104 protein-coding genes and 3 pseudogenes (1 of these 107 only partly in view) are annotated in these 115,343 nt (G+C 36.1%); 24 read left to right on the top strand and 83 right to left on the bottom strand.

The window, feature by feature from the left end; all coding sequences use genetic code 11:
* The 3 genes in view from GMB29_RS08025 to GMB29_RS08015 are tightly spaced (at most 48 nt apart) and all read right to left on the bottom strand, a layout consistent with a single transcriptional unit that may run on beyond the window.
* Window positions 1-538: the 5' portion of a TRAP transporter substrate-binding protein gene (locus tag GMB29_RS08025; protein WP_136351790.1), read on the bottom strand. 485 nt of this gene lie to the left of the window's left edge; 538 of the gene's 1,023 nt are visible here — the first part of the coding sequence; the start codon lies at window positions 536-538; its stop codon lies beyond the left edge, outside the window.
* A gap of 48 nt (window positions 539-586) precedes the next feature.
* Window positions 587-1,882 carry a TRAP transporter large permease gene (locus GMB29_RS08020; RefSeq protein ID WP_136351791.1) on the bottom strand — a complete coding sequence of 432 codons (1,296 nt, stop codon included), beginning with the start codon at window positions 1,880-1,882 and terminating at the stop codon, window positions 587-589.
* Window position 1,883: 1 nt separating this feature from the next.
* Complete coding sequence (locus GMB29_RS08015) at window positions 1,884-2,372, bottom strand: TRAP transporter small permease (RefSeq protein WP_227551719.1); 489 nt, start codon at window positions 2,370-2,372, stop codon at window positions 1,884-1,886.
* 368 nt (window positions 2,373-2,740) lie between these two features.
* Here GMB29_RS08015 and GMB29_RS08010 point away from each other — a divergent pair, with 368 nt between their 5' ends.
* Together GMB29_RS08010 and GMB29_RS08005 are read left to right on the top strand one after the other, a co-directional pair.
* Window positions 2,741-4,147 carry a glycoside-pentoside-hexuronide (GPH):cation symporter gene (locus tag GMB29_RS08010; protein WP_136351793.1) on the top strand — a complete coding sequence of 469 codons (1,407 nt, stop codon included), beginning with the start codon at window positions 2,741-2,743 and terminating at the stop codon, window positions 4,145-4,147.
* Window positions 4,148-4,424: 277 nt separating this feature from the next.
* Window positions 4,425-5,219: a PAS domain S-box protein gene (locus GMB29_RS08005; RefSeq protein ID WP_136351794.1), complete on the top strand. Its 795-nt coding sequence runs from the start codon at window positions 4,425-4,427 to the stop codon at window positions 5,217-5,219.
* Between the two features lie 207 nt (window positions 5,220-5,426).
* Here GMB29_RS08005 and GMB29_RS08000 read toward each other — a convergent pair whose 3' ends face one another.
* The 7 genes from GMB29_RS08000 to GMB29_RS07970 form a co-directional block, all read right to left on the bottom strand.
* Window positions 5,427-7,568 carry a transglycosylase domain-containing protein gene (locus tag GMB29_RS08000; RefSeq protein WP_227551718.1) on the bottom strand — a complete coding sequence of 714 codons (2,142 nt, stop codon included), beginning with the start codon at window positions 7,566-7,568 and terminating at the stop codon, window positions 5,427-5,429.
* Window positions 7,569-8,037: 469 nt separating this feature from the next.
* Window positions 8,038-9,486, bottom strand: a complete 1,449-nt coding sequence (gene panF / locus GMB29_RS07995) for a sodium/pantothenate symporter (RefSeq protein ID WP_136351796.1) — start codon at window positions 9,484-9,486, stop codon at window positions 8,038-8,040.
* Complete coding sequence (locus GMB29_RS07990) at window positions 9,483-9,755, bottom strand: YhdT family protein (protein ID WP_136351797.1); 273 nt, start codon at window positions 9,753-9,755, stop codon at window positions 9,483-9,485. Before GMB29_RS07990 ends, panF begins: the two co-directional genes overlap by 4 nt.
* A gap of 585 nt (window positions 9,756-10,340) precedes the next feature.
* Window positions 10,341-10,874 (bottom strand): dihydrofolate reductase family protein, encoded by a 534-nt coding sequence (locus GMB29_RS07985; RefSeq protein ID WP_136351798.1) that lies wholly within the window; start codon window positions 10,872-10,874, stop codon window positions 10,341-10,343.
* A gap of 496 nt (window positions 10,875-11,370) precedes the next feature.
* Complete coding sequence (locus GMB29_RS07980) at window positions 11,371-12,522, bottom strand: asparaginase (protein ID WP_136351799.1); 1,152 nt, start codon at window positions 12,520-12,522, stop codon at window positions 11,371-11,373.
* Window positions 12,523-13,086: 564 nt separating this feature from the next.
* Window positions 13,087-14,013, bottom strand: coding sequence for a response regulator (locus GMB29_RS07975; RefSeq protein ID WP_136351800.1), 927 nt, complete (start codon window positions 14,011-14,013; stop codon window positions 13,087-13,089).
* A 4-nt stretch (window positions 14,014-14,017) separates the two neighbouring features.
* Window positions 14,018-15,334, bottom strand: a complete 1,317-nt coding sequence (locus GMB29_RS07970; protein ID WP_136351801.1) for an ATP-binding protein — start codon at window positions 15,332-15,334, stop codon at window positions 14,018-14,020.
* Between the two features lie 253 nt (window positions 15,335-15,587).
* On the opposite strand from GMB29_RS07970, the gene GMB29_RS07965 reads away from it, so the two are divergent.
* Window positions 15,588-15,971, top strand: a complete 384-nt coding sequence (locus GMB29_RS07965) for a hypothetical protein (protein WP_136351802.1) — start codon at window positions 15,588-15,590, stop codon at window positions 15,969-15,971.
* A 48-nt stretch (window positions 15,972-16,019) separates the two neighbouring features.
* On the opposite strand, the pseudogene GMB29_RS07960 reads toward GMB29_RS07965, so the two are convergent.
* From GMB29_RS07960 to GMB29_RS07945, 4 genes and pseudogenes are all read right to left on the bottom strand, one after another.
* A pseudogene (locus GMB29_RS07960) lies at window positions 16,020-16,651 on the bottom strand (LysE family translocator).
* A gap of 723 nt (window positions 16,652-17,374) precedes the next feature.
* Window positions 17,375-18,556, bottom strand: coding sequence for an alanine racemase (gene alr / locus GMB29_RS07955; protein ID WP_196305236.1), 1,182 nt, complete (start codon window positions 18,554-18,556; stop codon window positions 17,375-17,377).
* Window positions 18,557-18,612: 56 nt separating this feature from the next.
* Complete coding sequence (gene ald, locus GMB29_RS07950) at window positions 18,613-19,746, bottom strand: alanine dehydrogenase (RefSeq protein WP_136351803.1); 1,134 nt, start codon at window positions 19,744-19,746, stop codon at window positions 18,613-18,615.
* Between the two features lie 219 nt (window positions 19,747-19,965).
* Window positions 19,966-21,189: a PucR family transcriptional regulator gene (locus GMB29_RS07945; RefSeq protein ID WP_136351804.1), complete on the bottom strand. Its 1,224-nt coding sequence runs from the start codon at window positions 21,187-21,189 to the stop codon at window positions 19,966-19,968.
* A 314-nt stretch (window positions 21,190-21,503) separates the two neighbouring features.
* Here GMB29_RS07945 and GMB29_RS07940 point away from each other — a divergent pair, with 314 nt between their 5' ends.
* On the top strand, window positions 21,504-22,898 hold the full coding sequence (locus tag GMB29_RS07940; protein WP_136351805.1) for an amino acid permease: 1,395 nt from the start codon (window positions 21,504-21,506) through the stop codon (window positions 22,896-22,898).
* Window positions 22,899-22,984: 86 nt separating this feature from the next.
* Here GMB29_RS07940 and GMB29_RS07935 read toward each other — a convergent pair whose 3' ends face one another.
* Window positions 22,985-23,338: a glycosyl hydrolase-related protein gene (locus tag GMB29_RS07935; protein ID WP_136351806.1), complete on the bottom strand. Its 354-nt coding sequence runs from the start codon at window positions 23,336-23,338 to the stop codon at window positions 22,985-22,987.
* 1,705 nt (window positions 23,339-25,043) lie between these two features.
* Here GMB29_RS07935 and GMB29_RS07930 point away from each other — a divergent pair.
* Entirely contained in the window at window positions 25,044-26,477 is a 1,434-nt protein-coding gene (locus GMB29_RS07930) for an alanine/glycine:cation symporter family protein (protein ID WP_136351807.1), read from the top strand.
* Window positions 26,478-26,710: 233 nt separating this feature from the next.
* Here the strand turns inward: GMB29_RS07930 and GMB29_RS07925 are convergent, their stop codons facing one another.
* The 3 genes from GMB29_RS07925 to GMB29_RS07920 all read right to left on the bottom strand — a co-directional run bounded on the left by GMB29_RS07925 (window position 26,711) and on the right by GMB29_RS07920 (window position 29,824).
* A complete protein-coding gene (locus GMB29_RS07925) occupies window positions 26,711-27,691 on the bottom strand; it encodes a glutaminase (RefSeq protein WP_406600319.1) in 981 nt (326 codons plus the stop codon).
* 613 nt (window positions 27,692-28,304) lie between these two features.
* Window positions 28,305-28,454 (bottom strand): hypothetical protein, encoded by a 150-nt coding sequence (locus tag GMB29_RS26955; RefSeq protein WP_168733765.1) that lies wholly within the window; start codon window positions 28,452-28,454, stop codon window positions 28,305-28,307.
* A gap of 71 nt (window positions 28,455-28,525) precedes the next feature.
* Window positions 28,526-29,824: a Glu/Leu/Phe/Val family dehydrogenase gene (locus tag GMB29_RS07920; RefSeq protein WP_136351809.1), complete on the bottom strand. Its 1,299-nt coding sequence runs from the start codon at window positions 29,822-29,824 to the stop codon at window positions 28,526-28,528.
* 1,231 nt (window positions 29,825-31,055) lie between these two features.
* Here GMB29_RS07920 and GMB29_RS07915 point away from each other — a divergent pair.
* Window positions 31,056-31,307, top strand: coding sequence for a site-specific integrase (locus GMB29_RS07915; protein WP_136351810.1), 252 nt, complete (start codon window positions 31,056-31,058; stop codon window positions 31,305-31,307).
* Window positions 31,308-31,853: 546 nt separating this feature from the next.
* Here GMB29_RS07915 and GMB29_RS07910 read toward each other — a convergent pair.
* The 9 genes from GMB29_RS07910 to GMB29_RS07870 all read right to left on the bottom strand — a co-directional run bounded on the left by GMB29_RS07910 (window position 31,854) and on the right by GMB29_RS07870 (window position 42,924).
* Window positions 31,854-33,023, bottom strand: coding sequence for an ROK family transcriptional regulator (locus tag GMB29_RS07910; RefSeq protein WP_319941491.1), 1,170 nt, complete (start codon window positions 33,021-33,023; stop codon window positions 31,854-31,856).
* 286 nt (window positions 33,024-33,309) lie between these two features.
* Entirely contained in the window at window positions 33,310-34,989 is a 1,680-nt protein-coding gene (locus tag GMB29_RS07905; protein WP_136351811.1) for a glycerol-3-phosphate dehydrogenase/oxidase, read from the bottom strand.
* A 193-nt stretch (window positions 34,990-35,182) separates the two neighbouring features.
* Entirely contained in the window at window positions 35,183-36,673 is a 1,491-nt protein-coding gene (gene glpK, locus GMB29_RS07900; RefSeq protein WP_136351812.1) for a glycerol kinase GlpK, read from the bottom strand.
* 40 nt (window positions 36,674-36,713) lie between these two features.
* Window positions 36,714-36,935 (bottom strand): hypothetical protein, encoded by a 222-nt coding sequence (locus GMB29_RS07895; protein WP_136351813.1) that lies wholly within the window; start codon window positions 36,933-36,935, stop codon window positions 36,714-36,716.
* Between the two features lie 50 nt (window positions 36,936-36,985).
* Entirely contained in the window at window positions 36,986-37,537 is a 552-nt protein-coding gene (locus GMB29_RS07890) for a glycerol-3-phosphate responsive antiterminator (protein WP_319941490.1), read from the bottom strand.
* A gap of 74 nt (window positions 37,538-37,611) precedes the next feature.
* A complete protein-coding gene (locus GMB29_RS07885; protein WP_136351815.1) occupies window positions 37,612-40,020 on the bottom strand; it encodes a glycoside hydrolase family 31 protein in 2,409 nt (802 codons plus the stop codon).
* A gap of 26 nt (window positions 40,021-40,046) precedes the next feature.
* Window positions 40,047-41,342, bottom strand: coding sequence for a TRAP transporter large permease (locus GMB29_RS07880; RefSeq protein ID WP_136351816.1), 1,296 nt, complete (start codon window positions 41,340-41,342; stop codon window positions 40,047-40,049).
* 16 nt (window positions 41,343-41,358) lie between these two features.
* Window positions 41,359-41,892: a TRAP transporter small permease gene (locus GMB29_RS07875; protein ID WP_136351817.1), complete on the bottom strand. Its 534-nt coding sequence runs from the start codon at window positions 41,890-41,892 to the stop codon at window positions 41,359-41,361.
* 24 nt (window positions 41,893-41,916) lie between these two features.
* Window positions 41,917-42,924, bottom strand: coding sequence for a TRAP transporter substrate-binding protein (locus tag GMB29_RS07870; RefSeq protein ID WP_227551598.1), 1,008 nt, complete (start codon window positions 42,922-42,924; stop codon window positions 41,917-41,919).
* A gap of 215 nt (window positions 42,925-43,139) precedes the next feature.
* On the opposite strand from GMB29_RS07870, the gene GMB29_RS07865 reads away from it, so the two are divergent.
* Complete coding sequence (locus tag GMB29_RS07865; RefSeq protein WP_136351819.1) at window positions 43,140-44,150, top strand: LacI family DNA-binding transcriptional regulator; 1,011 nt, start codon at window positions 43,140-43,142, stop codon at window positions 44,148-44,150.
* Window positions 44,151-44,288: 138 nt separating this feature from the next.
* On the opposite strand, the gene GMB29_RS07860 is transcribed toward GMB29_RS07865, so the two are convergent.
* Entirely contained in the window at window positions 44,289-45,158 is an 870-nt protein-coding gene (locus GMB29_RS07860) for a cation diffusion facilitator family transporter (RefSeq protein WP_136351820.1), read from the bottom strand.
* A 229-nt stretch (window positions 45,159-45,387) separates the two neighbouring features.
* Window positions 45,388-46,182, bottom strand: a complete 795-nt coding sequence (locus GMB29_RS07855) for an ABC transporter ATP-binding protein (RefSeq protein WP_227551595.1) — start codon at window positions 46,180-46,182, stop codon at window positions 45,388-45,390.
* A 196-nt stretch (window positions 46,183-46,378) separates the two neighbouring features.
* Here GMB29_RS07855 and GMB29_RS07850 point away from each other — a divergent pair, with 196 nt between their 5' ends.
* The 3 genes from GMB29_RS07850 to GMB29_RS07840 all read left to right on the top strand — a co-directional run bounded on the left by GMB29_RS07850 (window position 46,379) and on the right by GMB29_RS07840 (window position 48,743).
* Window positions 46,379-46,651, top strand: a complete 273-nt coding sequence (locus GMB29_RS07850) for a hypothetical protein (protein ID WP_136351822.1) — start codon at window positions 46,379-46,381, stop codon at window positions 46,649-46,651.
* Window positions 46,652-46,905: 254 nt separating this feature from the next.
* Complete coding sequence (gvpU, locus tag GMB29_RS07845; protein ID WP_136351823.1) at window positions 46,906-47,337, top strand: gas vesicle accessory protein GvpU; 432 nt, start codon at window positions 46,906-46,908, stop codon at window positions 47,335-47,337.
* Between the two features lie 23 nt (window positions 47,338-47,360).
* Window positions 47,361-48,743 (top strand): amino acid permease, encoded by a 1,383-nt coding sequence (locus tag GMB29_RS07840; RefSeq protein ID WP_406600318.1) that lies wholly within the window; start codon window positions 47,361-47,363, stop codon window positions 48,741-48,743.
* A 44-nt stretch (window positions 48,744-48,787) separates the two neighbouring features.
* Here the strand turns inward: GMB29_RS07840 and spoIIP are convergent, their stop codons facing one another.
* Together spoIIP and GMB29_RS07830 are read right to left on the bottom strand one after the other, a co-directional pair.
* Entirely contained in the window at window positions 48,788-49,948 is a 1,161-nt protein-coding gene (gene spoIIP, locus GMB29_RS07835; protein ID WP_227551592.1) for a stage II sporulation protein P, read from the bottom strand.
* A gap of 65 nt (window positions 49,949-50,013) precedes the next feature.
* A complete protein-coding gene (locus GMB29_RS07830) occupies window positions 50,014-50,562 on the bottom strand; it encodes a GNAT family N-acetyltransferase (RefSeq protein ID WP_136351824.1) in 549 nt (182 codons plus the stop codon).
* A gap of 185 nt (window positions 50,563-50,747) precedes the next feature.
* On the opposite strand from GMB29_RS07830, the gene GMB29_RS07825 reads away from it, so the two are divergent.
* Entirely contained in the window at window positions 50,748-53,294 is a 2,547-nt protein-coding gene (locus tag GMB29_RS07825; RefSeq protein WP_196305235.1) for a bifunctional diguanylate cyclase/phosphodiesterase, read from the top strand.
* A gap of 38 nt (window positions 53,295-53,332) precedes the next feature.
* Here GMB29_RS07825 and GMB29_RS07820 read toward each other — a convergent pair whose 3' ends face one another.
* Together GMB29_RS07820 and GMB29_RS27810 are read right to left on the bottom strand one after the other, a co-directional pair.
* Window positions 53,333-53,587: a GlsB/YeaQ/YmgE family stress response membrane protein gene (locus GMB29_RS07820; protein ID WP_136351826.1), complete on the bottom strand. Its 255-nt coding sequence runs from the start codon at window positions 53,585-53,587 to the stop codon at window positions 53,333-53,335.
* 157 nt (window positions 53,588-53,744) lie between these two features.
* Window positions 53,745-54,014, bottom strand: a complete 270-nt coding sequence (locus GMB29_RS27810) for a hypothetical protein (protein ID WP_136351827.1) — start codon at window positions 54,012-54,014, stop codon at window positions 53,745-53,747.
* 250 nt (window positions 54,015-54,264) lie between these two features.
* On the opposite strand from GMB29_RS27810, the gene GMB29_RS07810 reads away from it, so the two are divergent.
* A complete protein-coding gene (locus tag GMB29_RS07810) occupies window positions 54,265-55,188 on the top strand; it encodes a magnesium transporter CorA family protein (protein ID WP_168733767.1) in 924 nt (307 codons plus the stop codon).
* A gap of 74 nt (window positions 55,189-55,262) precedes the next feature.
* On the opposite strand, the gene GMB29_RS07805 is transcribed toward GMB29_RS07810, so the two are convergent.
* The 3 genes from GMB29_RS07805 to GMB29_RS27270 all read right to left on the bottom strand — a co-directional run bounded on the left by GMB29_RS07805 (window position 55,263) and on the right by GMB29_RS27270 (window position 56,139).
* A complete protein-coding gene (locus GMB29_RS07805) occupies window positions 55,263-55,469 on the bottom strand; it encodes an ATP-binding protein (RefSeq protein WP_227551589.1) in 207 nt (68 codons plus the stop codon).
* Window positions 55,470-55,786: 317 nt separating this feature from the next.
* Window positions 55,787-55,972 (bottom strand): LA2681 family HEPN domain-containing protein, encoded by a 186-nt coding sequence (locus tag GMB29_RS27275; protein ID WP_227551586.1) that lies wholly within the window; start codon window positions 55,970-55,972, stop codon window positions 55,787-55,789.
* A gap of 89 nt (window positions 55,973-56,061) precedes the next feature.
* Window positions 56,062-56,139, bottom strand: coding sequence for an LA2681 family HEPN domain-containing protein (locus GMB29_RS27270; RefSeq protein WP_235883126.1), 78 nt, complete (start codon window positions 56,137-56,139; stop codon window positions 56,062-56,064).
* A gap of 440 nt (window positions 56,140-56,579) precedes the next feature.
* On the opposite strand from GMB29_RS27270, the gene GMB29_RS07800 reads away from it, so the two are divergent.
* Genes GMB29_RS07800 through GMB29_RS07790 form a run of 3 tightly spaced genes read left to right on the top strand, consistent with a single transcriptional unit; the run spans window position 56,580 to window position 60,526 of the window.
* Window positions 56,580-57,935, top strand: a complete 1,356-nt coding sequence (locus tag GMB29_RS07800; protein ID WP_136351829.1) for an APC family permease — start codon at window positions 56,580-56,582, stop codon at window positions 57,933-57,935.
* A gap of 27 nt (window positions 57,936-57,962) precedes the next feature.
* Complete coding sequence (locus GMB29_RS07795) at window positions 57,963-59,588, top strand: amidohydrolase (protein ID WP_136351830.1); 1,626 nt, start codon at window positions 57,963-57,965, stop codon at window positions 59,586-59,588.
* 32 nt (window positions 59,589-59,620) lie between these two features.
* A complete protein-coding gene (locus tag GMB29_RS07790; protein WP_136351831.1) occupies window positions 59,621-60,526 on the top strand; it encodes a carbon-nitrogen hydrolase in 906 nt (301 codons plus the stop codon).
* Window positions 60,527-61,331: 805 nt separating this feature from the next.
* Here GMB29_RS07790 and pdxS read toward each other — a convergent pair.
* The 6 genes from pdxS to GMB29_RS07760 all read right to left on the bottom strand — a co-directional run bounded on the left by pdxS (window position 61,332) and on the right by GMB29_RS07760 (window position 69,919).
* Window positions 61,332-62,213: a pyridoxal 5'-phosphate synthase lyase subunit PdxS gene (gene pdxS, locus GMB29_RS07785; RefSeq protein WP_136351832.1), complete on the bottom strand. Its 882-nt coding sequence runs from the start codon at window positions 62,211-62,213 to the stop codon at window positions 61,332-61,334.
* Between the two features lie 191 nt (window positions 62,214-62,404).
* On the bottom strand, window positions 62,405-63,826 hold the full coding sequence (locus GMB29_RS07780; RefSeq protein ID WP_136351871.1) for an NAD-dependent succinate-semialdehyde dehydrogenase: 1,422 nt from the start codon (window positions 63,824-63,826) through the stop codon (window positions 62,405-62,407).
* Window positions 63,827-63,885: 59 nt separating this feature from the next.
* Window positions 63,886-65,235, bottom strand: a complete 1,350-nt coding sequence (gene gabT / locus GMB29_RS07775; protein ID WP_136351833.1) for a 4-aminobutyrate--2-oxoglutarate transaminase — start codon at window positions 65,233-65,235, stop codon at window positions 63,886-63,888.
* 174 nt (window positions 65,236-65,409) lie between these two features.
* The gene (locus GMB29_RS07770; RefSeq protein WP_136351834.1) at window positions 65,410-66,780 is read right to left on the bottom strand and encodes a putrescine aminotransferase; all 1,371 of its coding nucleotides are present in this window, start codon (window positions 66,778-66,780) and stop codon (window positions 65,410-65,412) included.
* A gap of 1 nt (window position 66,781) precedes the next feature.
* Entirely contained in the window at window positions 66,782-68,281 is a 1,500-nt protein-coding gene (locus tag GMB29_RS07765) for an aldehyde dehydrogenase family protein (RefSeq protein ID WP_136351835.1), read from the bottom strand.
* Between the two features lie 288 nt (window positions 68,282-68,569).
* Entirely contained in the window at window positions 68,570-69,919 is a 1,350-nt protein-coding gene (locus GMB29_RS07760; protein WP_211091247.1) for an APC family permease, read from the bottom strand.
* Window positions 69,920-70,307: 388 nt separating this feature from the next.
* On the opposite strand from GMB29_RS07760, the gene speB reads away from it, so the two are divergent.
* Entirely contained in the window at window positions 70,308-71,264 is a 957-nt protein-coding gene (speB, locus tag GMB29_RS07755; protein WP_136351836.1) for an agmatinase, read from the top strand.
* Between the two features lie 91 nt (window positions 71,265-71,355).
* Here speB and GMB29_RS07750 read toward each other — a convergent pair whose 3' ends face one another.
* From GMB29_RS07750 to GMB29_RS07720, 7 genes and pseudogenes are all read right to left on the bottom strand, one after another.
* Window positions 71,356-73,494, bottom strand: coding sequence for a sigma 54-interacting transcriptional regulator (locus tag GMB29_RS07750; RefSeq protein WP_136351837.1), 2,139 nt, complete (start codon window positions 73,492-73,494; stop codon window positions 71,356-71,358).
* A gap of 168 nt (window positions 73,495-73,662) precedes the next feature.
* Window positions 73,663-73,911, bottom strand: a complete 249-nt coding sequence (locus GMB29_RS07745; RefSeq protein WP_406600317.1) for a biotin/lipoyl attachment domain-containing protein — start codon at window positions 73,909-73,911, stop codon at window positions 73,663-73,665.
* Between the two features lie 21 nt (window positions 73,912-73,932).
* Window positions 73,933-74,217: an SAV0927 family protein gene (locus tag GMB29_RS07740; RefSeq protein WP_136351838.1), complete on the bottom strand. Its 285-nt coding sequence runs from the start codon at window positions 74,215-74,217 to the stop codon at window positions 73,933-73,935.
* 14 nt (window positions 74,218-74,231) lie between these two features.
* On the bottom strand, window positions 74,232-75,530 hold the full coding sequence (locus GMB29_RS07735; RefSeq protein WP_136351839.1) for a Glu/Leu/Phe/Val family dehydrogenase: 1,299 nt from the start codon (window positions 75,528-75,530) through the stop codon (window positions 74,232-74,234).
* A 1,143-nt stretch (window positions 75,531-76,673) separates the two neighbouring features.
* Window positions 76,674-77,087 carry a GNAT family N-acetyltransferase gene (locus GMB29_RS07730; RefSeq protein ID WP_136351840.1) on the bottom strand — a complete coding sequence of 138 codons (414 nt, stop codon included), beginning with the start codon at window positions 77,085-77,087 and terminating at the stop codon, window positions 76,674-76,676.
* Between the two features lie 246 nt (window positions 77,088-77,333).
* Window positions 77,334-77,579, bottom strand: a pseudogene (locus GMB29_RS07725) (cysteine desulfurase NifS); the annotation flags it as partial.
* 86 nt (window positions 77,580-77,665) lie between these two features.
* Window positions 77,666-78,202 carry a GNAT family N-acetyltransferase gene (locus GMB29_RS07720; RefSeq protein WP_136351841.1) on the bottom strand — a complete coding sequence of 179 codons (537 nt, stop codon included), beginning with the start codon at window positions 78,200-78,202 and terminating at the stop codon, window positions 77,666-77,668.
* 484 nt (window positions 78,203-78,686) lie between these two features.
* Here GMB29_RS07720 and GMB29_RS07715 point away from each other — a divergent pair, with 484 nt between their 5' ends.
* Together GMB29_RS07715 and GMB29_RS07710 are read left to right on the top strand one after the other, a co-directional pair.
* Window positions 78,687-79,655: an NAD(P)-dependent alcohol dehydrogenase gene (locus tag GMB29_RS07715; protein ID WP_136351874.1), complete on the top strand. Its 969-nt coding sequence runs from the start codon at window positions 78,687-78,689 to the stop codon at window positions 79,653-79,655.
* A 968-nt stretch (window positions 79,656-80,623) separates the two neighbouring features.
* Window positions 80,624-81,211, top strand: coding sequence for a VanZ family protein (locus tag GMB29_RS07710; RefSeq protein ID WP_227551583.1), 588 nt, complete (start codon window positions 80,624-80,626; stop codon window positions 81,209-81,211).
* A 158-nt stretch (window positions 81,212-81,369) separates the two neighbouring features.
* On the opposite strand, the gene GMB29_RS07705 is transcribed toward GMB29_RS07710, so the two are convergent.
* From GMB29_RS07705 to GMB29_RS07680, 8 genes are all read right to left on the bottom strand, one after another.
* A complete protein-coding gene (locus GMB29_RS07705) occupies window positions 81,370-81,519 on the bottom strand; it encodes a hypothetical protein (RefSeq protein WP_155443852.1) in 150 nt (49 codons plus the stop codon).
* 460 nt (window positions 81,520-81,979) lie between these two features.
* On the bottom strand, window positions 81,980-82,456 hold the full coding sequence (locus GMB29_RS07700) for a hypothetical protein (protein ID WP_136351844.1): 477 nt from the start codon (window positions 82,454-82,456) through the stop codon (window positions 81,980-81,982).
* 14 nt (window positions 82,457-82,470) lie between these two features.
* Window positions 82,471-82,956 carry a CBO0543 family protein gene (locus GMB29_RS07695; protein ID WP_136351845.1) on the bottom strand — a complete coding sequence of 162 codons (486 nt, stop codon included), beginning with the start codon at window positions 82,954-82,956 and terminating at the stop codon, window positions 82,471-82,473.
* Window positions 82,957-83,302: 346 nt separating this feature from the next.
* On the bottom strand, window positions 83,303-83,623 hold the full coding sequence (locus GMB29_RS07690; RefSeq protein ID WP_136351846.1) for a 2Fe-2S iron-sulfur cluster-binding protein: 321 nt from the start codon (window positions 83,621-83,623) through the stop codon (window positions 83,303-83,305).
* 261 nt (window positions 83,624-83,884) lie between these two features.
* Window positions 83,885-84,133: an iron-containing alcohol dehydrogenase gene (locus GMB29_RS27265; protein ID WP_227551580.1), complete on the bottom strand. Its 249-nt coding sequence runs from the start codon at window positions 84,131-84,133 to the stop codon at window positions 83,885-83,887.
* Between the two features lie 102 nt (window positions 84,134-84,235).
* The gene (locus GMB29_RS26940; RefSeq protein WP_168733768.1) at window positions 84,236-84,448 is read right to left on the bottom strand and encodes a maleylacetate reductase; all 213 of its coding nucleotides are present in this window, start codon (window positions 84,446-84,448) and stop codon (window positions 84,236-84,238) included.
* 9 nt (window positions 84,449-84,457) lie between these two features.
* Entirely contained in the window at window positions 84,458-84,610 is a 153-nt protein-coding gene (locus tag GMB29_RS26935) for a maleylacetate reductase (RefSeq protein WP_168733769.1), read from the bottom strand.
* A gap of 141 nt (window positions 84,611-84,751) precedes the next feature.
* Window positions 84,752-85,351, bottom strand: a complete 600-nt coding sequence (locus GMB29_RS07680; RefSeq protein WP_136351875.1) for a nitroreductase family protein — start codon at window positions 85,349-85,351, stop codon at window positions 84,752-84,754.
* 353 nt (window positions 85,352-85,704) lie between these two features.
* On the opposite strand from GMB29_RS07680, the gene GMB29_RS07675 reads away from it, so the two are divergent.
* The 3 genes from GMB29_RS07675 (at window position 85,705) to GMB29_RS07665 (ending at window position 89,333) form a co-directional block, all read left to right on the top strand.
* Window positions 85,705-87,030, top strand: coding sequence for a glycoside hydrolase family 18 protein (locus GMB29_RS07675; RefSeq protein WP_136351847.1), 1,326 nt, complete (start codon window positions 85,705-85,707; stop codon window positions 87,028-87,030).
* A gap of 70 nt (window positions 87,031-87,100) precedes the next feature.
* Complete coding sequence (gene cdaS, locus GMB29_RS07670) at window positions 87,101-87,724, top strand: sporulation-specific diadenylate cyclase CdaS (protein WP_136351848.1); 624 nt, start codon at window positions 87,101-87,103, stop codon at window positions 87,722-87,724.
* A 278-nt stretch (window positions 87,725-88,002) separates the two neighbouring features.
* Window positions 88,003-89,333, top strand: a protein-coding gene (locus GMB29_RS07665; protein ID WP_155443851.1) for an IS3 family transposase whose coding sequence is annotated in 2 segments (ribosomal slippage) — window positions 88,003-88,372 and window positions 88,372-89,333 — 1,332 coding nt in all. Because the reading frame shifts where the segments join, the coding sequence is not laid out codon by codon here.
* An 83-nt stretch (window positions 89,334-89,416) separates the two neighbouring features.
* Here GMB29_RS07665 and wrbA read toward each other — a convergent pair.
* The 9 genes and pseudogenes from wrbA to GMB29_RS27260 form a co-directional block, all read right to left on the bottom strand.
* Window positions 89,417-90,028: an NAD(P)H:quinone oxidoreductase gene (gene wrbA / locus GMB29_RS07660; RefSeq protein WP_136357711.1), complete on the bottom strand. Its 612-nt coding sequence runs from the start codon at window positions 90,026-90,028 to the stop codon at window positions 89,417-89,419.
* Between the two features lie 152 nt (window positions 90,029-90,180).
* Complete coding sequence (locus GMB29_RS07655) at window positions 90,181-90,786, bottom strand: alpha/beta hydrolase (RefSeq protein WP_136357709.1); 606 nt, start codon at window positions 90,784-90,786, stop codon at window positions 90,181-90,183.
* On the bottom strand, window positions 90,786-91,730 hold the full coding sequence (locus GMB29_RS07650; protein WP_136357707.1) for a ring-cleaving dioxygenase: 945 nt from the start codon (window positions 91,728-91,730) through the stop codon (window positions 90,786-90,788). Before GMB29_RS07650 ends, GMB29_RS07655 begins: the two co-directional genes overlap by 1 nt.
* 45 nt (window positions 91,731-91,775) lie before the next feature.
* Complete coding sequence (locus tag GMB29_RS07645) at window positions 91,776-92,714, bottom strand: ring-cleaving dioxygenase (protein WP_136357705.1); 939 nt, start codon at window positions 92,712-92,714, stop codon at window positions 91,776-91,778.
* A gap of 31 nt (window positions 92,715-92,745) precedes the next feature.
* Window positions 92,746-93,171: pseudogene (locus GMB29_RS07640) on the bottom strand (hypothetical protein).
* Between the two features lie 17 nt (window positions 93,172-93,188).
* Window positions 93,189-93,587, bottom strand: coding sequence for a DoxX family protein (locus GMB29_RS07635; protein WP_136357703.1), 399 nt, complete (start codon window positions 93,585-93,587; stop codon window positions 93,189-93,191).
* 57 nt (window positions 93,588-93,644) lie between these two features.
* Complete coding sequence (locus tag GMB29_RS07630) at window positions 93,645-94,073, bottom strand: MarR family winged helix-turn-helix transcriptional regulator (protein WP_136357701.1); 429 nt, start codon at window positions 94,071-94,073, stop codon at window positions 93,645-93,647.
* Between the two features lie 412 nt (window positions 94,074-94,485).
* A complete protein-coding gene (gene rpiA, locus GMB29_RS07625; protein WP_136357726.1) occupies window positions 94,486-95,163 on the bottom strand; it encodes a ribose-5-phosphate isomerase RpiA in 678 nt (225 codons plus the stop codon).
* A 240-nt stretch (window positions 95,164-95,403) separates the two neighbouring features.
* A complete protein-coding gene (locus tag GMB29_RS27260) occupies window positions 95,404-95,586 on the bottom strand; it encodes a hypothetical protein (RefSeq protein WP_227551577.1) in 183 nt (60 codons plus the stop codon).
* Window positions 95,587-95,697: 111 nt separating this feature from the next.
* Here GMB29_RS27260 and GMB29_RS26930 point away from each other — a divergent pair, with 111 nt between their 5' ends.
* Window positions 95,698-95,838, top strand: coding sequence for a hypothetical protein (locus tag GMB29_RS26930; RefSeq protein ID WP_168733951.1), 141 nt, complete (start codon window positions 95,698-95,700; stop codon window positions 95,836-95,838).
* A gap of 168 nt (window positions 95,839-96,006) precedes the next feature.
* On the opposite strand, the gene GMB29_RS07615 is transcribed toward GMB29_RS26930, so the two are convergent.
* The 9 genes from GMB29_RS07615 to GMB29_RS07575 all read right to left on the bottom strand — a co-directional run bounded on the left by GMB29_RS07615 (window position 96,007) and on the right by GMB29_RS07575 (window position 105,527).
* Window positions 96,007-96,447 carry an NUDIX domain-containing protein gene (locus GMB29_RS07615; protein ID WP_136357699.1) on the bottom strand — a complete coding sequence of 147 codons (441 nt, stop codon included), beginning with the start codon at window positions 96,445-96,447 and terminating at the stop codon, window positions 96,007-96,009.
* Window positions 96,448-96,731: 284 nt separating this feature from the next.
* The gene (locus tag GMB29_RS07610; protein WP_136357697.1) at window positions 96,732-97,439 is read right to left on the bottom strand and encodes a class I SAM-dependent methyltransferase; all 708 of its coding nucleotides are present in this window, start codon (window positions 97,437-97,439) and stop codon (window positions 96,732-96,734) included.
* A 280-nt stretch (window positions 97,440-97,719) separates the two neighbouring features.
* Window positions 97,720-98,553 carry a shikimate dehydrogenase gene (gene aroE / locus GMB29_RS07605; RefSeq protein WP_136357695.1) on the bottom strand — a complete coding sequence of 278 codons (834 nt, stop codon included), beginning with the start codon at window positions 98,551-98,553 and terminating at the stop codon, window positions 97,720-97,722.
* A gap of 17 nt (window positions 98,554-98,570) precedes the next feature.
* Window positions 98,571-99,998: an aldehyde dehydrogenase family protein gene (locus GMB29_RS07600; RefSeq protein ID WP_136357693.1), complete on the bottom strand. Its 1,428-nt coding sequence runs from the start codon at window positions 99,996-99,998 to the stop codon at window positions 98,571-98,573.
* A gap of 29 nt (window positions 99,999-100,027) precedes the next feature.
* Window positions 100,028-100,780 carry an SDR family NAD(P)-dependent oxidoreductase gene (locus GMB29_RS07595; RefSeq protein WP_136357691.1) on the bottom strand — a complete coding sequence of 251 codons (753 nt, stop codon included), beginning with the start codon at window positions 100,778-100,780 and terminating at the stop codon, window positions 100,028-100,030.
* A gap of 15 nt (window positions 100,781-100,795) precedes the next feature.
* A complete protein-coding gene (gene lpdA, locus GMB29_RS07590) occupies window positions 100,796-102,178 on the bottom strand; it encodes a dihydrolipoyl dehydrogenase (RefSeq protein WP_136357689.1) in 1,383 nt (460 codons plus the stop codon).
* 12 nt (window positions 102,179-102,190) lie between these two features.
* Window positions 102,191-103,525 (bottom strand): dihydrolipoamide acetyltransferase family protein, encoded by a 1,335-nt coding sequence (locus GMB29_RS07585; protein ID WP_136357687.1) that lies wholly within the window; start codon window positions 103,523-103,525, stop codon window positions 102,191-102,193.
* A gap of 12 nt (window positions 103,526-103,537) precedes the next feature.
* Window positions 103,538-104,518, bottom strand: coding sequence for an alpha-ketoacid dehydrogenase subunit beta (locus GMB29_RS07580; protein WP_136357685.1), 981 nt, complete (start codon window positions 104,516-104,518; stop codon window positions 103,538-103,540).
* A 19-nt stretch (window positions 104,519-104,537) separates the two neighbouring features.
* Complete coding sequence (locus GMB29_RS07575; protein ID WP_136357683.1) at window positions 104,538-105,527, bottom strand: thiamine pyrophosphate-dependent dehydrogenase E1 component subunit alpha; 990 nt, start codon at window positions 105,525-105,527, stop codon at window positions 104,538-104,540.
* 189 nt (window positions 105,528-105,716) lie between these two features.
* Here GMB29_RS07575 and GMB29_RS07570 point away from each other — a divergent pair, with 189 nt between their 5' ends.
* Window positions 105,717-107,375 (top strand): sigma-54 interaction domain-containing protein, encoded by a 1,659-nt coding sequence (locus GMB29_RS07570; protein WP_136357681.1) that lies wholly within the window; start codon window positions 105,717-105,719, stop codon window positions 107,373-107,375.
* A gap of 41 nt (window positions 107,376-107,416) precedes the next feature.
* Here GMB29_RS07570 and GMB29_RS07565 read toward each other — a convergent pair whose 3' ends face one another.
* The 8 genes from GMB29_RS07565 to GMB29_RS07530 all read right to left on the bottom strand — a co-directional run bounded on the left by GMB29_RS07565 (window position 107,417) and on the right by GMB29_RS07530 (window position 114,276).
* Window positions 107,417-108,739 (bottom strand): TRAP transporter large permease, encoded by a 1,323-nt coding sequence (locus GMB29_RS07565; protein ID WP_136357679.1) that lies wholly within the window; start codon window positions 108,737-108,739, stop codon window positions 107,417-107,419.
* A gap of 28 nt (window positions 108,740-108,767) precedes the next feature.
* On the bottom strand, window positions 108,768-109,253 hold the full coding sequence (locus tag GMB29_RS07560) for a TRAP transporter small permease (protein ID WP_136357677.1): 486 nt from the start codon (window positions 109,251-109,253) through the stop codon (window positions 108,768-108,770).
* 45 nt (window positions 109,254-109,298) lie between these two features.
* Window positions 109,299-110,336, bottom strand: a complete 1,038-nt coding sequence (locus GMB29_RS07555) for a TRAP transporter substrate-binding protein (protein WP_136357675.1) — start codon at window positions 110,334-110,336, stop codon at window positions 109,299-109,301.
* 14 nt (window positions 110,337-110,350) lie between these two features.
* A complete protein-coding gene (locus GMB29_RS07550; protein ID WP_136357673.1) occupies window positions 110,351-111,103 on the bottom strand; it encodes an SDR family NAD(P)-dependent oxidoreductase in 753 nt (250 codons plus the stop codon).
* Window positions 111,104-111,142: 39 nt separating this feature from the next.
* The gene (locus GMB29_RS07545; protein WP_168733950.1) at window positions 111,143-111,610 is read right to left on the bottom strand and encodes a VOC family protein; all 468 of its coding nucleotides are present in this window, start codon (window positions 111,608-111,610) and stop codon (window positions 111,143-111,145) included.
* 578 nt (window positions 111,611-112,188) lie between these two features.
* Window positions 112,189-112,635 (bottom strand): 2-thiouracil desulfurase family protein, encoded by a 447-nt coding sequence (locus GMB29_RS07540; protein WP_136357669.1) that lies wholly within the window; start codon window positions 112,633-112,635, stop codon window positions 112,189-112,191.
* A 33-nt stretch (window positions 112,636-112,668) separates the two neighbouring features.
* Window positions 112,669-113,091, bottom strand: a complete 423-nt coding sequence (locus GMB29_RS07535) for a hypothetical protein (RefSeq protein WP_136357667.1) — start codon at window positions 113,089-113,091, stop codon at window positions 112,669-112,671.
* A gap of 357 nt (window positions 113,092-113,448) precedes the next feature.
* Window positions 113,449-114,276 (bottom strand): TrmB family transcriptional regulator, encoded by an 828-nt coding sequence (locus tag GMB29_RS07530; RefSeq protein ID WP_136357665.1) that lies wholly within the window; start codon window positions 114,274-114,276, stop codon window positions 113,449-113,451.
* Between the two features lie 182 nt (window positions 114,277-114,458).
* On the opposite strand from GMB29_RS07530, the gene GMB29_RS07525 reads away from it, so the two are divergent.
* Window positions 114,459-115,088, top strand: a complete 630-nt coding sequence (locus GMB29_RS07525) for a homoserine/threonine efflux transporter (protein WP_136357663.1) — start codon at window positions 114,459-114,461, stop codon at window positions 115,086-115,088.
* Window positions 115,089-115,343 lie beyond the last annotated feature (255 nt).

Genomic DNA, 115,343 nt, shown 5'->3' with positions numbered 1-115,343 from the left:
CTTTTAAATCTTCAATACTATTTAATGGCTTTGTTGAATAAAAATTACGTGATCCTGAATCATAATAAGCTAAACCTCGCATTTTTGATTGCTCAAGATCTGTAAGAAGTTTTTTTCCTGCTTCCCCTTCAAGGAAATTCCATAAATGTTCTTCACTATCGAATACATATGGAAGGTTAAGTGCTGAGAACTGATCATTAAACTCAGCTAATGGACTAGCATTTATTCTAGTAAAATCAATTGCCCCTAACTGTACTTGCTCTAATACAGATTTCTCGTCACCAAGCTGTGCAGATGGAAATACTTCAATTTTTATACGTCCATCTGTTCGCTCATTAACTAATTCAGCAAATTTCTTGTCCCCAATAACCGTTGGATAATCTGCTGGCTGATTATCCGCCAAGCGAAACGTAAATTCTGGTTTTTTTGCATCAGAGCCTTCTGCTGGTTCTGATGTTTTTTCATTTCCACAAGCAGCCAATAATGTGCCAGCCATTAAAACTGTAGCAAGCAATCCTGTAAACTTTCTTTTTTTCATGTTAAGACACCCCTTTATTTTTTATAATTAAACCACCGATTCCTAAAGCTATTTGGCTAGCATATTTGGAAGCCACATCACAACCTCAGGAATATAAGTGATAATTAACAAGACAATTAATAAAGCATAGAAAAATGGAAGCATTGCTTTCGTACCTTGTTGAATGGAAACCTTCCCAATTGCACAGCCAACAAACAAGACTGTCCCAACCGGCGGTGTTAATAACCCTATTCCAGCATTCAAAATGAGTACGATTCCAAAATGAACTGGATCCATACCAAAGCTCGTCACGACTGGAAGGAGAATTGGTGTCATAATTAAAATCATCGGCGCCATATCCATCGGTGCCCCTAGCAGCAACAATAATATATTGATAATCAATAAAATGATAAGCGGATTATCAGAAATCGTTAAAAATAAATCCGTCACCATTGCAGGTACTTGTAAATAAGCTAAAATCCATCCAAAGGCAGCAGAAGCAGCAATTAAGAAAAAGACCATCGCAACCGTTTTCATTGTTCTGATTAATATTTTCCCAATACTCTTTAATGGAGCTTCTCTGTAGATACCAAAAGCTAGAATAAAAGAATATAAACATGCGAGTGCACCTGACTCAGTTGCTGTAAACCATCCACTTAAAATCCCGCCAAGGATGATAACTGCGGGACTTAATGATAAAATCCCATGGAGTAAAATACCGCCAATTTCCGCTTTAGGTACAGGTTCTGCTTTTTGATAGCCTCGTTTTCTTGCAATGATATATGCCGTAATCATGAGGGAAATTAACATAATCACACCTGGAACGATCCCCGCCATAAACAAGCTTGCGATGGAAACGCCACCAGCAGCTAACGAATATAACACCAAATTATGGCTAGGTGGAACAACCACCCCTTGTATCGCCGAAGCAATTGTTACCCCAACTGAGTAATCTGCTTCATACCCTTGCTTTTTCATCATTGGAATCATAACTGAACCAACTGATGAAACATCCGCAACAGCAGATCCGGAAATATTCCCAAAAAACAAGGAAGCAACACTGTTGACCATTGCTAATCCGCCGCGGACTCTGCCAACTAATAATCGGGCTAAATTTACAATGCGAAGGGCTAGGCCACCCTCACCCATTATTTGTCCAGTTAGAATAAAAAAAGGAATGGCGAGCAATGAAAAGGAATTCATCCCCTGTGTCATTTGCTGACCAATAACTGCCCACGGTACATCTAAATAAATCACCGTTAGCAATGACGAGATAATGAGTGTTAAGGCAATTGGAAACCGAAGTAGTATGAGCAATACAAAACTGACAAGTAAAATGATGATTGCGATAGTGCTCGTATCCATCCTATAAACCCTCCTCTAAGTCCTTATACCGTGATGTATCAATATTGAAAAATTGTAAAATCGCATACCCGCAAGTCATAATTCCAGTTATTGGCATTGCAAGATACGTCACACTGCTTGGCAGTTTCGTTGCCGGGAGTGTTGATTCAAACATTAACACCGTAAAGTCCCAACCTTGAATAACTAGATATAATCCAAAGGCAAAGATACTCACACTAATGACTTTATCTAGCATTTTATTAACCATTTTCGGAAAAAGATTTGTAAACGAATCAATTCCTAAATGGATACTCTCACGAAACCCGATCGCAATGGCCATTAAGGCAAACCATGCAAGAAGCAGCAAGGTTACTTCTTCTGACCAGAAAAAAACAAAGTTAAATAATTTACGAGTCATAACCTGTGTTGTCACGACGAGAACTAAAGCGACGAGAGAAACAAGTGCAAATTTTTCAAAAACGTTATCAATAAACTTCGCGATCTTTATCATAACCTTCACGTGAATCTTCCTCCTTCCCCAAAAAGAAAACGTTTCCAATGACTTAATTGTATAGACGTTTCTATCACTTTTGAATATTAGGTTTTTTAGAAAAACTTGTGATTTTTTTAGATATTCGTATGTTAACTTTAAATAAATCTTCCTTCTCATCTACAAAAATACTTATCACACCCGGACATTTCTTCGGTTTATTACATGATATTTTTATAACAAATTCGTAATTGACGAATAATGTCGAAGGTGATATTCTTAGTTTACCGTAATTAGTTAGTTTAATAAACAAATAAAATTGTCTTTTGAAAAGGATTACTTTTTTTGAAAGGGATTACTTGAATTAATATAGGAAAGGAAGCGATGTTATGAGTTCACCAGCAGTAGCGGAAAAAGCAACAACAAGCTACAAAAAACTTAGCTTAAAAGAAAAAATCTCCTATGGTTTTGGTGATGTTGGAAACGGTCTCATGTTCGATATGGGCCAATTGTATCTGTTGAAGTTTTACACAGATGTTTTAGGAATCTCTGCATTCTGGGGAGGTTTGGTATTTCTAATCTCAAAAATATTTGATGCGTTTGCAGATGCAAGTGTCGGGGCGTTTGTTGATTCAAGGACAAATATTGGAAAACGTGGTAAATTCAGACCATTTATCTTATGGGGAACGATTCCTCTAGCGATAATGACTGTTATCTCTTTTTTAGCTCCAGACTTTTCTGATTTAGGAAAAATTGTATGGGCTTTTGTGACTTACATGTTATTTGGACTTGCTTATGCAATCGTTAACATTCCATATGGTTCTCTATCTGCAGCAATGACACAAGATCCTGTTGATCGTGCTTCACTTGGATCATTTCGAGCAATCGGCAGTCAAACAGCCCTTTTCATTTCTGGTATTGTCGTGATTCCGATCGTCTTACAATTTGAAACTCAAGAAACCGGATACATTGTTGCCATTTCGATTATGTCAATTCTTGGTGTACTGTTCCATTTCATTTGTTATCGAAATACAAAAGAAAACATTGTTCGTGCACCGAAAAAAGAAAAAATTCCGTTATCAACTTTATTTAAATCATTGTTATCAAATAGACCTTTAATTGTCCTTTGTTTGGCATCATTGTTCATGATTGCAGCGACGAATCTTCGTACAGCTGTTCAGTTATACTATCTAGAATATAACTTGAATAATCCAGGTCTGATGTCCATCCTTACATTCTTAAGTATTGGACTAGCGATTGTTGGTTCTATGTTTATCCCTGCACTTGTAAAAAGAATTGGGAAAAAGAAAACATTTATTCTTGGTCTTTTAATTGGAATCGTTTCCGATGTCGTTAACTTTATGTTACCAACAGATATAACAACATTCTTAATTGCCTTTTCAATTGGAAGCTTTGGATTAGCATTTGCACTTGGCCTACCATGGGTAATGATTGCAGATTCCGTTGATTATCACGAATGGAATGCTGGGGAACGTACTGAAGGTGTTGTTTATTCTTCATACAGCTTTTTCCGTAAGTTTGCGCAAGCACTTGCTGGTTTCATCCCAGGGGTTGCGCTAGGAATAATTGGATACGTCCCAAACGTCCAGCAATCTGCTGAAACACTGCTTGGTCTCAAAGGATTAATGTTCGTTGCCCCTGCAGTGCTTAACATTCTGGCATTGATTATCTTATTCTTCTTCTACAATTTAACAGATGAATTGTATAAAAAAATTGTCGCGGATCTCAATGAAAGAAATGGCGGCGGTAAAAACCCAGACCCTGAGGCAGCGTAAAGCAAAAATTCAGGATGCTACTTGTAAGTAGTACGGATAATAAAAACGTTAGAAAATAGCAAGAAAATAACAAGCGAATTAGCTCATAAAAACGCATGGACAATGATTAAGTCCATGCGTTTTTAATTATCTTACTTTATTAAGTTTTACTCTTATACAGTAGTTACACCCGACGTTTACGTATCCATCTTTACAATCTACCTTCAACCACATAAGGCAAAACTAGGGTATAATGAATTCTGGACCTTCTATAAAAATGTATTAGGGAGGAAATGTTATGAGTGAAAATATTTCAGATATTGATTACAAGCAAGTCATTGAATATGCGTTGGAACCATTAATTATTCATTCACACCTAAAAATTATCTATATTAATCGTGCAGCTGAAAAATTTTTCAGGTCTCCTAAAGACGAAATTATTGGAGCAAGTCCTTTAGATATTTTTAAGGAGACATCCAAAACAGCAATAAACAAAAGAATACAATCGGCTTACGAACAACCAGCAAATGTTATTGAAGAAACAATCTATCGTATGGATGGTACGACGGTTGATGTAGAATTATATTGTCATCCTGTGACGATGGGTAATACAAAAGCTATCCAGACATATGTACGAGATATTACAGAAAGAAAAGTAACTGAAAAAAAACAAAAAGAAATGGAAAAGCAAATAAATGAGTTGTCATCAACACTAGTTCCGCTATTGGATGGAATTGCTGTCCTTCCGTTGCCCAGTTCTTTAGATGAGGAAAAAGCAAAACAACTTTTAGATAGAGTCCCGGTAAAAGTAAAGGAACAAAACGTAAAGTGTCTAATAATAGATTTCTCTGCTATTTATAACTTAGACACGATGGTAACGGAATATATTTTTAAAATTAATTGTGTTTTATCATTGCTTGGTGTACGTTCGATCGTCACAGGTTTAAGACCCGAATTAGCTCTAGTTGCCATAGAACTTGGTACAAATTTTAATTCCACTCCAACTGTTTCAACTGTAAAAGCTGCACTACATTTAATAGGTGTAGAATATGATGGGGATTCAGCCATTCAGATTGAAAACAAGTTAAGGTAAAGAATGAAGGAAGCAATGCGACGCAACATTGCTTTTTTATTTTGTTTTTATTTCTTCTCGATTTAAGATAAGAAAAAGGAAACATTGGACCAGTTAGTTCAGACAAAAACGCTTGACTGACGTATAAGACCGATGTCCAATAGTGCCTTTTGAAGTAAAACGTTGATGTGACTCTGGCAAACTTGATAATCAATGGTTACAGATTTTCTATTCATCTTTTTCCTTCTTTTCCTCTCTCTTCTTATCCTCTTCCTGTTTTTTCTCTGCTTCTTTCTCTTTCTTTTCAGCTTCTTTCTGCTCTTCCTTATCTTCTTTCTGTTCTTCCTCATCTTCTTCCTGTTCTTCCTCATCTTCCTCCTGTTCTTCCTTATCTTCTTCCTGTTCTTCCTTATCTTCTTCCTCTCTTTTCCTCTGTTTTTCCGCTTCTTCCCACTGGTTATTAAGCTGTTTTTCTAGCGAGGTTAAATCAAATTCCTTTTGGGAAAATTCAGTAATGGACTGTGTGAAAATTTCTTTAAATATTTTTGTGACTGTAGAGCCGCTGGATTCCAACAAATAATGATTTTCATCCGTTTTATCGTATCCCATCCAAACTGCCCCAACAATTTGTGGATTATATCCGACAAACCAATGATCCTTTGATCCTCCTTCATTTGCAAAAGGAAGCTCTGTTGTACCCGTTTTGCCTGCTATTTCAAAGCCCTTCACCTCAGCCATCTTTCCTGTGCCTTCTTCAACGACACCTTTAAGCATATAGGTTATCTTCTGGGCAACTGAAGGATCGGTGACTTTTGTAGCATTACTGTTCCATTTGCCAATGACCGCTCTATCTGCATCTTCAATTTTTTGAATCGAGTGTGCCTCTACCCTTACGCCATTATTAGGGAAGGTGGAGAATGCTTGAGCCATCAATAATGGCGATACGCCTTCACTCATACCACCAAGTGCTAAACCTGGAGTAGAATCCTCCTCCTTTAATTTAATACCGAAACGCTCCACTGCATTTGTACCGTATTTCAATCCCATTCTCTCCAATAACCATACTGGCGGGACGTTATATGAGTGCACCAAAGCTTCATACATTGTAACTTCTCCACGGAATTGTTTGTCATTGTTCATTGGTTGATATCCGTCAATATCAATAGGGGAATCTTGTAACATATCAAAGATTTTGTATCCTTGTTCTAACGCAGGAGTATATACAGCCAGCGGTTTCATTGTAGACCCAGGTTGTCGTTTTAGTTGAGTAGCACGATTAAATCCTCGAAAAGTGTGTTCCCCTCTCCCACCAACAAGTGCGTTAATTCCGCCAGTTGAGGGATTGATAAAGATTGCTCCACTTTGAATTAACTGGTCTGATTGCCCTTGAGGAAACATCTCTTCATCCCTATAAACCTGTTCAACTGCATGTTGTATTGTAGGATTTAGTTCTGTAAAAATATGAAGTCCACCCGAAAGAACCTCATTTTCTGTAAGATCATATTTCTTTATCGCTTCCTCAATAATATGGTCTACATAATAAGGGTATTTGCCTTTATAGTCATCAATCTTTTTACCCTCTAGGACAATCGGTTGTTCCTTTGCCTTTTCCACATTATTTTGACTAATATAGCCTTCCTTTTCCATTAATGATAAGACAAGATTTCTCCGTTCAACTGACCTATCCATATCTTTAAATGGAGACAGAATGGAAGGTGCTTTAATCATCCCTGCGAGCATAGCCGACTCACCTAACGATAATTCACTAACATCTTTGCCAAAGTACGTTTGCGCAGCACGCTGTATGCCCCACGCTCCTTCACCAAAATAAATCTGATTTAAGTATCGTTCCATAATTTCATCTTTAGTGTATGTTTGTTCAATTTTTTTCGTCAAAATGAGTTCTTTAAACTTTCGTGTATATGTACGTTCTTGCGTTAAAAAAACATTTTTCGCTAGCTGCTGTGTGATTGTACTTCCACCAGCAACAATTTCACCGCGTATGATGTTTTGAGTCATAGCCCGTACAATTCCTATAAAATTAATACCTTCGTGCTTGTAAAACCGTTGGTCCTCTGTTGCAATAACAGCGTGGATAAGGTCTTTGGGAATCTGTTTTATACTAACTCCTTCAATATTAGAAACAGCAATTTTACTAGCAACAGCGCCATTTTGATCATATATAATCGTTTGCATTGGAGCAGGGTCTTCTAGTTTACTGACATCGCTTGTCCAAATTAAAAGATTAAAAATGAGTAAACTGCATAAGACGATTACTGTACCTGCTGCTAAACTCTTCACCTTTAGACTTTTATCTTTCCATCTACTCCAAATCATTTTGGATGATTTTCGTTGCTTCCTTCTTTCCATTCTTCCCAAGTTATATTCCTACCTTCTAGTCTCATGATGTTTTACTTATAATAGCTGCATAAAGTTAATTGTTAAATATGAATGATATGTAGTCAATAGGAATAAGTAATCACTTCGTTTGTATGTAAATAGTGCATTAATCCTTAACTGGATTCTTCATTTTAGAATGATGCAAAAAAATAAACCTACATTTACGTAAGCTTTTAAACATTTATGTCAATCAAAACTTTTACTTCTATTAGTGTTGAATATCAATCGAATTTTGATACGATGAAAATACGGTACCACTTATCTTACCTTATGTAATAATTACTTTGTTCCGAAAATTAATGATAATAAGGAAATAAAAAGAGACCAAATCAATAAACGATTTGGTCTGCTCATCATGTTGACATTTGCTATGTTTCTCCACAAAAACAAGTGACTTACTAAAATGATCCGGATTTTTTATAGCGGAGATTCCACTACTTTATCCTCTCAATTCTGCCTCACTTACCATTTTGTTATGTGTAAGAAAGCTTATCATGACAAATGAAATGAGTGATAAACAGATCGGTAAAACAACTGTGTGCATGCCAAGTGCATTTGGCATAAGACGATCAAATAGAATATAGGAGCCCATTCCGATGATCATTGATGATATTGCTCCATATTTGTTCCCCTTGCTCCAATAGAGACCAAAAACAACCGGCCATATAAATACGGATTCTAATCCACCAAATGAAAAGAGATTTAACCAGATCAATAAATCCGGCGGACTTAATGCAAACAAAGCGACTGAAATCCCAATAATACTAGTTACCAAAAAGCTCGTTTTTTTCACTTGGCTTTCTGTAGCATTTGGTTTGATATAGTTTAAATAAATATCCTTTGTTACTGCTGAACTTACAAGAATTAATAATGATTCAACTGTTGACATAATGGCAGCCATTGGTGCAGCAAGTACCAGACCTGCAAGAAATGGCGGTAATATTTTTAATGTAAGTGTCGGCATAACGGTATCTCCTATCTCTATTCCCGGAAGAATGACCCGTGCAAATACACCGATTAAATGCATGCCGAGCATAATAAAGCCAATCACAATCGTTCCTATAATGATCGCTTTATGCATCGCTTTTGAATTCTTATAAGACATAGCTCTTACAGTAATTTGGGGCAGACCAATCACACCGACTCCAACTAAAATCCAAAACGAGGAAACATAAAGTGGTGTTAGTTCCCGCTCGGCACCATATGGTGAGACTAAATTAGGGTTCTCAGCAACAAGGTCTGCCATAATATTCGAAAGACCACCGCCAGCAATAATCGTTCCAACTAATAAGACGGCCGTACCAACAAACATGACGACACCTTGAACCGCTTCTGTTAAGACAACTGCTCTAAATCCGCCGTATATCACATAAACAAGAACAGATACTGCAAAAATAAAGAGCGCTGTCGTGTAAGAAAGGCCTGTTAACGATTCAATAAGCCTTGCGCCTCCTACCCATTGAGCAGCCATTGCTGAAAATAAAAAGACAATTATACTAATAGATGAGATAAGGACTACTGCATTACTTTGATAACGTTCCTTCAAAAAATCGATCAATGTGATCGCTTGATATTTACGTGCCACAATCGCAAATTTCTTACCTAATACCATTAATACAAAATAACCTGCCGGTAGTTGTGCCATTGATAGAAGCACCCAGCCAAGTCCTTTTGTATAAGCAACACCAGGACCGCCAATAAAACTACTGCCGCTCCCATATGTAGCAATCATTGTCATTGCAAGTAAAAATCCACCTAGCTCTCTTCCTCCTAAAAAATATTCCTGGAGAAAGGAATTCGTAGATCTTACATATTTATTTGCCCAGAAACCAATAAAAAAGATGACGAGCAAATAGAGTAATAACGGTAAAATCACTTGCCAATTCATAATCGATCCTCGCCTTCTTCTTCGCCTTCAAATGGGACATCTTTAAATAAATATTTCACAGCAAAAGAAATGAGGATGACCATAATAATAAACCCTAGCACACAACTATAAAAAAACCATTCCGGCAACCCGAAAATATACCTATACTTAGAAGGATCTCCTGAACCTAAGCCATAAGCAAAGCCATACCATAAAAGAAAATTAATGATCACAAGGATAACGCCAATCCATGCTTCCCTGTTTGCTATTTTAAAACGATTGTCTTCCATCTGAACCCCCAACATAAACTTATTATAACTTTTTTAAGACTATTCTTGCGATTAGTGCTGCTAGTAGAAAAAAGTGATGTTTTCTTGACTCGGTTTTGTTCTTGTGGAGAGAAGCCAGAGTCCTAACTAACAGCAGCGGCGATTCACCGAAAGCTTTATCTATACTATTTTTACTCTATCAATAACAACAATTCATTAAAAAAGAGCCTTTTCCTAAAAAATAGAATACCACATATTCATTCACTTTTTTAGTAAGCAATACTAGTAGAGGATCACTTTTTGATAAGAAATTGTAAGAAACCCGTACCTATCCAACAATAAAATTCCATTATATAGGTACATCATACATGGTAAAATAGGGGAATATTAGAAGTCCAATAGTGAGGGGAAACGGAATGGGTTGGGCAGAATTCCGACCGATTCGAAACAGTATAATGAAATAGAAAACACAGCCTATTGCTTATATTTAGGTTAGATAAAGTGAACATATGAAAATAAAAGAAAGGCTCATATAATATATGTCAAATACATGCCTTCTTTCATTTACTTGTTATTTAAAGAGCTACCTGTTGAATAAGGTGTATTTTACTTTTTACATTGATAATGTAATTCTACAAATTGATTAAAATGCCTGGTTCCTTTCAATAAAAGGTCTAATTGATAATCTCCCTCTTTAAATAACCGAATTCCTTTTCCGATTAAAGTTGGGGCAATTGTTAAAATAAGTTCATCAACTAATTTTTCTCTAATAAAAGATTGTAACAATTCTCCTCCACCAACAATCCAAATATTTCTTCCTTCTTGATTTTTCAGGTTATTAGTAAAACTAACTATATCATCATTAACAAATTTCACATCTTCATTATCCTCAATAGTAGATCTTGAAAAAACATAACATTCTTTATTTTTATATGGAAAATCCCCTGATTCGTGTTTTATTATCCAATCATACGTCTTTTTACCAATCAAAACTGTATCTACCGTTTCATAAAACTCTGAATATCCGTTATCTCCTTCACCATCAACGTTAAATAACCATTCTAAAGACTCATCTTTCGTAGCTATGTAACCATCCAAACTTGTAGCAATAAACAATACTAAATTACGTTTTTCACTCATAGCATCCTCCTTGTATAATCAATAGAATCCACTATCTGGACTAAGGTATCGGGAGTAACCTCTTATCAGAAACTCTTTTATCAACACTAAGCATATATTACAATTTCCTCTTTGAAAAACCAATACATTAAAAACGATATGGCAGCACCGCCCTCCATTTGAAATTTATTAGTTGAATTTTCCATATACCATTTTGTATTATATCAATCTATTAATCAATATATAGTATCTATTTAAAACTCAACAATACTACACTTTGATGTTATGTAGTCATTTAAAGTAGTATTTGTCAATTTATCATTTTACGAAAAAACTCTAGGGAATGTGAGATCCCTAGAGCATTTTTCAATCAAAAAACATCTGCTTCTGCAAATAATTTTATTAAAACGTGTTTCTTCTATATTATATAACCTTAAGAAAAATTTCATTGGTGTTGGTGTAAGAATCTATCAGACTTGCATATTTTCAAATGGAGTGGCTATGCTAAAACAAAGCCTTAGTATTTGTTGAAATACGCTTGGATCTTGTTAGGATCTTCGGTTTTGGTGAGTGCCAACATCAACAGGATACGAGCTTTTTGAGGGTTGATGTTGCCAGAATTGACGAAGTGGTTGTCTACGTCGATTTGTTCGTGAGTCACCATGCCTTCTGGTACACGAGTATCACGAATAACGACAACACCATTCTTCACAGCATCCTTCAGACCAGGAAGCGTTTTTTCATGGATAGAACCATTACCTGTACCAGCGTGGATAATTCCCTTCGCACCGGCAGCAACCGCAGCGTCAACTATTACACGGTCATCATTTGCATGTGAATAAACAATATCTACACGATGCAGATTGTCTTCGGTGATCTTGCGAATGTCAAACTCGGACTCAGTGGTGTGCTTTTTAATTGGCATGTTATAGAAATAGGGAATACCGCCTTGTATATTGCCGAGGGAGCCGTTCTCCTGATTATCGAAGGCATCAACCTCGGTGGTATTCGTTTTAAATGTGTCGCGAGCGCTTCCAATCTTGTCATTCATGGAGATCAGGACGCCCATGCCGCGAGCTTCTTTGGAACCAGCAAGTGCTACAGCGTTGTACAGGTTTAACGGACCGTCTGCAGAGATTGACGTAGAGGGGCGCATTGCGCCAACCACGACGATCGGTTTGTCAGAATGAACAGTCAGGTTGAGAAAGTAAGCCGTTTCCTCCAGTGTGTCGGTACCGTGGGTGATGACAACACCGTCACACTTTGGATCATCCAATTCCTTTTGGACTTCCTTTGCCAGTTTTACCATAACGGCATTAGTATTGGATGTACCAGAATCAATACGTGCCACCTGCTCAGTGGAAATGTTAGCAATATCTCTTAACGTAGGAACTGCTTCTATTAGTTGATCCGGGGTTAGGACACCAGCCTGATAACCTGTGGTTTGGGTCGAAGTAGAACCAGTTCCTGCGATGGTACCACCTGTTGCTAGAATTTTAATATTAGGCAATTTTTTCTTAACAGGATTGGTTGTATTAGATGTTGTAATCTGTTTAGCTTCAACTGGATGTGATGGATCAATGTAACTTGAAGAGATAGTGATAATCCCTGGTGACATTAATGCTAGTGCGGTGAGAGCAACTTTTTTCTTTGTCGTTAGTTTCTTCATTAGAAATTCCTCCATATAACGTGTGATTAGCAAAGGTCTTACTGCCTGTTAATTCGGGATAAATGTTATTAAGCGCTTTCATAAAAAGGTATTTTGATTTTATAATAAGAACTACAGAATCTAACCAAAAACTACAAAAACTCACAGAAAAATGAGAATATTAAAAATCCTCCTTACCCTACAGCAGTTGAAGAATTGAGAAAAAAAAACATGCCATTAGGCATGCACTTAGACAAAAGGAATATTTATACAATATAACAGAACAGGATCATTGTTTTATCAATAAGAATGTTCTTCTATGTTTGGATTCAAGTCGTATGAAAAAGTTGCTTCTATATTGAGTGGCGCTAAAGCCAAGTATATGATGAAAACAGGACAACTTACTAGATGAATTCTGCTCAAAATAAAGTTTGTTTGTTAGCTTTACATGTAAACTATATTTATGGTTTTTCCGCAACTAACGGAGGAAAATAGCCCTGCTTTCTTGGATTTTTATTGAATGCATACTATATAATCTGAAAAGTAATAAATCCATCACTTGAGCTCAGATTTAACAAAAGTTCGTCATTGCGATTCCAAATGTATCCGTTTTGATTCAAAATAGAGAACCTGAATGAATTTTTTCGTATCGATGCGAGCAGGTGATGTTGACTCATTGTTCAATTCTGTCATCTTTCTCCTTACGGTTGTAAAATCAAAAAACTTAGAAGCGTAATTTTCGAACTTCGGATTTAAAAAATCAGTAAGGCCAAGGGACGCCAAATGGTTTAATGACTGGTAAATTGCCCTGCGGACCCGTTGTTTGGATGCTTTAACCTCTCTTTTTAATTCCGTCTCTGCAGCTGATTCTCCAAGTCTTTTTCGAGCTAAATTCACAAAAATCTCTTCTAGTATAGGGAACTCTTGTTCAAATGTTTTATCTTGTTCATATTGATATAAATAATCCAACATATCCAGTAAATCTTTACTTCCGTTTTCAGTAGCTATCCCTAATTCGGATAAAAGAAATTGACTGGAAGTTCTTATATGTTTTTCGTTGTTGTCTTTTTCCTGAAGACTTTGACGGTAATCCAAATTAAGCACCGTATTGAGCGATTTTTGAATATCATGTATCGATTTTTCCAATCTGATTCGTTCGATGACTTTCTGAATGACCGTTAACACTTCAATCCTGTTGATTGGTTTGATTATAAAGTATTCAACACCAAGTAAATAGGCTTCACCAATCATTTCTTTCGATTCCACTTGAGAAACCATGATGATTTTCCCTTTGAATGACGGTTTTATTTGACGAATCGTTTTTATTCCATCTTGAATCGGCATTAACAAATCGATTAATAAAATGTCGATATTTTTCAAAGTTAGCATTTGTTGATCCAATAATGAGCCGTCCTCCGCTTCTCCTACCACTTTACCAAGATCCTCATCTTCAATGATTTGGGCCAACATCGAGCGAACCACTTCGTCATCATCTATTATATAAAAAAACATCGTATCACCCCTTCTCAATTAAGTGATCAACCAATAATCGAATTATGAAAATCGATCCTTTTCCTTCCGGTCTGTCCTGAACCGTAACATCACCTTCAAGTTGTTCGACAATTTCTTTTACATACGATAATCCGATGCCTGTCGATGGGTTACCAGCAAGATCATATCTAGAAGTAAACCCAGGCTTGAAAATTAATGCTTTATGCTTCGATGCAACACCAGGACCGTTATCTCCTATCCGAAATTCAACCGAATTATGCTCCTTATTAATGTCAATTGTGATGGTTCCCGTATCTTTGATAGCTTCTACAGCGTTTGCAACGACATTATTAATGATTGATAGAATGGTGTAAATATGATATTGGGGATGCATGCCATCAATCGTGTACACAAATTGGATGTCTTTCCCTAGTAAACGGGCGTATTTCTCGTTTGCTCGTACGATGATGTTTGCCAGTTCATGTACGGACATATAATCTGTAAAACTTTCTTCGGAAATCAGCTTTGAGAGTCCTGCAAAAATACGCTGGTTATCCTTTTTAACCTCATGTACTTCACCGGCAATTTTTAATGCTTGTCGCCTTAAATCCTCGACCGGAAAGCTCATTTGTTCATTTTCTAAACTGTCTAAGCTTTTGTATAGATCATACGATTTTTTGGTTATATTTTCAGCATCTTGCAACGTTTTTTTTAAATGAATTGATTCTTCATATAAATTGGAAATGAGCATGAGCATGTGTTCATTTTTTTTTCTAATGTGTCTCTCCCTCGACTGTGATTCATACAACTTCATCATATTGAAAAAGCTTAGAACAATAAAACTGTGTGAAAATGCGATGACGATTATCTCATTCAGTGCTGCTAGTGTAATCGTTGTTTCTAATACGAAATATTGAATGATTAATTCCACACAGTCGGACAATATTTCAATTATGAAGCCAATAAATCCAATCATCAAAGTTTGATGATGAAAACGGTTGATGTTCGCTAAATAAAAAAGAAAAGAATAAGTGAAATAAAAGAAAAAACTAGGAAAGTGCGTCTGGAAAGAGGATGTCCAGTCAAAATTCTCCTGCATGATGAAATCTAGTAGCATACGAAATTCCACCACCACTGTTCCTGTCAAAAAACCTGGTAAAAATGCTGGCATTTTCCGCAACAATAACAAAAAGAAGAAAAATGTTGGTGCACCAAAACTCATTCGAAACGTCTCATTTAAAGGGAAAGACTTTATTTCGCCTGCTAAGGGCACTGTTACTATCATTAGAACAAGAATATTGATGTCTTTTTTTACTAAAGCACTGAGATTCAAGATAATCACCTCCCAATTTTGACTAAAAATCAGTATACAGCCTCGTTGACCTTAATACAACGTAAAAATGATTTCGGGTATAAGAAATCCATAAAACTGTCACTAAAGCATTTTTAAATGTTTTACAACATTCATCTCCATCTTTAACAGAAGAGTTTATAGAATTCCTGGGCATTGAGATTCAACCAAGTAAAAACTATGAATATAGACAACAATTGACATCACAGTTAAAGACAATAACTCCTTTGCAGCAGTAATAGGTATGGCCGAAAATGATGAAATAAAGAGTGGTAAATTAAAGAGTTTTAATATACCAGATGGGGCAATTTTATTAGAGAATATATCCTTATTCATAGAAAGTAAAATTGGATATAATTCATATCTATTAAAAGAGCAATTAGAAGGACATAAGAATCTATTTCCTGAAAAACAAAAAGTTCAATGTGAACCAATAATTATTAAATGGAAAGAGATATGTGATTTCTTCAGGAGAAATTACAATTATTATGAAATAAAAAATGATAGTTTGACATGTTTCCTTTTAAAACAATTTGAAGAATTTTGCATAATTAATTGTATTGGAGATAAACAGAATTCAAAAGAATACTTTTTTTTAAGATTCATAAGATATTCTGGCAAAAATTAAGACCCTTGATTTAAGAAAATTAAGGGTCTTACCTAATAAATAAATCACCTAATTATGGGCCTTTTCTAGGGCTAGTTTTATACCAAAACCTATCAGTATAGTGCCTGTGATTCCTTCAATAATATTTTGTGCTTTAGGTTTTTTCATAAAAGAACTAATCTGATTAATTAAAAAGACATAAAGTAAAAACCATATGGCAGTCAATACAGTATAAGTGATGCCCATTATAAGAAATGGTATAAAGGTATTGCTTTCAGAGTCCACGAATTGAGGCAAAAAGGTTAAGAAAAAGACAGCAACTTTTGGATTAAGGATATTGGAAAGGAACCCTTGTTTAAAACAAGATGTGTTTTCAAACTGGTTTTTTGTGTCCATCTCAACGTTTGCTGTTTCTTCTTTTTTCTCAAAGACCATAATGTTTTAGCACCGAGATAAATTAAGTAAACAGCACCAATATATTTGAAGACAGAAAATAATAACGCTGATTTAACAATTATTGCTGAAAGTCCTAATACAGCAGCAGAAGTATGGATAAGAAGGGCGCAACAAGTACCAAAAGTTGTTTTAAGACCTCCACTTCTCCCAACGATGAGAGTATTTTTTGTAGCAATCGCAGTATCTGGACCTGGTAAAATAATTAGAAAAATACACATAGCGACAAACAGATAAAAGTTTTCCATTTTATTATCACCTTTCTGATTATTATAAGTCTTCTGAAGAATATGTGATTCCCACATAAGGGCGCTTTTCTTCAATAACCCAAACTATAAATAAGCCGAAAATATGCAAGTTTCATTTTATGCATATTTTTTGGCTTTTTTCACATTCAAAAAACATATATGCAATTAATAGCATTTTTTAATTGCCAAATACAAGTAACTGTCTTAATACCACTTATTGTATTTTATATTTAAAATCTAACAGACCTTCTTGAATTGGAGGGTCCTTCTTATTATTGACCTCGAACAATGTCCGCTAATGCTTATTGCGTGATTTGGTTCCATTGCTACACAGACCCCGTTACCCTAACCTCTCCAACTGATGAAATTTTATCTATCCTATCCGTTGTTGGAATTAAACTTAGTTATACTTCTTTATTATGCAGCAGTCACCTACAAAAGTTAAAAACCCTGACGGGTTTATCAGAAAAGCAATTCGAGTAAATTGGAGTCCAACTTCTATACCTATTAAGTTACCAAAGAAATCTAGTAAGCGATTGTATGATTTAACTCAACAAGAGTTTGAAAATAATCTCAATCAAGTAAATAACCAGCAATCAAAACCTGTTCCTTTTTATAATTGGCTTGAAGAATAAGTAATGTGATTAAAGAATAGGTAGGTGATTGTTTTATGACTAAATATCAGTATCACTATTGCCCTGAAGGAATTGAAAGCCGTTTTTATTAAGCAAATTCTAAGGTTTGTAACTCATTCTCGGGTGTGTTATTTTTTGCAGTTAAATAGATACGAGGGACCCGTTTTCCTATTAAACAAACGACTTCGTAGTTGATGGTCCCCATGATATGAGCGATTTCATCAACGGATTGAAAAGCCTCTCCATTTCCACCGAAAATAATCACTTCATCCCCATGCTGGCAAGCGGACACGCTCGAAACATCAATCATCGTTTGGTCCATGCAAACTCTGCCCACCACAGGAACCTTTTGCTCCTGTAATAAAAATTGCCCTCGGTTTGATAGGAGTCTTGAAAGCCCGTCAGCATACCCTATTGGAAGTGTGGCAATGACGCTGCCGCTTGAAGGCGTGTAGGTGCATCCATAGCTAATCGGCTGGGTTTCAGACACTGTTTTCAGTGCGGCAATTTTCGTTTTTAGTGTCATTGCCTGACAAAGTGAGATTGGATGATTTTTAAGGGAAGCGTCAGGATACAGTCCATATAACGCAATTCCTACGCGAACCATATCCAGATGCATCTCCGGAAAGTTCATCGTCCCCGCACTATTGCAGCAATGCTTTAAAGGGATGGATAGATGATGATCTTCTAAAAAAGATAAAACAGATTGAAATCGTTCAAATTGCAGAAGCGTATAGGATGGATCCTCATTGTCGGCGATGGCAAAATGGGTAAAGATGCCTTTCAGAAAGACATTTGGCGACCCAGTTGCTTTTTTGGTTAAAGAAAGTGCTTCTTCACCGGTTTGAACGCCTATTCTTGTCATTCCGGTATCGATTTTAAGATGTATGGATACCGTAGTTTGCAAATGTTCCGCTTGAAAAATAACCTCGTCAAGTACATCCTCCGTAAATACCGTTAAATCCACGCCTGCAATGATTGCCTGTCTAATGGAGCGAATCGGGGTATACCCCATTACAAGAATCGGCTCGGTAATCCCAGACTCTCTCAGTTCGATGGCTTCATCCAAAATAGCTACCGCTAAATAATCAGCGCCTGCTTCGATAGCTGCTTTCGCAACGTGCACTGCTCCGTGCCCGTACCCATCTGCTTTAACCACAGCCATTAAATTTACTGATTCTCCAATGTATTTTTTTAATTGCTTAGTATTATGTTGAATGGCATCTACTGAAATTTCTGCCCATGTATCCCGGTAACTTGGTTGAATCACTTGACTCCCTCCCTAAGAAAAAACCCTCAAGAATGAACTTGAGGGGGCTAGTTTGTTTAGATGGCTGCTAATTCTTTTTCTAATGCTTTTTCTACTGGTACATATTCAAAGTTAAGGTCTTTAGCAACTGCTTCGTACGTAATTTCCCCGTTCGCCACATTGACACCAAGCTTTAATGCTGGATTTTCAGTGATTGCCTTCACGACACCTTTATTTGCAATTTGTAAGCCATATGGAACTGTGACATTCGTAAGCGCCATTGTGGATGTTCTTGAAACGGCTCCAGGCATGTTGGCAACAGAGTAATGAACAACTCCGTGTTTTACAAATGTTGGATTATCGTGTGTTGTAACATGGTCAATTGTTTCCACGCTTCCGCCTTGGTCAATGGCTACGTCAACAATAACAGAACCAGGCTTCATGGATTTTACCATTTCCTCTGTTACAAGCTTAGGAGCTTTGGCTCCAGGAATTAATACCGCACCGATGACAAGGTCTGCTTCTTTCACCGCTTCGGCAATGTTGTATGGATTAGACATTAAAGTTTTAATTTGGTTTCCGAAAATATCGTCCAAATAACGGAGGCGATCTGCACTTAAGTCGATAATCGTTACATCTGCACCTAAACCAATTGCCATTTTAGCTGCATTTGTTCCGACGATTCCGCCGCCCACGATGGTTACTTTACCACGGCTTACCCCTGGAACACCTGCAAGCAGGATACCCATACCGCCGTTTACTTTTTGTAAAAATTGTGCGCCGATTTGTACAGACATGCGGCCGGCTACTTCGCTCATTGGCTGAAGGAGTGGAAGTGTACGGTTAACAGAAACTGTTTCGTAGGCAATCGCGATCACACCGCTGTCTTTTAGAGCTTTTGCTAAAGCAGGCTCTGCTGCTAAGTGAAGGTAAGTAAATACTACTAAACCAGGTCGGAAGTACTTATATTCACTTTCAAGCGGTTCTTTTACTTTCATAATCATTTCAGCGCTTGCCCAAACATCTGCTGCTAACTCGATGATTCCAGCACCAGCTTGCGCGTAATCGGCATCTGCGAAACCGCTTCCAATTCCTACCCCTTTTTCGATTAATACTTTATGTCCTGATTGTACAAATGAAACAACCCCTGCTGGTGTAAGTGCCACACGGTTTTCGTTATTTTTAATTTCCTTCGGTACCCCAATAATCATGTTTGATATCCCCCTTAGAAGACTGATTTGATTTTTTCTGTTTTTAGAATAATCCTTTCGAAATCATTTTTCTTTGTTTGGATTACAGAAAAAAAATGACCGCATTTGTGAAATTTCACAAAAAGGCCATCAAAGTCTTGATTTAATAAGGAATATGAGAGGGTTTACTCTATTGAAAAATTAAAATTCCTTTTGTGGAAATTTTCAAAACCCTCGGATTTATAAAAACTTTTCAAGCTTGAGATCTAAAAATAAGGTCATCTTTTGGTTCGGATCTTTTAAATTCACTTCACCGATTTCGGAGATTCGCTTCAGTCGATAGGTTAACGTATTGGTATGAACATTTAATGCTTTAGACGCTTCATGAACATTGCTGTCTTTGTTTAGGAATACTTCTAAAGTTTCCACTAGGTCGGTGTTATTTTTTTGATCATATTCCCGAAGTTTTTTCAAGGAATAGTTTTCATTATGATTCATTTCTGCTTTTTCTATCAAAATATCTATATACTTATAAATTCCTAGGCTTTGATAGCTATGAATTTCTTTTGCTTCATCGGGAAATTTCCTTTTAACAGATAATACGGTTCGTGCTTCTTTGTATGATTTCTCTACTTTTAATAAATTACGATAGACACTGCCGAAGCCTTGAACAATAGATTCAATCCCAAATCGTTCTTTCATTTTATCCACAAACAATTCACAAAACATATTTAGTTTGTTGATAGGTTGCCCGATTCCATCAACTGAAATAAACAATATAAGGTGTTGATGGTCGATGGTATAAAGCAAAATCCTTGGCTGCTGTACGGTCTTTAATAGATAAGCGATATGCTTCTCATCATCCCTTGTTAAATCTTTCGAAAATTGAAACACGGCAACAGCAAAATGGTTAGGAGGAGAGATTTGCAGCGAGTGAAATTTGTTGATAATTTCTTCATTCGAAACAAGATGACTTGTTAACAGCTGCCAGAAAAACTCTTGAAATTGTTCCTCTTTTTTATTTTTACGGGTCTGCACTTGAATCAGTTTATTTTTTGTCGCTTCTGCCGCCCGTTTTAAACATGCCATATCTTCGTCGCCTAATGTCTTGTCAATCTCCAATGCCCAAATGAATCCAAGCACTTCATCATTTTTCCAAACCGATACCGTTACCCTGTCTCCTAGACCAATATCCTCCAAGGTCTTTACCCGTACAGGGTCCCGGCTGCTTAGCAATTTAGGAATAACTCCTTCTTTCCATAAGGAATTGATGACTTTTTCTGGGACACGCCGGCCAATAATCGTGGCAATTCTTGCCGGATCGGTTCGATCATCATGTGTGCTATAGGCAAGAAGCCGATGATTCGCATCTTCAATCGTGATCGGACATCTTAGCATTTCGCTTACCATATCCGCCAATTCTTCTAAACTATCAAAACTAGCACGAAACGGATCGTTTTTCATCTATACCACCTCTATCAATAAGATTGTGCATTTTGTAACACATTTGTTATAGGTAACAAAATACTTTTAATATTTTTGTATTTATACTACAATATAATCTGTTCACAAATATGTTATATTAAATTCGAAAAGTTTTCACATTTATTTTTTGTAAGTTATTGTAAACGCTAACATTTTATTAAAAAGAATAGGGGGATATTATTCAAATACTGAACTATAAGTTTTATTCGAATAATATTTTTGTCGCTTTTCTATTTTCTCTTTTATTTAATAAAAGAGAAATAGTCTTTTTCAACCAAACTAGGGGGGAGAATATGCAAAAAAATCAGCATCAATTACAAAGGGGTTTAGAAGAAAGACACATTACGCTCATGTCTTTAGGAGCAGCGATTGGGGTAGGTTTGTTCCTAGGATCGGCATCTGCTATTAAGCTGGCCGGACCTGGTATCATCCTCGGTTATGCATTTGCAGGTATGATCATGTTCTTTATTATGAGGGCACTTGGTGAGATGGCGATTCAAAAGCCTGTTGCCGGATCATTCAGCCAATATGCTCGTGATTATTTAGGTGCCTTGCCTGGATTCTTAACAGGATGGAATTATTGGTTTTTATGGGTTGTTACGTGTATGGCGGAGATTACGGCAGCAGGGATCTACATGGAGTATTGGTTCCCAGTTGTACCGCGATGGATTTGGGCACTGGCGGCTTTAGTGATCATGGCGGCTGTCAACTTTCTAAATGTTAAAGCTTATGGAGAACTTGAATTCTGGTTTGCGTTAATCAAGATTGTTACTATTATCTTCATGATTGTTAGTGGTATTGGAATGATCGCTTTTGGAATTGGTAATGGCGGAATTGCTACAGGAATCAGCAATCTTTGGGAGCATGGCGGACTTCTTCCAAACGGCATTACCGGGGTGTTGATGTCATTACAAATGGTCATGTTTGCGTTCTTAGGAATTGAGATGATTGGGATTACAGCAGGAGAAGTTAAGAACCCTGAAAAAACACTTTCCCGCGCCATTGATACTGTTTTCTGGCGGATTCTTATTTTCTACGTTGGGGCTTTATTTGTCATCATGTCGATCTATCCTTGGACTGAAGTCGGCGTAGAAGGAAGTCCGTTCGTATTAACGTTTGACAAGCTTGGAATCCCTGCGGCAGCGGGAATTATTAACTTCGTTGTGTTAACAGCGGCACTTTCATCTTGTAACGGCGGTATTTTTAGTACAGCACGGATGCTTTTCAACTTGGCTGAAAACGGTGAGGCACCAAAGGGATTAGGGCAATTAAACAAAAATGGTGTTCCTAGCAAGGCCGTTTTAGTAACAGCAGGTGCCTTATTAGTCGGCGTTGTGCTTAACTATTTAGTACCAGCAAAAGTATTCACTTGGGTAACAGCGATTTCGACGTTTGGTGCAATTTGGACGTGGTCGATGATTTTATTATCACAAATTCGTTACCGTAAGGGCTTGAAACCAGAACAAGCAAAGGGCTTAAAATACAAAATGCCGTTATTCCCATTCACTTCTTATTTCTCATTAGCATTCTTGATTCTAGTCGTAGGTTTAATGGCATACTTCCCAGATACAAGAATTGCTCTCATCGTCGGACCACTATGGCTGGGAATTCTTGTAGCCTTCTATTATGGCAAGGGATATCATAAGAAGGAAAAGGGAAACCAGGGAAGCGCTCGAAAAGCAGTATAGGAAGAAAAAAACGTAAAAACTCCTTTATTTTTAAAGGAGTTTTTACGTTTTTTATTAGAATAATACTGTTTTGACTTGGTTTTGTTTCACTGGTTGTTTTCTACTTTCAGAGGAGCAAGTGCTTTTTCATTTAGGTTTACTTCTTGTACTTGATCCACTGAGGGGTTGAAGGTGAAACGGCTCTGAACTTCTCCCTCTGTCGGATTGAAGAAGCGGAGGACGAAACCTTCTGCTTTTTCTGCTTTTTTCAACGTACCTAAGACCGCGTTATCGCTTGATTCTTCCAAGAAGCTGAAGCTTACTGGTGTTTTGATGCCAGATGGATTAAGCTTCATCGCATTGTACGGAATTTTATTATAGGTCTGTAAAGGTGTTGTATATTCTTTTGCCAGTCTGACTACATTGGCATCCGTCGTTGACCTTGTAGGATGCCACTCCAATGCTAACTGTGGATTTTAAATAGTAATAACTTACCTCTTTTCCTTTAAATATAGGTGAGTAGCTTCTATATCTTTCGCATCGACTCCTGCTGCTCCTTTATTTCTTCTAACCCTTTCAAAGGCTTGGTTTAGATTATCCTTTTCCAAAATCTTTTCAATTAATGTTTTAGTAAATTTCAAATTGTTCCTATGTTGTTGAGGTTGTACAAGAGTAACTCCACTCTATTAAAGATGCTCATATTTTCCGAATACTCACTCTTTAATAGTCCTTAATTGGCTGTGTCCTTGTTATCTTGTAAATTACTCTAACATAGTCGCTCCTTTCGTTCCGTCCTTCTCAGTCCAAAGGACTGATACTATGACATCTGCTGACTTCTCTTAGTTCAGCTACTTATCACTAAGTAGGTTTTCTTACGAGGTACTAAGAGATCTCCCAGGGTAAGTTCATCCACTTTCTCCTCATATATCTGCCACATTTATTCCTACCTCATCCGGGGATATTTGGGACTTTACCTTGTTCTGCAGGTTCGTCCTGAAAGTAAGAACCTCAAATGTGATTCGTGTACCTCAGACCGAGGATTTGTCTAGGGCTTCCTTCAGATTCCACTTCACCATGGACACCCTTGCCTTCGACTAATGGTTCGCATATCCCAACGCCCATAACGGACTCTCACCGTCTAGTTGATGAACATGCCTGGCACACAGAAAATGGCTTATCTTATTGCTGATAAGCCATTTAATCTTTACTTGATAAATCCATTGAGGAATTGATATAACTCTTCTAATTCGCCTTCTTTGGCCACAATACAGTTAGGATATAGTTTTATTTCTACTACGCTGATAATTTAAAATCATTGGGAGTTGGGAGTCCAGAAGCAGAAATAATTAAATGAATATAACGTACTGATACTACTAGTTTAAAAGGCTTTATATCAAGTATGGCAACAAACAATCTATTTTTCCGCCCATCCTTTTTGATCCAAATTCACAAAACTTTCGTACTTTTCTTTTTTCGAACTTTTAATTCTTCTGTATTTTTTTGTAGTTTTCCGTATCATTATGTAGCCCCTATTATAAATTAAAGCTACGTTTTTGTTAGAGGATATTTGAAAGCGCTTAACGATATTTGTATTTTTCGAGTTTTTAAACCTATTTGTAATGAAGCTTTTAGCAGAGGCTATTACGGATAGCTTGACGGCATTCGATGAATGACTCACATGAACTTTGAGTTGGGCTTTGATTTTAAAATGTAGTCTCAATTCATTAACCATGCTACTGGTTAATCAGGGCCCTTTCAAGAATTTCATTTTGATGGGATTTATTCTTCTTCTGCTTTAACAAATACGTATTTGGCCGTGAAAGGGGTGGTAAAAAATCAGGTTGCGGTTGCAATAGTTTCTTAAAAGAACAACATAGAATGATACCCCGTGTTAACCTAACACAAAAACATGGAAAAAATCACGGAATTCCCAAATCAACTTTCTATTGAACAAATTCGTTGTTTCATATTTTGCTAATTACTCTTGTAATGAAGGAATGACTAATTATCAAACTAACAACAAAGAAAAAATTATCTAACATTAAAAATCTAGCAATAGGCGGCGCCACCGCCGGAGCTAGGGGTATTTTCGACTCAAACCATAATTTTCAAACTGGTATCTAACTGCTTCAACATAAACTACTAAACTTTAACAGAGGTGATGACATGCAACAATTACTGCATAGTATAGTGAGCTTAACAAATGATTTTCTTTGGTCAAAGTTATTAATTATTATGCTAGTTTCATTCGGTCTTTATTTCACATTTAAATCGAAATTTGTACAGTTTCGAATGTTAAAGGAAATGGTCCGTGTTTTAATGGAGGGGAAAACTGGTTCTAAAGACAGCATTTCTCCATTTCAAGCGTTCTGCATTGGTATGGCGGCTCGTGTTGGAACAGGTAATATCACAGGAATTGCGATTGCGATTGCATTAGGCGGTCCTGGAGCGGTATTCTGGATGTGGATTATTTCTATTATTAGCTCAGCATCCAGCTTTATTGAAAGTACGTTAGCACAAGTATATAAAGTAAAAGATAAAGACGGTTTCCGCGGCGGTCCATCCTATTATATGGAAAAAGGATTAAACAAACGTTGGATGGGAGTATTATTCTCCATTTTAATTACGATTTCTTTCGGTCTTGTATTCAATTCTGTACAATCAAATACCGTTACAATTGCTTTTGAGAATGCATTTGGTACAGATCGTTTAACTCTAGGGATTATCATGGCACTTATTTTCTCTGCAATTATCTTTGGCGGTGTGAAGAGTATTGCAAAAGTTGCTGAATACAAGGTTATGCTTTTAGCTGTGTTATACATCGGTATTGCATTATTTGTCATAGCTACGAACATAACAAAAATGCCGGAAGTTCTTTCTCTTATTGTTAAAAACGCGTTTGGCTTTGAACAAGCTGTAGGCGGTTCACTCGGCGCTGCGCTCATGCATGGAGTTAAGCGCGGCTTATTCTCGAATGAAGCTGGTATGGGGAGTGCGCCAAACGTTGCCGCAACGGCAACAACAAGTCATCCGGTAAAACAAGGACTTATTCAAGCATTTGGCGTATTAACGGATACACTGATTATCTGTACAAGCACAGCATTTATTATTTTACTTTCGGATGCTTACAAACAACCAGAGTTAAATGGTATTGCACTTACACAAGCAGCATTAAGTGAACACGTTGGTTCCTGGGCTTCAGGCTGCCTTGCCATCTTTATTTTCCTATTTGGATTCGGTGCGTTAATTGGTAACTATTATTACGGAGAAACAAACGTTCGCTTTTTACACAAAAGTAAAGCATGGATGATCCTATATCGAATAAGCGTAATAGCCATGATTATATTTGGTTCAGTTGCAAAGATTCAACTTGTATGGGATTTGGCTGATTTATTTATGGGCTTCATGGTTCTCGTGAACTTAATTGCCATTCTTTTATTATCAAAAGTAGCTTTTGCTGCTTTAACGGATTATATGAAACAGAAAAAAGCTGGTAAAGATCCTGTCTTTTATAAAGATAGTATTAAAAATCTTGAAAACATTGAATGCTGGGAGCACTCTCAAGCTGCTTCACCTTCAAAAAAGGAGGAAGCTATGTAATAATACAAAAAGATGTTCAGACACAGTATGCGGTCTGAACATCTTTTTGTTGGTTCTAGTATAAAGCGAGACTTCCATCAGTGGGGGTTTTCTTTATCCCCCACTGATGGTTAGCGAGACTTATCGGACTTTTACGGGCAGTTATCCCCCACCTTCGCTTCTTGTATTACTTAAGCTTAGAGGTGGGGGTATTACTGCCCGTTAAAGCGGGATAAAAACACCTATGATGTTTTTTAGAAAATACTTAAATCCCATTCTTTTGCTATATGTTCCAATAACATAACGCCTGGTAAACTGTTTCCATATTCATCAATAGCTGGCCCGTATATACCAATACCGCATCCATTTTGAAATGGTCGTTCACTCCTTACTCTTGATGGGACGAGTGCCATAATTCCTCCGGACACTCCACTTTTCGCTGGCAATCCGATGAAAGCAGCAAATCTGCCAGACGCATTGTACATTCCACAAGTAAGCATTAAAGCTTTCGTTAATCTAGCTACCTTTTTAGGCAGGACCTGTTCTTTACGAATAGGATGATATCCATCATTTGCAAGAATCAGCCCAATCAAGGCTATGTCCTCTGTATTTATTTCTATAGAACATTGTTTCAGGTAAACCTCTAGGGCTTCCTCTACATCTGATTCTAAAAAACCGGTCTCTTTCAAATAGTAAGCTAAAGCTCTATTCCGGTGGGCTGTTTGCCATTCAGATTGAAACACTTCCTCATTGATAGTTGGACGTTTCCCTATCATTTTTTCGATTAATACGTAGAGAAATTCTAATTTAGTTTGTGCCGATTTTCCTGGCAGGAGTGAAGCGATCGTAATCGCTCCAGCATTAATCATAGGATTAAACGGCTTTCCTGATTTATGCATCTCTAAACGAATAATTGAGTTAAAGGCATCTCCAGTTGGTTCCACATCAACCCGCTCTAACACATAAGAAATACCTCGACTTAAACATGCAGCTATAAAGCTGATTACTTTTGATATACTTTGTAAGGTGAAACAGACATCCCAATCTCCTGACTTTATCATTGTTCCATCTGTCCCCATTATGCTTATGCCTAATTGCGATGAATTTACCTTTCCCAAAGCAGGAATATAAGTAGCATTTTGGCCTTTAGCAGCGTAGGAACGATAATGTGTTATCCATTGATCTAAGCAAGCTTTCCTTTGACTATCAACCTGAACGCTATGCTCCTTTATCATATAACCATATTCCTCCATCTCACTAATTTTATACTGTATACATTTTTATTTAAGAGGGATCAGACAATAAATGCAGGAAAACATGTCAAGGCCATCCCCTTTTCTCATAGATTGATAGGTAATGTTCAAAAGATGTAGTATATCTAGATTTATAGATTTCTACCATAACCTAACGAATCATAAGCTATATTGCTCCCAAGGAAAATTAAGCGTTAAATATGCGACCAACTCTTTGCTTTTTTGTTTCCGTTCTTTACGCATTCTTGTTCGCTCTGGTAGGTTTCATGTAATTTTCTCTCTTCTTCGGTTTCCGGAATAATTTATAGAACACTCGTTTGTCGTTTATGCTGATCATGTGGTACAAATGTTAAGAGGGCAGTCGCTGTAATTACTCACCGCTTTTCCCCCGCAATTCTATTCTTCCTATGTGATAGATGATGATCGTTCCAGTTTCTTAGTAATCTAATTGGAATTTTATTACTTTTGTAAAACTGTTCACTATATTTTTACAAATATCGGAATTTACTCTTACTAATAATCTACATTCCTTACTATATTTTTGAAAAAGAATCATCTTCCGAATCAACGATAGTTGGCTCGAAATTGTTTAGACTTAACATGACTCAACAAAATCATGAAAGTAAATCACTTCAGAAAGAATTTTATAACCTTGAATTCTCTCAAAAACTTCTTTTGCTTCTTTTTCAGTGGAAAATTCAAACATTTTAATATTGCTCATTGAATGGACAGTGATTATCCACATGAAGAATTCCCTCCAATTAAAAGATTATGTTTTAACTCTTTTTTCCATAGATTGATAGAGAGTTTTACATTTTATACCCATCCACGGAAACGTGAAGCTTCAGCCGTTTTTCTTATTCCAACCATATATGCTGCTAAACGCATATCAACTTGATGGGCCTGTGATGTTTGATAAATATTTTTAAAGGAATCGACCATTACTTTTCCCAGTTTTTCCGCAACCTCTTCCTCTGACCAATAATATCCTTGATTATTTTGAACCCATTCAAAGTAAGAAACAGTGACACCACCTGAACTTGCCAGTATATCTGGTACAAGAAGGACTCCTCTTTCATCCAAAATTTTAGTTGCCTCAAGGGTTGTTGGCCCATTTGCTGCTTCTACCACAATTGATGCTTTTATACGGTGGGCATTTTGTGCCGTAATCTGGTTCGAGATGGCAGCCGGTACAAGAATGTCGCAATCAAGTTCAAGCAGCTCCTCGTTTGAGATTGTATTGTTGAACAGCTGTGAAACCGATCCAAAGCTGTCACGACGGTCGAGTAAATAATCAATATCAAGACCTTCTGGATTATAGATACCTCCATGTACATCTGAAATTCCAATCACTTTCGCTCCTGCATCATGCATGAATTTCGCCAGAAAACTTCCTGCATTCCCAAAGCCTTGAATCACGATGCGTGCATCTTGTAAGTTAATGCCTCTTTTCTTCACTGCTTCTTCAATGCAAATCGTTACGCCGCGTGCTGTTGCCGTTTCACGACCTTGTGATCCTCCTAAAACAATCGGTTTACCCGTAATAAATCCAGGAGAATCGAATTCTCGAATACGGCTGTACTCATCCATCATCCACGCCATAATTTGAGAATTCGTATACACATCCGGTGCCGGAATATCTTTTGTAGGGCCAACAATTTGGCTGATGGCACGAACATATCCGCGACTTAACCTCTCCAGCTCCCTAAACGACATATTCCTTGGATCGCAAATAATACCGCCTTTTCCCCCGCCATAAGGAAGATCGGCAATGCCACACTTTAAACTCATCCAAATGGATAAGGCTTTTACCTCTTCTTCATTTACTTCAGGATGGAAACGGACGCCCCCTTTAGTAGGCCCTACTGCATCGTTATGTTGAGAACGATAGCCGGTAAACACTTTAATGGAACCGTCATCCATTCGAACTGGGATACGTACCGTTAGGATTCTAACTGGTTCTTTTAATAACTCGTACATATCTTCGTTATAGCCTAACTTCTGAACCGCCTCTTTTATAATGAGCTTTGTTGAATTTAATAAATCTAACGTTTCACTTTTCGTACTGTCTTGCTTTTGTACTTGATTACGATTAACAGGGAGTATCGTTTTCATTCTTTACACCTCTTATGTTATAAGTTAATAAAAATGTTTTACGTTTCTTGTCATAATCTAATTTGATTTCTTCCTATGCAATAATGAGGATGAACTAACAATTTAGCCTAACTTCGCAATTAAGCTTTCTATCATTCTCTTTAGGCATCGACTTATAATCGCTCACAGTCTATTTATTAATCAGTTCCATTTTCTTACTAAACTCCATGCTTTTCTAATGTTAGAGTAATCCTCTTTGAGAAATACCCCCCCCCCTTAAGGCTCCTATGAGTAAAAATTCAGCAGGATAGTAAAGAAGTTAATATGAACCCTTAGCTCCTTTACTTATTTTGCTCCAGTTAACGATCAACTAGCATTCCAAGTGTAATAAATGACAATACCAGGAAAATCAATTCAAACTTGCTAAAAACTTAAAAAACATAATACACAAAACTATTTAAACGTTTTCATTTTTATACTAATGAAAATGTTGTTTTAATTTATAATAAGCACTACTGAATGTAACTAAAAACTACGCAATACTACAAAAAAATTACAAAATGACTGTTATACATATCGGTTGGTTCAGTTAAGTTCGGGTGCAAAAGCTTCAAGACGAGTACTGGTGCAAATATGACCTGTTAGAAACATAGTATTTCAATAAAAACAAGAGAAAAAAAGGCTGCAAAGCTCTTCTTCAAGAAAGCTTTGCGGACTAAGATAGATTTCTGCTTTACTTTCGTAAGAAAGTGACAAGGAGGGGATCACCAGTTCCGTTAACTACCTTCCTTACATGTTGTCGTTCCTCCATACCCCTCTAAGTTCTTCACGCTTCCCGTGGTCTTCGCCCATATTCTCAAGGCTCGACCTCTTCTCAGCCACCAAAGGTGGTTTCTTTTGACGATTCGGCAGGATTAACTTTATGTTCCAACCTGTAAGGTTGCTTGCACTCTACTAGAGAGCTACTTTGTCACAGGGCTTACAACCTTAGAATTTTTTCACGAGCTGCCTGTAAGCTACTGAGCGTCTTGGTACTTACTAAGATTAGACTTTCACCAATTAACGATTAACGGTTTAATGGGCAAGTAGTATATAAAGTGTCAACAACATTTTTTGATATGTTTTTTATTCTTTCCTTATAATAAAGTTGTAGAAGTTTATCAAATTAGTGTGCAAGTGTAGCAGCTTTGAATAATTTTTGGTCAAATCGAAACGAAAAACCTTAATAATCAAACAAAAAGAATGAAATGTTTTGAAAAATGATAAAGGGGAACCTCTTTTTCATCGTAATGTTATGTTGAAAAATCCAGTAATTAAGCAAAAAGAAAGCTTAAATGAAACAAGTAGAAAGCTTTCCAATTTCATATATTTACGAAGTCACTTCTTATATTTTATTAAAAATGAATATAAACATAGTTTATCTGATCATAAAAAGAGTTATTTTCTTGGAGATACAGAGAAAGAGTATGCTATTTTATCAATTTTTCTTGGTAACGGAATATGAGTAATGAGATTGCAGATTTAAGAATAAGGGATATATATTTTACATATAACCAAATTAGAGTTTTTCGTAAAGGTCATAAGACAGAAAACGTACAAGTATTCTCAGAGGTTTGATGATATAAAAGAATATCTAAATGTGAGGAAAGAACAATACGGTGGTACAGATGCTGAATAAGTGTATGTCCAGAAATGATTGAGGAAAGAGAAACTGTTACTCGTAAATTTAATTTGAAATTTGTGTGTGATAAACTCCGTAAATGTAGTAAAATCATGCAGATTCGAATAATTAAGTGTAATGAAAAACGGGGTTAAGAATCTACAATCTGTAAAGCGTTTGTAGACAGCCTTTTTTGTCTTTAAAAAAGAGAGATTGGCACTATAATCGAGAGGTAATACTCCTAAAAGTATTACCTCAAGAAATGGATATTCCAACAACATCAAAAAAAACAACGAACTCACTTTTATCGTTTCACTCTTACCCTTATTACCTGTTATGTCTTGAGCATACACCTCATCAAAACATGCTCTTACCTCTCCTTACTAGTATTTATCTTTCAATCCTTAATCTTAACTCAGATACACCCATAAAGTTTTTAATGGCAAGTGCACATGCCCCCATTATTGCCGCTTTATTTCCTAATTCGGAAATAAACAATTCATTATAGTGGCTGACGGAAGATTTTAAGTGAGATTTAATTTTACTCTCTGCATCAGGGTATAGCTTCAATAACTCACTATTCAAGACTAATATTTCAGGATTAAGAATGTTAACGATATTATTTAGTCCAATTGAAAGGTACTTAATAAACTCCTCAAATTGCTTCATTATTATTTTATCTTCAACAATGATAAGTTGATGAATTTCTTCATACGTCATTCTTTTTAGAAAATGCTTATTTACTTGATGAAAGAAACTCTGTTCTGAAGCATATAGCCCCCAACATCCCAGATTCCCGCAATTACAAGGCTTTCCATCAGGAACAATGATCATATGTCCCATTTCTCCAGCATAACCGTGGGAACCTTTAAGGAGTTCACCTTTAAAAATCATGCCTATTCCAATACCAGAGTACATACTAATACTTAAGACGTTATCACTTTGATGGTTCATAAATACTCTTTCAGCAAATGAACAAAGATTTGCATTGTTCTCAAGTTGAATAGGTAAGTCCACTTCTTTTTCAATATCACCTTTTAAGTCTTTGTTCTTCCAGTTATGGCTAGGAACAAAATTAATAACTTCTTCCTTCGAAACAGTGCCATGTATACCTATTACCACACCAACTATCCCAAAACTGCTTTGTGAGTATGCATCTTTGTAGTACTTTATCCGTTTAATTAAAATATCTACAATTTCATCATAATTAGAGGTGAGTATTTCCATATGATCTGTAAGAACAGGAGAACCCATTAAATCGGATATGATAAAGGTTATATGTTGATAATCTAAATCGATTCCTAATGCATAACCAGCTTTTTGATTGATCGAAAGCATGATTGGCTTTCTGCCTATATGATTATGCACTTCATACGATTCAACAAGTAATCCATCCTCTAATAAATTAGCTACCTGTGAAGAGATGGTAGCCTTTGTTAATTTCGCGACTTTTGATAATTCTGCCCTCGAAATCATACCTTTTTCAAAAATTTTACTTATTATTAAGCGTCTATTTGTTTTTTTAATATAAATAGAATCACATGTCTCTATGGAAATCACCTTCTTCTTAAAACCTTTAAAATCTAGGATCTTTTTAAACTTGGTTGTTGATTTCCGCTGCAGGCGTTCGCTTTCCGCGGGCAGTCTGGGAGCCTCCTCGGATGCGCTAGCGGGGTCTCCCTTTGACACGCTTCTCCCGCAGGAGTCTGATGTGTCCGCTCCAATTTTTATCAAAATCAACAATAATGTTTAACATAGCTAAAATGTCAGTAATCTTGTTAAAACATGTAATCTTACATGATTCATTATTCTGTACAATTACCTAGGCTTACTGAAAGCAATTGACTTAGCTAATTTTTTCATTTGCTTTCTCATCGACAACTGTATATGCATCACGTATGTGTTTTTCTAATTCATCTTGATAGGAATGTTTTTGCTCTGTCGTCCACTCCAGTGCAGATGCCATAAAGGTAACGATGTGATCCTTCCATTCTCTAACCCAATTGATATCAAAGAGTAATGTTCCTGTCCGTCGAAAGAAAAAGTCGATTGGCTTTGTTGTCATTTCTTCTTTAATTGAATACATGAGTTGTAAAAATACATAAAGTGGTAATTGGCTTTTTACTGAATTCTCCATATGCATCTTGCTATATTGAAAAACCTTGTCAACATTTGATCCATACCGTTTCACTAACTTCTCTGCTTGCTCCCTTGTTAGCCCTATGTGAGTTCCAATCTTCACCTTTTCTTCTATAAAGGCTGGAAACTTTTTAGAACCGCCAAAATCCCCTCCGGATATAGGGAGCTTTTTTGTCGTGCAAGCTGAGAATGATCTACTTTCTTCCTCATTAAATTTCTTCGCAAGCAGATCAACAATGATTTCAGCCATTTTTCGATAGCCTGTTAACTTCCCACCTGCAATCGTGATGAGTCCTGAGTCCGATGTCCATATTTCATCTTTACGAGATATTTCAGAAGGATCTTTTCCATCTTCATGAATTAATGGGCGCAATCCTGTCCAGCTGGATTCAATATCTTTTATGGTTATTTTTAATGAAGGGAACATATAGTTGATCGCATCAATGACATATTTCCGATCACTTGCAGTCATTCTAGGATTCGCAATATCCCCTTTGTAGACTGTATCTGTTGTTCCCACATAGGTTTTTTTGTCTCTTGGAATGGCAAACACCATTCGGCCATCTGGTGTATCAAAATAAATAGCTTGTTTGAGCGGAAAACGTTTTTGATCAAGGACAAGGTGAATACCTTTTGTTAATTGCAAAGACTTTCCTTTTAAAGATTGATCCTTTTTACGAAGTGTATCTACCCAGGGACCGGCTGCATTGACAATTTTTTTCGCATAAATTTTATAAGACTTCTTCGTTATTTGATCAACTACGATTACACCTTTTACAATCCCGTTTTCATAGATAAATTCCTCTACTTTGGTGTAGTTTATCGCCGTTGCTCCTTGATTAACTGCTTCTTTCACAACTTCAATTGTTAACCGTGCATCATCTGTTTTATATTCCACATAGTAGCCGCCGCCTTTTATACCGTCCTTTTTTAGCAAGGGCTCACGCTTTAACGTTTCTTCAATGCTTAACATTGAACGGCGTTCATTGCTCTTTACACCGGCTAAAAAGTCATATACTAAAAGACCAATAGAAGTAGAGAATTTTCCGAATGTGCCATCTTCATAAATCGGCAGCAGCATCCACTCTGGAGTTGTTACATGAGGTCCATTTTCATAAACAATGGCTCTCTCTTTTCCAACCTCAGCCACCATTTTTACTTCAAATTGTTTTAAATATCGTAAACCACCATGAACTAATTTGGTCGAGCGGCTTGATGTACCTGCAGCAAAGTCTTGCATTTCCACCAATGCTGTTTTCATCCCTCGAGTTGTTGCATCTAGGGCAATACCGCAACCTGTAATACCGCCTCCAATGACAAGTACATCATACTTCTCATTTTCCATTTCCTGTAGAATACTCATTCGATTTTCACTTGAAAATGTCATTTTCCTCACTCCGATTCTGCTATTTTTTCATTAGTTGCATACAAAAAAGACCACAAAATCCATTAATCAAAATACGATTAAAGGTTTTTGTGGTCTCTCAAATTTCTGCTACCAGACTATTAACTTATAGCTCAATTAAAACACAATTTAATTGAATATTCAACCTTATCGTTATATATAATTGTTTTACTTATTATTTAAAAACACTTGCTGCTTTCACAGCCTTTTTCCAACCGCTGCATAAATTCACTCTTTCTGTTTCTTCCATTTGCGGTTCTAATACGAGATCTCTATTCCATTGCTGTGAAATCTCATCCTGATCCTTCCAATAACCAACTGCAAGTCCAGCTAGGTATGCTGCACCTAATGCTGTTGTTTCGTTTACGGCTGGTCTTTCTACTGGAACATTTAAAATATCACTTTGAAATTGCATGAGAAATTGGTTTTTGACAGCTCCACCATCTACGCGTAATGTTTTTAGCTTGATTCCGGAGTCTATCTCCATCGCACCTACTACATCTTTCGTTTGGTAAGCAAGTGATTCTAAAGTTGCTCTAATAAAATGTTCTTTTGTTGTCCCCCTTGTTAACCCAAAGACAGCTCCTCTCACATCACTATCCCAATACGGGGTACCTAATCCAACAAATGCAGGGACAACATACACGCCATCAGATGAAAGAACCTTCGCAGCATACTCTTCGCTATGTTTAGCATCCTTAATCATTCGGAGACCATCCCTAAGCCATTGAATAGCAGAACCCGCTACAAAAATACTTCCTTCCAATGCGTATTCAATTTTCCCATTAATTCCCCAGGCAATGGTTGTCAATAATCCGTGATCAGATAGGACTGCTTTTTCACCTGTATTCATTAACATAAAACAACCAGTACCATATGTGTTTTTCGCCATTCCTTTTTCAAAACAAGCCTGACCGAATAAAGCAGCTTGCTGGTCTCCGGCTATACCTGCAATTGGTACAGACTCGCCAAAAAAGTGATAGTCAATCGTATTGGCGTACACTTCTGAAGATGATCTTACTTCTGGCAGCATAGATTTAGGTATGTCTAGTATGCGTAGAAGTTCCTCATCCCAGCATAGGTCATAAATATTAAACATTAAGGTTCTTGAAGCATTTGAATAATCCGTCACATGTGCTTTTCCGCCAGTCAATTTCCAAATAAGCCATGTATCAATTGTTCCAAATAAGAGCTGTCCTTTTTCCGCTTTTTCTCTAGCTCCATCAATATGATCTAAGATCCATTTCACTTTCGTTCCGGAAAAATAAGGATCAATTAATAAACCTGTTTTTTCACGAAAAAGATCATTGTACCCCTTTTCCTTTAACTCTTCACAAATTTGGTCTGTTTGTCGGGATTGCCAAACAATCGCATGATAAATTGGCCTTCCTGTCTCTTTATCCCAAACGACAGCCGTTTCACGTTGATTTGTGATTCCAATCCCGGCGATCTGACTAGCTTTAACTCCGGATTCTGATAAGCAAGAAGCGATGACAGATAAAATGGAGCTCCAAATTTCATCCGGCTTATGTTCTACCCAGCCTGGCTTAGGGAAGTATTGATTAAACTCAGCCTGTGCTTGATAAAAAACCTCCCCTTTTTGATTAAAAAGGATTGCTCTTGAACTAGTCGTACCCTGATCAAGAGCTAAGATGTATTTTTCCATTGTTCAAACTCCGTCCTTTAACTGTACTTTGTCTTCATTTCTACAAAACTACCTCATTAATATGGTCATTTACTTCTAAATACTTTTTCATATCAGCTAAGGTATGAAACAAATCATTTTTTATTCTATGGCTCTGTAAAACTTGGCTGTTGATTGCAGCTAAAGGCATTTTCTTTCCGCGGACCGTCCGGGAGCCTTCTCGGCGCTGATCGCCTTTGGGGTCTCCCTTTGACTCGCAACCCGTAGGAGTCGCATGTTCCAATCAACAAAGTGCTCCAAAATCAACAAAGAGCTTTAAAATAGACTATTTCATTAATAAGTTTTCCACAGATTGTGCCTGGACGTTGTAACAGCCGTCGCACCGGCTTCTAAAGCTTGTATAACATCCTGCTCCGATTTAATGAATCCCCCTGCCAAGATTGGCGTCCCTGTTTTTTCATGGATCTCTTTTATAAGAGAAGGAATGATTCCAGGCAGTATTTCAATAAAATCAGGATTTATTTTAGGCACCAATCTATAAGTTTTTTCAAGTGATGTACTATCTAAAAGAAAAACACGCTGAATGGCGTAAACACCTTTTTGTTTTGCTTTCAAAATAACATTTGACTTTGTAGAAATAATACCAGCAGGCTTTAATTCCTGGCATATATATTCCACGGCATATTCATCCGCTTTTAGACCATTAATGAGATCCACATGTAAAATTAATTTCTTCTCCGCCTTGTTTACAGCATTCATAATTCCCCGTAATTGCCCCAAGTGACTTTCCAATAATAGTCCATACTCATAATCACTTTTTAAAAAGCGTTCAAGCTGCTTCATTTCTCTAAATGCTGGAAGTACCTGCTGATTTTGAAATCCCATCATGATCCCCCAATTAATGTTTCTTTTTTTTGGACAGAAGCAAAATGTAATCATCTTACTATTAAAATATGAAATTATTTTTCTTCTAGCTTAACTTGAAAAGTCTGATTACTACAATCCTGCTCTATTCCATTGACGATTAATTTTCTTTGTTCATTTTCAGGAAGGTGGAATGTGATCTGATCATATGGCACAGAATAGGAACCTTCTTTATTAATTGTAACGAAAATCTCGCTTTCTGTACTTTCCATTTCTACCTGAATATATGCAAATGTATGTGTATAATCGTTTGTTAACCCATCATCCTCATATAATCTGTACGAAGACTTTCCTGTATCTTTGCAAGGGAATAATAAGAATCCTCTGTCATCTGCATTCTTTGTTGCAAAAGTGATCTCTGCTTCATTAATTGGAATAATTGCACCTGCTTTAGCTAGCAATGGTACATATGATAATGGTGCCGGAATGACAACAGTTTGCCCTCCTTCATACCATTTTCCCGTATGAAAGTCATACCAGCCATCCTTATTTTCAGGTAAATATACTTCCCGTTCTGATTTGCCTTTTTCGACAACAGAAGCAACCAAGAGAGACTCACCTAGCATAAAATCATCATTTTCTTCAAATGTCATTTCATCATGTTCAAAATCGTAAAATGTCGGTCGAATGATCGGCTGATAGTTTTGATGTGCCTCATGAAGAGCTGTATAAAGATAAGGAATAATCTTTGATCTGAATTTAATCAATCCCCTGATATTATCAAGCATTTCAGGATACATCCAAGGCTCATTTACTGTTCCGTCATCATTCCAAGAGTGGATCGTAAACCTTGGATGAACAATTCCGTTTTGCACCCATCTTACGAAAAGCTCTGGTTCAGGAGCAAGACCCGAAAAGCCGCCTACATCATGACCAAAATTGTAAATACCTGACAAACTTAATCCAATTCCCATCTTAATGTTGTATTTCAATGTTTTCCAGCTTGTACGATTATCTCCTGTCCAAGTTTGTACATAACGTTGCAGCCCCGCAGAGCCTGAGCGTGATATTAAATATGGACGCAATTCAGGATTGTATTCTAACTGTGCTTCATAGGAAGCCTTCATCATAAGCAGCGGATGAAGCGCGCGAATAAGCTCAAATTCTTTCTCACTGCCAAAGCCGTGGCAAGTAGCATCTTTGCTCCAAATTTCAAATTCATTATTGTCGTTCCATGTAGAATCGATTCCATATTCCAAAAGCTTCTCTTTTACTTGGTCTTTCCACCAGTCATACGTTTCTTTGTTCGTAAAGTCTAAATAAGCACCAATGTCATCCCAAAATTGGGCCATTTCAGGTTTTTCTGTTTTAGCGTTTGTTATAAACATGTTTTTTTCTTTTAACTCATTAAAATAAGGGTGATCTTTTAATAATGCTGGTTTAATATTTGCACACAATCGCAAATCCTTTTCATGGAAATTTTGTGCCATCTCTTTTGGAGACGGAAATTTTGAATGGTTCCAATTAAACACATAACGTTTATCGTCGATTGATGTATATCCTGATGACAATTGGAACGAGTCACATAAAATATCATGTTCTTCACAAAGCTCTAAGAATTTATTTAATTGTTCCTGCGCATCTGGAGCATCCGTATAGCTCATTGTCGAACCAGAATAGCCTAAGCTCCATTTTGGCGGAAAAATAGTTTTTCCAGTTAACCATGAAAACTTGCTAGTTACATCCTTTACTTTTGGACCAGCGATAATATAGTAATCTAAATCACCATGTTCAGTTTGATAATATCTGTATAACTCATGATAATTATCAAGCTCAGTTCCTAATTCAAAAATAGAGCTGGACAAATTGTCATAGAAAATTCCAAATGAAAAACCATTATTTTTCTGTCTTGTGATATAAAATGGAATATGTTTATAAAGAGGATCACTATATTCCGCATCATATCCCATTGCATCAATTGTCAGCATTCGATAGCGCTTGCCATGCTTATCAACTGGACCCGTTTTTTCTCCTAATCCGAAATATTGTTCATTTAAATCGCGTTTTAAATAATGAGCAATCCCTTGACCAAGTGAGCCATCAAAGTTATAGCTTTGAGTTTGTCGGTCATTGGCAAAGTTCACCCACTCAGAATTTTCACGGTAAAACCAGCTGATCTTAAATCCATTTAACTTTACCACTGCCTTCACGAGAGACGTTTCTACTATGAATTCATCCTCATTTTGGCTAGATTCATAAGGGGGAAGGGAAAAACCGCTTGTATCAAAGCGGTCACGGCCTTCCCAAGGAACATCTGCTTGTCCCGGCGCCACACTCCAGGTTTTATCTAGTTTTAATGTATCTCCGTCTGTAAACAAAATTCGTATAATATCGTTTTCAAGCACCATTATTTTTGCATATGTGTTACCGTCAATTAATTTAAACTTTAATATATTGTTGTTTTCTCCTAAAAAATGAAACTGATATGTCTCTTTAATACTCATTTGATGTCTCCTTATCTGTAAATGTTTTACAAGCCAAATAGTTTAGGTAAAAATAAGCTGATTTCTGGAATATACGTTACTAGTAAAAGAACGATGGTGATCGCTCCGTAAAATGGAAAAAGAGGTTTCGTTACTTGTTCGATACTCACCTTTCCAACACTGCATCCGGCAAAAAGTGCACCACCTACTGGCGGAGTAATATTTCCGATACAGAGATTAAACGCCATCATGATTCCAAAATGGACTGGATCCATGCCAAATGATGAAACTATCGGCAAAAAGATTGGTGTGAAAATTAGCACTGCTGGTGCTAAATCTATAAATGTTCCAATAATTAATAATATGACATTCATCATAAGCAAAATAATAATCGGGTTATCTGTTAGTCCTAAAACCCCGGTGCTGATCGCTTCTGGTATACCTGTAAATGACATGACGATTGATAAGATTGTCGATGTTGCAATGACTAACATAATCACCGCAGTCATTTCAACTGTTTCGAGAAGCATAGCAGGAAGCTTTTTTAGACTGAAAGATTTATAGATAATCGATAGAATGATTGAATAAGCAACAGCAATCGCTGCTCCTTCTGTTGCTGTAAAAACCCCGTAAATGATTCCTCCAAGAACGATGAAAATTAGTAACAGACTTGGTATAGCATCAAGAAATACCTTTAAGCCTTGTTTGAAAGTAACCTTATTTGTAATTGGATACTTCTTTTTTTTCGCAATGAAGTAGGCAACGACCATAGTCGATAGACCCCACAAAATTCCAGGTAGATAACCAGCCATGAATAATGCAGCAACCGAAGTACCACCACTTACTAAAGAATAAATAATGAGCAAACCGCTTGGCGGGATTAATAGTCCTGTTGGTGCAGAGGCAATATTTACTGCTGCTGAGTACGTTCGATCATAGCCATCTTTCTCTTGTAAAGGGGCCATTACGCCGCCAATTGCTGCAGCTGCAGCTACTGAAGAACCTGAAATTGACCCGAAAAGCATATTACCAATTACATTCGTATGATCTAATGAACCCGGCGTACGTCCGGCTAGTACCTTCGCTAGATTAATTAACCTTATCGCAATCCCTCCATTATTCATAATAATCCCAGATAATACAAAGAATGGAACAGCTAATAAGGCAAAACTATCAAGTCCCGTGACCATCTTTTGTGCAGATGTAAAAACTGCGACATCAAACGGGAATATGATTAACATAGTTGCAATGGAAGCTCCTGCAATACTAATTGCGATTGGAACTCCTGCAAACAGCAGTATAAAAAATACTGCCAACAGAATGAGACCTGCTGTTAAAGTCATGTCATGCAACCCCCTATTATTCTAATATTTTACTTTTTAATTTTTGATAGGACATTTCTAAATCATCATTTACTAAATCTACCTCAGGTTTGTTTTTCGCCTCAATAAGACTAAGCAAACTATAACCAGTAATGAGAATACCGCTTACAGGAAGAGAGAGATAAACATACCCCATTGGTATCCCAAGTCCAGCAGAAGATTGTGCCATCGTAGTCAGAACGGTTTTTGAACCTCCGATGACCATAACGATGATAGCAAAGCTAATAATAACGATTTCAATCAAAACGTTCATAATAAGCGCTTTCTTTTTTGATAATTTTTCTATGATAAATTCGATTGCAAAATGCTTCTTTCTCCCAAACACATAAGCTGAGCCAAGCATAGACACCCAAATTAATGAATATCTTAAAAATTCCTCGGAAAACGTACTTGGAGCATTCAATACATACCTCGTAAATACTTGCCAGATTGAAATTAGGACCATGATCCCCATTAACGTACATGTTAAAAATGCAAGTGTTTGGTCTACCCATTTTCTTACTGTCTGCATGTTAATCCCCACCTTTTTATTACATTATTCTTCTTGATTTACCATTTCACGAATTTCTTTGTAATATTTTCCTGTCGATTCCATTTCGGAGAACTTTTCATGAAGTGGCTGAACCGCTTTTTGGAAAGGCTCTTTGTCTGGTGTACTAAACGTTACACCCTTTTCCTTCGCATCCTTCACTGCTGTTTCGATTGCTTCATCCCACACTATTTTATGAAACGCTGTTGATTCTTTAGCAGCTTCAGAGATTGCTTGTTTTTGTTCTTCGGTTAGCTCCTGCCATTTTTCATTGCTCATGATCAGAATATCCGGAACAATTGAATGTTCACTATATGAGTATTGTTTAGCAACCTCTCCGTGATTGTTGTCAGTTAAAGCGGTTTCATTATTTTCAGAACCATCGATAACACCTGACTGCATAGCCGTATACACTTCACCAAATGACATCGGGGTAGGAGCTCCACCCATTAATTTAATCATCTCGATCGCTGTGGCACTCGGCTGTACGCGAATCTTTAAGCCTTTTAAATCGTCTGGATGCATGATCGGCGTATTTTTCGTATAAAAGTTACGAATGCCTGAATCATAAAACGTTAAACCGATAAAACCTATTTTATCTGTCGTTTGATAAATATCCTGTGCAATATCGCTGTTCATAACACTATAATAATGTTCCTTATTATCAAATAAGTAAGGAAGGCTAAATAAGGAGTAAACTTCGTTAAAGCTCTCTAATGCACTTGCACTGACCTTAGCTACATCAACTGCTCCAGTCTGTGTTAACTCAATCACTTCACGCTCAGACCCTAGCTGGCCATTTGGATATAATTGCACTTTTATTGATCCATTTGTTTTCTCCTCCACAAGCCCAGCAAATTCTACTAATGACTTATGAACGGGGTGAGTCTCACTTTGGTTGTGTGCCAACCGCAATGTAACAGAGTTTTCATCCCCTGATGCTGTATTGCTGCAAGAGGAAAGGATCCCCACCAATAAAGCGCATACAATAATACTCAAAAAAATCTTTTTCAAGAAGTCTCCCCCCATTATTCATTCATCTGATTTCTATGAATGGCATTTTGTTTTGTATTCTAGCGAAAAATAACAACGTTGTTATTTTTCGCTAGAAGTGTACAGTGATGATTCTATCATGTATAATTCGTTTTAACAACGTTGTTATTTTGCATTATACGTTCTCCTTTACAAATTTTCAACGTTTTCTTTTTATCATTTTGTGGAGGTTAATGATGAGTGTAACTATAAAAGATATTGCACAAGTATCTGGAGTAAGCTATTCAACCGTTTCAAAGGCTTTAAATGATAGCCCGCTCGTAAAACCTGATACAAAGAAAAAAATATTACAGGTAGCCAAAGACTTAGGATATACTCCAAACTTTGTCGCAAAAAATTTAGTGTCAAAAAAAAGTAACACGATTGGCCTTGTTTGGCCTACAATTGAACAAACAGCTTTATCAACTCTTGTTACAGAAATAAATAACCAAGTTGTGAAGAATAACTATTTTATGATGCTTTCAATCAATGATACGAATCATGCAGTGGAAATGTTCAATAAATTCAGGGTAGATGGAGTTATTATCTTCGAAGGTGAAACTCCACTTGTTAAAACATTTGAATCAACTCTCCCTATTTTAACTTATGGGGTTGCAAATAATAATCCTTATCCCATTATTGATGTTAATCATCGGAAAGCAATCTATGAAGCAGTCTCATATCTGAATAATTTGGGTCACCAAAAAATTAGCTACATAGGTTACCCATCACATAAAGATAAACGGCAAATTGAAAAACTTAAAGGGTTCCATGTTGCAATGGATGAGATTGGCTTAAAAACAGATGAAAATAGTACAATAAATACTGATGGTTTGACATGGTTTGATGGCTATACAGCCACCAAAAAATTATTACAAGGCCCAACGATTCCGACTGCATTAATTAGTGGAAGCTATGATCTTAGTGTTGGAATTTTAAGAGCGGTTAATGAATGTAAATTAAAGGTTCCTGAAGATATATCTATTATTTCATATGATAATATTCCGCAAATGGCTAGATTAGAAACCCCTTTAACTAGTGTAGGTGTTCCAATTGGTGAATTAGCAGAAAAAATGGTCAATTCCTTGCTAGACCTTATCAACAAAACCAATTCCTTCCCTCTAACTGAAGTTATGGAACCTGTCATAACGAAAAGAGGTTCTTGTTCACCTCCAGCTGATGTAAAAGCAGATGAAAGATTTAGTTGAAATTTTTAGATGGGTTAAAACAAGGAGTTATTGTACGACAAATTGATGCTACAAAATAAAGGGCCCCTTAAACCAATATGTAGGACTTTAAAAGTTCTACATTTTGGTCTAAGGGGCCTGACCTCTAAATGACTGCCATTAATTCGGTTCAACATGAACATGTACGTCATACACATCATGTTTCTTTTTAAGGACATCTTCTACTTTTGTTGAAATATCATGTGCATCACGAATTCCGAGGTTTGAATTCACAAGGATTACAATGTCAACGACAGAATTATTTCCATAGTTCCTTGCTTTAATATCTTTTACACCCTTTACACCATATTGTGAAAGCACCGTTTGTTTAAATTCCTGAATCTTCTCTGTATCGTAACCGTCTGTTAAATGATGTGATGCATCCCGGAAAATATCCCATGCTGTTTTACAAATTAACAATCCCACAACCAGGGCAGTCAGAGGATCAAGCCATGGAAGAGCAAATTGAGAACCAATAATACCAATAACAGTTCCAATACTTACCAATGCATCTGACAAATTATCTTTTGCTGCAGCCATTAGCCCCTGGCTTTTAATTTTCTTTCCTAATTTACTATTATATCGAAAAACAAAATACATAACGACTGCACAAAAGATTCCTGTCCAAGCAGAAATTAAATCAGGTGCTTCATTATGATTATTAAAAACAGATTGGATCGCTCCAACTAAAACTTGAATACCAACAACGATCATAATAAAAGATGCAACCATTGAAGCAACAGTTTCAGCCTTCCAATGACCATAAGGATGGTCCTTATCAGCAGGTTTTTGTGATACCTTCAGTCCAATTAACACAGCAATTGAAGCAATAATATCTGTTGCATTGTTCAATCCATCTGCTTTAAGAGCTTCGGAATTTGCCATATAACCAACACATAATTTTATTGCTGATAAAAAAATATAGGCGATGATACTGACAATAACTCCTCGTTCCCCTAATTTCAAATCGCTATATTTTTGTTCTTCCATTTTATGTATCCGCCTCCACTTTTCAATTACTTGAACATAATAACAAGTAACAATCATGTGGGTCTATAGCAATCTTGTTTCGTTATTCAATACTAGTAATATCCGTCCAAAAAAGTTTCGTTTGGTAAACAATTCTAGCAGGTACAACAACATGTAGAACAACTGACCCTTCTTAAATTATTCCAAAACATCGTAGTCTCCATTCAACATGTTTAAATTTTGTTGTCCCCTATCTATTGACTAATCGTTTTCTAATACTAGCTCGTTCATTCTTCCATGTTACGTTAACATCACACTCAAAAAGCTGTGAAAGCTTTTCAGTTGTTATCATCTCTGAAGTTAATCCAGAATCAAAAACCTGCCCTTTTTTTAATAGCAGCGTATGACTAAAGATAGGTAATATTTCTTCAACATGATGTGTTACATATAGGAACGTAGGTGCATTTGTCCGCAAATGAATCGTCTCTAATGCTTGTAAGAGCTGTTCACGTGCAAGAAAATCCAAGCCTGTTGTTGGTTCATCTAAAATTAATAATTCAGGATCAGCCATTAACGCCCGGGCAATTAAAATCCTTTGTCTTTCTCCTTGTGAAAGAGTTTCATAAATTCTATCCGCATATGATAAACATTGTAATTCCTCTAATAATCCAATCGCCTTTTGTCTCATCTCATCTGTCGGGCTCTCATATAACCCGATTGAAGCAAAAGCCCCGCTTAATACGATCTGATAGGCTGTATCTGACGGATACAGCTTTTGTTGTAACCGTGATGAAACAAGACCGATTTTTTGCCGCAGTTTTTCAGCTAAATAATCACGGCCAAATACTTTTCCTAATACCGATACATATCCTTCTGTTGGAAAATAATAAGCACAAAGCATATCTAAAAGCGCTGTTTTCCCAGCACCATTTAACCCATACAATACCCAATGCTGATCCTTTTGTATGTTCCAACTGATCTCTTTTAAAATCCAATTCCCATTTCTTTTTAATGATACATTTGATAGTTCAATTAAATTTGTCACTCTTCTCACCTCATTATAGCTAATTCTCTTTCTATCGTTCATATCCTTTCTTTATCTTAAATCAATCATAAATACGTTCATAAAAAATTTGATTCCGGTCAAACTATTTAAAAGGCTCAAAGTGAAATAAATAACCTTTATATGACGTGCATTCCGTTCCATGCCTTGAACAAACTAATACATAGGAGGTCTGTACATGAGTGAAAGAGATGAAGAATACACTGATTTTTCTAATGTAGAAGCTCAAAAGAAATTTTTAACAGCAGAGGAATTTCCTGAAGGTCCTTTTGGTTCATCCATTAATAAACATCAACCAGTTGAAAATAAGCACACACCTTGGATCGAAGGTCAACAATACAGAAGTAATTTCACATATGAAAACCGCAATCTGCATCAAGATCTTCCTAGACAATTCCCGGGGGCACATCCTCCACATGATGAAAAAGATAAAGATACGGAAAACATGTAAGACTCTTGTCAATAAATAAAGCGAGACACTTCCATTAGTGAGGGTTTTCTTCATCCCCCACTGATGGATAGCGAGACTTATCACGCATAAAACGCCACGTCCTTATGTCTTGCCTGACTTGGACATCCTGTCCTTCGTCGGATCTTTACGGGCAGTTATACCATACCCTATCTTCATTGCTTCCCTTAAATCTTGAGGAGGGGGTTTTACTGCCCGTTAAGAATGGGACAAATCATGATGAAGAGGTGAATCCTTTGGCAAAGAAAGAGCAAGAACCAATAAGCACAGATGATGCTGTTTTACTCATGCTATTATCATTGGTTGAGGAAGATGGGATTGAAGTAGAAATCTCTATCGTTGTAAACGGTACAATCATTTCAGGTACACTTATTGGAGCTAGCGCCTATTATGAAGGTGTGACAGAATCATCCAAACAGTTACAGGATACAACAATGTCAAAATTCCTTTCTAAAAAATTTAATACACTAAAGGAAGCATATGCGAAACAAAAGCAAGAGGACTCTGAAAACGAAGAAAAGGAATTCACTCCAACTTTTATTCATTTAAAGCATGCAACATACCTATCTGCAGCAGCTGAAAGAACTTACTCCAACAGCACATGGTGGCGTGGAAAAATTTCGTCTGTAGATGGTTTTTCTTTTGATTTTTCAACCAGGCAAACTTAGTAAGGAAATGAAGGAGGTTTATGATGAGCAAAATGAGCTGTAGTTCTGGAGCTGCAGGCCAAAAGTCAAGCAAAGGGAAAACTGAGGGAGACTTAAAATGGTGGCAGTTATCGTTAATCGGTGTCGGTTGTACGATCGGGACAGGCTACTTTCTTGGCTCAAGCATCGGAATCGAAGTAACCGGAGCCTCCATCGTTTTTTCTTTTCTTTTAGCTGCACTTGGAACACATATCGTTTTTCAAATTTTAGCTAAAATGATAGCTAAAGATCCGCATGAAGGATCCTTTTGCTATTATGCGCGAAAGGCATATGGTAAATGGGCTGGTTTTAGCTGTGGGTGGAATTATTGGTGCTCAAATATTCTCGTGATGGGAAGCCAATTAACCGCTCTTTCCATCCTTTCCCGTTTTTGGTTTCCTGCGATCCCTTTATGGGTATTTGCCGCAGGATATGCCATTCTTTCGATTTTTGTTGTATTAACAGGCACAAAAGGCTTTGATAAAATTGAAGACATTTTGGCGATTGTTAAATTTGCAGCTATTATCATGTTTATTATTCTTGCAGCTGCTGCCTTGTTTGGCTTCTTGCAAAGTGATATAAAACCATCCGGCTTTCCGCTTGCAGGTGATCAGCTATTTCTAGATGGAGTAAAAGGATTTTGGGCATCTCTCATCTATGCCTTTTATGCTTATGGCGGTATTGAAGTAATCGGGATTATGGCCATGCGGTTAAAAAAGAAAGAAGATGCCCAAAAAGCAGGAACAATTATGCTTTTGGCATTAACAATCGTTTATATTTTATCGCTGGGACTTGCTGTCACATTGGTTTCTCTTGATGCTTTTAATGAAAAGGAAAGCCCCTTTGTCACAGCAATGGCAAACTATCATCTGCCTTTTTTCCCTCATGTCTTTAACGGAGCAATCATTATTGCTGGTTTTTCAACCATGACTGCCTCCTTATATGGGGTGACAAATTTGCTTGCAACATTAGCTAAGGATGGAGATGCACCACATTTTTTTGCGAAAACGAGTAAAAAATTAAAGAACCTGCCACTTGCTTCGTTAGGACTGGCAACAGTTGGTTTATTGGCATCGATTATCACAGCCTTACTGCTGCCGGGAAAAATTTATGAATATATCACAACGGCAGCAGGCATTCTGCTTTTGTACAATTGGCTTTTTATTATTATTTCTGCCTTACGCCTACTGACATTAAAAGTGCGCAGCAAATTATATGCCTATTTAGGTATTCTGTTAATAATTGCCGCTATAACGGGGACATTATTTGAAAAAGCGATTCGTCCTGGTTTTTTCGTCAGTATTTTATTTGTGGCCATCATCTTTATCGTTTGTTTATTTATGAAAAAGCATTGGAAAAAACAAACCAGTAAAATTCGGTATTATTAACTCGCATTTAAAATAGCCGAATAATTGGGTTCGGCTATTTTAAACTATTCATCCCCATTAACCTCTTTTGAATCATTCTCAGCCCAGTAATAATCTGCAAAAACACTTGAAAAAACATCCACTGTATTTTCGAGCTCATCCAAATTATTATCAACCCCACCAATCTCTATTAACATCGCTTTATTCGAAACATCTTGATTGTAAACACCATTCCCCTCACTTTTTGATTTTAGGAAGACACCCCTGCTAATACCAGGATAATGCTTCTCCAATTCTTGATGAAGTTTTTTTGCAAAATCAAGATTTTCTAAATAATTTTTATGTTCTTTCCCAACAACAAAATAAAGCCTTGCGTAATTCTTGCCATTTATTGTTTTCGTTGTTAAATTTTTTCGAGCAGAATCACGGTGTAGATCAATAAAGTAATTTAGTTGTTTATTATTTGAAGCGACCGCTGTATCAACAATTGTCCCAGATAACGTATAAGCTTCGGTCGTATTCCAACCCTTTTTGTGTAAGGCCTGTGTCATGTTGGTTTTATCGTGTGCAACACCAATACCATTCTTCATTAAATTTTGCGCTAACCGTTCTCCAAGTCCAACCACATTGACACGTTCATCAGAGCTAAGGGCATCATTTGGGTTTTTAGCTCCTTGTAATAATGGAAGAAATGACTCCCAGCTATGGCTCTGATAAATAAAAACCGTTTTTTCTTCCGGATTTGCAATGGGCTGTTGATCTTCATCTGAAGTTTGTCTCTCTTTTAATTTTTCTTCCGCAACTTTTCGTTCATTAAACAAAACATCTGTCGGTGGTGGTGATTCATACGGAATATTGCTCAAGTTCGTCCCTTCACCTGCAACAGCAATCTCCGTATCATAGAGTCTTAATCCAGGTAATTCGTTTCCAAGGAACGTACGGGCATCAGTCGGTTTAATGCTCGTTGCTAAGCGGATCGCTAATTCAGATATCGTAGAAGTTGTAAATAAGGGGTCATTTTGATTAGGGTAGAAATAATGATTTTCTGATTTTAAGATATGAACAAATAATTGCTCTGTGTTTACTTCACCAATTGTTCGTTGAATACTCCTGGAATCAATGGTGATATTCATCATAATCGTCAAGCCGATCAAGGTAAACACGATCATGACTAGCAATAATGGGTAGTAAAGAAGTTTAAATAAGAAAAGATCTTTTGGTTTCACCGTACAACCCCCTTCAGTTATGTATATGAAGGGGGTTCACTTATATTTCTAGAGTTAGGAAGATTTTATATCGAATGATCCTCATTTATAATAGCCAAAATCTGATGGTCTTCCCATCTCCCATTTATTTTTACATTTTTCTTGGCGATTCCCTCTTTATGAAAACCAGCTTTTTCTAGAACTCTGATTGATCCAAGATTATGCGGCATAACACCTGCTTCCAATCTATGTAATTTTAGTTGTTCAAAAGCAAATCTCACCACTAAACGAACTGCTTCCGTCATAAACCCTTTACCATTATTCTTTCGATCAAGGAAATACCCGACATAACAAGATTGCAGTGATCCTCGCAATACTTCGGACAACATAATAACACCAATTAACTCATCTGTATCATTGAGAAAAATACCGAAAAAATAATATTGATCATCTTCAAGTAATTGCTCATTCCTCTTTATACGTGTAACTTGACCTTCTAATGTATAAAACGAATCAGCTCGTAACGAGGTATAAGTTTGAAAAAAATCCTTATTTTTTAGTTCAAGCTTCAATAAGGCGTCAGCATCAGTGACTTCAAGGTTTTTAAGGAATATATTCTTGCTTTTTAGTTTCAATTTTGGCTCCTCCTCTAAAATCCTTCATCAGTGGTATGAAGGATTTTCTTCTTTTATTCTCACTAAGCCATCACCCTTATGAAGGCCAATCCCCATCTTCCACACACTGATTCCATTTCCTAATTATTTCTCATAATATGTTGTGCACCCACATTATACAAGGCCTTTTTGGGAATAATCTTCGTATGCTTGAAAAAGGAGAAGAAAGATATATGCATGAATTCCTTCAGCTAGTATTCATACCTTTCTTTGTGATTGTTACACTTGTTTTAGCCATTATACTCTATCGTACAGTGCTTTCTAAAAATAAAATACTTGTAAAGCTCCGAGAAAGTGAAGATCGTTTTCTTAACTTAGTTGAACTTTCTCCTGATGCCATTGTTGTTCATTGTGAAGAGAAAATTATTTTCATCAATGAAGCAGGATTAAACATGGTCGGTGCCTCAAATAAAGACGAACTGATTGGAAAATCAATTATTGATTTTGTACCTCCTGATTATAAAGAAATTGTTGTAAAACGGATCCAACAGATGAAAAATGGCCACAAAGCTAAGACAATGGAACAACAAATCATTACACCACAAGGTAATATTATGGATGTAGAAATTACCGGTACTAGCATCATGTATGAACATAAACCCGGAATTCAACTTATCATAAGAGAAATTACTGAACAAAAACGGATTAGTAGAGAATTAGAAGAAAAAAGGCAGCGTTACCAATCTCTCTTTGAACATAATCCAGACGGTATTTATTCCCTTGATCCTACTGGAAAAATAACAGAAACAAATCAAGCATTAGTTAACATGTTAGGCTATACAAAAGATGAACTATTAGCAATGACTTTTCACAAAGTAATTAGCCCTGATCTATTAGCAAAAACTTCTTTCCATTTTCAAAATGCTTTAGAGGGTAACCAACAATATTACGAGACAGTTGGCATCCATAAAAATGGAAAAAAGATTCATTTACATAGTGTTATTTTACCAATCATTGTAGATTCAAAAATTATTGGGGTATTTGGAATTGCCAAAGATATATCAAAAGAAAAAGAGGCACTGTTGTTATTAGAAGAAAATGAGGAAAAGTACCGTTCATTGTTCGACCACAATCTTGATTCCGTCTTTGAAATGGATTTACAAGGCCATTTTAAAAATGTAAATCATATGGCTGAAAAGCTTACACACTTCTCAAAAAAAGAGTTACTGACAATGACCTATTCCGCAATTATCGCAAATAATGAAAAGAATGTTAATAAGGATTTTTCAAGTGTAATAAAAGGATATTCCTTACATGTTGAACTAGAGCTTTATGATAAATTCGGAAGAATAATCGAAGTAGACATTAGTGCTGTCCCAATAAAAAAACACGGAAGAATTGATGGTGTTTTTGCTATAGTAAGGGATATTACTGAGAAAAAACAATCTCAGAAAAAAATAAAAGAATTAGCTTATACTGATCAACTCACTGGTCTTCCTAATCGGCATTGGTTTTACAAAAAACTCACGAATGTTACTAAAAATTCCAATGATAACAAACAGCCTTTTGCGATTCTAACAATTGATTTCGACGACTTTAAAACTATCAATGACACATTAGGACATCATGCAGGAGATCTCTTTCTCCAGCAAATATCAGAACGATTACAACATTGTCTTAGAAAGAAAGATAATATCTCCAGAATGGGCGGAGATGAATTTATTATCATTTTAGAAAATATAACGAAAAATGAAGCTAGACAAGTTGCTGAACGAATCTTAACAGAGATGAATACACCAATTCTTCTCTTTGAAAACAAAGTTATTGTGACATTAAGTATTGGAATCAGTATGAATTTAGACTTTACATGTGACGGAGAAACACTGATTAAGCAAGCTGATTTAGCCATGTATTTAGCGAAAGAAAAGGGAAAGAACAATTACCAGTTCTTCACGGAAGATCTCAATAAGAAAGCAATACGAAAACGGCAAATTAAAAACGCCTTAAGTCTGGCGATTGAACAAAATGAATTTAAGCTCTTCTATCAACCACAAGTAGATTTACAAACAGGAAAACTAATTGGGTTGGAAGCCTTGCTTCGCTGGTATCCATCGTTTGGGAATGTGTCTCCGGTAGAATTTATACCAATCGCTGAAGAAACAGGACTTATTCTACCGATCGGAGAATGGGTGATTAAAGAGGCCTGCCTCCAAATCAAAAAATGGAAAAATCAAAACCGGCCAAAAATAAAAGTATCTGTGAATGTATCTGCTAGGCAATTCAAGGATAAGGAATTTGCTTTGAAAGTAAAGCAAATCTTGGAAGATGAAAAAGTCGATCCGAGTTTCATTGAATTTGAAATAACGGAAAGCGTTATGCTTAATGCGGAGGAGCCATCACTTCTCATCCGAGAAATTAAAGAAATGGGAATAAAAGTTGCAATTGACGATTTTGGTGCAGGATACTCTTCATTGAGCGTTATTAAAAACGTAGAGATCGATACATTAAAGATCGATCAATCCCTTCTTGAAAATGTCATGCAAAATAGTCGGATGATGTCAATGTTAGAAGCTATTATCGGTGTAGGAAAAACCCTTAATACTAAAATCATTGTGGAAGGGATTGAAACAAAAGAACAATTAAATTTACTAAATGATTTCCAAATCATCGGACAAGGATATTTTTTCAGTCATCCCCTTCCCCCAGAACAACTGCAGGATGTATGGGGGCGGAACTGGCTGCAGAATGAATGAAAAAAGGAGAAGGCAATCACCTTCTCCTCTACTAATTATTAAGCATGTTTACGCATATTTTTTAAAATAAGGCTAACAATAAATACTAGGATGATTGCACCAATTAGTGCTGGGATGATATAAAAACCACCTGCTTCAGGTCCCCACTCTCCTAATAATAATGAACCTAACCAAGCTCCAATAAATCCGGCAATAATATTACCAATAATTCCACCTGGAATGTCACGCCCTATAATTAAACCTGCTAACCATCCAATAATACCTCCAATAATTAAAGCCCAAATAAAACCCATAATTAACACTCCTTTTAAATTTTATATTTAATTTGATATTTATTAAATACCCTGTTGATGTCGATATAAACTACTATTTTCAAATTTCTTTTTATTTCGACATCAGCAAGGGTTCTTAACCATTTCATTTGAAAGTCATTCTAATCTTTCATATCGATTATTGTTTTTTCTCATTATAAAATTTCACAGAATACATCGCACCTTCACTAACCATTTTGTTATCTTCTATATCATGTGGATGCGGGTTGCCCCCCTTTTCAACTGGAAGAGTGACACATTGGTCAATTGGAGACGGTTTTACTTTTCGCTTCCACTCTCTTAAGGTATTTTCCACCTTAATTCGATTTGGTTTACAAGACATCCACAGCACCACAGATGTTCCTAATCCGATCGCCATAACAGATTTCATTCCTAAAGTACGATTCATTCTTCTCACTCCTTTTTAGATAAAAATTTCACCAACTAGATTTTTGAAACACTTCTTCCTATCAGGGATCAATTGCTCTTTTAGGAAATTTGCCCATCTTTCCACTCACTAATGTGAATGTTTGTTTCTTTTTACCCTTTCTCTATCTATCAAAACATTTAATTTTTTTTACTATAATGTTTTATTGATCTGGAAAGAGGGCAAAAAAAGATTAATAACTATAACTTATGTAAGAAGGGAGTTTATGCAGTTGAATAATTGGAAATGGTATCTTTATACAAAAGATGATATCGATCAGTTCGAAATAGAACATCAACAAAATAAAAGCAGTCGAGATTGGCTAAATGATAATATCCAAAACAAATCAAATATATTAGAAATTGAAAAAAATGAACAAGATCAAGATGTGATTAAAGGTTCCCTTGTGTATGAACAACAATTCAACGATCAACATGATCAAAAAATCTTTCACTTTTATCTTTCACAGGATCAATTGATTACTGTTAATTTGGATTTTTCGATATTTACGCATAGTAGTGAAGAGCTCATGGAAAAACACATTCGCCATGCAAAAACAGCAGTGGATGGCTTCTTGCTTATAATTAGAGAATTACTAAGGGAATACTTATGCAGAATAGATGAATTTGAAGGAGAGTTACGTGAACTAATTTGGGATATTCATGAAAAAAATAATACAAATATTCTTGAGAGGATCTATAAAAGACGTCATGAATTACTTGTATGGAATAACTTGCTCATCCCAATAAAGGAACTCGTGATGGCGATTGATGAAGTGTATTTTGATGAGCTGGAAAGCAATAAACTGTTCACTCGTACCCAAAAAAGATTAAAACGCACCTTATATTTAATCAATGAATATGAAGCTGAGCTCGATTCGATCATCAATCTAGAAGAAGTCGTTTCCTCACATCGGGGCAATGAAATTATGAAAACATTAACAGTTATGACAGCTATATTTACACCTATAATGGCCTGGGGTGCATTATGGGGAATGAACTTTAAATTTATGCCGGAACTAGAATGGAAATATGGATATCTTATGTCCATAATTATTATCATCGTGTCAATGATTGCCATCTATATGTATTTAAAAATGAAGGGCTGGATGGGTGATCTCTTAAAAAGCAAGAAAAAAGGGACATTTTTTAAATAAGGCTGTTTCGCAAACTTTGTTGCTATTTACCAAATAGTGCGGCGTAGTTGATTGCAGCGAGAGATGCTCGCTTTTTAGCGGGGCGGGCGGTGAGCCTCCTCGTCGTAAACGCCTGCATGAGTCTCACCTGTCCCGCTGCTCCCGTTAAGCCCAATAACCTTTCCATCATCTGAAATACCAACCATTATATAGCAATCCCTATCGTGCACAGTATTTGCAAAACAAAGAATGTCATGTAATAACCTCTCATTATCTTTATGCCATACTTGTTTATAACCCAATAGTCTCCTTCAGTCTTTTTGTTAATTAACTTATAAATTTTCGCCTCTGAGTTACTTCCCATTATATACCCCTAACTAAAAAGTATTTTTAAAAGAGTTGTTTCCAATCATCATCATATCGATCCAAATGCATTGGCATAATCCGTCCATATGCATTCTCGCTTTTTCTCTTTCGCTGTTCTACCAAGTGCACAGCCACAGAAAACAATAAAATAATTCCTTCTCTCACATAAGTAAGGAGTTTCATTACTGCACTTTTAAATTCATCAACTGTTATGGAATAAGCTAATGGGTCCTCTCCTTCCGGCTGGGATTCCCTAGTTATTGGGATACAAAAGACTATCATGAACCTTTAAGTATCGATGCTCCAAATGATGACGAATTCTAGAGATATGTTCAATTTTCTGTTCTATATAGTGATGAATTACCTTTTGTTTCCTAATATCTTTACATAACCAATAAAGACCGATTAATGGAAGATTAAATGGTTCCTCATCTGTCATCCTCGACTTTAAATTCACTTTTAAGTTGTACGAGTTTTTCCTTATTAATCCGTCCCTGCCATATAGAACGGTAGGATACATCGCTTTCCTTAATCCCTATTTAAGGATAATGCATCGTACACCATGAACCTAGCAGATACATATTCCTGCTTTATCTGATTAAACATGTCATGAAATCTTGGCCATACATAGATTTTAGTAACAATGTTTAGGTAATATCAGTTGCAGAGACTGAATAAGGCAAAGCATCATTTAACGTATTTAGGAACAAGTTATTTTCAACACACCATTTCCGATAGCTGATTTCTTCTTCAGAGTCCTCCTTTGAATGTGCTATCATAACTAGCGGAAACTGCTTCAATTAGTTTAGCAGTCATCCCCCATCCTGTTCATATGTAGGGATTTCTTTTACGCTTACATTTAAAAAAATTAATTATGCAAAATTAAATAATTAATGTTATATTGCATAAAACTAAACTGTTTAAAAAATTGCATACAGTATAACTATTTAGAAAACTATTCAGTTCAATGACTAAATTAATCGAACTCCACTTGGCATGATATTTGCAATAAGTAAATTAAATACGATTAAAAGGTGGAGTGATACATGGAAAATTTAAAACTAAAACGTTCATTAACAATATTTCCTTTAGTATTATTTGGATTGGCTTATATGGCACCTACAACCGTGTTTTCCACTTATGGGGTTGTTGCGGAAATTACAAAAGGAATGGTACCAGCTGCTTATATAATAGCTTTAATTGGTATGTTGTTTACAGCATACAGTTATGGTCAAATGGTTAAAGCCTACCCTGTTGCTGGTTCTGCTTATACATATACTCGAAAGGCACTTAACCCTCATATTGGATTTTTAGTAGGTTGGGTTATACTATTAGACTATTTATTTTTGCCAATGATTAATGGTTTACTAATAGCTATTTACTTAAATTCTTACTTCCCATCCATTCCTTTTTCGGTATGGTTAATTGGTTTCTTAATTTTAATCACCATTGTAAATGTAATCGGAGTAAAAATAGCAACAAAGATAAATCTTTTATTAGTTGCCTGTCAATTCTTGATAATAGCTATATTCACATTCCTCTGTATTAAAGGGTTGCTTAACGGAATGGGTTCAGGAACATTATTTATGAGTTCTCCATTTGTGAATGGAGATATACCACTATCTTTAGTATTAGCAGGTTCTTCTATTTTGTGTTTATCTTTTTTAGGATTTGATTCTGTTACTACATTTTCAGAAGAGACCATTAATCCTAAAAAAATAATACCGAAGGCTATTTTCCTTGTCGCATTAATAGGAGGTGGTTTGTTTATCACCATCTCATACCTTAGTCACCTTGTTTACCCAAACTTCCAATCCTTTAAAGATTCAGATTCTGCTGCTTTAGAAATTGCTATCTACGTTGGGGGCAATTTATTCCAATCTATTTTTCTAGCAGGATTTATTACTGGGGGGCTAGCATCTGGTTTATCATCTCACGCAAGCGTTTCGCGACTATTGTATGCAATGGGAAGAGACGGAGTCCTTCCTAAGCGAATATTTGGTCATATTCATCCGAAATTTGGAACACCAACATACAATATTATCTTAGTTGGCATTTTCGCTTTATCTGCTTTATTTGTTGATTTAGTAACAGCATCATCCTTTATTAACTTTGGAGCGCTTGTTGCATTTACATTTGTTAATATTTCAGTTATTTCTCATTATTTTATTAGAGAGAAACAAAGAAACGGAATTAACACACTAAAATATCTAATTTGTCCACTGATTGGTGTTAGTTTCACAATTTGGTTATGGACTAGCCTCGATTCAAAGGCGCTTATACTCGGACTAGGATGGTTCGGAATTGGCTTCATCATGCTCCTCTCTACTACGAAAATGTTTAATAAACGGCCACCAGAGCTTTCTATTGATCGTGCCGAGGTAAATGAAATTCAAACATAAAATCTAGATCTATTAAGGGGGATAAAAATGGTAAAAGCAGACATCATTCTTTCTAGTAAATATGTTTTTACGGGGCTGCAAGATGAGCCAATAAAAGCAACTATTGCTATTAAAGATAATAAAATTATTGAGATCGGCCCTAAAGAAGAAATATGGTCACTCATTGGAGACCAAACAAAAGTATTTGACATGGAAGAGGAACTAATTATTCCGGGATTTCATGATTTTCATATGCACATAATGATGGGTAGTATTCTACAGAAGGATAGTGTCAAATTATTTGATGCAACTTCAGAAGAAGAAGCAGCTAAAATAGTAGCTAAATTTGTAGAAACAAGACCTAATGATGAGTGGATATTTGGTGTAGGATGGGATCATACCAAATGGAAAGAAAAAGTTCTGCCACATCGAACCACATTAGATAAGTATATTTTTGATCGTCCAGTTTTATTATTCAATGCAGAAGTGCATTACGCATGGTTAAATAGTAAAGCAATAGAAATGATTCAATTAACGAAGGATACACCTGATCCTGAATATGGAGAAATTGGAAAAGACGAAAACGGTGAACTGACAGGCCTTTTATTTGAACATGCAATTGGTTATGCAACAGAACATGCATACAAATTACCAAAAGAAAAGCGTGTACAACTATTCCAAGACTTCCTAAGTGAAACAAAAAGATTAGGAATCACATCCGTTAATGATTTATATGGAGCTAAAATTGCACCAAACCTATTAGACGATCTTGAAATTTTTAAAGAATTTGATAGAGAAGGGTTACTTACAACTAGAATTCACTTTTCACCAGAGTTAAAAATGGATTTAGCTGAAGCAAAGGAATTACAAATAAATTATCAATCAGATAAGCTTACCTTTTCTGGATTAAAACAATTTATAGATGGTGTTGTAACCAGCCATACTGCGTTTTTGCTGGATCCGTATAAAGACCGCCCAGAAACAAAAGGTGGAACCACGTATCCATCTGAAACAATTAAACAATTAGTAAAAAAGGCCGATAAGGAAAAATTCCAAATTCGTTTCCATGCTATTGGTAACGGTGCTGTCCGCTTAGCATTAGATGCATTTGAAGAAGCGAGAAACGAAAATGGGGTAAGAGATGCTAGACATGTCATTGAACATGTTGAGGTATTGCATACGGACGATGTCCATCGCTTTAAGGAATTAGGTGTAATCGCTTCCTTTCAACCCAAACATATTGAATTAATGGAAAGTGAGGCATATACAGCTAGAATTAGTGAAGAACAAAAACCTCTCTATTATCCTATCAAGACAATAGTAGATACTGGTGCTAAGGCTGCCTTTGGTACAGATTTTCCGGTAGTACCTCTAAACCCTATGATGGGTATCTATCAGGCAATCACGAGAAAAGATTTAAACGGGAAAGCGTGGCAAAAGTCAGAAGGTGTTACATTAGCACAAGCATTAAAATTCTACACGGCTACACCAGCATTTGGGTCTTTCAGAGAAAAAGAATTAGGTACATTAGAAGCAGGAAAGATCGCGGATATCGTAGTGTTAAATAAAAATTTATTCAATATATCAACAGAGGAAATTCTTGAAACTGAAGTAAAAATGACGATTATGGATGGAAAGATTATATATGAAAACCAGGTCGTCCCAACAGTATAAGATTAAAAAATAAAAAAGAAGGTAGTGAGGAAATGTCAAAAGTAAAAGTTGGTCTTATTCAAATTCATTGCGGGGAATATATTGAGGAAAATATTCAAAAAACGATAGAGAAAATTAAAGAAACGGTACATAAAGGGGCACAAATTGTTTGTTTACAGGAATTATTCTCTTCACAGTATTTTCCGCAAACGGTAAACGTGGAAAATTATGATTTAGCAGAAGATGTAGATAGTGGCACATTAGCCGAAATGGGTGAATTGGCAAAGAAATTAGGAATTGTTTTGATTGTTCCTTTTTACGAAAGAGCAGGTGCTGGTATTTATTTTAATAGTGCAGCTGTATTTGATGCTGATGGAGAATGTTTAGGTATTACTAGAAAAAATCATATTCCAGATGGTCCGCAGTATCATGAAAAATATTATTTTGTTCCTGGCAATACTGGGTATCCTGTCTATGAAACTGCTTATGGAAAAATAGGGATTGGGATTTGCTGGGACGAATGGTTCCCTGAGGTTGCTCGAATTTTGAGCTTACAAGGGGCTGAGATATTATTCTATCCTTCTGCTATTGGTTCAGAGCCAGATCATCCTGAGTTATCTACACGATCATCCTGGGAAAAGGCAATTTCAGCTCATGGTATTTCTAATGGTGTATTTGTTGCTGCAACCAATCGAGTTGGTCAGGAAAAGGACATGAATTTTTACGGTGGTTCATTCATTAGCGATACATTAGGGAATATTTTAGCTTCACTTGATGATGAAGAAGGAATTATCGTACAAGAGATTGATTTAAAAGAAATAGAAAATACAAGGAAAATTCTACAATTCTTTAGGGACCGTCGTGTCGACACATACGCCCCTCTATTACAAAAGGAAATGCTTCCAACACCCTCTACTGTAAAAAAAAGAACAAACAAAGCTTTATTAGCTAACGAATAAAAAAATCTCAAAAAGCAAGTAAATAGTCCTTTAAAATAAAAGGGGCATGGAGCAGTTACCGATTTTTTACGATGCTATATGTAGTCTTGAAATAAAGTTTGAGCACAACACCTTACAAACCAAGATTTTTGTAATAAATAAAAAGAATCCATTTTAATAAAATTGATTAAAATGGATTCTTTCCTTTGTGATCCCTACTATTTTGAAGTAAGTGTTCGTAGTGATAAGCAGACCTATCTTATCTTGCGACAATGACTAATGTTCTAAAATAAAAAATGAAGGTTGGACTTACTCCATATATCTAGTTGAAAATCCTAGACTTCCATTTGAGAAATAATCTAAAAGCAACTGAAGTTTGTTAGAAATGCACTTAAAGAAATGGGGTTCTTTCCTAAGCAGACTTATATATAGTCAAAAACGCTTGATATCCTAGCATTTTTTACTAATTATATTATTACTTAAATGCTATTTATGTTGCTAAATCATATATCATTTACATTGTGATTTAGCTTTTTTTACACGTTATCTAAACTACTTACGTAGAAAAAATCGTCTTTTTTATTCAAAAAATATCTTGACGTGTTTTTGCTTTGCTCTACTCCACTTTGTATATAAAAACCCTAGTTTTTCTGCTAAGAAGAGAAAAATCAGGAATAGATGGCGTTCTTTACCTTCAATTCGTAAGCGGCTAAAGACCAGGAAGTGCTGGCTATGTAATATAATCTTTATTTATGTATACCTGGACATTGAAAAATAAGGTCCAGGTATATATTTTTGAAAATTGTTTTAATAATAGAATTTTTATTTACCAGCCTCGCTCTTGCATCCTATGCTCTGGTAATATAGTTGAAATTTCAATTCCTTGCATAGCTGTTCCAAGTCCTTTGGAAAGCTTAGCAATTAACTCATAATCTTGATAATGCGTTGTAGCTTCTACAATAGAACGTGCAAATTTTGCAGGATTTTCTGATTTAAAAATACCCGATCCAACAAACACGCCATCAGCTCCCAATTGCATCATCAATGCGGCATCGGCAGGAGTTGCAACACCTCCTGCTGCAAAATTAACGACCGGAAGTCTTCCTTCACGCTTGATTTGAAGTAAAAGCTCAAAAGGTGCTCCAAGATTTTTTGCTTCAGTCATTAACTCATCATTACTCATATTTGCAACTTTGCGAATTTGTGCATTCACTTTACGCATATGGCGAACAGCTTCAACAATGTTTCCTGTTCCTGGTTCACCTTTTGTTCTTAACATTGATGCACCTTCTGCAATACGACGGGTTGCTTCTCCTAGGTCACGGCAACCACATACGAATGGTACAGTGAACTCACTTTTTAAAAGATGATATTCTTCATCTGCTGGTGTTAATACTTCACTTTCATCAATATAATCAACACCCATTGCTTCAAGTACACGCGCCTCCACAATATGTCCTATTCTAGCTTTTGCCATAACTGGAATAGAAACTGCGTTCATTACTTCCTCAACAATTGTAGGATCTGCCATACGCGCAACTCCACCAGCAGCGCGAATATCGGCAGGAACTCGCTCCAATGCCATAACTGCAACTGCACCAGCTTCCTCAGCAACTTTTGCTTGTTCCGCGTTTACAACATCCATAATAACGCCGCCTTTTTGCATTTCTGCCATGCCGCGTTTTACTCGATCAGTACCTATACTCACTTTTATTGTCTCCCTTTAAGTAATTTTGAAATGTTATATAATAGTATTTATTAATAATTAAATGTAAATAAAGGTATTTAGAAAAATAAAGTTTGAAAGATAATGTAAACTTTAACTTCTTTACATCGGGAAGTTCCATTCCTTTTTCTAAGGTAAGGAAGTTCATGAACCTAATTTTTCAAAAATTTATTTTAATTGTTTAAAGCAATCGAAATATATTTTACTTCAAGGTATTCTTCAATCCCGTGATGGCCGCCTTCTCTTCCTAACCCACTTTCTTTATAACCTCCAAAAGGCGCTTGTGCAGCTGAAGGTAATCCATCGTTCAGACCGATGATCCCATATTCAAGTTCTTCACTGATGCGGAAAGCACAGCTAAGATTTTCGGTATATACATAAGCAGCAAGTCCATAATTTGTATGATTCGCCCTCTCAATCACTTCTTGCTCTGTTTTAAATGTTGCAATCGGTGCGAGCGGTCCAAATATTTCTTCACTTACACATAACATTTGATCATTAACATTCGTAATAATAGTCGGATTATAGTAAAAACCTTCACCAATTACGGGATTTTCTTCACCATAAACTATTTTCCCACCATGCACTACTGCATCATCAATTAGAGTTTTCACTTTATCTACTGCTGCTTGATCAATTAATGGCCCAATATCAATTCCTTCTACAAGCCCGTTACCTACCTTAAGTTTTGCAAGCTCGTTTTTAAACATTTCCACAAATTGGTCTGCAACTGCTTCATGTACATAAATTCTATTTGTACATATACATGTTTGGCCTGCGTTTCGAAACTTCGAATTAACTAATCCTATAGCTGCTTTCTCTAAATCAGCATCATCCATCACTATAAACGGAGCATTTCCTCCCAATTCGAGAGAAATTTTTTTCACGTTTTCGGCAGCAGCTCTCATTAATACTTTTCCAACTTCTGTAGATCCTGTAAACGTAATTTTTCTAACACGAGCATCGTTTAACCATGCATCCCCAATCTCCTTCGCCTTACCTGTTACAATGTTCAAAACACCTTTTGGAATGCCAGCCTTGTCTGCTAACTCTGCTAATTTTAAAGCAGTTAGCGGGGTTTGTTGTGCGGGTTTGACGACAGCTGTACACCCTGCTGCAAGTGCTGGCGCTACTTTTCGCGTAATCATCGCAGCTGGGAAATTCCAAGGTGTAATCGCTGCAATGACCCCAACTGGTTCTTTACGGACAAGTATTCGCTTATGAGGGTGTGAAGCTGGAATCGTCTCTCCATAAATCCGCTTTCCCTCTTCTGCGTACCAAGAGATAAAACTATTTGCATACATTACCTCACCGACAGCCTCTTTTACCGGCTTCCCCTGCTCTAATGTCATGATCCTTCCTATTTCTTCCTTATTATCATCAATTAAGTGAAACCATTTCATTAAAAGTTGACCGCGTTCTTCAGCTGTTTTTTTTGACCATACTTTAAAAGCTCGATGAGCGGCATCAACTGCTTGTTTAGCCTCATTGGCTCCACCTTTTGGAATGATTCCAACCACTTCATTCGTTGCAGGATTTATTACTTCTGCAAATTCCTGACACTCATTCCCTACCCATTTCCCATCTATATACATGCTAAACAAACTATTTTTCTGATTCGTTAAATTTGGATTCATACTTTTATCATCTCTCTTTAAATATATTGTGGTGCAAGAACTGCTTCTGTGGCATCTTCTAAAATTGATAGTCCTTCATCGAGCTGCTCATCTGAGATAGTAAGAGGCATTAAAATACGAATTACATTGCCAAATACACCTGCACTTAATAAAAGAAGCCCTCTGTTCGTTGCTTCCTTTACAATTCTCCCTGTAGTTTCTTTATCTGGTGTTTTACTATTTTTATCTTTTACAATCTCTAAAGCACACATTGCACCAAGACCCCGAATACCATCAACCTGCTCAAAACGGTCAGACAATTGCTGAAACTTGTCCATTACCTTTTGACCGATCACTTGCGCTCGGTTATTTAGGTTTTCTTTTTCAATAATATCAAGTACCGCAAGTGCTGCTTGACATCCTAGCGGGCTTCCCGCATATGTTCCTCCGAGTTCCCCTGGTTCAGAAACGCGCATTATTTCTTCTCTTCCAATAACACCACTTATTGGCATCCCTGCGCCCATAGACTTCGAGATTGTAATAAGGTCAGGTGTTACACCAAAATGCTCTATGGCAAAATAGCCGCCAGTACGACCAAAACCCGTTTGGATTTCATCAGCAACAAAAACGATACCGTTTTCTTTACAAATTTCATAAACTCGTTGTACAAAAGCTTTGTCAGGAACGATAAAGCCACCTTCACCTTGCACTGGTTCCATAACAACGGCTGCAATCGTTTCAGGGGCAACCTCTGAAACTAAAAATTGCTCAAATTGCTGAATCATAAATTGACTGTACTGTTCTTCGTTCATTTCTTCTGGTCTGCGATATACATATGGATATGGGGCTTTATACACTTCTGGAGCAAAAGGTCCAAATCCATATTTGTAAGGTTTTACTTTACTCGTCATTGTCATCGTCATTAACGTTCGTCCATGAAAACCTCTTGTAAAAGAAACAACACCTTGTCTTTTTGTATACTTCCGGGCAATTTTCACTGCGTTTTCAACAGCTTCAGCACCACTATTAAAAAAAGCTGCTTGTTTAGAGAATTCTCCTGGAGCAAGCTCAGTTAGTCTTTCAGCCAATTCAATATAGGATTCATACATCATGACATTAAAGCCCGTATGAATAAAATTCTCAGCTTGTTCTTGCAGAGCTTTTACTACTTGTGGATGCGAATGTCCAACATTGATTGTTCCAATAGCACCGGCAAAATCAATAAATGTATTCCCATCGATATCTTCAACAAGTGCACCTTTTGCCTTACTAACAAAAGCGGGGCATCCATTGCTTATCCCTTTCGGCACGACTCTTTGTCTTCTTTCCAATAGACTTTGAGACTTCGGCCCAGGTATTGCGGTATTTAAAGTTACAAAATCTTTCATTATGAATACACCTTCCTAATAATCAGTTTTCAAATAGCTGTATTTATTGCAGTTCACAGAGAAAACACGGTTTGTACTTAAAAGGCAAGCTATTCCTGTGTCTCCAGCATGTGCACTTTATTTTTAAATTGGCCTAAAAAAGGAGGTCCCCCTCCTCCCTTTTTAGAACATTATTTATTTTACAGTCGGTAATACTTCTTTAAATGCATTTATAACGGTATTTACTTCTTCATAACTAATCGTTAGAGAAGGCTCTATCCGAATTGTTTTTGAGTTTACTAGTGTTCCGGCTACAAGAATTCCTCTATCAAACAACGCCTTGGAAACCTCGTACCCTACCTCATCCTTATGAAATTCAATTCCAATCATTAATCCCTTTCCTCGGATCTCCATCACTTTATCTTCATGACCTACTGCAGCATCTTTAAGTCCTTGTAAGAAATATTCACCGACTTCTGCAGCTCGAGATGGTAAATCTTCTTCTAGTAAGACATCAATCGTTGCAATCGCTGCAGCACATGCAAGTGGATTTCCGCCGAATGTTGTAGTGTGCATAAATGGATTATCAAACCAGCTCTTGAATACTTTTTCTTTACCCACTACTGCACCAGCAGGCATGACACCACCTCCAAATGCTTTCGCTAGACAAAGAATATCAGGAACAACATTATATACTTCTGCACAGAACATTTTCCCTGTACGGCCCATACCTGTTTGTACTTCGTCAAAAATCAGCAGTGCATCATATTGATCACATAAATCTCTAACTTGCTTGAGGTAACCTTCTGGCGGCAAGATAATACCACCTTCCCCTTGAATTGGCTCTAAAATAACGGCTGCAACATCCTCACCGACTAAAGCACTTGTTTCGAATGTCTTTCTCATCATGTCAATGTCGCCAAATGGTACATGACGAAAACCAGGTATTAATGGAAGAAACGGCTTGCGGAACATCCCTTTTGCTGTTCCAGATAGTGAACCTAGACTCTTTCCATGGAAGGAGCGAGTTGTCGAAATAAATGTTGAACGGTCACTATACATTTTTGCAAGCTTTAAAGCGGCTTCAACACTTTCCGTTCCACTATTTGTAAAGAAAGAATATTTTAAATCTCCTGGTGTGATATCTGCTAAAATTTTTGCCAGTATCGCACGAAGTGGATCTAACAAATCTTGACTATGGAGCGCTTGACGTTTTAATTGATCAGTAACTGCTTTAACTACCTTCTTATTACGGTGGCCAACATTATAAATACCAAAGCCGCCAAGACAATCAATATATTTTTTTCCGTTGACATCTTTAAAACACGAACCCTCGTCAGACCATTCAACAGCCGCAAATTGACCATCTTTCGTTACTGTTTTTCGATATTCTAAAAAACCTGGATTAACATGCTCACGAAAGTTGTTAACTGTTTCCTTTGTAATCCACTTCGCTTCATCCTCTGTTACCTGATCTTTCTCAATTAAGTTTAAAACTTGTTTAATATAATTATTAACATTTTGTTCCTGTATTTCTTCTTGTTTATTCTCTAGATTTGTACCCATGTTATCTCTCCTCTTTTTGTTTTGTAATGAGTTTTGAAAACCAACCAATTGGTTCTACTTGTAAGTTAATATTTATTTGTTTAATCTCTTGGAAAACGTCCAAGCCGTAAGTTCCAAGAGCTCGGCCGATTCCGCTTTGTTTATAGCCGCCCCATGGCGCTTCATTATAAGTATTGTGATAAGTGTTGATCCACGTAATGCCTGCGCGGATTTTTTTAGTCACTCTTAATGCTTTTGCTCCGTCATTCGTAAATACTGCTCCGGCTAGGCCGTAATCAGTAGCATTTGCTAAGGATATGGCTTCGTTTTCGTCCTTGAATTTTTCAATGACAACAACAGGACCAAAAATTTCTTCTTGAACGATTCTCATACTTGGTTTAACGTCAACGAACACTGTAGGTTCTACAAAAAATCCATTTTCTAACCCATTTCCTTTTATACGGTTTCCACCACAAACGATACGTGCTCCTTCTTCTTTTCCGATCTCGATATACCTTAAAACCTTATCCATATGCTCTTCACTTACGAGTGGACCCATTTCAGTGTTTGGATCATTCCCGGGCCCCACATTGATTTTCTTTGAACGTTCAACAAATCGATTTACAAACTTCTCATAAATGCTTTCTTCTACTAAAATCCTCGATCCGGCAGCACATACTTGGCCTGATCCTGCATAAATGCCAAACAAAGCGTAATCAACAGCTGTCTCAAAATCAGCATTTGCAAAAATAATGTTTGGCGATTTTCCGCCAAGTTCTAAAGAGAGCTTCTTCAAATTCCCTGCTGCAGCTCTCATAATTTGTTTCCCAGTTTTTGTACCTCCTGTAAACGAAATAAGATCGACATCTTCACTTTCAGCAATTTCATTCCCAACAACAGGCCCCGCTCCCATTACCATGTTGGCAACGCCCTTAGGCAATTCCACTTCCTCAAATATTTGAAAAAGCTTTGTTGGGGTAAGTGGTGTTACTTCAGAAGGTTTATAAACAATTGTATTTCCTGCCGCCAATGCTGGAGCAATTTTCCAAACACTTAATAATAGCGGATAGTTCCATGGAACAATTAACCCACATACCCCAACTGGCTCCCGAACAACTAGAGCTTGAATCGGATCTGATACATGATAAGTTATTCCATCAGGTTTGGTAATTAGTCCTGCATAGTAGCGGAAACAAGCTGCTGCATCCGCAATGTCGTAAGCTGCTTCTCGTAACGGTTTTCCATTATCCATCGTTTCAAGGCGAATAAGCTCCCCGACATTCTCCTCGATTTTATCTGCAATTTTAAATAAATATGATGCCCTTTCTGCAGCAGGCATATCTGACCAAATTCCACTATTAAACACTTCTTTTGCTGTTTGGATGGCTTCTCTTACATCTTCAATTGTTCCCTCAGCAGCTTGAGCGATTATTTCACCTGTAGCCGGATTAAGCACATTGCGTTTTTCTTTGTTGATCGCTTCTCTCCATTCACCGTTGATATACATTTTCAAATTAAGCATTCCAATAATCCCCTCCCTTTGCCTTTTAATATTGCAAGAAGTGTGCCAATCTCAAAAGGTGTGTTTTAGATGATAGATTCATAGGATCATTGCAAAATCTATGCAAATATGCATAAAATTATTTAATTATGAATAAACACAAACAATGGAATGAATCCGACTAATTTTTAATAAGTAACTACTTACAGAAACGCTTGGTGCTGCAAAAAAGAATATCTTGAAAGCTCAAAATAATAAAAAGAGAAGGATTAAAAACACCCTTCTACTTCACAAGCTATTAATTTATTGCTACATTTCCACTTTTTCCTCATATTCAAATTGAGGCGGTCTGGATTTTAACATTTTTGTAATGTACAAAAGATAGCAAAGTCCAAAGAATGCCCAAACTAAACCAATTGTAAATGAGCTTAATTCCAGGTTGAACCATAGAACAGCCACCGCACCTGCTCCAATTAACGGCATTATCACATAGTTGATAAACCCTTTAACCGTCTTATGTTTTTTCTCACGAACAACAAAATGACTGATCACACTTAGATTAACGAATGTAAACGCAATTAACGCCCCAAAATTTATTAGCGCCGTTGCTGTCACTAAATCAAAGAAAATTGCTGACAATGAAATTGTACCAACCAATAAAACATTAAACGATGGAGTTTTCCAGCGTGGATGGATAAATCCAAACCATTTTTCTGGAAAGACATTATCACGCCCCATTACATATAACAATCTGGACACACTTGCATGCGAAGCTAATGCAGAAGCTAAAGTATTAACAAATGTTGTCACTAAAAAAATAGACTGAAAGAATTTTCCACCAACATAAAGTGCAATCTCAGGAAGAGCTGCGTCAGGTTGTTCAAATCTAGACATATCAGGAAAAAATGCTTGAATAAAATATGACGTGGTAATGAATATAACTCCTCCAAACAGCGCCGTCAGGAAAATAGCGTGAGGGATTGTTTTTGTCGGATTCGCTGTCTCTTCTGTAAGAGTTGAGACGGCATCAAAACCTAAAAATGAAAAACAAAGAATTGTCGCACCAGTAATTAATGCCGGAATTTGCATACCTTCTTCAATAAATGGCTGAAGTGTTAATACTTTTCCAGTACCTTCGCCCTGGTGAAGTCCCTGAATGACCAATACAACAAATATGATCATGATTGCTATTTGAATCATAACCAAAACCGTATTGAAATTGGCTAAAATGTTGACACTTTTCAAATTTAAAAAAGTAACAAGTCCAACAAAGAAAACTACCCATATCCACGACGGAACACCAGGAAACAATGTAGAAAGATAAATCTTTGTTAGTAAAGCATTAACCATTGGCAAAAAAAGATAGTCCAATAACGCAGACCACCCAACCATAAATCCGAGATGGGAATTTATCGTCTTTTGAGTATACGTATATGCAGAACCAGCTATAGGAAATGCCTTGACTAATTTCCCATAGCTTGCTGCAGTAAATAACATTGCCGTCAAAGCTATGAAATAGGCAGCAGGGACATGTCCACCAGTAATATCTGACACAATTCCGAATGTATCAAATACGACCATTGGGGTCATATATGCCAATCCCATCATAATAACTTGCCATAATTTTAAAGAACGCTTTAACCTCACACCATTTTCCACATATCATTCCCCCTTAAATATGAATAATACAATCTTGAATTCTTAAGGTTTGTACTAATACCTCTACACACCCTACCCTCTTGTATTTTTTGAATCATTAAAAAAATAAGCAATATACGTGCCAAAACATGAATTTGTAGAAATATAGCCAAAAAACCGCTAATGAGTCTTATATTGATCAATTACAAGATTGGTCGACTACTATTGGTGGATAACTACGCTTTATTCAATCCTGCATAAGTTAGTCAGAGCAACATAAAGGAATCACACGACTCATTTCCTATTCATCGTGAAAAACTCAAATCTACTAATAAAAATTGTAATTGGCATAAATCTTGCTTTTACTACTATTGAAGACTTATATAAATAATAATTTGGAGGAAGATCTATGAAGTATCCATTATCACCAGACGTAAAACCAGAATTTTGTACAACCGGCTCATTTATGCGTTTACCATCCTCTCGTGAGAATGCGAAGATCGCTATTTTAGGGATGCCTTTTGATACTGCTGCATCCTTTCGGGTAGGGGCACGGTTTGCCCCTCAAGCAATTCGTCAGGCTTCAATGACGTTATTTCCATACCATCCAATTCATGAAATTTATCCTTTTGATGATACAAACGCAATTGATATTGGAGATGTTTCTGTCATACCACATAATATTCACCGAAGCTATGAACAAATTGAATCTGCTGTGATCGAACTTATGAAAAGTGGAATTATACCAATAGGTTTAGGAGGAGACCACTCCGTAACGTTAGCAACTTTGCGAGCTGCTGCAAAAATATACGGTCCTGTCGCATTAATTCAATTTGATTCCCATACCGACACATGGGATACGTATTATGATGAAAAATATTGGCACGGTTCACCATTCATTCGTGCACATGAAGAGGGTCTTTTACAATCAGACAAGGTCTTTCAAATTGGGATTCGAGGCACGTTGAATCACCCGGGCGACATACAAGCAAGCTATGATCTGGGGTATCAAGTTATTACGACTCAGGATCTAAAAAAACGTGGCATAAAGGATGTTGTAAGAGAGGTAAAAGAAAAGATAGGAGATACTCCATGTTTCTTGACGTTTGACATTGACTTTGTTGACCCTTCCTTTGCACCTGGTACAGGAACATTGGAAGTTGGAGGCTTTACTAGTTTTGAAACACTAGAATTGGTTAGATCGCTTACTGAATTTCATTTTATCGGTTTTGATCTTGTCGAAGTGCTCCCTCCATATGATCCAACTCAAATTACTTCTTTACTTGCTGCAACATTAGTTCATGAATTTGCAAGTTTAATTGCTTTAAAGGAGAAGGAGAAGAAAGACAGACCTATAAATGGATAAAAGTATAAACTTGGTTCATTTCAGTTGTTCTGTGAAATAAGGAAAGTGGTACAGATAAACTATCTGTACCACTTTTTCATACGCAATTATTTTATTTTAAGAAAACTCCATCTATCGTATTGTTCTTTTCACTTAAAATTTTCTGATATTTTCGACTAACGGATGACTGGCTTACCCCCAGAGCTTTGGCAGCTTTCGTTGTTGTCTTATATTGTTTCATTGCTAGCAATATCAATTGCTCCTCAACGCTATCAAGAGCTTCCTGAAGCGGAAGAATTTTTTTTATGACTAGCTTTTCTTTTTTCAAATCCGTACCAACTGCAAGAAATTGATTGACAAAATGAGCATCTATCGTTTGGTGATCAGCAGAAACTGCTAATCTTTCAATCATATTTTGTAACTCACGTATATTTCCTGGCCATGGATATACCTCTAGTAAATTTAGAGCATCTGGTGATAAGTGATAGTTTTTCTTATATCTCTCATTTAATTGTTGTAAGAAATGAAATGCTAACAGAGGGATGTCTTCTGGTCTCTCGCGTAATGGAGGTACGTAAATTGGGATTACATTTAATCGATAAAATAAATCTTCGCGAAATGTTCCTTGTTCCACCATTTTTTCTAATTTTTTATTGGTTGCTGCTACAATCTGAACATTTATTTTTATTGGCGTTGTGCTGCCAATTGGTATTACTTCTTGTTCCTGCAAAACCCTAAGTAATTTAACTTGTAGGCTCAAAGGCATTTCTCCAATTTCATCCAAAAATAAAATCCCTTGATCAGCCTTTTGAAAGTAACCTTCTTTTCCGTTTTTATCCGCCCCTGTAAACGATCCCTTAATATAGCCAAATAGCTCGCTCTCCAGCAGATTTTCTGGAATAGCACCGCAATTCAATTTAAGAAACGGCTGATTTGAGCGGTTTCCAAGTTGATGAATCGCTTGAGCTATCACTTCTTTTCCTACACCAGATTCCCCGTTTATTAGAACAGTAGATGAAAAATTTGAAATTTTCTGAACTTGCTCCATTATTTGTTCCATTTTCGGACTGCAATAGATCATTTTTTTAAAAAACTGATCTTTATTTTTGAATGTATCCAACTCTTGCTTATATTGATCAGATATTTTTTTTATCTCCCGTAATTCAGTTTTTAACTTTGTTGTTTCAGTAATATCTCTTGATGCAATAATGATCCTCTCAATCTTGCCGTCCTCATCGAACACTGGATTTCCTACTGCAAGGATTTTCTTTCCACCTTTGGTTTCTTGTACAATTGAAACTTTTTTCTTTTGTTCTAACACAAGACGGGTAACGGATGGACTGAATAAACCTTTGTCTTCTAAATCCAGCAAGCTTTTGCCGATTAAATCTTTAAGCTGTACACCCCAGAATTCAGATATAAAGCTATCACTATAACGGATCAACTCTCCATTTCTGTTCACAACAAGAATCTCGTCATAAATGGTGGAAAGAATCGCATTTAGGTCTTTATTTAAATTTTTTATATGTTCAATTTCCATGGCCATTTCCTCAACCATTGGTAAATCCTGAACAATAATAATAATTCCTTCAACTTCGTCATTAATATCAATTATCGGGCTATAGTCAACAAGGACTCCCATTTTTTCAGTAATTTGGAGCTGATTTAGGATCGTTTCTCTTGATAAAAAAACATTATGAATATGATCTCCGTTAAAAATATTTTCTGCAGGCTTTTGAATGACGTCATGTGATGTCATTTTTATCATCTTTAAACCTGATTCATTGCAATTGACGATTTGTTTTTCACGATCCACTACAAAAATGCCCATTGGAATTGACGTTAATATAATCTTTAATAAGTCAAAGCTGGTCCTATTATCTTGTTTAAATAATTCAGCTAACACATCTTCTCTTCTAATATAACCAGTTAAATCACCTTTTTCATTTTTAACAAGAGCAATGGATTCACCTATTATTTGAAAAAGTACCGGTAATGAAATATGTTCACTTAATTTACATATGTTCTCTATCGGGACTGAATTGTCTAACAAGGTATCAATCGTTACGTTCATGCAGCTATCATTGGATAAAATATCTTTTAATCGAATATAAGCAACTAATTGTTTTTTTCTGACTAAAAATAAAAAAGGCTCATTATGATTTCTAATTTTCAGGTGCCAATCTTCTTCAGGATTGTCTATTGATAATGAAATAATTGGTCTAATTTTATCTTTTGCTAGTGTAAACATAGGTGCGCCTCCTTCAATCCTCTTACTCTATTGTACCATTTGATAGAATCTTATAATAAGAGCTAAAAGTAAAAAATTTCTCACTTCCGTGAACTATCTTTCCAATTATTTCATACATTTGAAAAGAGGAGATCATGATTCATCTCCTCCATGCCTATCTGCTTAAATCTAGTCACTTCCACATAAAATAAAATCTTCTTTTATATAGGCAAGCACCATGCCCGGTATTACTCGATCTCCTTTTTGTACTTCAAGAGAACACACTTTTCCACTGAGTCCAACATTTACCGTTTTTAACTCACCATCAACTGTTTTTATTGTAAATAATGTTTCCCATTCGTAAATCCGTGAATCGATATTAATTAAAACTTCTTCAATTGTGCCACTAATAGAACTCATAATAAATTCCTGATACACCGTCACTTGCTCCTCTCTATCTTAATATTGATTAGCAAACTGTTTTTGATCTAAGACTGTAAGCAGAAAATCTCTACATACAGGAACATCTATTGTGTTGATTCCCAACCTTCCTAACCAATATTCTTCATTTTCGATATCTTCTTTGCACATTAACACCATTTTTCCAGTTTGAATTGAGATAACCATTGCTTTTCCACAAAACAAATTTGAATAAATGATAGAAATATCGTAGCGATAATAATCAGTTGCTATACAGTAATAATGTACTGTTTGATCCTCTCTCTCTTCTAATAAAATTTCCATTTGTTAGACTCCCTTCACCACGTTATCCAACCACGCAATCGTGAAGCTTCTGTCACCCTGCGAATACCTTCAATATAAGCAGCTATTCTCATATCCACCTCAAAGCACTGGGAAGTTTGAAAGACTTTTTCAAAACTGGAACTTATTTTCTCCTTTAAATGCTGATCGACTTTCTCTTCTGTCCAATAGTAGCCTTGATTATTTTGACACCATTCAAAATAAGAAACAATTACGCCTCCGGAGTTAGCTAAAATATCCGGTACGACAAGAATGTCTCTTTCCTGCAGAATCTTTGCTGCTTCTTTTGTTGTTGGTCCATTCGCTGCTTCTATAACAATTTGGCATTTTATATTGTTAGCATTGTTTTTTGTGATCTGTCCTCCAATTGCTGCAGGGATTAAAATATCACATTCTTTTTCTAATAAATCTTGATTTGATAGAGATCTTTCTATGTCATTTGAAACGATACCGAATGAGTCTCTGCTATTCAGCAATAAAGGAATGTCTAAACCATTTGGATCATAGATCCCGCCAAGGACATCCGAGATCCCTACTACCTTTGCACCTAATTCATACAGATACTTCGCCAAAAAACTGCCTACATTTCCAAAGCCTTGAATAATAACAGTCATTTCTTTAATTGGTATTTTCTTTAATTCACATATTCTTTCAAGCGTATACAATACTCCTTTAGAGGTTGCTGTCTCCCGCCCCTCAGATCCTCCTAAAGCTAAAGGTTTTCCAGTAATAAAACCTGGTGAATCGAATTCTCGAATATGATCATATTCATCTAACATCCAAGCCATGATCTGAGAATTCGTATACATATCTGGTGCAGGTATATCTTTTGTTGGACCCACAATTTGACTAACAGCCCTTACGTAACCTCTGCTAAGTAACTCTAATTCTCGTAAACTCATATTTCGAGGATCACAAACAATTCCCCCTTTTGCCCCCCCATAAGGAAGTCCCGTAATTCCACATTTCATACTCATCCATCCTGATAAGGCTTTTACTTCCTCTGGCGTTACGTCTGGATGAAAACGAATCCCTCCTTTTGTAGGACCATTCGCATCATTATGCTGTGCACGATATCCGCGAAACACCTTTGTTGTGTTATTATCCATACGCACTGGAATACTTACCTCTAAAAATCTCATTGGCTCTTTAAGAAATTCAAAAACATCATTCGGATAACGTAATACTTCAATTGCTTCTTTTAAAACAGCCTGAAACTCTATTAGCGGGTTTGTATTGCTCAACTGCTCCTTTACGGAATGATTTTGTTTTGTTTCTGCTGTTGAAACAGTCATCTTAACACCTCTTTTAATTATTTATTAAATATACTTGCAATAACTGTGCCATCACCAACTTTGCATGAAGTTAAAGAACAAGTTTTCATTTTGCAATAATGTTTTATAGCACAGTTAGTGTTTAAAGAAGAGATGAATACTGTTTCATAAGGTAAGCAATTGCATAAGTTATTCATAATTGAATAACTTATGCAATTGCTTTGATTCTGAATGATTATTATCGAGGGGGTTTTTAGAACATTACCATATAGAAATAAAAAAGTTGTTTACCATTTCCCTTTAAAATCAAAAGGAATTCTTAGTAAACAACTTGTAAATAAACTCATGTAACACTCGGAAGTTGCACCTGTGACTTTGAGGTGAACATTTTCGTAAGATGTAAGAGATATCCCAAACCCCTTGCTGCCAAAATAAGTCAGATTATTAGAGAATTTGAATCAAGAAGTATCCTACAAAGACCCATAACAGTGCTTGCTAATTACTTGTACAATGAGATAGTTATAGAAACGTATTAAGATATAACAATATACAGTAATTCAACCAAATAATGGTTAGGTGATTACACGCAGATCGCTTTATGTGCCTCAGATGTTTCTTCCGACAGTATCGTCACTGTATCAAAGCCTAAAAGTAAAAACACTGAATAGTCACTCCAAAAATTTATGTTAACAGTACCATGTCAGATTGATTAAATCGCTGTGCAGAAGCTATCGCCCTTGTACCTTCACCATTATCAGTCCCCCCTGACTACTAAAATGATGATGATCAAGATAACTAACATTTGAACCAAAACTAAAAAACCATTAAAATTAGCAGCAATGTTCACACTAAACTAATATACAGCTGTAACAAATAAAACAATAGCCAACCACCCAGATCCAGGAAGACACTGGGAAAAAGTGCTGACAAATATATTTTCGTTAATCTCTCATTTATCAGTTGCAGAAACCGATAGTCAAGTAATGAGGACTAAGCCAACAAGGAAACCAAGTGTTGGATTCCTTGTTTTGCTGGGTTAGTATTAAATCGTATCTAGTTGTGAGAATGACTATCCACTACTGCATAATATATGCCCATTTTCATAACTTTTTTAAATATGAATGTGATAAATTCTAAATTGGATTTGTGCCATAAAAAGAGGAATTATCTGATGGGATTTCCCGCTCCAAATATGCTCGATTGCTTGTCTTCAACAATAACATGAATATATGAATCCATTACGCATATAGCTCCCTCCTCTTTTGCCCACTCATGAATATAACTGAGAAGATTATATCCAAGTTCATGAGGTCTATGATTTGCATCTGTTACGAAATCTTGCACAAACACATAGCGTTTGTTATGTAAATTTTCACGCCAGCTAATACCTGCCAATGCAACGATATTTGTATCATGATATAGACCAAATAAATGATAACCATCATAAGGCATATTTTTTGAAAATTCAAGAAATGTATCTAAATGTAAATAGGCATGCAACTGTTTCATTAATGGATACGCCTGTAAAAATTGATGTTCTACTTTTAACTCAACGATATTTTCAACTGGAACTTTCATATTTCATCTTCCTTCCAATAGTTATTATATAACTTGTTGTTTGCAAGATTTGTGCCATTTGATTAGAATAATACTTTGAATATTTTTAAATAGAAAAAAGCCAATCTCATATAAAAAATGGATTAGCTTAAAAATACAGTCTATTACAAGCTATTTAATTATGCCTTAAAGGGAAAAAGTGGTAGAAGATATAGATGGGCAGCATTCCCGCTGTAAAAAAGTGTTGGAGATAGTTGTGCTTCCCTATCACTCCCTAAGTTTCTCAGATGTTAACTGTTTAACTATTTCAACTGTTTCATTTGCAGCGAATGTAATATCTTCTAAAGTATTTCCTAATCCAAAGCTAAATCGAATTGAAGATGTACTTTGCATAGATCCTTTACCATACATTGAAACTAACACACGGGAAGGATCAATTGAACCCGCTGTACAAGCGGAGCCACACGAAACAGCAATCCCTGCAAGATCCATATTTATTAACAGAGATTCTACAATAGTTTTCGTTTTAAAAGTAACTACCTTTTAGAAAAGAGCCCTAATTAATGATGTATTGGAAACGTAATGTGTATTAGTAGTGCTTATTCAAAAAACACACTTGGATATTCAACAATGCCTGATACCTTATTAAGTGCATTTTCATGCAGCTCAATAGCCATGTATGCTTCATCAGGTACTTCGAAAGGTGCTTCTATCCCCCATAAAGATGCTTTTTTGAAGCCGAACTTCGGATAATATTCTGGATGCCCTAAGACAACAATGGAATTGTATGCCAGATCTTTTGCTCTTTTCAATGCTTCAAAAATTAATAGTTTGCCCACTCCATTATTCTGATATTCGGGTATGACTGAAACAGGTGCAAGCGCAAGTGATTCTGCATTCCCATTGTCATTCCTAATTTTTATCTTAGATAAAAGAAGATGGCCTATTATTTTATTGTGATCATGATCAACTGCCACTAAAGATAGTTTTGGAATAAAAGAAGTGGATTTTCTAATACGAGAAACCAGCTTATGCTCCTTTTTATCGCTATGTTCTGCTCTAGCAAATGCACATTCTACAACTCTTTCCGTTATTTCATAATCTTCAATTTGTTCTTGCCTGATTGTTATGTTCAAAAATAACCAACTCCTATACCTATTTCCTTTGATACACCTATCATACATCAAATTGAAACTTAACCTGTTCTGTACCACTCGCTCAATAGCAAAGGAACGATCGAACATCTCCTTTGATCTTTAACACTTGCCTCATGAAAATAACAGTCTTGAATATCTGTTACGGGAATATCTTTTGATGAAAGGACCTTCAACCGTTTTTAACGAATATAAAGTTAGATTTTTCATAGAAAAAGAAGGCTCTTTTCGTAAAGATTGTTGTTTTTAAAACGAAAACTATTTAAGGTTGATTGAGCGGAAGTGCGAGACTCCTGCGGGAGTAGCGGGACAGGTGAGACCCCACAGGCGTTTACGCCGAGGAGGCTCACCGCCCGCCCCGCGGAAAGCGAGCATCTGGAGCGGAAATCAACCACACCGCATTACTTGGTAAATAGCAACAAAGTATGCGAAAACAGCCAAAAAGAAAGAATTGAGGAGGAATATCATTAAAGCGATCGTTTCGAAAAAATACGGTTCACCTGATGTACTTGAAGTAACAGAGATGGAAAAACCTATTCCTACGGACAATCAAGTATTAGTAAAAACTCATGCATCATCCGTGAATTATGGCAACCTTGTTCTTTTAAAAGGAGAACCTTTCTTAGCCCGCTTTGCATTCGGACTACTAAAACCAAAATACATGATACCAGGAGGTGACATCGCTGGTCAGGTTGAAGCAGTTGGCAAAGATGTGAAACTTTTTTCTGTAGGTGATCAAGTGTTCGGAGACCTTTCCGGTTGTGGTTGGGGTGGGTTTGCTGAATATGTCGCGGTTCCAGAAAATGCTTTAGCAATAAAACCGGATAATATGTCCTTTGAGGAAGCAGCAGCGGTCCCTATGGCAGCAGTCACAGCCTTACAGGGTCTACGGGATAAAGGCAAGATCCAATCGGGGCAAAAGGTATTAATTAATGGCGCCTCAGGAGGAGTGGGGACTTTCGCAGTACAGATTGCAAAATCATTTGGTGCAGAGGTGACTGGTGTGTGTAGTACGAGAAACATAGACATTTTACGTTCAATTGGTGCAGACCATATTATTGACTATACTAAAGAAAATTTTACACAAAATTCTGAGCGATATGACTTGATTCTTGCAGTTAACGGTTCTCATCCGATTTCAGAATATAAGCGTACATTACGTCCAAATGGAATTTTTGTTCATGTTGGAGGTTCCGAGTCTCAACTGTTTCAATCCATGGTTCTGGGTCCTTGGATTTCCATGACTGGGAGCAAGAAAATCGGCAGCTTTTTACAAAGAGCAAACCAAAATGATCTGGTCGTGATGAAAGAACTTCTTGAAGCAGGCAAAGTAAGACCTGTCATTGATAAAAGGTATAAGCTGGATGAAGTACCCGAAGCTTTCAAATATTTTGATGAAGGGCATGCTCAAGGAAAGGTTGTTATTACTGTGTGAGGATTTTTTTGAGAGAATGTCAAAATAGCAGTCATGGTTTTCATTGTTACTAATAAATCAGAAAACGCACAATTTACGATATATCGAAACTGTGCGTTTTAATTTTACCTAAACTCCCTTTAAAAAGACGATATTAATTTGCTAACCTTAATTCCTAAAGTTCATTTATTTCCTTCTTTATTAATCTTTTAAGTTTTCTTGCCAAATCACCGAGTTAATTCCATTCGGCCACATCTCTAAGCTGACAATCTAGCTCTTTTTAGTGTAGTAGGTTTTCTATTTTACTCTTTCTAATCTGGGATTGTAGGAAGTTATGCAATTGAATCCAAGCAGTACCCTACTATCATCGATAAAACAATGATCGCTTTTAACGTCTCTTTTTACCCTTACATCGCTTGTGGATTTGTTTTATAGGCTTTTATTGTTATTTTTCTGATGTTATTAAAGGAATAATGTAGAAATGGTGAAGATTTCAATCAATAGATAATATGGAAGAAAAAGGTATAGTATGAATTTGTCTTTTATCATTTTTATGGAAGACTTTTCTTTTTTTTTTAGTCGATGTACTCGCCCATGCTGAGATCCTGATGCTTCCATCCGATTACCTCTTTGTAAAAGTCACGTGGTTCTAAGGCGTTACTGACTGTCAAATCAGCCATAATTCTTTCATTTATTTTTCATCCTTTCTTGTTAAATTAATACTCTAACTTTTTTAAATTAATATATATGGGAATCTACGGTGCAACAAGAGATGCGCTAACTTATTCCACTAATTTCCCTTTACAAAAACAGGCCAGGCCTCTGATTGTAGAATAATAAATTTCTGACGAGTGCGTTGAACATCTTTAATACTTTTTCAAAGCTAAAGATCTTGATATAATTCCTACGAGTAAGTTTTTACTATAAGAATATTTATTAAAAATTTAGATATAGATACCATATTAGAAATGATGGAGTACGGGGGAAATATGAAAAGAAACATAAAACTTAGTTTTTTATATTCTCAAATTGTATTTTTTATTCTTTTACCGGTATGGATTGAATTAACAAAATATCTACATCCGATTGTCATAGGAGTTGTTTGGTTTTCTATTTATTTCCTTGTTTTATTTGGTGTATTATGGGTGAAAAAAGGAAAAATTCAATTATCAGAACATATCCTCCATGTTTTTACATTTCTTTATTCTATTGGATTGCTTATCTTATTATTTTTCAGACCAAAAGGCCAAAGTTACGAGTCCATAAATCTTATTCCTTTTGATACTATCTATTTTTATCTATCTGGAAACGTCAATTATTTAATTGCTCTTTATAATTTAGGCGCAAATATTGGTTTATTTATACCATTTGGATTGTATTATAGATATATAAAAAAAACACCTTCTATGAAACAAATGCTTATTATCACCATATATTCCATAAGCACGATTGAAGGGTTACAATTTATAACAAAAAGAGGAACTTTAGATATTGATGATCTAATGTTAAACGTCTTAGGTGTGTACCTTGGCTATTTCATCTATCCATTTTTTCAAAAAGTCTTGGTTATGAAGTAACCTAAGGTAATTAGTTAAAGAACTGCTCCCTTTTGTTAAAGATTAAATTAATCAGTTTGTTATAGTAGCTTAAGAACCCGCTAAAATCTTAAAATAAAAAAGGATATCAATTGTGATAAACCAATCGGTATCCTTTCCTCTCATCGAGATTATCTTTATTACTTTATCCGGCCTACGGCAGTCCATCTCCAATCGGAAGAATGATGGATTCCAAATTTGGATTCACTCGCCATTCGCTGATTAAAAGCTCGAATATAATCATTACGTGAATCAATATAAGAATGGTCAGCTTCCCTTCCACGTTGCAAAACATCGTCCCCGACAATCAGTGCACTAGAATTAGCTAAACGCAATGACCAATTATGTTCCTGTTATAATAAAAGAAACGCCTAAACCCAATAATATCAAGGATTTAGAACGTTTCTTATTTACCATTTAGTTTGGATAAATTGTATTATACACGAAGTTCCCTCTTTATATAAACCTCCAATCCATTGCATTTTATGAGTTCTATGTTTTCTATGAGTGGATTATCGACTATAACTAAAATGTTTATAATCAAATAAACTAAGCAAGATATAAAGTATGTATACATTTATCATTTCACATACTTAGGTCACTCGTCATTAAATACTGAGGTACTTATAGTACTTATGAGCAAGGATGGTCTGGATTAAATCCCCAACTTAAAAATGAGATATTAGCAGTACGGCAACAAATTTTTCCTTGAAATTTATATGTTTAATAATCCAAATCATAAAAAAAAGATCAACTTGCATAATTTTGTTTAGTAGTAAGTTTTATCAAAAGGTAACGAATAATAAATCCAATTATTAATCCAGGAATCAAGGACAACATTGGAAGCCAAATTGGACCAAATGATATACCGAAAAATAAATTGGGAGAATACATGAGACCTATTGTGACAAAGTAGGCTCCAAAAGCGAATGGGACAAACGATAAGCGAGGATTCTCCCCTTCTGCAAATTTATATGCATCGTACATTGCATACATATAAACACAGGGATAAAACATAAGCCATTGGTAATCAACCACGCTAGCAGCCTTCGATATCTTTCCAAGAAAGCTAAACATAATTGCTTGATTAAATGAACTCATTACATTGATAGTGAATTCTAAAAGGATAAAAATAATTCCTTTTAAAAGGTGACCATTTAAAAGTTGACCAAAACCTGGGAAAGCAACACTCCAAAGAATTGCCTCTAACTTATACGTCTTTTTCATATTATCAACCTTTATTAATTGGTTATATGTTGATTACCCTTAATTTTATCTAATTTTTTTAATAAACCAACTAAACCTCTAATTATAAACAAAGTAAAGTTTACACATCCAAAAGTATGGAAAGGTGTCCATTTTTTCCATTTGAATAATCCAGAATTCTTTTCAAAATACCATTGACCGATACTCATGGGAACACTGAATATCAAACTTTTCAATAAGATCTTACTTAAATTATCATTATATGAAAGTTTAACCCAGATCACACTTAAAATCGGGAAAAACAACATGTCATAAATGATGTTAGTTTTGAAAATTTTTGGAAAAGGACGAACCGGATATTCAATTTTTTTAGTTCCGACAACATAAGCATCAATAAGCGTTGCGATAACTCCCTTTGAGAAAAAAACAACAAGATTCTCTCTCATTTTTGTGCCTTTGAATAAAAACGGAAATGAAGCAATACACAAAGCAGTAAGCAGATTTAGCAGCCTTTTCTCCATAAAAACATCCTTCCATAACAATTAATAATTGAATATTAATACAATGACCTAATCAATCAGATATTATCCATTAAAAAAATATCTTTATTGATTAACACGTAAACCTCACATGTTAGTTCAACAAGGAAAAGTGTTATAACTTTTTATGTTATGACATTTTACGTTTTGATAAATAAAAAAAGCCGATTTAATATGAAAGTATCGGCTTGAAAACACTTTAATCAACTAAAGCAACTGTTGAATAAGAAGAATAAACAATATTAAACTAATTTGAAATGAAGCCTTTAGATTATCTTCTATTATTAATGGTTGAATGAATTCATGTCTTATAAAACAATAAACATTTTTAATCAACTGGTCTGGGTCCTACATCTAAATTAGAGCTTTCTACAGTCATAATCGGACGTATTGTTGTGTTCCCATTCACACGAATTTGACAAGATAATCGCAAATGATCATCTATTCCTTTTTCCATAAATGCATTTTTTTCTATATTTGTTAAATCACAAAAATCACCAGCTAATACTTCTACTCGACATGTCGTACATCTTGCTTTTCCTCCACAACGATGGAGGATATTTACACCGTTATCTTCTAGTGCTAATACTAACTTTTTCCCGTTTTCTACTTCAAATGTTCCATAACCTAAAACAGTTACGTATGCCATTTTAAAAACTCCTCCATATTTTCTGACTAAATCTCGATTCCTTTTTCAGGGCGCTTGCCTTTAAAAGCATACTCAAGTAATTGTCGAATTGATTGTTGATCAATAGGACGAGGATTGTAATAAGAATTGATAGATTAGCTGCCTGATCTAAATCTTTCTCCTTCATTCCTATTTCAGCTAATGATGTCGGAGCACCTAAGGATGTATGCAAATCAAAAAGAGTTTCAGCTACGGCATCCTTTTCCGTTCCAAGTGACCTTGCTATTGCTTTGACCCGTCCGGTGCATAAGCAGCATTGTACCAAAGTGCATAAAGTAAAATGACAGAGTGGCTGTCTGCATGCGGCAGGTTATAACTTCCCCCTAAAACGTGACATAGCTTATGGTGCAGGGACATACCAACAGACCTTAAGACCGTACCGGCTAGCCAACACCCGTAAAGCGCCTTGGAGCGAGCCTCTGTATCATTTTGGTCATAATAGAATTGAAGGTAAACTTGAATGAAGGGCACGAATTCCTTTTTCAACTAGAAGATAAATAATCGGATTAGTGTTTTCTGCGTACAGTCCTTCTACACAATGAGATGACCGACTTAGGCTTAACGACTACATCTTTACCTGTTTTCTTCATTCCATTTTCTATTATTCCCCAAATTGGCGTCATTTCCGAACCTGCGTATGTGGCAGGAAAAGCGATAATTTGTAGAGAAGTGTTTATTTAAAGGAATAACTTTGGCTAAACCGATCGAGGATCCTCCTCCAAATGGAACAAGACTATCGATCTGCTGCTCTTTTACCATTTCCACTGATTTTTCAACGATCTCCATTGGTACATGCTAAACTGCTTTTGCATGAATACCTGCACATAAATCACCGAGATAACTTGAGATTTTAATCGCAAGCTCTTCTTGCTCTGGTGTAGAGATAACGAGCGCTCTTTTGATACCAAGCTTTTTTAAGTCAGAATGAGCTTCTTTTCTTTCACTCAAAAGTCTAAAAAACACTCAATACTTTCTATGTATTTAGCTGTTATGTATAAATTTATACCATTCGCCTGCTTATATATCTGATTGTTAAAAAAACCAGTTTCAATTAAGGAAACTGGTTAATTATCATTATAAAGCTTTCGATTACTTGTAAAATTTCACACGATCTTCAACCGGTTGGAATTCTTTTTCACCTGGTGAAGCTATTGGATTACCAAATGGCATTTGCGCAATTAGTTTCCAATTTTCAGGGATATTCCACTCTTTTTTCACCTCATCATCGATTAGCGGATTATAGTGTTGTAAAGTTGCACCTAATCCCTCTGCTTCCAATGCTGTCCATACAACAAGTTGGTGCATTCCTGATGCTTGGTTTGACCAGATTGGGAAGTTTTCAGCATATGCGGCAAATTGTTCTTGAAGTGATTTAACTACCACTTCATCTTCAAAGAATAAAACTGTTCCATATCCTGCTTTGAAGGAATCCATTTTTTGTTGTGTTCCTGAAAAATCTCCATCACCAACTACTTTTCTTAATGTTTCAGTTGTAATGTCCCATAATTTATTATGAGCTTCGCCTGATAAAACGACAAGACGTGCAGTTTGTGAATTGAACGCTGAAGGAGTATATTTCACAGCAAATTCTATAATTTCTTTAATTCTTTCATCAGATACTTGTACATCCTTATTGATTCCGTAAATGGAACGTCTTTCTTTTAGTGCCGTGTAAAAATCTGTTTTCAACGCATTTTTCATTACAAGTATTCCTCCAATTTATAGTCTTGAATTCATATGTCTTTAATTAATAAATCTCGAATTAAGCATAATTTTAAATTAATTAAAACTTATTGTCAATTAACTTGTATTTATCAAATTTATTGTTTTATTTTTTCCGAGATCTGAGGCTCGATTTGTAGTAAGGGTAAAATCACTGTTAATAAAATACCCTTATTTCCACTAAAAATACTTATATTAATGTATACTTTGTCCACACATAAAATAGAAATAAATGGTAATTTCACCAACAAATATTTAATTTTATTTTATAGCTACCAGAGAATACTATCCTCTGTAAAAATAAATAGGAGGAACCATCCATGAAAAATAAGATCATAATCGTCCTAGTATTAATTACATATTTATTTAATGTGCCAATTTTTGCTCAAGCACAAGTAATTCATGAAGTTAGATCGGGTGATAGTTTAGATAAAATGTCTAAACAATATAATGTCAATCCTATTGAAATAGCTAAGTTAAATGGTTTAGCTAAAAATGCTCAACTTGTATTTGGCCAAGCCCTTCTCCTTCAGGGTTCAAATTATTATGTTCAACCAGGTGAAAGTTTATGGGAAATTGCATACCGCCATTCAGTTAGTGAAGAACAGTTAATACTTCATAATCAACTAAAAAGTAAAGTACTTGTCCCTGGACAACTGCTAAAAATTCCTCATTCTAAACAAAAAAACATTTGGACAGGTACTTATTTTGTTCCAAAAGACAAAAATGCAAATGCTTGGTTAATAAATAACTATAGCAGCACCCTATCAAGCTTATTTATTTTTGAATACCGCTCTGATTATGCAGGAAATATTATTGAGGTAGCTGAAAATGAAGCACATAAACTTGCATGGAAACAGGAATTAGCTCCTTACGCTACACTTTCGAACTTAAGTGAAAAAGGATTTGATCCTGATTTAACCCATCATTTAATAAGTAACCCTTGGAAAAGGAAAAATTTCATTAATAATATATATTCCTTATTACATACGCATGATTATAAAGGAGTAGTGATTGATTTTGAGCAAGTAAGACTTAAAGATCGTTCCAATTTAAATCAATTTATTAAAGAATTATCAGCAAAACTACATCATGTAGGAATGGAAGTATTAATGGCAGTCCCTCCTAAACAGGGAGATAAAATTCCATCTCACTCAACAGCATACGATTACAAGACTCTTGGCAAATACTTGGATAAGATGTTTTTAATGACGTATGATTGGCATTGGCCTGGTGGACCATCTGGTCCGATCGCTCCTATTAATAAAGTCGAAGAAACAATAAATTATGCAATTACAGCAGTACCAAGGTCAAAACTAATGCTCGGTATCCCGCAATATGCCTATGATTGGACGATATCCGGAGAAAACAAAACTGGTAAGGCATATTCGACTCAACATGCAATTGATTTGTATGTAGGTTATGAAAGCCAAATTCATTACGATCAAAATGCTGCTGCTCCTTGGTTTCGCTATGTCGATAAACAAGGAACATTACATGAAGTATGGTTTGAAGATCCCCGAAGTCTCTTAAAGAAATTCCGACTTATTAAGGAATATAATTTAGCTGGAATGGGGTGTTGGCATTTAGGATTGACCATGCCTCAGACAGAAGAATTAGTTTTAGAAGAATTTAAAGTGAAATAAATTTAAAACATCTATTAGGGTGATAGAGAAAATATCACCCTGATAGTTTTTATGAAATGGGGTGTATTTAATGAATCAAATTGATTGTGACTTTTCACCACTAAAACAGCAAATAACAGATGGTCTTAGAAAAGTTTCTCTCGAAATTAACAAGGGATTAGACTCTTTACAAAATGAAAACTACTGTCTTTTAGGAAAACTTGAAGACATTAAAGAAAATCTTGAGCAAATTGAAACTATTGCAGCATCTTTTTATTTAAATTGTTATTTATCCCCTTATACGGACAAATATTTAGAATTATCAGCTTGTATTCAACATCTTTCACATCAAAGACATGGTGCATTAATTGCAATAGAACGTAAAAATTCACTGGATGATTTAATCAAACCTGGAACTCCTATAGGAGCTACTTTAACATCTTCCATATTAGAATCAATTTTTTTCCCTGGAAATCCTCTCCATGACGGAGCAGTACTAGTACGTAATAATCAAGTATTTTCTGCAGCAAATGTTTTACCTTTAACCAGTAGAGTCATACGTGAAAAAAAACTTGGTACTCGTCACCGAGCTGCATTAGGCTTAACAGAAAAAAGTGATGCACTTGTTCTTGTTGTTTCTGAAGAATCAGGTAGAGTTTCTTTTGCTCTTGAGGGAAATCTGTACCCTATCATAACCACAAGCTCACTAATATAAATTGTTTTACATCATATATGTGTACCAATACTTTACTAAAACCGGTTACGTCAAATAACTTACCTTGAGTCTCCTTGTATTTCAATTTGTACTGTGAATTAATTCCCTTTTTTTAATGAATGCATTGGTGTATTTAAAAAGAGAGGCTGTCTTAAATGAACTATACCCCGAATAACGGACACCACTATAAAAGGTGCCCCATATTCGGGGTTTTTTGTACCTCTCAAAAAAATCCCGTTTATAATAAACTTAATGAATATGAACGGGGGATTATCTTAATGAGGAATTTATATACAGATTTTCAAATTAAGGAATTAGAAAAAAATCCAAATATAGTAAGTGTTTCAGAACGGACAATCACCTACAGTCCTGATTTTAAGATAAAAGCAGTACAGGAATATAAACAAGGGAAGTTACCTTCTCAGATCTTTATTGAAAATGGATTTGAATTAGAGATTATTGGCAAAAAGCAACCTAAACGTTGTCTCCAAAGATGGAGGGAAACCTATGATCGTTTTGGTGAGGAAGGGTTCCTTACGGAACGTCGTGGTAAGGGAAGTACAGGGAGACCATCCTCAAAATCCCTTTCTGTAGAGGAACAACTTAAGAAGGCAGAAGCTCGGATTAAATTCCTAGAGGCTGAGAATGATTTTTTAAAAAAGCTAGAAGAATTAGAAAGGCAGGCGTTGAAGAAGAAAAGATATTAACAAAGGCTGAAACGTTTTATTTGATTGAGAAGACAATTAGGGAACACCAGTTGAAGGGTTCTGTTACCTACCTATGCAAATTAGCAGGTGTAAGTCGTAGTGGCTATTATGACTGGCTAAAGTCTGCCTTATCACGGGAACTTCGAGAAGAGAAGGACGAATTAGATATAGAACTAATTAGGCATATCTTTATAAGTAAAAAGGAGAAGGTTGGAGCCCTTCAAATCAAAATGTTCTTGGAGAATGATTATTTAGCTGTGATGAACCACAAGAAGATTAGACGGTTGATGGCTAAATATAATCTAGTAGCCAAGATTAGAAGGACAAATCCTTATCGAAAAATAACAAGGGCGACTCAGGAACATCGTACCTGCCCCAATATCCTTAATCGTGAATTTAGCCAGGAAGAGCCAGGGAAAGTGTTACTTACGGATATTACCTATATTTATTATGGTAATGGACAGAAGGCTTATTTATCTTGCGTTAAAGATGGAACAACGAAAGAAATCCTAGCTTATTATTTATCGACTTCCTTGAAAATGGATATTGTACATAAGACACTGATAAAGTTAGAAAAAGCAGTAAATGGCTACTTCCATCCGGAAGCAATCTTACATTCAGATCAAGGGTTTCACTATACTCATCCTGAATTCCAGATGAAAGTAAAGAAATTAGGACTAACACAATCCATGTCCCGCAAGGGGAATTGTTGGGACAATGCCCCAATGGAAGGATTCTTTGGCCACTTCAAGGATTTGGCTGAGTTTAAAACGTGTGAAAGTATATCTGAAGTGAAAATAGAAATCGATAGAGTAATAGAGGATTATAACAACTACCGTTATCAATGGGGCTTAATGAAAATGACCCCGGCACAATACCGGGGTTACTTATTAGCAGCATAGGCACTTTTTTTAAACTGTCCGTAATGTGGGGCACAGTTCAAAATAAAGGGTCAGACCCTTTATTTAAGACAGCCTCTAATATATTACTGATTTGCTTTTTTCACCCACTCAGCAACTGTCACTGTACGTTTTGCTTGATGTTTAACTGCTGCTTTTACATCTTCAATCATTTTTCCATTCTGATCAACAGTAACACTTGTTCCATACGGATTTCCACCAGCTCCAAATGTTACTGGATCTGTATAACCCGGAGTAGCTACAATGGCTCCCCAATGATACATTGTAGTATAAAGTGATAAAAGTGTTGCCTCTTGCCCGCCATGTGGGTTTTGAGCAGAAGTCATTGCACTTACTACTTTATTTACAAGCTTTCCGTTAAACCATAGACCACCTGTTGTATCTAAGAATGATTTCAATTGTGAAGGCATATTTCCAAATCTTGTTGGTACACTAAAAATGATCGCATCGGCCCATTCTAAATCTCCAAGAGTTACTTCTGGAATACATGCTGCTTCTATTGAATGTTCTTTCCATACTGGATTTGATTCAATCGCTTCCTGTGGAGCTGTTTCTGGAACTTTTATTACTTTTACGTCAGCACCTGCTTCTCTTGCTCCCTCTTCAGCCCATTGTGCTAGTTGATAATTAGTACCGCCTGAACTGTAATAAATAATAGCTAATTTTACATTTGTCATTATTTTTTCTCCTTTAATGAGGACTCCTCGAGTAATTTGGATAAAAAACCCATTCGTTAACTAGTATTTAATTTATTTCGAATTTTATTCCTACTGCAAATACTATTGATATTACCTACTAAACCTCAAGCGAATTTATAATATAACTAAAATTAAAAGAGCTTACGATACCAGAGTGCCGCAGCCTCAACTTCATTATTAGTCAATTGATGTCCTTTGTTTTCCCAATGAAGTTCAACATTTGCATTCGCTTTTTCCAATAAGGTTTGGAGTTCAGTCGATTCCCTCGGTGAACAAATCGGATCATTTGTCCCAGCAGCTATAAACACGGACTTACCTGACAAATCAGGAAGCTCAATCCCTTTTCTGGGTACCATCGGATGATGAAGAATCGCACCCTTTAATGCATTTTGAAAGTGAAATAATAAACTAGCAGCTATATTGGCTCCATTTGAGTAGCCAATCGCAACAATATTTCCTCTGTCAAAATCATATTTTTCAGCTGCTTCATCAAGAAACTGATTCAATTCTTTTGTACGGTAGATTAGATCTTCTTCATCAAATACTCCTTCTGCTAATCGGCGGAAGAAACGAGGCATGCCATTTTCAAGGACATTTCCTCGTACACTTAATATCGAAGCTTCATCGTCAATTCTTCCAGCAAGCGGCAATAAATCTAATTCATTTCCACCAGTACCATGTAGTAATAATAAAGTTGTTTTTGCAGAATCCTTCCCTTTTTGAAAAATATGTTTCATTATTTATCCCCTTCCAAAACTCTGACCTCAATTGGAGGTAGGATCTCTTCTAATTCTTTTCGTTTTTCCTCGAACCATAAAGGTAACATGAGTTTTTCTCCAAGCTGATCTATTGGTTCATCAACAGTAAAACCAGGTGGGTCGGTCGCTATTTCAAAAAGAATGCCTCCTCCTTCATGGAAATAAACAGCTTTAAAGTAATTTCGATCGCGAATCTCTGTTGGAAAATACTCCTTGCTTTGAAGCAGGTTTCTCCATTTTAGGAGATCTTCTTCATCCTTGGCTCTCCAAGCGATATGGTGAATTGTTCCAGCCCCCATGAGTCCTCGTACTGAAGGAGTTAGCTTAATATCAATTGTATTTCCAAGCTGTGCTTCCGATTTAAATCTCAGAAAGCCATCCTCTTGGCCAATGCATTCGAATCCCATAACATTTTCAAGCACATTTGCTGTTTTATTAGGCTTTGCGGAAATTAACATCGCACCACCAAACCCTTTAATCGCAACGTCAGAGTGAATTTCTCCAAAACTCCAATGGTTGATTGGCCCTTCTTTTCGTTCGACTAGTTCTAGTTCGATACCGTCTGGATCTTGGAAGTTCAAATACTTTTCTCCAAAACGTGCTGACTGAAAGAATTTTACTTTAAATCTTTTCAAGCGACTCTCCCAAAATTGAATCGAATCTTTCGGAATAATAAAACTTATTCCACCAACTTGACCTGTACCAACGCGGCCTTTTAACTGTTTAGCCCAAGGGAAGAATGTAATGACAGTTCCCGGATGACCATTTTCATTTCCAAAATAAAGATGATATACTTCTGGACGATCAAAATTTATTGTTTTTTTAATAAGTCTTAACCCAAGCACCCCAGTATAGAAATCAATATTTCTTTGGGCATCGTTAACCATTGCAGTTATATGGTGAATACCTGCTGTTTTTTGCATCCTTTCTCCTCCAATTCACCAATGAGATTTTGTACCCTCTAAAAGTTAATCTAATTCTCTAACTTCAAACGGAAGGACAACTTGTTCAATCTGTTCTCGATGTGGTTCATATTGATTTGGCAGCATCAAATTTTTTCCCATCGTTTCATTTGATTCATCATGAGCAAACCCTGGTGGATCAGTTGCGATTTCAAAAAGAATTTCCCCATGCTCTCTAAAGTAAATCGCATTAAAATAGTTGCGATCCTGAACAGGTGTGACACCATAACCATAACCTTCAATATATTTTTTCCAATCTAGTTGATCTTGATCATCCTGAGCTCTCCAAGCAATATGGTGGACAGTTCCTACACCCATACGTCCACTGCCGATTGTAGTTAATTTTAAATCAATGATATTTCCTATATCACTAATAGAACGGAAGCGGATAAAATCTCCTTCTTTTCCTATTTGTTCAAGACCCATGATTTTTTCTAACAGTTCTGCTGTTTTTTCAGGTTGTTTTGATAATAATGTGGCGCCGCCAAATCCTTTTATAGCTACATCAGGTGTCACATCTCCAAATTGCCAAGTGTTCCCTTCTCCTTGTTCTCTTTCAACAATTTCCAAATGAAGTCCATGTGGATCATCAAATTCCAAGTACTGCTCGCCAAAGCGTTCCATTTTTGTAAAAGGAATAGTAAACTTTTCTAGTCTTTTCTCCCAAAATCCCATGGCTCCTGTAGGAACAACATATGATGTAACACCTACTTGACCATCACCAATTTTCCCTTGATAGGCATCAGCCCAAGGGAAAAATGTAATAATTGTTCCTGGTTTCCCGCCTTCATTGCCAAAATATAGATGATACGTACCTGGGTCATCAAAATTTACTGTTTTTTTCACTAAACGTAACCCTAAAACCCCCGCATAAAAATCAACATTCTCTTGTGGATGACCTACGATTGCCGTGATATGATGAATTCCCATTGTTTTTTTACTCATTGTCTTTCCCTCCGATTCTATTAATTTATTGTTAAATATATGAGATAAATTCACTAACTGGCTTGCGATATCCTCCTGGTTTTCTACTTTCTATTTTTCTTTTCCTAGTGTAATCATCATCACTACTTCGTTTTGTTCATCTATGTTAGCACCTTGGAACCTTCGTAATTTCAGGTACCTGCAAAAAAGCATTTTTATCGCCTATGATAACCACAGAAGAACTTGATACTTTATATTGTCCATTTACTGCCTTCTTTAATTTTTCTTTCGTTCCTAGGTCAATTACTGTTAAATAATTTGTATGTTGCAGATTAAATACTAAAGGTGCAAGTTTAATCAACTCAAAAATTTCATTACATTCTTCTTTTGTCAACATATGATTTGGAAGAAAATTGCTTGCAGAGCACCTTACTTTTATCAACTGTATAAAGTCTGCCCATCCTCTTGCTTTATCAATCTCGAATTCGAGATAATTTAGAATAAAAACGCATCCAACGCATATTGTCCAGGTCCGATTAATGCAATACCAATAGCTACTGCAAGCAAAGTCAAATTATACTCACAGCCATTTTGTGTAGACCATAATCCATTTGGACGATGTACTTTTACAATTGCGATTACCATTGTTGCCGCAATCATCATACCGGCAAGTGGTGTGAGAAGCCCTAACGTAAATAATATTCCCCCGATTAGTTCTGTTAATCCTGCAAGAAGTGCCATTGTCACTCCAGGTTTTAACCCAAGAGAATCCATCCAATTCCCTGTGCCTTTTAATCCATAACCGCCAAACCAACCAAATAGTTTCTGTGCACCATGTCCAATGAATAACACACCAATGACCAACCTAATTAGTAATAAACCGATACTTAACATCTTTATTCCTCCTCGTTTTTATCTTTTATCTCGAATTCGAGATAAAAACTTAAAAAATTATGATTCTACTCTTTTCTTTACTTTTTTCAGAAGTTTCACCAATGTATGTGACTCTTGATCTGTTAAATCACTAAACATGTTATCAATCAAATCACGATGTTTAGGAATGATTTTCTCCATTACAATTATTCCAGTTTCAGTTAAGAACACATGTATGACACGTCTATCATCAGGACAGGCCGTTCGTTTTACTAAATCTCTTTGTTCTAATTTATCAATAATATAAGTCATTGAACCACTAGAAATAAGGATACTGCTGCCAATCTGCTGAATCGTTTGCTTCCCCTTAAGATAAAGTACCTCTAAAACAGAGAATTCTGTAATACTTAGCTTATGATTGGTCATTTCCGTCTTCATTTGTTCCTGAATGGCTTTGGATGTTTGCATAAGCAACAGATAGGGCTCATTCGTACATTTTTCTTCCATTACAGTACCTCCTTTCTTAATAAAGAAATATCTCGAATTAAATTATCTTGAATATGAGATAATTTTAATACATTAATTCTTTTATGTCAATAATCATTCTATGATTGTGCTTTTTATTTGATTTTATTGTCACGAAATATGCTACTACTTTTAGACAAGTTGTTGAATAGAGATAATTCTAGACAAAAATGAGACCCTGCAATATGAGTGGGATCTGACGCTTTCAATTTTCAAATGGTTTAACTGGTGTTTATTTGTCCTTCATGAACCTTATGAAGGACCTTTTTCTAACCCGCTTCAGTTTCTTGCCCTTCGTCAGCCTTATGAAAGAGTATCTCTTAACAACACTGCGTCTTTTCCGTATTTTTTCTCCATCCAGTCACAGATTACAAAAAATGGGCAGAAATAACTGTTACTTATGATTTCTATCAATTAAAACAACATTCTTTTCCTGATCTAATGAGATAACAATATCGGACATATTGATAAACAAGCCATTTTCTACAACCCCTGGAAACATATTAAGCTTTTCTTCAAGTTCTTTTGTATGCAATGTATGTGAGATGTCACAGTCAAAAATGTAGTTGCCATTATCAGTCTTATAAGGCTTGCCCTCAAATAAACGAAGAATGGGATCGTTTCCGAGTTCACGGATATGTTTTTCTGTTAATTCTGCTCCAAACGGAACAACTTCGACCGGAAGCCGAAATGCTCCTAATTTTTCAACCATCTTGAAAGGGGTCGCGACTACAATAAATTTTTTCGCTGCTTTGGCAATTATTTTCTCTCTTAAGAGAGCTCCTCCACCACCTTTAATCAAGTCTAAATTAGTATCGACTTCATCGGCCCCATCAATAGCGACATCAATTTGCTCAATATCCTTAAAATTTGCCAGTGGAATCCCTGCCTTTTTAGCTAACTCCTCTGTTTGAACAGAGGTAGGAATTCCTTGAATGTTTAAACCTTCTTTCACTCGTTGTCCAAGTTTCATGATTGTATAATACACAGTAGATCCTGTGCCAAGCCCTACGACCATACCGTCTTCTACGAAGTCTGCTGCTTTTTCGCCAACTCGTTTTTTTTCATCCAAGTCTTTCATATTTCTCTCTCCTTTTCCCTTTCGATTTTCCTTAGCAATTCGTTTAGTATAGACCATTCAGTTAACTAAGATTATTATTTAGATTTGCATAGCTTTTTACCATTGTTGATGTTGAAAATTTTATTATATATTTATCACTTAGTTCTCTCTTTACTTTTTCTGTTAAGTTAGCACCTAGTTTATTATGCTCTTCTTCCATTTCAATACCATTTGGAATGAAAGATCAATCTCCTAATCCATCCATTCACCATATATCGTTACCCAATTCTTACAATTCCCCTTTTTTAACTCATTTGAAATCGGTATGTCTTCTAAATCAAAGTTACAACCGCAGTGATTACACCAAATAGGGTCTGCACCAATATCACCATCTACCTTTAATTCACGTGCTTGCTCACAAAAACATTCCATCATTATCTTCCATCACCTTCACTAAGATTGAAACGCCCTTAAAATAATCATTTTATAAAATATACGAAAAGAGAAATACTAAAACCGTTGCACTTAATTTAAGGAGGTACTTACATGTCTAAAGATAATCAAACACCATCACCACAAGTAGATCAAAAGAAATTACTTGATGACAAAGTAAAAGCCCTTAGGGAAAATAATTTTGAAGATGGTCATACTCGCAGGGTAACGCCTAATGGAGCAGATGGGCAGTAAGAATTGTACAGGGGTATTAAGTTTCCGCTATTAATTAGCCAGTAAACACTGAAATGGGACAAGTTCGTTTCCCTTGTCCCGTTTACTCATTTTTCTAACGTAATCGATTGTATGCTAATAAAAATTCGGTTTATTTTTTATCATTTTCTTCCTTAAATTCATTCATAATTATCGAATGAATGCCAATTCTGTATCAGCAAGTGCATCTTCTAACCAACGAGGATGCATGTTCAACAGATCATGCGGCAGGTCCTTTTGTCCAAAAAACTTAATTTCAAGTGATTCATTGGAATTACATCTAAGATCACCACCTGTAATGTTTGCAAGGAAACAAGTTGTGATAAAATGAACGACTTTTCCATTTGGATATGAAAACACTTGTGAATCAGGGTCAGAATAAACACCAATTAACTTTTTAATGCTTATATCTAAATTCGTTTCCTCTTTTACTTCCCTTATTGCTGCTTCAGCGACTGTTTCCCCTATTTCTATATGTCCTGATGGAATTCCCCAGCGTCTGACATCAGCTCTTTTTTGTAATAGGACTTTATTTTCTTCATTCAAAATAATGACCGCAACCGCTGCTTTTATTTCATCAATTTTTTCCATCCTATAAAACCTCCTTTAATAATAAAAAAGTCCGAAGGGAAAGATTTCAACGCATGACAAATACGCTGAACCTTTCCCCTCGGACCTTTTATGTCAATAGGTGCCTTCTACATGTGTAAAAGAGATAGCCCTCGGTCACAGTCCTATATAAATAGCGGAACCCTAGCTACAATTTTCCAGTTCAAATAATATCAACTTTTTAGTTACATCCTTATATTACAACGAAACTGGAATAAAATAAATGTAACAGTCACTATCCTAGCAATATTTTGAAAAACAATTGATCATGTTACACGTGCTTTTATAATAAGAAACTGAGGACTTTTCATAAGCCTTTCATATTTTTCCGGTTCGTGCCGTTTAAACGTTTTTGTTGGTTGTGGTTCAATTATCTCTTCAATGGAAAAATAGTGTAGTGTTTTGTTCACAATGTCGCTAAGTGGTCTTCGATAAAATGGAACTTCAAATAATTTCCCTTCTTTCGTCCATTTATCAAGTATCAATTCAGTTGAAAAATAATGAGGATCTTGGAGTAATTTAAGATCTGAAAAAGGATGATGTATTGAAAATAATAAGACACCCCCTGGTTTTAATATTCTTTTAAATTCACTGAAGATATGACTCCAATCCTTTATATAATGAAGAGTTAGTGAGCTTAATATGAAATCGAATGAATGATCTTCAAAGGGTAAATTCTTTTCCAAATCCAAACATAAAACCTTTGCCATATCTCCAACACGCCTTATTGTAGAATGAACCATTTCAGGACTGATATCAGTTGCCACAACATTCGCTCCTCTGTTTACCAACTGGAGAGTATACCATCCAGCAGCACAACCAGCATCAAGAACATGTTTATTTGTAAAGTCCTGTGGAAGTTCTTTTAACATTGATGGCCTTTCATATTCACTATTATATAAACTCATTGTGTCTACAGTATGTTCATATACACTTGCGAGTTGATTAAAGGTTGCTATTACTTTTTCTTTCATATTTCACCTCATTTTAGTTTGTAAATCTTCACATACTTTTAATCTACCGACCATTATATGAACTCCTTGTTGAAGGATACAAAACCTCTACAATAAATACGTTCCTGTATTATTTTTTTTAATGCTATTAAACCTTCAACTTGATAATTAAAATTGTAAAAAATGTAAAATTTAAAATCAAGGTAAATTTGTATTATGAAAAGGTCTTAATGTTAAATAAAGAGGGAGTCCTCAAAAGAAGACTCCCTTAAATTAGATAAGATTTTTAAATTCATATACATCAACTCAATGCTTCATTAAGAGTTTGTAACATCACATTATAATCTACCTTTTTTCCTGTCCACATTTCAATCGCAAGTGCATTTTGCAAGGCTAGCATCTTTTTACCATTTTGAGTCCGTGCCCCGTTTTCATGAGCTTGCTTTAGGATTTTCGTTTCTGAAGGATTATATATAATATCCGAAACGAAAGTACCTGGTTTCAAATGGCTTATGTTAATCGGTGATTTGTCCGTTTCAGGCCACATCCCAATAGATGTCGTTTGGATAATAATATCGTACTGAATATGCTTATTTTCTGCCTCAGCAAGGGATATTACGTTTGTGTTTTTTACATTTACACCTATATCTTTTAATATTTTAGCTTTTTCTTTCGTTCTATTAGCAATATCAATCTTTATATCTTTAAATTGTGACAACGTATAGTAAATAGATTGGGCTGCGCCTCCAGCACCAATAATAAGGATATGTTGATTTGATAAACTTTGTATCCCCATATCCTCTAATAATGCTTCTAGATGGGCTTTTCCATCAAAATTGTAACCTACATACTTTCCATCTATCATATGAACAATATTAACAGCCTTCGTTTTTTGAGCAGTTTGGTCGATTTCATCTAAATAAGGGATCACTTTTGCTTTAAAAGGAACTGTTACGATAAATCCCTTTATACCAAGAGTTTTCATTCCTTTAATAGCTGTCTCTAAGTCTTGATACTCTACGTGGAAAGCTTGAAAATGAGCATCAATATGATGGGATTGATAGGCTTTATTTTGTATCAAAGGTGATAAAGAATGCTCGATTGGGTTTCCGATTATTCCAAATAACTCGCTCATATAAAGTCCTCACTACATTAAAATTGTTCTTGATTCCAAACAACTAGCTTCATTTCTGTCATTTCTTCTATCGTATATTTTAGTCCTTCGCGTGCATTACCACTTTCTTTTACACCACCATATGGCATTTGGTCGACACGATACGTTGGAATATCATTAATCATTACACCACCGACTTCAAGCTGCTTTGAAGCATTCAGAGCTGTGTTTATGTCCTTTGTAAAGATTCCTGCCTGTAATCCATATTTTGAATCATTGATTTGACGAATACCCTCTTCTACATTTTCAATCGAATTAATCGTAACGATTGGCGCAAATACTTCTTGACAAGATACTTTAGAATGTGATTTTACATCAACAATAACAGTTGGTAGCAGTATATTCTTAACGATCTCACCGCCTGTTACGACCGTTCCACCCTCTTCAATAGCTTCATCAATCCATGCTTTCGCTCTTTCTATGTCATTTCTAGAAATCAGGGCTGAAAGATCTGTTTGTTCATCTAACGGATCGCCTAATATAAGTTTTTCCGTTGCCTCTTTAAACTTTTCCGTAAATGTCTCAAGCACATTTTCATGAACATAAATTCTTTGTAGCGAGATACAGACTTGTCCTTGGTTCGAAAAAGCACCTGTTACACATTTTGGAATGATCTTGTCTAAATCCATTCCCTCATCTATGATAAGACCAGCATTAGATCCAAGCTCTAATGCCACTTTCTTAAAACCCGCTTTATTTCTAATCCCCAGTCCTACTTCAGGACTTCCAGTAAAAGTAATCATGCTTACCTTATCACTTGTTACTAATCGATCTCCAACTAACCGTCCACTGCCTGTTACCACATTAAAAGCACCTTTTGGTAAGCCTGCTTCTTCCAATAATTCAGCAAGGAAAAAGGCTGATAATGGTGTTTGCGATGCAGGCTTTAGGACAATTGTATTTCCAGCAGCAATCGCCGGACCTACTTTATGAGCAACTAGATTCATCGGAAAATTAAATGGTGTAATCGCCGCCACTACACCAATCGGCTCTCTTAACGTATATCCAAGTCTGTTCCCGCCATTTTGCGCAGCATCCATAGGAATCATTTCACCATGAATGCGTTTTGCTTCTTCTGCTGCGAACTTATAAGTTTCAATCGTTCTGTCTACTTCTCCTAAAGAAAATTTTAATGGTTTTGCAGATTCCAATGAGATAATTTGCGCAGCCTTTATTCTGTTTTCTTTAAATAAAGTGACTAAGTTTTCTAGTATTTTAGCCTTTTCATAAGCCGTCAGCTTTGCCATAGATTCTCGATTATGATAAGCAGCATCGATCGCTGCATCCACTTGTTCTTCAGATGCTTGAGGAATCTCAGCAATTTTCTCTTCGGAATAAGGGGAAAATAAATCTGCATATTGTTCAGATTGAGTCCATTCACCATTAATATATAATTTCTTTCTCACTCCGTTTCGCACTCCTTCAATCTATTAATTTATCTTCCTAATACACCGCCATCTACAGGAATTAAAGTACCTGTTACATAATCAGAAGCAGGAGCAGCTAAGAATAATGCAACACCTGCAACATCTTGAGGCGTTCCCCATCTTTTAGCAGGAATTCTAGCTTCTACTTGCGGTCCTCTTACAGGATCATTCATAAGATCATCATTCATCGTCGTTAACATATAACCTGGTGCGATGGCATTGACCTGAATACCAAATTCAGCCCACTCATTTGATAAAGACTTTGTTAATTGTAAAACCGCACCTTTACTAGTCGAATAAGCAGCTGCATTGAAACCGCCTAGTACAGATAGAATGGATCCCATATTAATGATTTTTCCTGATTCCTGTTTTTTCATTTCTATAGCAGCTAATTTTGATAATTCAAAAACAGAGGTTACGTTTAATCCAAGAATTCGATCCCAGCTTTCAAGCGAAAACTCTAACGCAGGTTTTCTTTCGATTAAGCCAGCACTATTTATTAAAATATCAACTGTACCGCCTAATTTCTCTAAAGCTTCATTAAAAGATTGTCTTAAATTCCCTATATCTAATAAATTCCCTTTAATACCATGAACTTTCACATCATTGGCTTCTAATTTATTAGAAAGATTCAATACTTCATCTGAAATATCGATAACAGCTACTTCAACACCTGCTTGATGAAAAGCCTCTACCATTGAAAAGCCTAATCCTTGCGCACCACCTGTGATAATCGCTTTTTTCCCTTGTAAATCAAACATACATACACCTTCTTTTTAAGAATGAATACCCTTTTCAATAAGTGAATTGGCAGATTCCATTAAAACTTCAGAAAGAGATGGGTGTGGCTGCACCATTTGTGCAAGTTCATCAACTGTTCCTTCTAAGTACATATAAGCAGAGGATTGACTAATCATTTCCGTTACATGAGCACCTACCATGACCACTCCTACTATTTCCCCATATTTCTCATCTACCATCACTTTCGAAAATCCTTCTGTTTCACCTGCTGCTAAAGCTTTTCCATTACCAGAAAAAGAGTATTTATTTACTTTATACTTGATTCCTTTATCTTTTAGTTCAGCTTCACTCATTCCGACACTAGCCACTTGTGGGTTTGTATAAATACAGCGAGGCATTACTTTGTAATTCATCTTTTCTTTTTTCCCATCTAAATTTTCAACAGCCGTTAAGCCTTCAGCACTGGCAACATGTGCTAATTGCAGCCCACCAATCACATCACCTACTGCAAAATAATCTTTTTTACTTGTTTCTAAATAATTATTTACAGCAATATGTCTGCCGCTCAATTTAAGATTTAGATCTGAAACTGCAGAGAGATTCGGTTTACGGCCAACAGCTAATAGGATTTCAGCGGATGTTAACGATTCAAATTTACCTTTTTCAGAGGTTACATTGACAATCTTTCCACTATCATTTTCATTAATCGATATCACTTGATGTTTCGTTAATACTTTTATGCCCTTTTTCTTTAAGCTTTTCAGTAACTCCTTCGAAGCATCTTCATCCTCGGTTGGAATAATTCTTCCACCAAGCTCGACAATCGTTACTTCTGTATTTAAACTTGCAAAAATATTCGCAAATTCTACTCCGATCACCCCTCCACCGACAATGACAATCGATTTCGGGATCTCTGTTATGCTAAAGATCGTATCTGTTGTGTGATAGCTCACATTTTCAATTCCATCAATTGGCGGTACAACAGGTTGGCTGCCTGTGGCGATAATTATTTTTTCACCACTGATTTGTTGTGAGTCATTTTCTTGTTGAATTGTGACTTTTTTATCATCGTGGATCGTTCCGTAGCCTTTATAAACATCAATTTTTCCAGCGTTCAGCAAGTGTTCAATACCGCTTTGCAAAGTAGCAATGACTTGGTCTTTACGGGCAAGCATTTCGGTTAATGAAAAGCTCAAGCCTTCTGTTTTAATTCCCCAATTTTTTGCCTTCTGGATTCCTTCAATAATTTCTGCATGCTTTAATAGCGTTTTCGAAGGAATACAGCCTCTATTCAGGCATGTGCCGCCTAAATCAGCTGCTTCAACAAGTGCTGTCTTTTTTCCGTTTTTGGCAGCTCGAAGTGCCGCAACATAACCGCCTGGGCCGCCACCGACTATTACCACATCGTACGAGGTCATACTGTTACCACCTTATATCATTAATTTGAATGGATTTTCCAATGTATCTTTTAAATCAGTTAAGAATGCCGCCGCTGGAGCACCGTCAATAATACGGTGATCAAAAGATAAGCTTACGTTCATCATGGAACGAACCGCTACTTCACCATTGACAATGACTGGCTTTTCTTGGATACGCCCTACGCCTAAAATTGCTGCATTTGGAGCATTAATAATTGGTGTAAATCCATCAACAGCGTACATTCCTAAATTACTGATGGTAAATGTGCTGCCCTGCATATCATCAGGTGATAGCTTTCCATCGCGGGCTTGTTTGCCGATTGTTTTTGCTTCTCTTGTAATCACAGCAAGTCCTTTTTGATCCACATCTCTAAGCACAGGTACAACTAAACCATCTGACACTGCGACAGCCATCCCAATATGAATGTTCGAATGGTAGACGATTTCGTTCCCTTCCAATGAAATATTCAAGCCAGGGTGTTGCTTTAGGGCAAAGGCTGTCGCTTTCATCAATATGTCATTGAAAGATACTCTTAAGCCTTCTTCTTTTTCAATAACTGGTAATAAATCTTTTCGAAGAGCTACACATTTCGTCATATCGATTTCTGATAAAAGCGTGACATGTGGTGCAGTATAAGCACTGCTGGAAATCCGATCGGCAATGACTTTCCGCATGCCTTTAAATGGTACTCGTTTTTCAGCTTGAACAATTTGTTGAGTTTCATCTGTTTTAATGGAAGAGATTGAAACAATATCATCTTTCACAATTTTTCCGCGTGTGCCTGTTCCTGTCACTCCGTGAATATCAATCCCTTGATCGTCCGCCACCTTCTTCGCCAGCGGGGTAATTTTTTGACGAGGTCGTGCTAAATAATTCTCCACATCCATTTTTTGAATCCTTCCAAGTGGACCTGAGCCTGTAATCATTCTTAAATCAAGCTGATTGTCTTCCGCTAGCTTTCGAGCAGCAGGTGTTCTTCTGATTTTACTGCCAGTTTCTAGTTGTCTCGATTGAATCGTTGACTCTTCGGCCAACCCCGGTCTTTGTGCTTCCGCAGATTGAAGAGAAGCCGTTGGCGTCTGTTTTTCTAAGTCTTCTACTCGTTCATTTTCTTCCCCTAAATAAGCGATATTTTCATGGACTTTTACGACTGTTCCTGCATCATATAATGTTTTTAGTAAGACACCCGTTGTTTCTGCTTCAATTTCTAACACAATTTTATCTGTTTGAATCTCCGCAATTGGGTCTCCTTCTTCGACCGTTTCTCCAACTTGTACTAACCAAGAAACAATTGTTCCTTCTTCCATTGTTGCACCTAATTTAGGCATAACTACTTCCGTTGCCATCTTGACACCTCCTTACTTATTCATTAGCTTTCTGCATTCTTGAATAATGTCATTTACTTGTGGAACAGCGGCTTTTTCTAATTCTGGGTTATATGGAATTGGCGTAGGGACTCCACCTAAGCGTTTAATGGGAGCATCTAAATAATCAAATACTTCGCTTTCGGCAATCATGCTGGCAATTTCTGCCCCGTATCCGCCTCTTTTTACCGCTTCATAAACAACTAATACTCGGCTTGTTTTCTTAACAGATTGGAAAATCGTTTCTGTGTCTAATGGTACTAATGTACGAGGATCAATGACTTCGACACTGATTCCTTCTTTTTCAAGCTCTGCAGCTGCTTCAAGCGCACGATTGACCATGATAGCTGTTGCGATGATCGTGATATCTGTTCCTTCCTTTTTGATATCTGCAACACCTAATGGAATCTCATAATCCTCCTCTGGTACTTCTCCTTTTATGTTGTAAAGAAGCTTATGCTCATAAAACAAAACGGGATTGTCATCTTTAATCGCAGCCTTCATTAACCCTTTCGCATCATACGCATTTGAAGGTTGGACGACTTTTAGGCCAGGCACATGTGTCATCCATGCTTCTAAGCTTTGTGAATGCTGTGCCGCAAATCCAGCACCTGATCCACCTGGAAGTCTGACAACGACAGGAACCTTCGCTTTTCCTCCGAACATATAACGCATTTTTGCTGCTTGGTTGACGATGTTATCCATCGCAATCATCACGAAATCTGAAAACTGAATTTCTAAAATGGGCCTCATGCCTGTCATTGCTGCACCAACTGCACAACCGCTAATAGCAGCCTCAGATATAGGAGTATTTCTTACCCGTTCTGGTCCAAATTCTTCAATCATTCCATTTGTAAGTCCGAAAGCGCCTCCATAAATACCAATATCTTCTCCCATAATGAATACATCTTCATCTTTTCTCATCACTTGACTCATTGATTCTCTAATCGCTTCTAAATACGTCATATCTCTCATTTTCTCCATCACCTTTCCCTTAAGCGTAAATATCTGTTGTTAATGTTTCCAAATCTGGTGCTTTGCTGCTCTCAGCAAATTCAACCGCTTCATCCATTTCTGCTTGAACTCTATTACCTAATTCGATAAATTCTTCTTCTGTGATGATGTTCTCTTCGATCAACTGTTCTTTAAATAAGGCAATTGGATCTCTTTGTTTCTTCCATTCTTTTTCTTCATCTCTTGTTCGATATTTTCTCGCATCACTACGTGAGTGTCCTTCCCATCTGTACGTATGTGCCTCGATTAAAGAAGGACCTTCGCCGTTTCTCGCTCTTTCTACTGCTCTTTCTGTTGCTTCTACAACCTTTAAAATTTCATTGCCATTAATTGTTTCACTTTGAATGCCGTATGCAGCACCGCGATCTGCGATATTTTCAATATTCGTCATTTCTTTGATCCAACCTGACATACCATACAAATTATTTTCGCAGAAGAAAATAACCGGTAGCTTCCAAACGGATGCTAGATTAAGTGATTCATGGAAAGCGCCCTCATTCGAAGCTCCGTCTCCGAAGAAACATAAAACGACATATCCTAAGTCTTTCATTTTTGATGTTAAGGCAGCACCTGTTCCTAAAGGTAAACCAGCGGCGACAATCCCATTTGCACCAAGATTCCCTATATCTAAGTCGGCAATATGCATCGATCCACCTTTGCCTTTACAGTAACCTGTTTCTTTCCCAAGTAATTCAGCCATCATTTTCTTAACATCTGTTCCTTTTGCAATACTATGGCCATGTCCTCGGTGGGTGCTTGTAATTTTATCTTCCTTTGTTAATGGCACACATGCCCCAACGGCTGTTGCTTCCTGCCCAATACATAAATGCATCGTTCCGTGGATTTTCCCTTGTTGATAGAGCTTCTTCAATGTTTCCTCAAAACTTCTAATAACCATCATGTCATATAACATCGTTTTTAATTTTTCAGGTGAAAAAGAAGAATTTTTGATTTTTATTAAGTTAGACATAATTTACCTCCTAAAGGGTTAAATAACAAAAATTGTTCTATCTATCTTTTATATTGCAAGTTCCGTGCCAACTTATAAAACGCTTACTTAACTGATAATTTCTACTTTTCTATCAAAATATGATGTATACTTGAGAAAGCATGATGCAAAAATTCATCATTTTTAATAGTGATGCAAGGAGGTAGAGATATGGAGAACCTGCTATCGAAAATAAACATCATTGGAGTCTTCATTTTAAATAAACAAGGTGATATCTTGTTTTCGAATTCTATTGCCCAAAAATATAACTATTATTTTGAAAGTATTATTGAGTCAACCTTAAAAGGTGCTAAATCTTTCAGCCTAGTAACATATCCAGCGGAAGTAACGACTTTTCCATATAATCAAAAAATTGTTGTTTTAATTAACCCATTACATGAATTAGTTAGATTAAAAAAAGAAAAAGAATCCTTACAAAACTTAAGAAATGAATTAAATGAAGTCATTAATTCCTCCTTTGACGGTATCGTTATTTCTGATAGAGATGGGATGATCATCCATCAAAACCCTTCTTATGAGAAAATTTCAGGTTTATCTGCAAAGGATTGTATCGGCCGCAGTCTAAAAGAGCTTGAAGATGAAGGGGTCATTGATGCTTCCGCTTCTTTAAAGGCTTTAAAAGAAAATAGAGAAGTCACGATTCTTCAAAAAATTAATACAGGGGCTACTGTCCTCGTTTCGGCTGCTCCAATTCGCAATAAAAATGGCGATATTATCAAAATCGTTAATAATGTCCGAGATTTGACTCATTTAAAAACGCTTGAGTCTGAAATTCAGCAATTAGAAAAGCAAAATCAACAAATTCATCAGGAATTAGAGCTACTAAAAGAACAAAATGATCCAAAGCTCTCCATCATTGCCAATTCAGATGTCATGAAGGATGTTTTAGACCGGGCATTAAGAGTAGCCCAAATCGATTCTGGCGTCCTCATTCAAGGTGCTTCAGGGGTTGGTAAGGAGAAAATCGTCGAATTAATCCATCGCCGCAGCTTTAGAAAGGATCATCCTTTAATAAAAATTAATTGTGGTGCTATACCGGAATCATTATTAGAATCAGAGTTATTCGGCTATGAATCTGGGTCCTTTACAGGAGCAAATCAAAAAGGAAAAGCAGGCTTATTTGAAGCAGCACATCACGGCACCATCTTTTTAGATGAAATCGGTGAAATGCCGCTTCAACTACAGGTGAAATTGTTACGTGTCTTACAAGAGCATGAAATCACTCGAGTTGGAGGTACAAAAGCGATTCCTGTTGATATTCGAATTATCGCTGCAACACATCGTGATTTATCAGAAATGATCGCAGATGGGAAATTTAGGGAGGATTTATATTATCGCTTAAATATTATTCCAATCAAGATTCCTCCTTTGAAAGAAAGAAAAGATGACGTTATTCCACTAATCTATCATTTCTTAAATCGCATTAATCAAAAATATGGCATTAACCGAAAGTTTACAAATGATGCGTTAAATGCCTTTACTAATTATGATTGGCCAGGCAACGTTCGTGAATTACAAAATATCGTCGAGCGAATTGCGTTAATGAGTCTCAATCCCGAAATAGATCTCAATGATTTGCAAAAAGAATTACAGTTTCATGATGATCTAAAATTGAACGTAACTACCTCACAAGTTGAGGATTCTGTTAATGATTTAGGCCCATTAAAAGATCGTATCGAATCCTATGAAGCAAAAATTATTAGAGATACAGTTAAAAATTTTCCAAGTATCAGGAGAGCGGCAACAGCACTAAAAGTTGACCAGTCAACACTCGTAAGAAAAATGCAAAAGTATCAAATTGAAAAATAAAAACGAGTATCGCCATTTTAGCGGCGATACTCGTTTTTTCATCATCCTCCGATTAAATTTGGAAGAAATAATGTAATCGAAGGAACGTAAGTAATGATTAATAACACAACTAGCAAGGCGACAAATATGATTCCTACATATTTAAAAGTCTTTTCAAACTGGATACCTGCTATATTACTACCAATAAATAAATTGATTCCTAGAGGCGGCGTAATTAATCCTAAACTTAAATTCAAGCAAATGATCATTCCGAAGTGAATCGGATCAATACCTAAAGGAATAACAATCGGAAGTAATAATGGGACGAATATTAATACTGCCGCTACTGTTTCCATAAACATACCGACAATTAATAAGAAAATATTAATTAATAGTAAGATAATAAAAGGATTTGTTGTCCAGCTCGCGATCGTATCAGCCAAAAATTGCGGAATTCTCTCAATTGATAATACTTGCCCGAAAAATGATGCTGCACTGACAAAGATTAAGACAGAACCTGATGTACGAGCTGATGTCAAAAAGATTTCTAGTATGCTTTTTAAATTAATTTCCTTATAGAAGAAAGTACAAATGATTAAACTATATACGACGGCAACAACTGCTGCTTCAGTTGGCGTTACAATTCCGCCATATATCCCGCCGAGTATTAAAACAGGAGCTAACAGCGCCCATTTTGCTTCATTTAACGATCTCCAAAAGCCTACCTTTTCGGTTTCAGCTACTGATGTGGCTGTTTCTAAAACGGTCGTTTTGTCTAAAACGCCAAACCCTTCTTTTTTACAAATAATATAGTTGACGATGATTAACGCAACCGCAACTAAAATACCCGGAACAATCCCTGCAATAAATAAATCACTAATGGATGCATTTGCCATGACTGCATAAAGAATAAAGACGATACTTGGCGGAACGATTGGCCCTAATGCCCCTGCACTCGCTGATATCGATGCTGCATAACCAGGAGAATAGCCGCTCTTTAACATATAAGGAATAATAATCGCACCAATACTTGCTACTGTTGCTGCACCCGATCCTGAAATTGCCGCAAAAATAAAACTGGCAATAATTGCAATAATCCCTAAGCTTCCTGTTAAAGAACCGATAAAACTTTGAATAAAGTCAACTAATCTTCTAGCCATGCCTCCCCTGCTCATAATATCACCAGCTAGAATGAAAAACGGAATTGCTATTAAAGGAAATGAATCCATCGAGCTAAATGACGTCTGTATAAATAACGTTAATGGAACCGTTCCTTCAATTAATACAACTAAAAGACTTGCTGCAGCCAATGCGATGGCTATTGGAACATTAAAGAAAATCAAAACAATTAATATACCAAATAGCATTAATGTTATTGTACCCATGCAAACTCCCCTTTCCATCTTTTATTACCTATTTTGTTGACGCGGCTTCACGAGTTGAAATTTCTTTAAACACTTGCACTATTAACCTTAAGGTCATGCATAAATATCCTAGCGGAATACCTAAGTAAATAAAGCCTTTTGCAATTCCTAATGTTGGGGAATTTCCGCCAACCTCAAGCATTGTGAAAGAATACTCAAACCCAACGTAAGTAATCACAATGGAGAATGCCAGCCAAATGAGCAGCCCGATCTTTTGGATGATTGGTCGAACCTTTTTAGGAAAGATTGATAAGGCAACATCAACTGTTATATGAGATTTTGTAGCAGTTACATAAGCAGCACTAACAAACGTAAGCCAAATAAATAAATACCTTGTTAATTCTTCAATCCAAATAAATGATGATCCGAAAACATACCTTGCCACAACTTCTGTGAACATAAGGACGGTCATAATAGCCAGTAATAAAACGCAGAATAATCCTTCTAACCTTAAATCTACTTTTTCTTCATTCATTTCTCTCACCTCAAATTCTTATTTTGAGTTATGCTTGGTAATAGATTACTGTTTTCCTAGTATTTTTTGAGCCATTTCATAGTTTTCTTTGCCTACTTTATCAATATTCTTATCAATAGCCGGCTGAACAGCTTGTTTGTATAATTCTAATTCTTCTGGTGTTAACTCAACGATTTTAACTCCCGCTTCCTTCATACCTTTTAATGCATCCTTCTCGGCTTCAACCGCTAATTTTCTGGCATATTTGATTTGTTCCTCGGCTGCTTTATCTACTACCGCTTTTAAATCATCCGTTAAGCCATCATAAAAATCTTTATTCACCATCAAGATATGAGGTAATGGAAAATGTTTTGTAAGTGTTAGATGATTCGCTGCTTCATAAAACTTATCACCATAAATTAATGGTGTTGTTGTTTGGACACCATCAATCGTACCTTGTTGCAGAGAAGTAAAGATTTCTCCGTATGATATTGGTGTAGGATTTGCGCCCATTGCAGAAATAGTCCCTGATTGAAGTGGTGTTGTTGTACTTCTAATTTTTAAGCCTTCTAAATCAGATGGTTCTCTTACCTCTTTTTTGTTATTAGCGATAGCAAATGTACCGATACTAAAAGCCCCTAAATAATAGGCATTTGAATTTTCTTCAAGATCGCTTTTTAATATTCGTCCATATTCACCATCTGTTAATTTATACATGTCTTCTTCACTAGAAAATAGGAACGGTACGTCAAAAATATTATAAGAAGGTCCCTGTGAATTACTTGCCACAACGAAAGCAGCATTGGTTACAACGTCTAATACACCAGTCTGGAGCATTTCATATTCCATATCCTCAGAAGCTGTCAATGTTCCATTGCTATAAATTTGAACTTCAATTTGTCCGTTACTTTCTTTCTCAGCAACTTCTTTGAACTTTTCATAGCCAATATTTAAAAAGTTGTCAGCTGATACCAAATTTGCCATTCTTATCACAACTTTTTCACCGTCAGCACCGACTGTTCCAGCTTGCTGCCCAGCACTACATCCTGAAAGAATCAATACAGTTGCCATTAACGCTGCGAAAACTAATTTTAATTTTCTCACGCAAACTCCCTCCTTTATCTACCTAGAAAACCGCCATCAACTGGAATCATAACTCCATTAATATAATCTGATTTATTCGAAGCAAGGAATTGCACCGTTCCTGCAAGTTCTTCTGGATTACCAAAACGGCCAGCAGGGATACGACTTACCAATGATGCAAATCTTTCTTTATCTTCAATAATGAAACGATTTAGTTCTGTATTGTAATAACCTGGAGCTATTGCATTTACATTAATCCCATCTCTTGCCCATTCGTTTGATAAGGATTTCGTTAATTGTGCAACAGCCCCTTTGCTAGTGGAATAAGCAGATGCATTAAATCCCCCTTGTGTAGCAAGGACTGATGCAATATTGATAATTTTTCCTTTTCCTCTTTTTTTCATTTCCTGAGCTGCAAGTCTACATAACTGGAAGACAGCTGTTACATTTACACCTAATATTCTCTGAAAATCCTCAACTGGCAAATCAACAGCTGGCATTGGTTTATGGATTCCGGCATTATTAACCAAAATATCTAAATCACCGTCTAACAAATCAACAGCTTTTTTAAACACATAATTGATCTGCGCTTGATCAGATAAATCGGCATGTAGACCTACAACTTGAAAATCTTTTTTTCTTAAATCTTCTACTACTTGTTGCAAATTTGGAGAAATATCTAAAATACAAACCTTTATACCATATTCACAAAGTCCTTGAGCCATTGCTAAACCTAATCCTTGTGCTGCACCAGTTACAATTGCCCTTTTACCATGTAAATCTTCCATTTTTTCACGCCTTTCTTTGTATTCGCTTACATTATTGTTTTAAATTTTTGTTTTACTTTTTTCCATTAATTCAATAATATAGCCATCAGGATCAAGCATATAAACAGCCTTTGATCCTTTATTTGCACCAGCTGTAATATTGGCTACTTTTTTAGATTTAAATTTAATTCCTTTCGCTGTTAATTCTTCAAACATAGCATCTAAATTTTCAACCCTTAAACAGATATGCCCTGTTCCATAATCACAAGATCGTGCACTTCCTGAATATGTATCAATGCCTACATATTCTAGTATTTCAATTACATGACCGCCAGGAATTTGAACAAAAGCTATTTTAATCTCTTGTAATCCAGGAATCTCTACAATATCAAAAATATAGTCGCTCTTAGCAACTTGGGTTGATAATAGCTCAAAACCTAATATGTTTACATAAAAATCAAGTGCATTTTCTAAACTTTTAACGGTTATGCCACTATGAATAAACCCAACTACTTTCCCCTTGCTCATTTTCATCCCTCACATTTAAAATTTATTGTTGATATTATCAGTATTGCAAGATCCGTGCCAGCTCTTCCCCCCTAGAAAATACTATAAAATCTTTTCTATACATTGTTTTGTGATGCATTTTTACATTATTGATGCAATAATAACACAAAAAATTCTATATATTTTATATCATTACTGGTCTTAACTCACTCAATTCCTATCATTCTAATTCTCTGGTTCACTTCTAATCTATATGATTTAATAAAGGCATGTTCGTGAGATCTTCCAGTAATAATTCACAAAAAATGACAGAATACTTTTAAAAAACAGCTTAAAGTTATATAATACTTGCTTTAGAAAATTAGTTGAGTTTGCTATTTCATTGTGCTCAAAATTGTGTTAAGAATTCAAGAAACCTGGCTGACAATAAGATATTGGTGAGATCATTCTTTTAAAAGTTTGTTGCACCTAAAAAAGCGCTGATAAATTCAGCGCTTTCATCACAAGGAAACTAAAAATGGCACTAAAACTATAGAAAATTTTAAAAGCGTTTCTATTATTTCAGAAATGCGGCTTCGCTTGACTAATAAATAAATAATTCACTTAAATTCTTCCTCTGATAGCACTTGCAATCCATGCCTTCTAAATAAAGCAGAAGTAACTCCATTTCCAGCTATTTTCTTCTCCTTAAACTCACCATTGTAAATCATTGAACTGCCGCATGATGGGCTATTTTCCTTAAGAACAACTATTGTTGCATTTAGTTTTTCAGCTTTTTCTAATGCAGCATATGCTCCCTTTATGTAAAGTTCTGTTACATCATTACCAGACTTTTCCACCACTTTAGCCTTTCCATCCAGTACATCATCACCGTCACCACCTATTATTTCAGCAGGCTCCCTTGGTGTTGAAAAACCACCTAGCAATTCAGGACAGATCGTAACGGCTTTATTCTCTCTAACTAATTTACTTATTTTATTATCTAAGCTATGTGTACCGTTATACCTTACTTCTAACCCAGCTAAACAGGAACTGACTAATATCATAAAATAACACCTCACATAATAGATCATGCAAAACTACTTTTTATTTAAATCACGTAAAACTCCTTGAATTTCATCATCAGCTTCGACTTTCAACCTTCGGTCGAGTTCATGCACATAGAAGATTGATACATTTTTAACTTCATAATAATGATAGGAAACGAGGTTTGCAGCTGCGGTTTTCGTAAGAAACTCTTCCAGAGCCTTTTCCCTTTCCTTCGTTGAATCATAGATATATATAAATAACTTCTTCCCAGTCAATTCATAAGAGGAGGGTTTGACACTATTAAGCTTCTTTCCCAAAATGCTTTGATCACTAGCTTTGCTTTCTTTTAGTGACAATTGCTGTTTTTCAAAAGATGCTAACACTTCTTCCAAAGTTATTGCATCGGAATTTGCTGTTTGGCAAGCAGTTAATAACATGATGATTGATATAACCATGAAGGAAACTTTATTCATTTAAACGCCTCCTTCTAATTAACGTATTAACTTCAATTGTACTTACTTGTATATTAACATTTTTTGTTAATGTTATCTGCCTTGTATTTAACGAGAAACATTTATTGTGCATCTGTCCAAAAAGAATGGTTTCGTTATGATTACAATGATGAGTTTTAAAGATGACCTTGAATAAGTACACGAGTAGGATTGGTGCTTTCACGTAAAGGGGACAGTATATATATCTGTTAACTCAAAGTCCCTCCAATATTTCGCGCAGATGTACTTAAGACATCTAACTAACATGAACAAGAAAAGCATTACTCGCGATGAAGTAATGCTTTTCTAAAGTTGTATGAAACAGAAGAATCATCAAGTCTATTTCACGTAATGTTTTTTAAAATCCGGATGAATAGAAAATTTGTGACGTAAATGGATGAGGTTTTCCCCAAAACTTTCTTCCAAAATATCTCTATGTTTCTCCATAATTTCCAACAGATACAAATCATGAATCATGACCTCTGTAATAGGCATGACTAACCCTATATGCATTGTCCATGCTGCGCGACTATCTTTCCCCAACGAGACAATCCCTGCTACTACTTCTGAATCATCTCCACTAAATACAAGCCATCGGCCCTCATATTCTTCTGTAATTTCACGACTCATATCATGGAGGTAAACATTAGCACAATCAGAGACAATTTCCCCATAAGCAATAATCGTGACAATGACACCTCTATTTGCTGCATTTCTTAGTTCAAATTCCAATTCACTGAAATCCTCTTTCCAAATTTCTAAGAGAATTCTTTTTTTTGCAGAGCAAATACAAGCTTTCACCTTTTCGAGTATTTCACTGCGCCCTGTAATATTCCAGATATTTTCACGGTCATTTGAAGAACGTTCGAAATTCTCAAAAAGATGTTCTGCCTGTTCAAAATTCTCTTCTGCTTTTTTTCGGCGATTTTTAATGAGTTCCTTTGCAGGAACAGGAGTATATTGTGGTGTGTTTCCTGGACTAACCAAAATATCTCCGCGCATGGCGAGACTATCCAAAACTTCATATATTTTTGAACGTGGTACACCGGAATTTTTTGCGGCTGCATAGCCTGTTAATGGCGATTCTTCCAATAATGCAAGATATGCTTTCGCTTCATATTCGGTAAAATTAAGATTTTTTAATGTTCCTAAAATGTTTTCTTTCATAAATCCTCCAACACCACATTTAGTCGCTACCTTTGTAACGAATATTTTAGCAATTTCTATTGATTTTTTTCAAGTGATTTTGGTAAAATCATCTAGGTAGTTACTAAGGTAGTCACTATTAATCGAGATATTCTATTTGAATGATTAGGGCTGCCAAAATTGTATTTGAAGGGAGAAATCGTATGGATAGTCTACTAACATACATATCAATCGCTGCAATGATGGTTATAATACCAGGAGCAGATACTATGCTGCTTATCAAAAACACACTTAGCTATGGTACAAAGGCTGGTCGTTATACGGTTCTCGGGATGGCAACGGGACTTTCTTTTTGGACACTTATTGCGATTCTTGGCTTATCCGTTGTCATTGCAAAGTCTGTTATTCTTTTCAGTACAATCAAATACTTGGGAGCCGCATACTTAATTTATTTAGGTATAAAAAGCTTTTTTACTAAAAGCGTGTTTTCATTAGAGGAAATTCATGCTCATGCTAACACACCTACATCTATTTCAAATAGGCATAATAAAGATTCCTTTATGCAAGCTTTTCTTAGTAACACTCTAAATCCAAAGACTGTTTTGGTTTATATAACAATCATGCCTCAATTTATTAATTTGAACGAAAATGTCAATCAGCAATTGATTGTATTAGCATTCATTCTTACTTTACTCGCTGTAGGTTGGTTTCTTCTCCTTGTTTATCTAATAGATTATGCAAAAAAATGGTTGAAGAACTCAAAATTCCAAAGGGCCTTCCAAAAATCAACTGGCTTAATTTTAGTAGGCTTTGGTATTAAAACAGGAATTTAATTACATTAACTATCGCATCAAATTTGACTTTCTCCGTTCAGAAAATTGAACGGATTTTTCTTTTTGGCTGTTTTCGCATACTTTGATGCTATTTACCAAGTAATGTGGTTTGGTTGATTACAGCGAGAGATGCACGATGACCGCGGGCGGGCGGTGAGCATCCTCGACTTAAACGCCTGCGGGGTCTCACCTGTCCCGCTGCTCCCGCAGGAGTCTCGCAAGCTGCTCCAATCAACCTTAAATAGTTTTCGTTTT

Origin of the sequence: Metabacillus sediminilitoris, from assembly GCF_009720625.1 — a bacterium.
Taxonomy (GTDB): domain Bacteria; phylum Bacillota; class Bacilli; order Bacillales; family Bacillaceae; genus Metabacillus; species Metabacillus sediminilitoris.
This window is presented reverse-complemented; position numbering and strand designations above follow the sequence as displayed.

Excerpts from the sequence above, each read along its gene's own strand:
- GMB29_RS08000 (WP_227551718.1), bottom strand. The coding sequence starts at position 7,568 with ATGGAAAGAAGGAAGCAACGAAAATCATCCAAAATGATTTGGAGTAGA.
- GMB29_RS07875 (WP_136351817.1), bottom strand. The coding sequence starts at position 41,892 with ATGCAGACAGTAAGAAAATGGGTAGACCAAACACTTGCATTTTTAACA.
- GMB29_RS07700 (WP_136351844.1), bottom strand. The coding sequence starts at position 82,456 with ATGAAAAAGACGTATAAGTTAGAGGCAATTCTTTGGAGTGTTGCTTTC.
- GMB29_RS07570 (WP_136357681.1), top strand. The coding sequence starts at position 105,717 with ATGGAGAACCTGCTATCGAAAATAAACATCATTGGAGTCTTCATTTTA.
- GMB29_RS26940 (WP_168733768.1), bottom strand. The coding sequence starts at position 84,448 with ATGGAGATCGTTGAAAAATCAGTGGAAATGGTAAAAGAGCAGCAGATC.
- GMB29_RS08020 (WP_136351791.1), bottom strand. The coding sequence starts at position 1,882 with ATGGATACGAGCACTATCGCAATCATCATTTTACTTGTCAGTTTTGTA.
- GMB29_RS07695 (WP_136351845.1), bottom strand. The coding sequence starts at position 82,956 with ATGGAGAAAAGGCTGCTAAATCTGCTTACTGCTTTGTGTATTGCTTCA.
- GMB29_RS07730 (WP_136351840.1), bottom strand. The coding sequence starts at position 77,087 with ATGAAAGTTCCAGTTGAAAATATCGTTGAGTTAAAAGTAGAACATCAA.
- GMB29_RS07985 (WP_136351798.1), bottom strand. The coding sequence starts at position 10,874 with ATGAGTGAAAAACGTAATTTAGTATTGTTTATTGCTACAAGTTTGGAT.
- GMB29_RS07735 (WP_136351839.1), bottom strand. The coding sequence starts at position 75,530 with ATGACTGTTTCAACAGCAGAAACAAAACAAAATCATTCCGTAAAGGAG.
- GMB29_RS07780 (WP_136351871.1), bottom strand. The coding sequence starts at position 63,826 with ATGTATATAGATGGGAAATGGGTAGGGAATGAGTGTCAGGAATTTGCA.
- GMB29_RS07585 (WP_136357687.1), bottom strand. The coding sequence starts at position 103,525 with ATGGCAACGGAAGTAGTTATGCCTAAATTAGGTGCAACAATGGAAGAA.
- GMB29_RS07975 (WP_136351800.1), bottom strand. The coding sequence starts at position 14,013 with ATGTTTTTTTATATAATAGATGATGACGAAGTGGTTCGCTCGATGTTG.
- GMB29_RS07790 (WP_136351831.1), top strand. The coding sequence starts at position 59,621 with ATGTCAAAAGTAAAAGTTGGTCTTATTCAAATTCATTGCGGGGAATAT.
- GMB29_RS07530 (WP_136357665.1), bottom strand. The coding sequence starts at position 114,276 with ATGAAAGAAAACATTTTAGGAACATTAAAAAATCTTAATTTTACCGAA.
- GMB29_RS07880 (WP_136351816.1), bottom strand. The coding sequence starts at position 41,342 with ATGACTTTAACAGCAGGTCTCATTCTGTTGGCAGTATTTTTTATACTG.
- GMB29_RS07920 (WP_136351809.1), bottom strand. The coding sequence starts at position 29,824 with ATGAAAACGATACTCCCTGTTAATCGTAATCAAGTACAAAAGCAAGAC.
- gabT (WP_136351833.1), bottom strand. The coding sequence starts at position 65,235 with ATGAAAGATTTTGTAACTTTAAATACCGCAATACCTGGGCCGAAGTCT.
- GMB29_RS08005 (WP_136351794.1), top strand. The coding sequence starts at position 4,425 with ATGAGTGAAAATATTTCAGATATTGATTACAAGCAAGTCATTGAATAT.
- GMB29_RS08010 (WP_136351793.1), top strand. The coding sequence starts at position 2,741 with ATGAGTTCACCAGCAGTAGCGGAAAAAGCAACAACAAGCTACAAAAAA.
- GMB29_RS07535 (WP_136357667.1), bottom strand. The coding sequence starts at position 113,091 with ATGAATAAAGTTTCCTTCATGGTTATATCAATCATCATGTTATTAACT.
- GMB29_RS07945 (WP_136351804.1), bottom strand. The coding sequence starts at position 21,189 with ATGAAAAACGATCCGTTTCGTGCTAGTTTTGATAGTTTAGAAGAATTG.
- GMB29_RS07560 (WP_136357677.1), bottom strand. The coding sequence starts at position 109,253 with ATGAATGAAGAAAAAGTAGATTTAAGGTTAGAAGGATTATTCTGCGTT.
- GMB29_RS07675 (WP_136351847.1), top strand. The coding sequence starts at position 85,705 with ATGAAAAATAAGATCATAATCGTCCTAGTATTAATTACATATTTATTT.
- GMB29_RS07850 (WP_136351822.1), top strand. The coding sequence starts at position 46,379 with ATGAGTGAAAGAGATGAAGAATACACTGATTTTTCTAATGTAGAAGCT.
- GMB29_RS07990 (WP_136351797.1), bottom strand. The coding sequence starts at position 9,755 with ATGGAAGACAATCGTTTTAAAATAGCAAACAGGGAAGCATGGATTGGC.
- GMB29_RS07765 (WP_136351835.1), bottom strand. The coding sequence starts at position 68,281 with ATGCTTAATTTGAAAATGTATATCAACGGTGAATGGAGAGAAGCGATC.
- GMB29_RS27810 (WP_136351827.1), bottom strand. The coding sequence starts at position 54,014 with ATGAATCGTACTTTAGGAATGAAATCTGTTATGGCGATCGGATTAGGA.
- GMB29_RS07650 (WP_136357707.1), bottom strand. The coding sequence starts at position 91,730 with ATGCAAAAAACAGCAGGTATTCACCATATAACTGCAATGGTTAACGAT.
- GMB29_RS07925 (WP_406600319.1), bottom strand. The coding sequence starts at position 27,691 with ATGATAAAGGAGCATAGCGTTCAGGTTGATAGTCAAAGGAAAGCTTGC.
- panF (WP_136351796.1), bottom strand. The coding sequence starts at position 9,486 with ATGAATTGGCAAGTGATTTTACCGTTATTACTCTATTTGCTCGTCATC.
- GMB29_RS07890 (WP_319941490.1), bottom strand. The coding sequence starts at position 37,537 with ATGGGATTTCAAAATCAGCAGGTACTTCCAGCATTTAGAGAAATGAAG.
- GMB29_RS07615 (WP_136357699.1), bottom strand. The coding sequence starts at position 96,447 with ATGGAAAAAATTGATGAAATAAAAGCAGCGGTTGCGGTCATTATTTTG.
- GMB29_RS07820 (WP_136351826.1), bottom strand. The coding sequence starts at position 53,587 with ATGGGTTTTATTTGGGCTTTAATTATTGGAGGTATTATTGGATGGTTA.
- cdaS (WP_136351848.1), top strand. The coding sequence starts at position 87,101 with ATGAATCAAATTGATTGTGACTTTTCACCACTAAAACAGCAAATAACA.
- GMB29_RS07860 (WP_136351820.1), bottom strand. The coding sequence starts at position 45,158 with ATGGAAGAACAAAAATATAGCGATTTGAAATTAGGGGAACGAGGAGTT.
- GMB29_RS07525 (WP_136357663.1), top strand. The coding sequence starts at position 114,459 with ATGGATAGTCTACTAACATACATATCAATCGCTGCAATGATGGTTATA.
- speB (WP_136351836.1), top strand. The coding sequence starts at position 70,308 with ATGAAGTATCCATTATCACCAGACGTAAAACCAGAATTTTGTACAACC.
- GMB29_RS27260 (WP_227551577.1), bottom strand. The coding sequence starts at position 95,586 with ATGATGGAATGTTTTTGTGAGCAAGCACGTGAATTAAAGGTAGATGGT.
- lpdA (WP_136357689.1), bottom strand. The coding sequence starts at position 102,178 with ATGACCTCGTACGATGTGGTAATAGTCGGTGGCGGCCCAGGCGGTTAT.
- GMB29_RS07540 (WP_136357669.1), bottom strand. The coding sequence starts at position 112,635 with ATGATATTAGTCAGTTCCTGTTTAGCTGGGTTAGAAGTAAGGTATAAC.
- GMB29_RS27275 (WP_227551586.1), bottom strand. The coding sequence starts at position 55,972 with ATGACAGATGAGGAACCATTTAATCTTCCATTAATCGGTCTTTATTGG.
- GMB29_RS07825 (WP_196305235.1), top strand. The coding sequence starts at position 50,748 with ATGCTTGAAAAAGGAGAAGAAAGATATATGCATGAATTCCTTCAGCTA.
- GMB29_RS07550 (WP_136357673.1), bottom strand. The coding sequence starts at position 111,103 with ATGGAAGATTTACATGGTAAAAGGGCAATTGTAACTGGTGCAGCACAA.
- GMB29_RS27270 (WP_235883126.1), bottom strand. The coding sequence starts at position 56,139 with ATGTTTAATCAGATAAAGCAGGAATATGTATCTGCTAGGTTCATGGTG.
- GMB29_RS07575 (WP_136357683.1), bottom strand. The coding sequence starts at position 105,527 with ATGTCTAACTTAATAAAAATCAAAAATTCTTCTTTTTCACCTGAAAAA.
- GMB29_RS07565 (WP_136357679.1), bottom strand. The coding sequence starts at position 108,739 with ATGGGTACAATAACATTAATGCTATTTGGTATATTAATTGTTTTGATT.
- GMB29_RS07610 (WP_136357697.1), bottom strand. The coding sequence starts at position 97,439 with ATGAAAGAAAAAGTAATAGCAACCTTTAATCAACTCGCAAGTGTATAT.
- wrbA (WP_136357711.1), bottom strand. The coding sequence starts at position 90,028 with ATGACAAATGTAAAATTAGCTATTATTTATTACAGTTCAGGCGGTACT.
- GMB29_RS07750 (WP_136351837.1), bottom strand. The coding sequence starts at position 73,494 with ATGTTTACACTAGCAAAAGATAAAATTAGACCAATTATTTCATTATCA.
- GMB29_RS07630 (WP_136357701.1), bottom strand. The coding sequence starts at position 94,073 with ATGGAAGAAAAATGTACGAATGAGCCCTATCTGTTGCTTATGCAAACA.
- GMB29_RS07740 (WP_136351838.1), bottom strand. The coding sequence starts at position 74,217 with ATGGAAATTTTATTAGAAGAGAGAGAGGATCAAACAGTACATTATTAC.
- aroE (WP_136357695.1), bottom strand. The coding sequence starts at position 98,553 with ATGAGCGAGTTATTTGGAATAATCGGAAACCCAATCGAGCATTCTTTA.
- GMB29_RS07645 (WP_136357705.1), bottom strand. The coding sequence starts at position 92,714 with ATGAGTAAAAAAACAATGGGAATTCATCATATCACGGCAATCGTAGGT.
- GMB29_RS07940 (WP_136351805.1), top strand. The coding sequence starts at position 21,504 with ATGCAAAAAAATCAGCATCAATTACAAAGGGGTTTAGAAGAAAGACAC.
- GMB29_RS07710 (WP_227551583.1), top strand. The coding sequence starts at position 80,624 with ATGAAAAGAAACATAAAACTTAGTTTTTTATATTCTCAAATTGTATTT.
- GMB29_RS07965 (WP_136351802.1), top strand. The coding sequence starts at position 15,588 with ATGGCCGAAAATGATGAAATAAAGAGTGGTAAATTAAAGAGTTTTAAT.
- GMB29_RS08015 (WP_227551719.1), bottom strand. The coding sequence starts at position 2,372 with ATGATAAAGATCGCGAAGTTTATTGATAACGTTTTTGAAAAATTTGCA.
- GMB29_RS07930 (WP_136351807.1), top strand. The coding sequence starts at position 25,044 with ATGCAACAATTACTGCATAGTATAGTGAGCTTAACAAATGATTTTCTT.
- GMB29_RS07980 (WP_136351799.1), bottom strand. The coding sequence starts at position 12,522 with ATGAAGAAACTAACGACAAAGAAAAAAGTTGCTCTCACCGCACTAGCA.
- GMB29_RS07795 (WP_136351830.1), top strand. The coding sequence starts at position 57,963 with ATGGTAAAAGCAGACATCATTCTTTCTAGTAAATATGTTTTTACGGGG.
- GMB29_RS07595 (WP_136357691.1), bottom strand. The coding sequence starts at position 100,780 with ATGTTTGATTTACAAGGGAAAAAAGCGATTATCACAGGTGGTGCGCAA.
- GMB29_RS07770 (WP_136351834.1), bottom strand. The coding sequence starts at position 66,780 with ATGGGTACAAATCTAGAGAATAAACAAGAAGAAATACAGGAACAAAAT.
- GMB29_RS07840 (WP_406600318.1), top strand. The coding sequence starts at position 47,361 with ATGAGCAAAATGAGCTGTAGTTCTGGAGCTGCAGGCCAAAAGTCAAGC.
- glpK (WP_136351812.1), bottom strand. The coding sequence starts at position 36,673 with ATGGAAAAATACATCTTAGCTCTTGATCAGGGTACGACTAGTTCAAGA.
- GMB29_RS07800 (WP_136351829.1), top strand. The coding sequence starts at position 56,580 with ATGGAAAATTTAAAACTAAAACGTTCATTAACAATATTTCCTTTAGTA.
- GMB29_RS07580 (WP_136357685.1), bottom strand. The coding sequence starts at position 104,518 with ATGAGAGATATGACGTATTTAGAAGCGATTAGAGAATCAATGAGTCAA.
- GMB29_RS07655 (WP_136357709.1), bottom strand. The coding sequence starts at position 90,786 with ATGAAACATATTTTTCAAAAAGGGAAGGATTCTGCAAAAACAACTTTA.
- GMB29_RS26955 (WP_168733765.1), bottom strand. The coding sequence starts at position 28,454 with ATGTGGATAATCACTGTCCATTCAATGAGCAATATTAAAATGTTTGAA.
- GMB29_RS07885 (WP_136351815.1), bottom strand. The coding sequence starts at position 40,020 with ATGAGTATTAAAGAGACATATCAGTTTCATTTTTTAGGAGAAAACAAC.
- ald (WP_136351803.1), bottom strand. The coding sequence starts at position 19,746 with ATGATTATTGGGGTACCGAAGGAAATTAAAAATAACGAAAACCGTGTG.
- GMB29_RS07690 (WP_136351846.1), bottom strand. The coding sequence starts at position 83,623 with ATGGCATACGTAACTGTTTTAGGTTATGGAACATTTGAAGTAGAAAAC.
- GMB29_RS07635 (WP_136357703.1), bottom strand. The coding sequence starts at position 93,587 with ATGTTAAGTATCGGTTTATTACTAATTAGGTTGGTCATTGGTGTGTTA.
- GMB29_RS07905 (WP_136351811.1), bottom strand. The coding sequence starts at position 34,989 with ATGACATTTTCAAGTGAAAATCGAATGAGTATTCTACAGGAAATGGAA.
- GMB29_RS07865 (WP_136351819.1), top strand. The coding sequence starts at position 43,140 with ATGAGTGTAACTATAAAAGATATTGCACAAGTATCTGGAGTAAGCTAT.
- GMB29_RS26930 (WP_168733951.1), top strand. The coding sequence starts at position 95,698 with ATGTCTAAAGATAATCAAACACCATCACCACAAGTAGATCAAAAGAAA.
- GMB29_RS07545 (WP_168733950.1), bottom strand. The coding sequence starts at position 111,610 with ATGAGCAAGGGGAAAGTAGTTGGGTTTATTCATAGTGGCATAACCGTT.